At 43.9% G+C, this 84,256-nt stretch carries 73 protein-coding genes; 38 read left to right on the forward strand and 35 right to left on the reverse strand.

The window, feature by feature from the left end; all coding sequences use genetic code 11:
• The first annotated feature begins 182 nt into the window (after nucleotides 1-182).
• The 4 genes from AAC006_RS14990 (at nucleotide 183) to AAC006_RS15005 (ending at nucleotide 2,765) form a co-directional block, all read left to right on the forward strand.
• On the forward strand, nucleotides 183-1,097 hold the full coding sequence (locus AAC006_RS14990) for a M14 family metallocarboxypeptidase (protein WP_126873945.1): 915 nt from the start codon (nucleotides 183-185) through the stop codon (nucleotides 1,095-1,097).
• Between the two features lie 67 nt (nucleotides 1,098-1,164).
• Entirely contained in the window at nucleotides 1,165-1,395 is a 231-nt protein-coding gene (locus AAC006_RS14995) for a hypothetical protein (protein ID WP_126873944.1), read from the forward strand.
• A complete protein-coding gene (locus tag AAC006_RS15000) occupies nucleotides 1,395-1,568 on the forward strand; it encodes a DUF1289 domain-containing protein (RefSeq protein ID WP_126873943.1) in 174 nt (57 codons plus the stop codon). The genes AAC006_RS14995 and AAC006_RS15000 overlap by 1 nt, the downstream gene beginning before the upstream one ends.
• A gap of 258 nt (nucleotides 1,569-1,826) precedes the next feature.
• Nucleotides 1,827-2,765, forward strand: coding sequence for a tRNA-dihydrouridine synthase (locus AAC006_RS15005; protein WP_126873942.1), 939 nt, complete (start codon nucleotides 1,827-1,829; stop codon nucleotides 2,763-2,765).
• Between the two features lie 66 nt (nucleotides 2,766-2,831).
• Here AAC006_RS15005 and AAC006_RS15010 read toward each other — a convergent pair whose 3' ends face one another.
• The 3 genes from AAC006_RS15010 to AAC006_RS15020 form a co-directional block, all read right to left on the reverse strand.
• Nucleotides 2,832-3,812: a hypothetical protein gene (locus AAC006_RS15010; protein WP_041452557.1), complete on the reverse strand. Its 981-nt coding sequence runs from the start codon at nucleotides 3,810-3,812 to the stop codon at nucleotides 2,832-2,834.
• A gap of 79 nt (nucleotides 3,813-3,891) precedes the next feature.
• On the reverse strand, nucleotides 3,892-4,077 hold the full coding sequence (locus AAC006_RS15015) for a hypothetical protein (RefSeq protein WP_013784798.1): 186 nt from the start codon (nucleotides 4,075-4,077) through the stop codon (nucleotides 3,892-3,894).
• A gap of 68 nt (nucleotides 4,078-4,145) precedes the next feature.
• Nucleotides 4,146-4,802, reverse strand: coding sequence for an arylesterase (locus AAC006_RS15020; RefSeq protein ID WP_013784797.1), 657 nt, complete (start codon nucleotides 4,800-4,802; stop codon nucleotides 4,146-4,148).
• A gap of 17 nt (nucleotides 4,803-4,819) precedes the next feature.
• Between AAC006_RS15020 and AAC006_RS15025 the strand changes: the two genes are divergently transcribed.
• Together AAC006_RS15025 and AAC006_RS15030 are read left to right on the forward strand one after the other, a co-directional pair.
• A complete protein-coding gene (locus tag AAC006_RS15025) occupies nucleotides 4,820-5,518 on the forward strand; it encodes an ABC transporter ATP-binding protein (protein ID WP_013784796.1) in 699 nt (232 codons plus the stop codon).
• Between the two features lie 15 nt (nucleotides 5,519-5,533).
• Nucleotides 5,534-8,056: an FtsX-like permease family protein gene (locus AAC006_RS15030; protein WP_126873941.1), complete on the forward strand. Its 2,523-nt coding sequence runs from the start codon at nucleotides 5,534-5,536 to the stop codon at nucleotides 8,054-8,056.
• 297 nt (nucleotides 8,057-8,353) lie between these two features.
• Here the strand turns inward: AAC006_RS15030 and AAC006_RS15035 are convergent, their stop codons facing one another.
• Entirely contained in the window at nucleotides 8,354-9,250 is an 897-nt protein-coding gene (locus AAC006_RS15035; protein WP_013784794.1) for a TIGR01777 family oxidoreductase, read from the reverse strand.
• A 58-nt stretch (nucleotides 9,251-9,308) separates the two neighbouring features.
• Nucleotides 9,309-9,677 (reverse strand): dihydroneopterin triphosphate 2'-epimerase, encoded by a 369-nt coding sequence (gene folX, locus AAC006_RS15040; RefSeq protein WP_126873940.1) that lies wholly within the window; start codon nucleotides 9,675-9,677, stop codon nucleotides 9,309-9,311.
• Between the two features lie 75 nt (nucleotides 9,678-9,752).
• Between folX and AAC006_RS15045 the strand changes: the two genes are divergently transcribed.
• Complete coding sequence (locus tag AAC006_RS15045) at nucleotides 9,753-10,796, forward strand: AI-2E family transporter (RefSeq protein WP_126873939.1); 1,044 nt, start codon at nucleotides 9,753-9,755, stop codon at nucleotides 10,794-10,796.
• Here AAC006_RS15045 and AAC006_RS15050 read toward each other — a convergent pair.
• From AAC006_RS15050 to AAC006_RS15060, 3 genes are read right to left on the reverse strand one after another with little or no spacing between them, the layout of a single operon-like run.
• Nucleotides 10,793-12,118, reverse strand: a complete 1,326-nt coding sequence (locus tag AAC006_RS15050) for an ATP-binding protein (RefSeq protein ID WP_126873938.1) — start codon at nucleotides 12,116-12,118, stop codon at nucleotides 10,793-10,795. The genes AAC006_RS15045 and AAC006_RS15050 overlap by 4 nt on opposite strands.
• A complete protein-coding gene (locus tag AAC006_RS15055) occupies nucleotides 12,115-12,789 on the reverse strand; it encodes a response regulator transcription factor (RefSeq protein WP_013784790.1) in 675 nt (224 codons plus the stop codon). The genes AAC006_RS15050 and AAC006_RS15055 overlap by 4 nt, the downstream gene beginning before the upstream one ends.
• Before the next feature lies 1 nt (nucleotide 12,790).
• Entirely contained in the window at nucleotides 12,791-13,066 is a 276-nt protein-coding gene (locus AAC006_RS15060; RefSeq protein ID WP_013784789.1) for a PepSY domain-containing protein, read from the reverse strand.
• A 542-nt stretch (nucleotides 13,067-13,608) separates the two neighbouring features.
• Between AAC006_RS15060 and AAC006_RS15065 the strand changes: the two genes are divergently transcribed.
• Complete coding sequence (locus tag AAC006_RS15065) at nucleotides 13,609-14,073, forward strand: pyridoxamine 5'-phosphate oxidase family protein (RefSeq protein WP_013784788.1); 465 nt, start codon at nucleotides 13,609-13,611, stop codon at nucleotides 14,071-14,073.
• 517 nt (nucleotides 14,074-14,590) lie between these two features.
• Here AAC006_RS15065 and AAC006_RS15070 read toward each other — a convergent pair.
• Genes AAC006_RS15070 through AAC006_RS15100 form a run of 7 tightly spaced genes read right to left on the reverse strand, consistent with a single transcriptional unit; the run spans nucleotide 14,591 to nucleotide 21,582 of the window.
• Nucleotides 14,591-14,890 (reverse strand): YciI family protein, encoded by a 300-nt coding sequence (locus tag AAC006_RS15070; protein ID WP_013784787.1) that lies wholly within the window; start codon nucleotides 14,888-14,890, stop codon nucleotides 14,591-14,593.
• An 11-nt stretch (nucleotides 14,891-14,901) separates the two neighbouring features.
• The gene (gene trpA / locus AAC006_RS15075) at nucleotides 14,902-15,711 is read right to left on the reverse strand and encodes a tryptophan synthase subunit alpha (protein WP_013784786.1); all 810 of its coding nucleotides are present in this window, start codon (nucleotides 15,709-15,711) and stop codon (nucleotides 14,902-14,904) included.
• Nucleotides 15,711-16,892, reverse strand: a complete 1,182-nt coding sequence (gene trpB / locus AAC006_RS15080; RefSeq protein ID WP_013784785.1) for a tryptophan synthase subunit beta — start codon at nucleotides 16,890-16,892, stop codon at nucleotides 15,711-15,713. The genes trpA and trpB overlap by 1 nt, the downstream gene beginning before the upstream one ends.
• A 15-nt stretch (nucleotides 16,893-16,907) precedes the next feature.
• Nucleotides 16,908-18,305: a bifunctional indole-3-glycerol-phosphate synthase TrpC/phosphoribosylanthranilate isomerase TrpF gene (gene trpCF / locus AAC006_RS15085; RefSeq protein ID WP_013784784.1), complete on the reverse strand. Its 1,398-nt coding sequence runs from the start codon at nucleotides 18,303-18,305 to the stop codon at nucleotides 16,908-16,910.
• The gene (trpD, locus tag AAC006_RS15090) at nucleotides 18,298-19,329 is read right to left on the reverse strand and encodes an anthranilate phosphoribosyltransferase (protein WP_126873936.1); all 1,032 of its coding nucleotides are present in this window, start codon (nucleotides 19,327-19,329) and stop codon (nucleotides 18,298-18,300) included. The genes trpCF and trpD overlap by 8 nt, the downstream gene beginning before the upstream one ends.
• Nucleotides 19,330-19,333: 4 nt before the next feature.
• Nucleotides 19,334-19,951 carry an aminodeoxychorismate/anthranilate synthase component II gene (locus AAC006_RS15095; RefSeq protein WP_126873991.1) on the reverse strand — a complete coding sequence of 206 codons (618 nt, stop codon included), beginning with the start codon at nucleotides 19,949-19,951 and terminating at the stop codon, nucleotides 19,334-19,336.
• Between the two features lie 8 nt (nucleotides 19,952-19,959).
• The gene (locus tag AAC006_RS15100; protein ID WP_126873935.1) at nucleotides 19,960-21,582 is read right to left on the reverse strand and encodes an anthranilate synthase component 1; all 1,623 of its coding nucleotides are present in this window, start codon (nucleotides 21,580-21,582) and stop codon (nucleotides 19,960-19,962) included.
• Nucleotides 21,583-21,866: 284 nt separating this feature from the next.
• On the opposite strand from AAC006_RS15100, the gene AAC006_RS15105 reads away from it, so the two are divergent.
• The 5 genes from AAC006_RS15105 (at nucleotide 21,867) to rluB (ending at nucleotide 25,812) form a co-directional block, all read left to right on the forward strand.
• Nucleotides 21,867-22,751, forward strand: coding sequence for a PHP domain-containing protein (locus AAC006_RS15105; RefSeq protein ID WP_126873934.1), 885 nt, complete (start codon nucleotides 21,867-21,869; stop codon nucleotides 22,749-22,751).
• An 82-nt stretch (nucleotides 22,752-22,833) separates the two neighbouring features.
• On the forward strand, nucleotides 22,834-23,454 hold the full coding sequence (locus tag AAC006_RS15110; protein WP_013784779.1) for an L-threonylcarbamoyladenylate synthase: 621 nt from the start codon (nucleotides 22,834-22,836) through the stop codon (nucleotides 23,452-23,454).
• Nucleotides 23,455-23,463: 9 nt separating this feature from the next.
• Nucleotides 23,464-24,276: a ScpA family protein gene (locus AAC006_RS15115; protein ID WP_126873933.1), complete on the forward strand. Its 813-nt coding sequence runs from the start codon at nucleotides 23,464-23,466 to the stop codon at nucleotides 24,274-24,276.
• Between the two features lie 2 nt (nucleotides 24,277-24,278).
• Nucleotides 24,279-24,923 (forward strand): SMC-Scp complex subunit ScpB, encoded by a 645-nt coding sequence (gene scpB / locus AAC006_RS15120; RefSeq protein ID WP_126873932.1) that lies wholly within the window; start codon nucleotides 24,279-24,281, stop codon nucleotides 24,921-24,923.
• The gene (gene rluB / locus AAC006_RS15125) at nucleotides 24,916-25,812 is read left to right on the forward strand and encodes a 23S rRNA pseudouridine(2605) synthase RluB (RefSeq protein WP_013784776.1); all 897 of its coding nucleotides are present in this window, start codon (nucleotides 24,916-24,918) and stop codon (nucleotides 25,810-25,812) included. The genes scpB and rluB overlap by 8 nt, the downstream gene beginning before the upstream one ends.
• Before the next feature lie 113 nt (nucleotides 25,813-25,925).
• Here rluB and AAC006_RS15130 read toward each other — a convergent pair whose 3' ends face one another.
• On the reverse strand, nucleotides 25,926-26,594 hold the full coding sequence (locus AAC006_RS15130; RefSeq protein WP_126873931.1) for a hypothetical protein: 669 nt from the start codon (nucleotides 26,592-26,594) through the stop codon (nucleotides 25,926-25,928).
• 324 nt (nucleotides 26,595-26,918) lie between these two features.
• Here AAC006_RS15130 and dkgB point away from each other — a divergent pair, with 324 nt between their 5' ends.
• Together dkgB and AAC006_RS15140 are read left to right on the forward strand one after the other, a co-directional pair.
• On the forward strand, nucleotides 26,919-27,722 hold the full coding sequence (dkgB, locus tag AAC006_RS15135; protein WP_126873930.1) for a 2,5-didehydrogluconate reductase DkgB: 804 nt from the start codon (nucleotides 26,919-26,921) through the stop codon (nucleotides 27,720-27,722).
• 248 nt (nucleotides 27,723-27,970) lie between these two features.
• Nucleotides 27,971-28,732: a hypothetical protein gene (locus tag AAC006_RS15140; RefSeq protein ID WP_013784773.1), complete on the forward strand. Its 762-nt coding sequence runs from the start codon at nucleotides 27,971-27,973 to the stop codon at nucleotides 28,730-28,732.
• Between the two features lie 62 nt (nucleotides 28,733-28,794).
• Here the strand turns inward: AAC006_RS15140 and AAC006_RS15145 are convergent, their stop codons facing one another.
• Both AAC006_RS15145 and AAC006_RS15150 read right to left on the reverse strand, forming a co-directional pair.
• On the reverse strand, nucleotides 28,795-29,373 hold the full coding sequence (locus AAC006_RS15145; protein ID WP_126873929.1) for a sugar O-acetyltransferase: 579 nt from the start codon (nucleotides 29,371-29,373) through the stop codon (nucleotides 28,795-28,797).
• A 31-nt stretch (nucleotides 29,374-29,404) separates the two neighbouring features.
• A complete protein-coding gene (locus AAC006_RS15150) occupies nucleotides 29,405-30,076 on the reverse strand; it encodes a hypothetical protein (RefSeq protein ID WP_126873928.1) in 672 nt (223 codons plus the stop codon).
• A 436-nt stretch (nucleotides 30,077-30,512) separates the two neighbouring features.
• Here AAC006_RS15150 and arsC point away from each other — a divergent pair, with 436 nt between their 5' ends.
• The gene (gene arsC, locus AAC006_RS15155; protein WP_013784770.1) at nucleotides 30,513-30,929 is read left to right on the forward strand and encodes an arsenate reductase (glutaredoxin); all 417 of its coding nucleotides are present in this window, start codon (nucleotides 30,513-30,515) and stop codon (nucleotides 30,927-30,929) included.
• A gap of 3 nt (nucleotides 30,930-30,932) precedes the next feature.
• Nucleotides 30,933-32,228, forward strand: coding sequence for a DUF445 family protein (locus tag AAC006_RS15160; protein ID WP_013784769.1), 1,296 nt, complete (start codon nucleotides 30,933-30,935; stop codon nucleotides 32,226-32,228).
• An 83-nt stretch (nucleotides 32,229-32,311) separates the two neighbouring features.
• On the opposite strand, the gene tmpT is transcribed toward AAC006_RS15160, so the two are convergent.
• From tmpT to AAC006_RS15200, 8 genes are all read right to left on the reverse strand, one after another.
• On the reverse strand, nucleotides 32,312-32,950 hold the full coding sequence (gene tmpT / locus AAC006_RS15165) for a thiopurine S-methyltransferase (RefSeq protein ID WP_126873927.1): 639 nt from the start codon (nucleotides 32,948-32,950) through the stop codon (nucleotides 32,312-32,314).
• A gap of 151 nt (nucleotides 32,951-33,101) precedes the next feature.
• Nucleotides 33,102-33,458, reverse strand: a complete 357-nt coding sequence (gene bamE, locus AAC006_RS15170) for an outer membrane protein assembly factor BamE (RefSeq protein ID WP_013784767.1) — start codon at nucleotides 33,456-33,458, stop codon at nucleotides 33,102-33,104.
• 119 nt (nucleotides 33,459-33,577) lie between these two features.
• On the reverse strand, nucleotides 33,578-35,263 hold the full coding sequence (recN, locus tag AAC006_RS15175; RefSeq protein WP_013784766.1) for a DNA repair protein RecN: 1,686 nt from the start codon (nucleotides 35,261-35,263) through the stop codon (nucleotides 33,578-33,580).
• 96 nt (nucleotides 35,264-35,359) lie between these two features.
• The gene (gene nadK / locus AAC006_RS15180; RefSeq protein ID WP_013784764.1) at nucleotides 35,360-36,235 is read right to left on the reverse strand and encodes an NAD(+) kinase; all 876 of its coding nucleotides are present in this window, start codon (nucleotides 36,233-36,235) and stop codon (nucleotides 35,360-35,362) included.
• Between the two features lie 79 nt (nucleotides 36,236-36,314).
• Nucleotides 36,315-37,082 carry a 3-hydroxybutyrate dehydrogenase gene (locus AAC006_RS15185; RefSeq protein WP_126873926.1) on the reverse strand — a complete coding sequence of 256 codons (768 nt, stop codon included), beginning with the start codon at nucleotides 37,080-37,082 and terminating at the stop codon, nucleotides 36,315-36,317.
• Nucleotides 37,075-38,133 carry a PHB depolymerase family esterase gene (locus AAC006_RS15190; protein WP_126873925.1) on the reverse strand — a complete coding sequence of 353 codons (1,059 nt, stop codon included), beginning with the start codon at nucleotides 38,131-38,133 and terminating at the stop codon, nucleotides 37,075-37,077. Before AAC006_RS15190 ends, AAC006_RS15185 begins: the two co-directional genes overlap by 8 nt.
• A gap of 72 nt (nucleotides 38,134-38,205) precedes the next feature.
• The gene (locus AAC006_RS15195; RefSeq protein ID WP_339891817.1) at nucleotides 38,206-39,549 is read right to left on the reverse strand and encodes a homoserine O-acetyltransferase; all 1,344 of its coding nucleotides are present in this window, start codon (nucleotides 39,547-39,549) and stop codon (nucleotides 38,206-38,208) included.
• Nucleotides 39,550-39,561: 12 nt separating this feature from the next.
• On the reverse strand, nucleotides 39,562-40,857 hold the full coding sequence (locus AAC006_RS15200; RefSeq protein WP_126873990.1) for an SLC13 family permease: 1,296 nt from the start codon (nucleotides 40,855-40,857) through the stop codon (nucleotides 39,562-39,564).
• 273 nt (nucleotides 40,858-41,130) lie between these two features.
• Between AAC006_RS15200 and AAC006_RS15205 the strand changes: the two genes are divergently transcribed.
• Nucleotides 41,131-43,425 carry a TonB-dependent receptor gene (locus AAC006_RS15205; RefSeq protein WP_339891818.1) on the forward strand — a complete coding sequence of 765 codons (2,295 nt, stop codon included), beginning with the start codon at nucleotides 41,131-41,133 and terminating at the stop codon, nucleotides 43,423-43,425.
• Between the two features lie 227 nt (nucleotides 43,426-43,652).
• Nucleotides 43,653-44,297: a response regulator transcription factor gene (locus AAC006_RS15210; protein ID WP_126873922.1), complete on the forward strand. Its 645-nt coding sequence runs from the start codon at nucleotides 43,653-43,655 to the stop codon at nucleotides 44,295-44,297.
• A gap of 150 nt (nucleotides 44,298-44,447) precedes the next feature.
• On the opposite strand, the gene AAC006_RS15215 is transcribed toward AAC006_RS15210, so the two are convergent.
• Entirely contained in the window at nucleotides 44,448-47,927 is a 3,480-nt protein-coding gene (locus AAC006_RS15215) for a PAS-domain containing protein (RefSeq protein ID WP_126873921.1), read from the reverse strand.
• A gap of 239 nt (nucleotides 47,928-48,166) precedes the next feature.
• On the opposite strand from AAC006_RS15215, the gene grpE reads away from it, so the two are divergent.
• The 6 genes from grpE (at nucleotide 48,167) to AAC006_RS15245 (ending at nucleotide 57,778) form a co-directional block, all read left to right on the forward strand.
• Entirely contained in the window at nucleotides 48,167-48,787 is a 621-nt protein-coding gene (grpE, locus tag AAC006_RS15220; RefSeq protein ID WP_126873920.1) for a nucleotide exchange factor GrpE, read from the forward strand.
• Between the two features lie 117 nt (nucleotides 48,788-48,904).
• Nucleotides 48,905-50,839 (forward strand): molecular chaperone DnaK, encoded by a 1,935-nt coding sequence (gene dnaK / locus AAC006_RS15225; RefSeq protein WP_126873919.1) that lies wholly within the window; start codon nucleotides 48,905-48,907, stop codon nucleotides 50,837-50,839.
• A gap of 177 nt (nucleotides 50,840-51,016) precedes the next feature.
• Entirely contained in the window at nucleotides 51,017-52,153 is a 1,137-nt protein-coding gene (gene dnaJ, locus AAC006_RS15230) for a molecular chaperone DnaJ (protein ID WP_126873918.1), read from the forward strand.
• A gap of 155 nt (nucleotides 52,154-52,308) precedes the next feature.
• Nucleotides 52,309-52,809 carry a cytochrome c gene (locus AAC006_RS15235; RefSeq protein WP_288388718.1) on the forward strand — a complete coding sequence of 167 codons (501 nt, stop codon included), beginning with the start codon at nucleotides 52,309-52,311 and terminating at the stop codon, nucleotides 52,807-52,809.
• 320 nt (nucleotides 52,810-53,129) lie between these two features.
• The gene (locus tag AAC006_RS15240; protein ID WP_185864209.1) at nucleotides 53,130-55,685 is read left to right on the forward strand and encodes a GGDEF domain-containing phosphodiesterase; all 2,556 of its coding nucleotides are present in this window, start codon (nucleotides 53,130-53,132) and stop codon (nucleotides 55,683-55,685) included.
• Nucleotides 55,686-55,885: 200 nt separating this feature from the next.
• Nucleotides 55,886-57,778: a propionyl-CoA synthetase gene (locus AAC006_RS15245; protein ID WP_126873916.1), complete on the forward strand. Its 1,893-nt coding sequence runs from the start codon at nucleotides 55,886-55,888 to the stop codon at nucleotides 57,776-57,778.
• A gap of 27 nt (nucleotides 57,779-57,805) precedes the next feature.
• Here AAC006_RS15245 and AAC006_RS15250 read toward each other — a convergent pair whose 3' ends face one another.
• Nucleotides 57,806-58,486, reverse strand: coding sequence for a cytochrome b/b6 domain-containing protein (locus AAC006_RS15250; RefSeq protein WP_013784749.1), 681 nt, complete (start codon nucleotides 58,484-58,486; stop codon nucleotides 57,806-57,808).
• A 243-nt stretch (nucleotides 58,487-58,729) separates the two neighbouring features.
• On the opposite strand from AAC006_RS15250, the gene dapB reads away from it, so the two are divergent.
• The 8 genes from dapB to AAC006_RS15290 all read left to right on the forward strand — a co-directional run bounded on the left by dapB (nucleotide 58,730) and on the right by AAC006_RS15290 (nucleotide 70,694).
• The gene (gene dapB, locus AAC006_RS15255) at nucleotides 58,730-59,530 is read left to right on the forward strand and encodes a 4-hydroxy-tetrahydrodipicolinate reductase (protein ID WP_013784748.1); all 801 of its coding nucleotides are present in this window, start codon (nucleotides 58,730-58,732) and stop codon (nucleotides 59,528-59,530) included.
• A gap of 342 nt (nucleotides 59,531-59,872) precedes the next feature.
• Nucleotides 59,873-61,003 (forward strand): glutamine-hydrolyzing carbamoyl-phosphate synthase small subunit, encoded by a 1,131-nt coding sequence (gene carA / locus AAC006_RS15260; RefSeq protein WP_013784747.1) that lies wholly within the window; start codon nucleotides 59,873-59,875, stop codon nucleotides 61,001-61,003.
• Nucleotides 61,004-61,016: 13 nt separating this feature from the next.
• Nucleotides 61,017-64,232 (forward strand): carbamoyl-phosphate synthase large subunit, encoded by a 3,216-nt coding sequence (gene carB / locus AAC006_RS15265; RefSeq protein WP_013784746.1) that lies wholly within the window; start codon nucleotides 61,017-61,019, stop codon nucleotides 64,230-64,232.
• Between the two features lie 126 nt (nucleotides 64,233-64,358).
• On the forward strand, nucleotides 64,359-64,835 hold the full coding sequence (gene greA / locus AAC006_RS15270) for a transcription elongation factor GreA (protein WP_159531210.1): 477 nt from the start codon (nucleotides 64,359-64,361) through the stop codon (nucleotides 64,833-64,835).
• A gap of 300 nt (nucleotides 64,836-65,135) precedes the next feature.
• Nucleotides 65,136-67,124: a methyl-accepting chemotaxis protein gene (locus tag AAC006_RS15275; RefSeq protein WP_126873912.1), complete on the forward strand. Its 1,989-nt coding sequence runs from the start codon at nucleotides 65,136-65,138 to the stop codon at nucleotides 67,122-67,124.
• Nucleotides 67,125-67,372: 248 nt separating this feature from the next.
• A complete protein-coding gene (locus AAC006_RS15280) occupies nucleotides 67,373-69,238 on the forward strand; it encodes a hypothetical protein (RefSeq protein WP_126873911.1) in 1,866 nt (621 codons plus the stop codon).
• A 417-nt stretch (nucleotides 69,239-69,655) separates the two neighbouring features.
• Nucleotides 69,656-70,201: an NUDIX hydrolase gene (locus tag AAC006_RS15285; protein WP_013784741.1), complete on the forward strand. Its 546-nt coding sequence runs from the start codon at nucleotides 69,656-69,658 to the stop codon at nucleotides 70,199-70,201.
• Nucleotides 70,202-70,304: 103 nt separating this feature from the next.
• On the forward strand, nucleotides 70,305-70,694 hold the full coding sequence (locus AAC006_RS15290) for a DUF3224 domain-containing protein (RefSeq protein WP_013784740.1): 390 nt from the start codon (nucleotides 70,305-70,307) through the stop codon (nucleotides 70,692-70,694).
• A 99-nt stretch (nucleotides 70,695-70,793) separates the two neighbouring features.
• On the opposite strand, the gene AAC006_RS15295 is transcribed toward AAC006_RS15290, so the two are convergent.
• Entirely contained in the window at nucleotides 70,794-71,237 is a 444-nt protein-coding gene (locus AAC006_RS15295; protein WP_013784739.1) for an Hsp20 family protein, read from the reverse strand.
• A gap of 520 nt (nucleotides 71,238-71,757) precedes the next feature.
• Here AAC006_RS15295 and AAC006_RS15300 point away from each other — a divergent pair.
• Entirely contained in the window at nucleotides 71,758-72,939 is a 1,182-nt protein-coding gene (locus tag AAC006_RS15300) for an acetate kinase (protein ID WP_013784738.1), read from the forward strand.
• Nucleotides 72,940-73,003: 64 nt separating this feature from the next.
• The gene (gene pta / locus AAC006_RS15305; RefSeq protein WP_013784737.1) at nucleotides 73,004-75,139 is read left to right on the forward strand and encodes a phosphate acetyltransferase; all 2,136 of its coding nucleotides are present in this window, start codon (nucleotides 73,004-73,006) and stop codon (nucleotides 75,137-75,139) included.
• 231 nt (nucleotides 75,140-75,370) lie between these two features.
• Here the strand turns inward: pta and lnt are convergent, their stop codons facing one another.
• From lnt to miaB, 5 genes are all read right to left on the reverse strand, one after another.
• On the reverse strand, nucleotides 75,371-76,879 hold the full coding sequence (gene lnt, locus AAC006_RS15310; RefSeq protein ID WP_244360822.1) for an apolipoprotein N-acyltransferase: 1,509 nt from the start codon (nucleotides 76,877-76,879) through the stop codon (nucleotides 75,371-75,373).
• Between the two features lie 5 nt (nucleotides 76,880-76,884).
• Nucleotides 76,885-77,742 carry a transporter associated domain-containing protein gene (locus AAC006_RS15315; protein ID WP_013784735.1) on the reverse strand — a complete coding sequence of 286 codons (858 nt, stop codon included), beginning with the start codon at nucleotides 77,740-77,742 and terminating at the stop codon, nucleotides 76,885-76,887.
• A gap of 127 nt (nucleotides 77,743-77,869) precedes the next feature.
• The gene (gene ybeY / locus AAC006_RS15320) at nucleotides 77,870-78,337 is read right to left on the reverse strand and encodes an rRNA maturation RNase YbeY (RefSeq protein ID WP_129737558.1); all 468 of its coding nucleotides are present in this window, start codon (nucleotides 78,335-78,337) and stop codon (nucleotides 77,870-77,872) included.
• Nucleotides 78,334-79,446 carry a PhoH family protein gene (locus tag AAC006_RS15325; RefSeq protein ID WP_208805973.1) on the reverse strand — a complete coding sequence of 371 codons (1,113 nt, stop codon included), beginning with the start codon at nucleotides 79,444-79,446 and terminating at the stop codon, nucleotides 78,334-78,336. The genes ybeY and AAC006_RS15325 overlap by 4 nt, the downstream gene beginning before the upstream one ends.
• 26 nt (nucleotides 79,447-79,472) lie before the next feature.
• Nucleotides 79,473-80,906, reverse strand: a complete 1,434-nt coding sequence (miaB, locus tag AAC006_RS15330) for a tRNA (N6-isopentenyl adenosine(37)-C2)-methylthiotransferase MiaB (RefSeq protein ID WP_208806012.1) — start codon at nucleotides 80,904-80,906, stop codon at nucleotides 79,473-79,475.
• Nucleotides 80,907-81,258: 352 nt separating this feature from the next.
• On the opposite strand from miaB, the gene AAC006_RS15335 reads away from it, so the two are divergent.
• Together AAC006_RS15335 and AAC006_RS15340 are read left to right on the forward strand one after the other, a co-directional pair.
• A complete protein-coding gene (locus tag AAC006_RS15335; protein WP_126873905.1) occupies nucleotides 81,259-82,515 on the forward strand; it encodes an FAD-dependent monooxygenase in 1,257 nt (418 codons plus the stop codon).
• Entirely contained in the window at nucleotides 82,503-82,679 is a 177-nt protein-coding gene (locus AAC006_RS15340; protein ID WP_013784730.1) for a hypothetical protein, read from the forward strand. Before AAC006_RS15335 ends, AAC006_RS15340 begins: the two co-directional genes overlap by 13 nt.
• 465 nt (nucleotides 82,680-83,144) lie before the next feature.
• Here the strand turns inward: AAC006_RS15340 and AAC006_RS15345 are convergent, their stop codons facing one another.
• Nucleotides 83,145-83,726, reverse strand: a complete 582-nt coding sequence (locus AAC006_RS15345; RefSeq protein ID WP_126873904.1) for a TetR/AcrR family transcriptional regulator — start codon at nucleotides 83,724-83,726, stop codon at nucleotides 83,145-83,147.
• A 155-nt stretch (nucleotides 83,727-83,881) separates the two neighbouring features.
• Here AAC006_RS15345 and AAC006_RS15350 point away from each other — a divergent pair.
• Nucleotides 83,882-84,256: carboxymuconolactone decarboxylase family protein (locus AAC006_RS15350; RefSeq protein WP_339891823.1), on the forward strand; the 375-nt coding region annotated here is incomplete at its 3' end.

Genomic DNA, 84,256 nt, shown 5'->3' on the forward strand with positions numbered 1-84,256 from the left:
GGACACCGCCCTTTCACGGCGGTAACAGGGGTTCGAATCCCCTTGGGGACGCCATATCGTTAAGCCAACCTTCGGGTTGGCTTTTTCGTTTCTACAGCTTAATTCCTGCCGTTCTTATCGATATTCCACATACAAACTAATACCAACTTGATAATATAGCCGTGTTAACAAAGAGGTTATTTATGCAAAATTATCCTATCGGCACGCCAGGAAAACCTTGGGGTGAAGAAGAGAAAGAAGAATGGAAACAGCGCCAAACGATTAAGCGTTCGTATAATGATGAAGTGCTTAAGCAGTTAGGCAGTATTCCTGAAGGGTTTGAATTAAAGCAGTATGGCGCGTTGCCTTACGATGAGTCTCGATACCCTTTGTATGCCGTAACTCCTGAAGGTATGCCTAAAGATATTGATGCAACCAAGCCTGCGGTGCTAGTTACTGGAGGGGTACATGGGTATGAAACCAGTGGTGTACAGGGCGCGCTTCAGTTTATCAATACTAAATTAAGTGACTACGCAGAAGATTTCACCATCATTGTCGTACCGTGCGTTAGCCCTTGGGGTTATGAGACTATCAATCGTTGGGATCAGTATGCGTTAGATCCTAATCGTTCATTTTACCCTAATTCTCCGGCACCTGAGTCAGCCCAGCTAATGGCATTTGTTGAATCGTTGAACTTACCATTTTCATTGCATGTCGATTTACATGAAACCACTGATACGGACAACAGTGAGTTTAGGCCTGCATTAGCAGCAAGAGATGCAACGACTCATGATAATTGGAATATTCCTGATGGCTTTTATCTGGTGGCTAATACCCAGAATCCACAAAAACAATTTCAGGAAGCTATTATTGATGCAGTTAAGCAAATAACTCATATCGCGCCTGCTGATGAAAGTGGCAAAATTATAGGTGCTGACTTACTGTCTGAAGGTGTGATTTGTTACGACAAAAAAGCATTGTATCTTTGCGGTGGAATGACAGATGCAGCTTATGTAACCACAACAGAAGTTTATCCTGATAGCGCTAATGCAACGGCTGAAAATTGTAACGCTGCCCAAGTGGCTGTAATCACCGCAGCGTTGGAATTTATAAAATAGACGTTTAGATGTTTGAATGTTTAGACGTCTAGATGTATAGTTAAGCCTTCTCGATGAGGAGGCTTACGTGTTTACATTTTCTGCATTAATTTATGATGGTTATAAACAACAACTAGTGACGGGGGATTATGAAGATAAAACCCAGTTCGACGCATTTTTAAATGCGAAGTTCGGTGTGCATCTTTGTATGTGGAGCGCCAAAGAACCTACGCAAAAAGTAATTGATGCTATGTTACATGCCTCTCCCGTCGCTAAAGATAATGCCAGTAATAAGCCAAACCTTAAGGCCAAGTATTAGTGACTATAGTTTCACTCTGTATTGCCAACTGTAAACTTGACGAAGACGATGTATGCACCGGATGTAAGCGCACCATCAAGGAAATTACCAACTGGTCGAATTACAGCACACAGCAAAAACAAAACATCCTCACCCGCCTAGAACAACAAAAGTTGGACACACACTCAAGTTAAGGTTGGACAGTCACTCAAACAACAAAAGTTGGACACACACCTAAGTTAGGATTGGACAGTCACTCAAATTTGGACAGTCACTCAAATTTGGACAGTCACTCAAATTTCTCCCAGTAACGCATTAATATGTATAAAATCGGACAGTCAAAAAAACGTACACAAACTCTGCTCGACACTTAAATAGCATGGTCATATAACCCGCACTTTGCTACACTCTCGCGCCCATTTTAATCACTCATTTTTAGCGAAATTTTAGTTATGAAAATCATGCTGGCGCCTATGGAAGGTGTTGTCGACCATTTAATGCGAGATATGCTTACTCATGTGGGTGGGTTCGATCAGTGTGTAACTGAATTCGTTAGAGTAGTGGAGCAAAAACTTCCCAATAAAACCTTCTACAAACTATGTCCCGAACTACATAATGGCGGCAAAACCCCTAACGGCGTGCCTGTGCGCGTGCAATTATTAGGGCAGCATCCACAATGGCTGGCAGAAAATGCTCATACTGCGGTTGATTTGGGTTCACCGGGTGTAGATTTAAATTTTGGCTGCCCTGCAAAAACCGTCAATAAAAGTAAAGGCGGGGCGGTTCTGTTAAAAGAAACCCAAGCTTTGTATGACATCGTAAAAGCGGTTCGTGATGCCGTACCAGCCTCACAACCTGTATCAGCTAAAATTCGGTTGGGATTTGAAGATAAATCTCTTGCCGTAGAAAATGCTATCGCTATAACCGAAGCGGGCGCATCTGAGCTAGTTGTGCACGCCAGAACAAAGACGGAAGGCTATAAGCCGCCAGCTTACTGGGATTGGATCGCTAAAATAAAGCAAAATACCGATATTCCATTAGTGGCCAATGGCGAAATATGGAATGAAGAAGACGGCAAGCGTTGCCAGGAGCAATCCGCCTGCACCAACTTAATGGTAGGTAGGGGGGCACTTGCCATGCCAAACCTAGCAAGGTGTATTCGTGATGGCGAACCGCCTATGGCATGGGAAGATGTGGCCGCGTTGCTTATCCGCTATTCGGGCTACGAAATCTACGGCGATAAGGGCAAATACTACCCAAACCGAATAAAGCAGTGGTGTGGCTATTTAAAAAGGCAGTACCCTGAAGCTGAATTATTGTTTAACGACATCAGGCGATTATCAAAATCACAAGAAATTGTAGATGTATTAGCCAGGCAAGCCTCACACTAGACTATTTAAAACATATCAACCGTGGTGTTTTGTTGATGTCGCTTAAAAAAACTAAAACCTAAACGTCTATTGAAGATATCTTCTGGCATTAGCTATGTTGGGTTTTCTGCCATATTCGCAAGCTGATGCAAACACGCAAATTCGCTCAGCAGAGCCAATAGGGCCTGTAAATTTCCTTTCTAGTTTGGTTGAAAGGGTAATCCATGAATTATTAGAGAGTTTAAGTCTGTCCAAGATAGGCTTCATTTTCTGAGGGATAGCACCCTTCTTGTCTGGTCGCATAACGCGACCGGTTTCATCTACAAGCACTAAGTAGTCGCTCAATTTGAAAGGTAGGCTTATTTCATTAACCGGAACTTGGTCATTAAATGGCATAAGCCGAGCAGGTACTTTGTTTACTTTCAATGCGTTAATTCTGTATTGAATACTGGTAAAGTTTGATTGTTCTGATGTTTTGGCTATACCGGCTCGGATGGGGTTTAAATCGGTATAGGCCATGGTTACCGCTAGCGCATTCTCCGACAATATTGCTTGGCTCTTAAATCGGCGCTCCCAAAAATATCCAGTACATTCATCTTCTTTGTTAGCTTTTCGCGCAATAAATTCATTAAGCAGGCGCATAAACCAACTTACGCTATATAGCCGATGCCGATAAATTTCGCTTAATTCTTCAACTTTTTGAAGCTCTACTTCAGAAAGTGAACCTCGACTTTCTTCATCGAGATACCGTTGGACTAATGAGGGGCAGCGATAAAAAGACTTCCACCGAAGTAACACTTCATCCATGCTCCAGTGTTCAGCTCTCGCTTTCGCTATATGCACCACAACATGGGTATGATTGTGCATTACTGCATAGGCACACAAGTCAATCGCGAAGGTTTTCGTGAGCCTATGAAGTCTATCTACAATCCACTGTCTGCGATGGTTGTAGTTTTTGCCAGTAATAGCATCAACGCCACAAAGGAAAGATTGCCGCACACAACGTGATGTGCAGTGATAGTAGGGTGTAACTTCTAAATTGACTTGCTTGTAACGAGGTAGCGGCATTTCCATATCTCCGAGTGGTTCGGAAATAATTATGCTGGAAATGCGGTAATAAACTACTGTGCTTAGGGCGGGTTTTCAATTAAACGTAAGTGTCGATACGGGAACCCACTCTACTGTCAGAGGCAGGAGCCGCTTGTTGCGTCTGTTGGGGCGCACTTACTTCAGTTTGCTGACTAGCACGTTGTTGAACCTGTCGTTGAGGTTCTTGTTGTGGCGACTGAAGTACATTCGATACTGGCGTTGACGTTGATGATGAAACGTCCATAACAATCTCCAAATTAAGTTGTTACTTGTTTTCGCATTTACATTCTAAGTTTAAGAGCATAGCACACGTTATTGATTATTCATGATCAAAGGCGTCAGTTTTTCGAACATAAATTCGACAATCATAGGCTGAGCTTTTGCGTTAGGGTGAATACCATCACGTTGCATCAAGTCTTTTTGAAGTGCTATGTCCTCAAGAAAAAAAGGAATTTTTGTAACTTCATGTTGCTCTGACACGGTATCAAAAGTGTCGCTAAACATTTGTGTATAGCGTTTACCGTAATTAGTGGGTATCTGCATGTCTTGCACAAAAACGGTTGTATTGTCCGATTTTGCTATGCTAACAATTGCGCTCAAGTTGTTCCTAATCTTACTGATACTGTGCCCTTGCAGGCCATCATTACCACCAAGTTCTACTAAAATATGGCTTGGCGTATGTTGTTCAATTAACCTCGGAAGCCTAGCTAAACCGCCATCAGTGGTCTCACCGCTTACCGCAGCATTTACAATATCGATCGATATATTCTCGTCACGCCAGCGTTTTTGTAACAAACTCACCCAACCTTCTTGTTGATCTAACCCATAAGCAGCAGATAGGCTGTCACCTAGAATCAGTAATTTAGCTGAATTATTGGGGACGATGGTATCGGTCTGATCTGATAATGCAGATAACGGTATTAATAAAAGCAGTGTGAACAAAACGGCGCTGCGAAAACGATAAATCACGAATTAATGACCCCTATATGATAAAAACATCCAAAGTAACTAAGTCTGTAAATACGAGCGAAGGTAAGCTTGAGATCCTTCATCCTATCTCTTTTGAAGTCAAGTCCGGTGAGTCCGTTGCCATTATTGGTGCGTCAGGTTCAGGAAAATCTACTCTGTTGGGGCTGTTGGCCGGCTTAGATGAAGTTTCCAAAGGCGAAATTCACCTTGATGGTGAACCACTGCATACCATGGATGAAGAGGCTCGCGCTGTACTTCGGGGGCAAAAAGTAGGGTTTATTTTTCAAAGCTTTATGTTAGTGCAAAGCTTAACCGCTATTGAAAACGTAATGCTGCCAGCCGAAATTGCGGGTTTAGATAACCCTAAGCAGATGGCGAGTAAGATTCTTGAACAAGTAGGCATTGGGCATCGCGCGAGTCATTACCCAAATCAACTTTCAGGTGGTGAACAACAGCGAGTTGCTATTGCGCGGGCTTTTATTACTTCACCTAAAATTTTATTTGCCGATGAGCCTACTGGAAACTTGGATGCAACAAACAGCCACAAAGTCGAAGAGCTCCTTTTCGCGCTCAATCGAGAGAAAGGTACAACATTGGTACTTGTTACCCACGATAACGAGCTTGCCGCTAAGTGTGACAGGCAGTTAACCATGCAGGCGGGTGTTTTGACAGAGTCGACCCCAGTATCGCCTCGTCAGCGCTCAGAGGCTGTTTAGATGGAGGCCCTATAAATGAGCATGACATCGACCTTGGCATGGCGATTGTTTCGGCATGAGGCGAAGCGCGGAGAGCTTACCATTATCTTGTTGGCAATTGTATTGTCGGTAGGCGCGGTATTGTCGCTGTCGTTATTTAGTGAGCGATTGCAAGGTGCGCTAAAAGAGCGTTCAGCGGCTTTTATCGCAGCTGATGCACAGTTGCGCTCTGATACACCCATTGATGAAACTTGGTTTCAGCAGGCTCGAGATGGGGGGCTTAACACGGCAAAGCAGGTGACTACTCGGTCGATGGTCTTTCATCGTGACGAAATGTCATTGGTGGACCTTAGGGCTGTAAACGAGAATTATCCGCTGAAAGGCACGGTTAATATTGCTGATGTACCTTTTGGACAAAAAGAAGCGGCAACAGATTTGCCCAAGCCAGGCGAAGTGTGGTTGCAGTCTCTGTTGTTTCAAACTCTGAAGCTTAGTTTGGGAGACAGTATTGAAATAGGCGATGCTGAATTCACTGTAACCAAAGTGTTGGTTGATATACCTGATGCAGGGTTCAGTGTATTTAACACCGATCCAATCGCTTTGATTAGACTGTCCGATTTGGATGCAACGGCTATAACCGGGCCTGGCAGTCGGGCACGTTACGTGGGCTATTTTGAAGGCGAAACTAGTGTTATTAGTAATTTTTACGACTGGCTCAGCCCTAAATTGCAAGATGACTTACATAATTGGCGTACCGTTGAAGATGACGAATCGGCCATTGGACGTTCGGTAGCCAGTGCTGAGCGGTATTTTTTATTGGCGAGTTTACTTGCCATAGTGCTTGCAGCGGTTTCCATTGCGGTGGCAGCCCAGCGTTACAGTCAACGTCATTTCGACCCTGTCGCTATCATGAAAACACTCGGTGCGACAAAGCAAGTCATTCGCCGTATCTATCTTCTTCAAATTCTATTTATTACTGGGCTAGGCATTATTATTGGATTAATAATGGGCTTCATTGGCCAGCAAGTTGTGGTGTGGTTAGTTGCTGAACAAGTTGATGTGGCGTTATCTATTTGGCATTGGCGGCCAGTGCTAATCGCTGTTTTCACAGGGGCAACCTGCTCGTTATTGTTCTCGCTTTATCCATTGATGCAGTTGTTTTCAATTCCTCCACTGCGTGTGCTAAGGCGTGATTTAAGCACTAATTTACGTTCTCGGACCATTCAGTATGTGGCCTCAGGCGGTGCGATATTTCTCTTGATGTGGATTTATAGCCAAGATTTGATGATCAGCCTTATTTTGTTTGGCTCTGGCGTGGTTTTAGTCGCGGGGCTGCTAGGCGCAACCTTTTTGCTGATTGCAGCGGGACGTAAATTCGGCTCAGGAAAAATGGGGCCTTGGCAGCTTGCTTGGGCGCGAATTAAACGCCGTTCAATGGAAAATAGTGTTCAGCTGATTAGTTTTTCAGTCACTATCATGTTGTTGCTAGTTGTATTGGTTATGCGCAACGACATGGTATCGCAGTGGCGCTCTCAGTTGCCAGAAGGTACACCCAATTACTTTTTGATTAATATCACTGGCGATCAAAAAACAGAATTGGACACACACTTCAAATCAAACGGAATTACCATCGAAGAGTTCTATCCTGTAATACGAGGGCGCTTCGTTGCAGTGAATGATGACAGTGTAAATACCGAAGTATCTAAAGAGGAAGATTCAAATACTGAAGGTAGACAAGGACTTGGACGTGAAGCGAATTTAACTTGGAGTAATTCGTTACAAAAAGAGAACGAGATTACCAGTGGTACATGGCATGGTGACAACCCTGATGCATTAGACGAAGGCGTATTCGCTGTTTCAGTTGAAACCGATGTAGGCGAGCGACTTGGTATTGAATTAGGCGATATGCTCACATTCAATGTGGGCAGTGAAATCGTTAAAACTAAGGTAACAAGTTTTAGAAAAGTGAACTGGCAAACCATGCAGCCTAACTTTTTCTTTGTTATTCAACCTGAGGCCATGGCGTCATTCAATCCTACTTACATCACCAGCTTCTATTTACCCGAAGCGCAGAAATCACAACTAACCACGTTGTTAAAGCCATTTGCGTCTATCACCATGTTCGATGTTGATGCGCGAATTAATCAGCTAAGAGATATTGTTAATCAAGTGTCGGTGGCCATTGAGTTTATCTTAGTGCTGGTGCTTGTAGCAGGCAGTTTAGTGTTAATAGCCCAGGTTCAAGCTAGCATGGATGAAAGACGACAAGAGCTGGCTATTTTAAGAACGCTTGGGGCGAAAGGCAGTTTAATTCGCAAAAGCGTGGTGTTCGAGTTTGTCATCATAGGTGTTGTTGCAGGTTTCATGGCAGCGCTCGCCAATGAGCTCAGCTTGTTTATGCTGCAAACCAACGTGTTTCAAATGACTGCAAGTCTTCACTTAGAGTATTGGGTAATTGCACCGATTGTCGGGGCAATTGTGGTGGGTGCTTTAGGTGCAATTGGCTGCTGGCGGTTACTTACCTTAAATACTTCGGCACTGCTTAGGAAGATGGTCTAAAGGATGTATAGCTGTTGAAAGTTAGGAAAGACCGTTTTAAAGCGTAAGGGAGATGAAAGCGGGATGAAAGGGACAGTCACTCGAAAATAAGTACAAAAATAAATCGGACAGTCACTCAAGTGAGTATCTGAAGTCGGTACAAATAGTCGTACGAGTCACTCGATTAAATGTTGCGATTAAATGTTGGACACACACTTAACTTTGAGTGTGTGTCCAATTTCGTTCTGTGTCCCATAAAGCCGGTTGGTTCAAGTTCAAGTTCGAGTGTGTGTCCAATCCTGTATTTGCTTCCGAACGTCAGTGCTTATAAATTGCATCCAACGCCCCTTGCAAAGTAGGGTAAGCAAACGTGTAGCCTGAGGTTACGAGCTTTTCAGGGAGCACCTTTTGCCCTTTTAAAATCATATCAGACGATTCACCCATCGCTATTTTTAATACAAAGCCTGGAACGGTAAACAAGCAGGGCCTTGAAAGCGTTGCCGCTAATGTGTGGGAGAAGTCTTTATTAGTTGTAGGAGATGGAGCCGTAAGGTTGAACGGCCCATGGCAACTATCATGTTCAAGTAGGTAAGCAATAGCTGACACCATGTCCTCAATGTGGATCCACGATAAATACTGTTCGCCATTTCCTATTTTGCCGCCTAATCCTAGTTTGAAGGGCAGTGCCATTTTCTCTAGTGCTCCGCCATTTTCAGCTAACACTACACCGGTTCTTAGCGTACAAACCCGCGTTTCGTCGCGGGCGACAGAGGTAGCGATAGCCTCCCATTTGGCACAAAGGTCGTGTGTGAACTCTTCATGAGGGGGCGTTTGCTCGGTAACATCAACACTACCTTTACTGCCATAAAAACCGATGGCCGAACCAGAAATAAATACAGGTGGTGGGGTGCCGGCACTATTGATTTTCGCGACAAGTTTAGAAGTAATATCCCATCGACTATCGCAAATTCTTTGCTTTTGCGTGTCTGTCCAACGTTTGTCGGCAATGGGTTCGCCAGCCAAATTGATGATAGCATCGAAAATTCCAATATCATCAATGTCACTCACATCTGAAACAAACGCTACATTGCTACCCAGCAGGTGCTTAGCTTTTTTTGGGGCTCTTGTTATGACAGTAAACTGATGCTCGCCTTTAAACTTTTCAATAAACGCGCTACCAATGAGGCCAGTGCCGCCTGACATTAAAATTTTCATACAATGTGCCTATAAGAATGACTATAAAAGTGCTTATCAAATGTCGCGCAAAAAACAATCAGCCGGTTTTATTGCACGAAAGCGTTAGCGACACCGAATCAGAAAATCGCAATGCATGCGGCTTATCCACCTCAACTTCGGCGTAACGTACTGATGAGTGTTCAGCAGCCAAGCTTAATACGTCGGCGGTGAGCTTTTCGAGCAATGAAAATCGGTTGTCCTCAACCAGCTTGATAATGGCCTTGGTAATCACCTTATAGTTTAGCGCGTCTTCCATATTGTCGCTGTCCGTCGCTCTTTGGGCATCGTAATCAATCTTCACATTAACGATAACGTCTTGTTTGTTGGTGATTTCATTTTCGTTAATACCAATATAAGTTCTCAATCTCAGGTTTTTAATTTTAATTGTGGCTAAGTTGAAGGTCATTGTATTCTCGTATTTGTAGTTATGTATAAGTCACTGTAAAGTGTCTGAGTTTTTTATTAGGAATGAAGCATAAAAATGTCCATGGAATTGCGCTCACCCATAGCGAAAGTACTTATTGTCCTCGCATGTTTAGTCGTTGTGATGGCGGGGATAAAGTCCGCTAGTACGATTATGGTACCTTTTTTCTTATCAATATTTATCGCTATTGCGTGTAGCCCAATAATTCATTGGACCGGACGTTTTGGTGTACCTAAATGGCTTTCTATTACTTTAGTAATACTAATAATTTTAGTCTTTGGATTTCTTCTTGCTGGTCTAGTAGGACAGTCTATGACGGAATTTAGAGAAAATCTTCCACAATATAGGGAACAGCTCGATACCGAATTTTCGTGGATTATAGAAAAGCTCGCACAATACAATATTAACGTTAACCAAGAACTGATTGCTACCCACTTAGATCCTGCCACCGCGATGTCGGTAGCGACCAATTTTATTAGTGGTATGGGCGGCGTATTGTCGAACTTATTCCTTATATTGCTAACGGTTATTTTTATGTTGTTTGAGGCAGACAGCATTCCAAAACGACTGCACATTGCATTGTCAGACCCCGACATGAAATTAAAACACATCGACCGTTTCATTCGTTCTGTAAATAGCTATTTGGCTATTAAAACCTTGGTGAGTTTGGGTACTGGGTTAATTATCGGTACGTGGCTTTATGTGATGGGAATAGACCATTTCCTCTTGTGGGCGGTATTGGCATTCATGTTGAACTTCATCCCTAACATAGGCTCAATAATTGCTGCCTTACCAGCAGTACTTATTGCTTTTGTTCAATATGGGTTAGCTTCAGCAGGCATGGCGGCGTTAGGTTTTGTTTTAGTTAATACAATTATGGGAAATATGGTAGAACCAAGGCTGATGGGTAAAGGCATGGGGTTATCTACTTTGGTGGTTTTTCTGTCTTTAATCTTCTGGGGATGGTTATTGGGTACGGTGGGAATGCTACTCTCTGTACCTCTTACTATGGTGGTGAAAATAGCATTAGAGTCTCGAGAGGAGAGCCAATGGCTTGCGGTGTTATTGTCTAGCGCGGGCGATAAAAAAGGGAAAGCTTAAACCGGAAACTTCACAATAAAGCGAGCGCCGCCAATAGGCGCGCGTTCGATAAGTAGTTTACCTTGGTAGATGGCAATAAGGTCGCTGACTAGAGCCATGCCTATGCCTTGCCCGTCGGCGTAAGTATCTAATCGGGTTCCACGCTCTAACAGGGCTTGTTTCTTATCTGAAGGTACGCCGGGGCCATCATCATCAATGGTCAACACAGCCCAATTTCCTTCGTTTTTCAGTGCAACTAATACCTTTGAGTCAGCAGCCTTACAGGCGTTATCTAACAGATTACCTACCATTTCCATAATATCGGTTTCGTCGGCTTTTATGGCGACATTGTTGATGGCTTCAATTGTTATCGATAATTGCTTATGCTGATATACCTTATCCATAGCGTTAGCCACTTTTTGTGTGATAGGTAACAGAGGAATAGCCGCTTGCCACCCCGTCTTACCAGCACTAGCACGTTTTAATTGGCGTTGAATAATTTGGTCAATTTGATTTAAAGATTCAACGGCTTGTTTGGGAAGCTTTTCAACCCCTAAAGCTACAGCCAGTGGTGTTTTTAAACTATGAGCAAGGTCACCTAAGCTGTTTTTATAACGAGCACGCTGCTGAGATTCAGATTCAATCAGTTCGTTGATTGACTGTTTCAATGGGTTAAATTCAACAGGGTAGTGGGCGTCAAGCTGTTGTTTCTGTCCGCTAGAGGTAAGTGAAATTTCGCTAATAAGCTTTCTTACTGGCATTAGCACAAGGCTGATGCCCACAATTATTAACACAAGCAAACCGCCGGATAAGATAAGCAACCAACGCCAGACCACCGATATAAAAGTTTCGCGCTCTTCATTAAACAGGTGTTTATTATTAAAAATATAAAAACGAACTGGCTCGAAGTTGCTTTCTGAGGCAAATTCAGCCGTAAAAGCGTAGGCGAAATAATCGGTATCATTGTCGAAATTGGCTATATACGATTCAACAAAGAGCTCGTTACCCACGTTCACGTTTAAATTCGGGGCAGGCAATGTGTAATCTAATGCTGAAGCCGACTGCCACACTACGTGACCGCGAAAAACAATCACACCCAAATAGCCAGAGCCAGGCAAGTTAAGTTGCTCCTCGTATAAAATCTCTGGCATAAAGGGAATGTCGTCATCTAGCTCGAAAGCCGAGAGTAACCCTAGGTTCATGAGTCTAAGTTCACTCATTTTGGCTTGGGTTAAGCTTGTGGTATAGGCGTCATCTAAAATAACCACAGTAAGCGGTGCAAATAGGGCAAGTACGCCCATCGCTAATAAAATGCTCCTTATTCTCAGCGACAGTTGTTTCATAGATTGCGGTTGATCCTATACCCACGTCCGCGTAGAGTTTCAATGGGTTTAAAGCTATTTTCTGGATCTAGCTTCTTACGCAATCGGCCAACAAAAACTTCAATGACGTTACTATCAAGATCAAAATCTTGATCGTAAATATGCTCTGTTAACTCTGTTTTCGAGACTACTTTTTGCGGGTTCAGCATTAAGTATTCCATGACTTTGTATTCGTACGCAGTCAACTCGAGGGGGGCATCATTTACAGTGATTTCTTCAGCGACCGTGTCCAGCGAGATAGGGCCGAACTGTATAACAGGATTTGCTTGGCCAGAGGCGCGGCGAATCAGTGCCTTAACCCTTGCCAGCAATTCTTCATTGTGAAAAGGTTTGGTAAGGTAATCATCCGCTCCTGCATCCAAACCTTCAACTTTTTCCTGCCAGCGATCACGAGCGGTTAAAATAAGTACGGGGCAGCGTATGTCTTCTTGCCTTGCATTTCGAATAACTTCGAAGCCATCCATTTTAGGTAGGCCGATATCAATAATAGCTAGGTCGTAAGCATACTCATTGAGTAGATAAAGCGCGTGCTCGCCATTGTCGGCCAAATCTACACTGTAGCCGTGTTGCTGTAATAGGCTATCAAGCTGGGTTAGAAGGCGGCTGTCGTCTTCAGCAATGAGTATCCGCATGTTAATCCTTTGAATTCTTCTTAGAGGTCTTCACTTTTCCAGAGCGCTTGTCTACATCAACAGAAACAACTCGCCCCGACTCCTTTAAAACTTTAACGCGGTATTTTTGGTTAGTCTGGCTTACACGAAGCACACGTCCAGATTCTGCCTGACGGGCACGTTCTACAGCTTGGCTTTTACTTAATTCACCACTTTTTTCCTGCTGCGCGAAGGCACTACCACCACTGCACATAAACAGTGTTAGCACTAAAGCCACAGCGCGAAGTGTATTCACCATATATCCTCACCAAAAAAGCAGGCAAAGCCCGATAGGAACCTAGTATAGAGACCGGAGCTGAACCATTACTGAATATCTGTGTAAGTCTACCTTGCCAAATAGTGCGTGTACATAAAGCGATAACAAGAATGATGTTAAGGGCTAATGAGGTTATGAATGTGGGACAGTCACTTAAGTTTACAAGCAATTCAACAAGGTACTAGATTGGACACACACTCCAATTTCAACTTTTCGGGTGACAAAAGATACTCGTACTTGAGTGACTGTCCAATATGAAGGGCTAAGAATAAATGGGCTTAAATTAAAGAGAGTGTCTAACTTTTCTTTCGAATTTAAGTGTGTGTCCAATCTTAGTCGGTGTGAAAAACTTACCGCAAGAGTGAACAGGTTATAGGTAGTAGTAGCAAGAGTTTTACTCTTTCACAAAGAACTCTGCCTATTCAGCCCCTATGTGGCCTGGCCTGTAGCGTCTAGAGATTTTCTGGCACGTAGTGTGAATTGTAATTGGGTAAGTTTATTCAAATGTATGCAACGGAGGCAATATGTCGCACGATATTAAAACGGCAATGTGGGAAGCTATGTCTAGCAGTCCAAATGTAATGGTAAGCCTTACTAGTAAAAACACGCACGCTGAACCAATGCGTGCCCAGCTCGATAAGCATGCTAATAGCGAGTTTTGGTTTTACACCACAAAAGATAATCGCATCGCTGAAGGTGGCGAAGCCATGGTACAGTTTTCATCAAAAGGGCATGACGTGTTCGCATGTATTCGCGGAACATTAGTTCAGGAAACTCGTCAAGATATTATCGACAAGTATTGGTCTAACGGCGTAGAAGCTTGGTACGAGAAAGGTAAGGACGATCCGAATTTACTCATGCTGCGATTTAATTTGGCGGATGCCGAGATTTGGGAGGCTGACCCATCCCTTAAAGGAATGTTTAAATTGATGACCGGCAAAACCATTTCACCTGATGAAATGGGCGAACACGATAAAGTGACTTTGTAGCTAGAATGCTCAAATGAGTGTGTGTCCAATTTAGACTCTAGCATTCAGTTAGCCGAAGACATCATTGGAGTGCCTGTCCTAAATTGAAAATGTTTTCGAGTGTCTGAATTTGCCAGAATATGAGTGTGTGTCCAATTTAGACTCTACAATTTAGACTCTAGCATTCAGTTAGCCGAAGACATCATTGGAGTGTCTGTCCTAAATTAAAAATGTTTTCGAGTGTCGGAATTTGCCAGAACATGAGTGTGTGTCCAATTTAGGTTTAGTCAGTGGAAAACGTAATTGGAGTGTGTGTCCAATTCAGATTCTCCAATTTAGATTCGCACACAAAAAAGCCTGAAAGGAATGCGTTAGCATTTCTCTCAGGCTTTTTTATGAGCGGTAATCAAGTTGAGTGCTCAATTGACGCTGGCTATTCATGAGGCCGAGTCAGTTAACATCACGATTGCTACTGTACCTTTGCTAGTTACAACAAAACGTAGAGTAGGTACAGGTCGATAACCGCTGAGCGTGACCGCTAAGGAAGCACTTTCTTGTAAGGTTTAACAATTACACTTTCGTAAACACCCGCTTCAATATACGGGTCAGCATCTGCCCAAGCTTGTGCCGCTTCTAGCGATTCAAATTCTGCAACCACCAATGAACCTGTAAACCCTGCTGGGCCAGGATCCGGGCTGTCGATAGCAGGGAAGGGGCCAGCTATAACTAACCTACCTTCATCTTTTAACGCATTTAAACGTGCTAAATGCGCAGGGCGGGCCGCTAAACGATTTTCCAAACTGTTTGCCACATCGGTAGCACAAATCATATAAAGCATATAATGACTCCTTAACCCTTAGCAGTAGCGGCTTTCATAGACTGCACAAACTCACCCAATGCACTTAGCATAGCATCGTTGTTGTCTAAGTTTGCTGCAATCAGGTTCACTGTAGCAGAACCAGAAATAGCGCCCGCTGCACCAGCATCAATGGCCGACTTTACTTGTGCTGGCGTAGAAATACCAAATCCAAGTAGTGGCGGTGCACATTTATGTGCCGTTAGTCGTGCAATCAACTCAGCGGCAGGAATTTCTACAGCAGTTTCAGCGCCAGTTACCCCAGCTCTACCTAACAAGTACGTATAGCCTTTCGAATACTCACCAATTTTTTCCATGGTTTCATCGGTCGCATTCGGCGGAGCTATCAAAATTTGTGATATTCCATTAGCATCAGCCGCTTTTTGGAATGGTGCTGCTTCACGAATAGGCACATCAGCAACCAAAATAGAATCTACCCCTGCATCGCTGGCTTTTTTATAAAAGCCATCGATAGACTGTGCCATCACTAGGTTGCTGTATAGAAGTAAACCAATAGGGACTTGTGGGTACTTACTGCGTACGCGCGCCAATAATTCAAAACATTTAGCTACTGTAACGTTGCTTTTGTGCGCACGAATACTCGCCGCTTGAATAGTAGGGCCATCGGCGATGGGATCTGAATAAGGAATACCAAGCTCTAGCGCATCAGCACCACTTTCAACCAATTGGCAAATAATCGCTTCAGATTGTGCTAAATCAGGGTCGCCTATCATCACGAAAGGAACAAAAGCGCCTTCATTTTTTGCGTCTAGGCGCGCAAACATTTCTGCATATCTTTCCATTACAGTTTGTCCCCTAAAATTTTGGTTACGTGAGCCAAATCTTTATCACCACGGCCAGATAAATTCACCACAATAATGGTTTCTTCTTCTGCTTCGTCGGCCATATTTAATGCGTGTGCTAGGGCGTGTGAAGACTCAAGCGCGGGAATAATACCCTCTTTACGTGCAAGCAATTGGAACGCGTTAAGCGCTTCTTCATCGGTAGCGGCAACGTACTCAGCACGGCCAGTTTCAGCTAAATAGGCATGTTGAGGGCCAACTGCTGGGTAATCTAATCCGGCAGAAACTGAATAGCTCTCTTCAATTTGTCCTTCTTGGTCCTGCATGATGAAAGTGTACGCACCGTGCAATATACCTTTAGTACCCGTCACAATAGTAGCGCCGTGCTCTTTGGTATGAATCCCTTTACCTGCAGGTTCAACACCTACAAGGCGTACAGAGGGTTCGTCGATGAAATCAGCAAACATACCAATAGCATTAGAACCACCACCTACACAGGCCACAACAGCATCTGGTAAACGGCCTTCTTTTTCTAGAATTTGTGCACGTGTTTCTTCGCCAATCATACGGTGGTATTCACGTACAATAGTGGGGAATGGATGAGGGCCCGCTGCCGTACCTAGCAGGTAATGCGCGGTATCGTAATTAGCAGACCAGTCACGCATGGCTTCGTTTACCGCATCTTTAAGTGTGCCTGAGCCAGCGTTTACAGGAATAACTTCTGCACCCATTAGTTTCATACGGAAGACGTTAGGCGCTTGACGCTCAACATCTTTTGCACCCATATAAATACGGGCTTTTAAGCCTAATAATGCGCATGCTAACGCTGTAGCAACACCGTGTTGACCGGCGCCCGTTTCGGCAATAACTTCGGTTTTGCCCATACGTTTTGTTAATAACGCCTGACCCAGTACTTGGTTAGTTTTATGGGCACCACCGTGAAGTAAGTCTTCACGTTTAAGGTATAATTTTACCTTAGGGTTGCTTACCAAGTTGCGGGTTAGCGTCATTGCTGTTGGGCGGCCTGCGTAATCTTTTAATAACCCCAAAAACTCTTCGTTGAAGCTAGGATCATCTTTCGCATCTAGAAACGCTTTTTCTAGTTGGTCCAGTGCAGGAATAAGTAGCTCTGGCACATACATGCCACCGAACTCTCCAAATTTTGTATCTAATTGATTCATGCGTTGTCCTAAGTGTTAATAGCGGCGACAAATTGAAAATAGCTCGGCTAATTTTTCAGCCGACTTTTCGCCTGGGGCACTTTCTACCCCTGAATTTATGTCGATGGTTGCACAACCCACGTCAATGCCTTGAGCAATGTTGGTTGCGTTAATTCCACCGGCTAGAATGATTTTTTGCTTGTTGGCTATATTGTCTAACAATCCCCAATCGAAGCTTTCTCCTGTACCGCCCTTGGCATTACCTACTTGGCAATCAAGCAGTACATAATCGATATTTTCATCTTCTAATAACTTAGGTAGCTGTTCAGGCAAAGCGCCTTTCACGCCTTTGGCTTGCCATATTTCACAACGTGACGGCAGGGCGTCTTTCAGTTTTGCTCGATATGTTGCATCTTCGCTGCCATGTAATTGAACGGCGGATAGCGAAAGCGTTGTAGCTAACTTAGCAACATGGTCTATGTCATGATTCACAAACACGCCCACGTAATCGCCTTCAACGGTTTCTACAATATCTTTTGCGACTGATTCGGCCACAAATCGAGGTGATTTTTCAGCGAAAATTAGCCCGCCCATGCTCGCGCCACTTTCAAAAGCAAGTTGGGCCTGTTCAACACTGGTTAACCCGCATACTTTTACCGAACCGTAAATTAAGCTTTGAACGGCGCGTTTCAAATTAGCTTGCGACATAAGTGCACTGCCTACCAAGAAGCCTTGACAAAGCGGGCTTAAGCGCAATACGTCTTCATGGGTATAAATACCCGATTCTGAAATTACCACAAAGTCGTGTGTGGCACTTTCCAGCATAGGTACCAAGTGTTCTGTGGTGGCTAAATCGGTTGATAAGTCGCGCAGGTTACGGTTGTTAATACCAATAATGTTTGCTTCAAGAGCAATGGCGCGACGCATCTCTTCTTCGTTGCTTACCTCAGTAAGAATATCTAACGACAAGCTATTGGCTACGGTAGCAAGTTCACGATACTGCACATCGTCTAACACGCTTAGCATGAGCAATACGGCATCGGCATTGTAATGACGCGCTAAATAAACCTGATAAGTATCAATAAAGAAATCTTTGTTTAATACAGGCTGTGCTACACGTTCTGTAACGTAGGCCAAATATTCAAATTTACCTTGGAAATACTTCTCGTCAGTAAGTACTGAAATGCCCGCCGCATAGGGTGTGTATGCGGCTAGAATTTCGTCTAGGTCGAAATGTTCGCGAATAAGCCCTTTTGAGGGGGAAGCCTTTTTGCACTCAAAAATAAAGCCAGCATTCGGTTCATTCAGTGCATCAAACAAGCTTTTGTTCGAAGGCACTAAATCTGCTTTAAAGCTTTCAAGCGGCAAAGCCGATTTTCTGGCATCAACTTCAATGCGTTTATCGGCAACAATTTTTTCTAGCACATTAGGCATCAGTGCTGACCTCCTGACTGATTTTGGCAACCTGGTTTAATACTGCCAAAGGTTTTGCATCTTTCATTGCTTGCATGGCCATCTCGGTGCCATCTTTAAATGAATCGGCGGTACCGGTAACTTTAAGTAGTGCGCCGCAGTTCATTGCAATGGCAGCGCGATGGGCTTCTTGGCCTTCACCGGCTAATGCAGCTTCAATGTATTTCTTGTTTTCTTCTGGCTCGCCGCCCTCAATGGCCGATAATGGGTATGAGGAAAGGCCAAAGTCTTCCGCGGTGACGGTTAACTTACGAATGTCACCATGCTCAAGATCGTAAATAAGAGATTCACCATGCAGAGCAAGTTCATCTAAGCCATCGCCGTGAACAATCATGGCGCGATGTTGGCCAAGAAGCATAAGGGTTTTTGCGTAAGGTTCAAGCAGTTCAGGGGAGTAAACGCCGAACACACCATGTGTTGGGCCCGCTGGATTGGCAAGTGGCCCCAGTATGTTAAACAAGGTTCTGGTCTTCAGGGCAGCACGGACGGGGGCTGCGAAACGCATGCCTGCGTGATATACCGGCGCAAAAAGAAATGTGAAATTTGCTTCATCTAAGCATTTTCTCGACAATTCCGGTGTAATTTCTAAGTTTAAACCGAATTGTTTGAACAGATCAGCAGAGCCAGACTTACTAGATACACTTCTGTTGCCATGTTTGGCCACTTTCACACCACATGCTGCTGCCACCACCCCTGCGGCGCTCGAAATGTTAATGGTGTTATGACCATCTCCACCTGTGCCAACAATGTCGGCAAAAGGATAGGTTGGTGCTGGGAATGGCTTGGCGTTGGCAACCATGGCACTGGCTGCTCCAGCAATTTCACCCGGAGATTCATGTTTAATTTTTAGTGCTGTGAGCACCGCGGCAATAACGGCTTCGTTTTGCTCACCGTGCATAATACTGTTGAACAACGTGTAAGCTTCGGTTTGAGACAGCGCCGATTGTTTGATGAGTTTTTCAAGTAATGGAGTAGCGTCAAACATGGCTTTATCCTTGTTGCGTTAAATAGTCGATGCTTTGCTTCAGCAGCACACTACCTTGGGCCGTTAATATCGACTCAGGGTGAAATTGAAAGCCTAGCATTTTATCAGTTTTGTTAAACACGGCCATGACGGTTTCAGTTCCATCATCGTTAACACAAGACGCACAGGGTTCAAGGGCGTCAGGTAGTGTTTGTGCGGCTAACGAATGATAGCGAGCTACATGTAATGGCTGTGGTAAGTCGGTAAACATGTCTTTTTCTGAATGGGTGATGGCAGAGCTTTTACCATGCATAACTTGCGTGGCGCGGCCTACAGTACCGCCATAATATTCAACAATGGCTTGATGGCCTAAGCAAATACCCAGTACCGGAAAAGTACCTGCTACTTTTTCAAGTAAAGCCGGCATACAACCCGCTTCGCTTGGTGCGCCAGGGCCTGGCGACAGCATTAGCAAAACTGGGCTTTTGGTGGCTTGTTCTAGCATTTTTTCAAATAACATATCTGCGCACACAGTGTTGCGATATACGTTTATTTCTAAATCAAGCGCACGTAATTCATCTACCAAGTTATAGGTAAAAGAGTCGACATTATCGAGTAAGAATAGGGTGGTTTTGTTGCTCATAGTCATACTCATGCTTGAGTCTCCGCTTCCGCTTTGAGTGCTGCGGTAACCGCGCTAATAACCGCTTGCGCTTTTGCACGGGTTTCATCGGCTTCAGCTTGTGGGGCAGAGTCGTAAACCACTCCAGCGCCTGCTTGAATGAAAGCACGGCCGTTTTTCACAAATGCCGAGCGAATAACAATACAGGTATCCATGTCACCTTGTCCGTTTATATAGCCTACTGCGCCGCCATAGCTACCACGACGTTTTTGTTCTACTTCACGAATCAGCGTAGCGGCACTCACTTTCGGCGCACCCACTAAGGTGCCCATGTTCATGCACGCTTGATAAGCATGTAGCGCATCTAAATCGTCACGAAGTTGGCCAACAACACGGGAAACAAGGTGCATAACATGAGAGTAGCGGTCTACTTTCAATAAGTCTTTAACAAAGCGGCTTCCCGGGCGACTTACTTTTGCCACATCGTTTCGCGCTAAGTCGACCAGCATGATGTGCTCAGACTTCTCTTTGTTGTCTTCACGCAAGTTAAGTTCAATACGACTGTCTAAATCGTGATTAATTGTGCCGTCAGGGCGTTTGCCGCGAGGGCGAGTACCAGCAATGGGGTAAATTTCGACTTGGTTGCTTTCGCTTTCATATTTAAGTGCAGACTCTGGTGAAGCACCAAATATAGTAAAGGCTTCATCTTGCATATAGAACATATAAGGGCTGGGGTTTTGTTCTTTTAAATGCGCATAAGCTAGAAGCGGAGAAGGGCAAGGCAGTGAGAATGTACGTGAAGGCACTACTTGGAAAATATCCCCTGCAAGAATGTGCTGTTTTAACTCAAGCACATTGTCACAGAATTCTTCATCACTTTTATCTACGTTTACCGAAATGTCTCCACCGATAACAGCGTCATCAATACCTGCGCCAGAAGTTAAAGTAGGTGTCTCAGGCATAGATTGCAATTGCTGGTGCAATGATTCTAAGCGCTGGGAAATTCCAAAGTATTGCTGGGCTACGTCTTCGCCACTAAACACGCTTCCAATCAAGTGGGTTTCGCGAGTTTGGTGATCTACCGTAATAAGCGTTTCAGCCAAGTAAAAAACGAAATCTGGACAATCATTATCGCCATCTTCTACATGAGGAAGCGATTCAAATCCCGCGAGCATGTCATAGGCAAATACACCGCCCAAAAAAAGCGCGTGGGGATGTTGACGAATAGGCGTGATTTTTTTCACGATAATACGCAAGGTATCCATTACGCTGGCAGACTTTAAACGGCTATCTTCATCTAACTGCGCATCAGCAGGTTCACATAATAAGGTGACCGATGTGTCGGTACTGTCAACGCATGTTACCCCATCAGGGCACTGAGATTTAAATATTGGCAACACGGAAGCGCCGTTTTCCGTAAGGGCTTTTACGTCAACGCGGTTTCCAGTGCACTCTAGGCGTAAAGCCGCTTGTACCATTAATAAACTTTGTAAATCGTCTTTCGAATCGATTTCTGCCGACTCTAATAACAACGCATTAGGACGTTCGGCACAAATGTGTGCGAAGGCTGCAAGAGGGTCGTCGATGTAATGCCCAACCTGCTCAATTGTTTCGACTTTGCCTGGGGTTGTGCCCAGTTCCGCTAAACTCATTTTTGCCACTCTCCGACTGCAAAAAGATAAAAAAAAGGCCCGTAAATACGGGCCTTTTGTGTTTTATTCACGCATAAACGCGCACACCACCCGTTAATCGAGGGAGTGCCACCACCAAGAAGCAATAGTTGTTACTGTTGTGATTGTCATTAATTGCATGAATAAACTCGTGTTTGGTTCAATCTTGTACGAACATCGATAGTTATCGAAGGCGTAAATCTGTATACTTGTGCGTATAGAAGAAAACAAATTCACCTTTGTGTCAACCAATTATTGAAAAGCCTTTGAAAATAGATCTCCACAGCCATACAAAATTCTCCGATGGGCACCTCACTGCAGAGGAGCTTATACTGCGTGCGCACACCATGCAGGTTGACGTATTAGCCATTACCGACCACGACACAGTGGCGGGATTAGAAACGGCGCATAACACGCAGGCGAAACAAAAAAGGCCGTTGAAAATTATTGACGGTGTCGAAATTTCCACCAATTGGCATGGTTTCGATATTCACGTTGTGGGGTTAAATGTTGATAGAACCAACCCAACATTTCTAGCGCAACTTGAAGGTCAGGCTCAAACTCGAAAAGTAAGAGCAGAAAAAATAGCGGAAAAGTTGGGCAAGTGCGGGTTTGAAGGGGTACTTCCTCGGGCCATTGCATTAGCCGGTGAAGGGCAGGTAACCCGCGCACATTTTGCACGTGTGCTGGTGAATAACTATGGCGTTGGCACCATGAACGCAGCCTTTAAAAAGTATTTAGGCAAAGGCAAGCGTGCAGCGGTGAAAGCAGAGTGGCCAAGTGTTGAAACTGCCATTGAGTGGATCCACGGTGCAGGCGGCCAAGCCGTGCTAGCACACCCCGTTCATTACGACATGACCGCAAAATGGCTACGTAGATTAGTTGATTTATTTGCCCAAGCGGGCGGCGATGCAATTGAAACTGCGTTTCCTGGTATTAGCAAAGACAAGCAAGCGCTGGTGAATGAACTCGCCGCTAGCCATGATTTATTGGCTTCGGCAGGCTCTGATTTTCACTTTCCATCACGATGGACCGAGCTAGGTAAGAATTTGGGTATTAGCAGTAACTTAACGCCAATATGGCACGATTGGCCAGTGGTTGAGGGGTTTGCTGACGCGGTGAACCAATCAGCACCTAGTATTAACGATTAGCGGCTAGTGGTTCGCAGCGTGGTATTAGCTGCCTTCTTTCGCTAAACAATAGCCAAGCAATAGGCATGAACAGGACATTATCATGAGTCAGTTTTTCTATATTCATCCTGAAAACCCACAGCAACGTTTGTTGAACCAAGCTTGTGAGCTTATACGTGAAGGGGCGGTAGTGGTTTATCCTACCGACTCTGGTTATGCCATTGGTTGTCAGATGGAAGATAAAAAAGCCTTAGAGCAACTATGCCGCATTCGAGATATTGGCAAAGACCACAACTTCACGCTCATGTGCAGAGATATGTCTGAATTATCTATTTACGCAAAAGTGGATAATACGGCATTTAGACAAATTAAAAATAACACGCCAGGGTCATACACCTTTGTACTAAAAGCCACCCGTGAAGTGCCCAAGCGTTTGCAAAATCCGAAGCGTAAGACCATCGGTATCCGTGTGCCTGATAACGCCATTGCGTTAGCGCTGCTTGAAACCCTTGGCGAGCCGCTTATGTCTACCTCGCTTATTTTGCCTGGTAATACCATGGCAGAATCAGATCCTGACGTTATTCGCGATAATTTAGAAAAGCAGGTTGGGGTTATTATTCATGGCGGGTATTTAGGCGAGCAGCCTACTACCGTTATTGATTTATCTGAAGATACCCCTGTCATTATGCGCCGTGGCACGGGCGATCCTGCCCCATTTGAATAGTGTGTACCGATGAGCAGTGAGCAATCGCCCATTCAGCAGCCGCTTCCGCTCGCATTTATTCATGGTGAGGCGTTAATAGAAAAGCCTGAAGACTTATTTATTCCGCCTGATGCGCTAGAAGTTATTTTAGAAACGTTTGAAGGGCCGCTCGACCTTCTGCTGTACCTTATACGAAAACAAAAATTCGATATTATTACCTTGCCGGTGGCGACAATCACTAAGCAATACATGGAATATGTCGATGCCATGATGTCGTTAAAGCTAGAACTAGCCGCAGAATACCTGTTGATGGCCGCTATTTTAGCCGAGATAAAATCACGGTTATTGCTACCTAAACGTAGCAGCGATAGTGATGAGGAAGAAGACCCTCGCGCTGAACTTATTAGGCGGCTGAAAGAATATGAACTCGTTAAACAAGCCGCTGAAGATTTGGATATTCAGCCTCGTTTAGAACGAGACATATTTGATACCAATGTGTTAGCAGCCGACAGTGTTGCGCCGGTACGAATTGAACCAGAGATAAGCCTAGCGGAAATTGTACTTGCGTTTAGTGGGGCAATGAAACGGGCGGCGGCATTTGAACACCATACTATTGCCCGTGAAGCCCTAAGTACGCGTGAGCGTATGTCGATGATACTCAATTTGATAAATGCCAGTGAATTTACACCACTTGAGGGGTTATTTACGGTGGAAGAGGGGCGCGCTGGTGTGGTGGTATGCTTCCTAGCTATTCTAGAATTGGTAAAAGAACAACTGATTTTTTGTATTCAGGCGGGTCCTTACGCCCGAATTCATGTAAAATTAGGCAGTAGCGTTGAGTAAAAATGAAAAAAATAAAAACAGCTCAATTAAAACAACTGGTTGAAGCCGCCATATTCGTTGCCGATGCTCCAGTGTCTATTCAGCAGTTGAGAGACACGGTGCTAAGTGACTTCACGGTAGCAGAGAGAACCTTAAAAACAGTCATTAATGAGCTAACCTTAGATTATCAACCTAGGGGTATACAATTAGTGAAGGTAGCCAGTGGTTACCGATTTCAATCTGTGGATGCGTTGAGTCCATGGTTGAGCAAACTATGGCAGGAGACTGCCCCAAAGTATTCCCGCGCTATGTTGGAAACTTTGGCACTTATTGCCTATCGTCAACCTATTACTCGTGGAGAAATTGAGCAAGTAAGAGGTGTAGCGGTAAGCAGTAGTATAATGAAGACACTCACAGAACGAGAATGGGTAAAAGTAGTGGGGCATAAAGAAGTGCCAGGCAGGCCAGCTTTATATGCGACCACGAATACTTTTTTAGATTACTTTTCGCTTTCATCGTTATCGGAGCTTCCCAATTCCGATGCCTTTGATGAAATGGCTAAAAGTATTGATTCCACCTCGTCGCTTAAGGTGTTAAATGAGGCACCGTCTGAGGTAACAGACCGTGCGACCGAAAACAAGCAAATAAAGAGTGATACAAATGACTGAAAAGTTGCAAAAAGTACTAGCTAACCAAGGGCTAGGCTCGCGACGAGAAATGGAACGTTGGATAGAACAAGGCCGCGTTTCTGTTAATGGTACATTGGCAACATTGGGCGACCGTGTTGACGAAACAGGGCAGATTCGGGTTGATGGACATTTGTTGTCTCGTCAAACTGAACAGCCTGTATGCCGCGTTTTAATGTATAACAAGCCTGAGGGCGAATTATGTAGCCGCCACGATCCTGAAGGGCGTGATACGGTGTTTGACCGTTTACCTGCTATTCGCATGGGCCGCTGGATTGCGGTAGGGCGTTTAGATATGAACACAAGCGGCCTATTGTTGTTTACCAACGATGGTGAGCTTGCAAACCGTTTGATGCACCCTAAGTGTGAAGTAGAGCGCGAATATGCTGTTCGTGTATTTGGTGATGTAACGCATCAAACGTTAAATACCTTGAAAAAAGGTGTTCAACTTGAAGATGGCGAAGCTAAGTTTTTAAGTATCTCTGGTAAAGTCGCTCCTCCAGGCTCAGAAGAAGAGAGCATGAACCGTTGGTTCAACGTTACGCTTAAAGAAGGGCGCAACCGAGAAGTACGTCGTTTGTGGGAATCACAAGGTGTACAGGTAAGCCGATTAATCCGTGTTAAATACGGTCCAATGGACTTACAAAAGCGTTTACCTCAGGGAGCTTGGGTAGAGCTGGGTTTAGAAGACGTAAACTCACTACGGGACATTGTGCAACTACCTGAAGAAACGCAAACCATGGTGGATGTACGCCAAGGCAAGTTAGATCATGCACGTTTAAGCCGTATGCGTCGCTCTGTGAAAAAACACAAGGTACGTAAAGAGAATGGCGGTGTTAAAAAGCGGGTAGCAAGAACGCCTAAGCGTTAATAATAGTGTGAAATAGCAGATTCGAAAAAAACGGGCATTGCCCGTTTTTTTTTGCAGAATTATTTTGTATACACCTGTCTTAGCAATCGAACTTGCGCTCAACAGACATTACTTTAATGCAATGAGTCGCAATTAGTCCCGGCAGCAATACCATACTTTTGCGCTTTAGCATCTATTGATTCGCGGTTTTCAATAACATAGCGATTAAGTTTAGCGAGTACTTCTGGCTGTGACTGAGTAGAGATACGATACTTTACGCCGTCAGCAGGGACATTTTTTGCTACTGCTACTAATTCTTCAGACAGGCCCTGCGATACCAATTCACTTTTAATCGTCGCAATATTTAAATCAATAGCATCCACTAACCCTTTCAAAAGCATGCGAGTAAGAATACGAACCGAACGCTCATTGGCGATAGTCAGCGTGCCGTCTGAACGCTTTTCTTGCCATTTTTCGGCAGGGGTAAAGCCGTATAACAATCCAAGTTTAGTAACCTCATCCATTGGCATGTCACTGTTTTCAGTTAGCACAACCGAGGTATCACATACGGTTATTAGCGCTTCACCGTAAATCAGGCCTGGGGTACCACTTTGGGTCCATCTAGGGTTATCAGGTAAGCGAAAATCAATGGCATTGTCTTCAAACCAGTGATTGAAACGTTGTAAGGGAAGGGGAATGAATTCAAACGAGATATTATGGCTATTGCCAAAGTCCGTCATGATATCGCTTAATAATCCGCGATGTTGCGGTGTGGTAAAGTCCATTACGGGGTAATAATTCATAGCTTCAACACCAACTCGTAGGTGCTTAATTTCAGAGGATATAGCTAAGTTGCTGATAGGAAATAATAAAAGTATCAGCAAAATAAAACGGTTAAGCATGAGGACTACAAGGCATATATTTAATGCTGAGCAGGATACGATTAAGTGGCGTCATTTTCCACTTATTTTGTCATTTTCGATGCAGATGGGCGAATTTTTGTGAAGATACAAACGGTCCAAAAATATAGATTAACTTTTTGCAGTGAATTCGATCTCCTCAAGGTTTGAGTGCGTAGGAACAACACATCAATGATTTGATAAACGTGCACACAAAAGGAGACTGATATGAAAGATATGCCTCAGTTAGGAATGGGAACATTCCGCTTGGAAGGTGATACTGCACTCAATGCCGTAACCGATGCACTAGATGTAGGTTTCAGGCATGTAGATACCGCACAAATATACAAAAATGAGGAGCTCGTTGGCGATGCGATTAAAACCAGCGGCATTACACGCTCCGATTTATTCATTACCACCAAGGTGTGGTACGAGTCTTTAAGTGAAGATAAGTTTATTCCTAGTGTTCACGAGAGCTTGTCGAAGCTAAAAGTTGAGTATGTTGATTTACTGCTTATTCACTGGCCTTACCCAGGTAATGACATTTCTTTAGAAGATTACTTGATGCGCTTGAAACAAGCTAAAGAGCTTGGTCTTACGCGCCATATAGGGGTGTCTAACTTCACGATAGATCAGATTAAACAGGCTGAGAAAATTTTAGGTAAGGGAGAGATTTACACCAACCAAATAGAGCTGCACCCGTTTATGCAGAACCGTCAAGTTGTACAAGCCTGTAAAGAGCGCGGTATCGGCGTAACGGCTTATATGCCATTTGCCGTCGGTGATGTAATGAAGGATGACACATTAAACGCTATAGCCGATGCGCATGACTCCAGTCCTGCTCAGGTGGTATTGGCATGGTTAGATAAAAAAGGGATTAACACCATTCCTTCTTCAACCAGCAAAGAGCACTTGGCGCAAAACTTCTCTTACACCGATATCTCACTCACAGATGATGATATTACCCGCATCGATGAACTAGATAACGGAGAGCGTATTGTTAATCCAGACTTTGCGCCTAAGTGGGATTAATGGTTAGGTGGAATAAGCCAAACCTAAATTTTAAGAGTAATTAAAAAGCGCGATAAAACGATTTCCCTTACTTCAAAAGATAGAGGGAAGTCGTTGTTTTTAATTTTTTATGGGCGTTGACGTTAAAAAAGCGTAAAAAGCCGGCATCTGTAAGAAGCTATCTTCTTCAGAAAGTAAAGTGAAAATTTACTAAGACTCACTACCAATAGTTTGATACCTTGGCTTGTAATAAAGCACGAGGAAACACAATGACTTTATATAAATTATCATGGATGATTTTTCTACTACTCGCAAACCATTCTGTATTAGCTCAAGAAACCTATTTCAAACATCAGTCCCTAGTAAATACAGAGCAAACGCCATCAATTGTTTCTTCTTCTCACGTAGCCACCGACTCATTTGTCGGTTGTATTGATTACAAAATAACTTATAGCGGCGTGAATGCACTTGATGAAGAAGCTCAAAGCAAAATCGCATTTTTAATAGAAAACAATACCGAAAATTTGGGCGTTAATAAGTCCTACTGCTTCAATGAGTTCGGGGATAAGTTGGAAATAAATTACAATGCCAACGTCGCGGATAAAACATGGTACTTTGCTGACACTAACGAGGAATACACATTATTTAAAAGCGGTATCATGAAATTTGGCGTAAATAATGTGGCAGAACCTGAGGGCTTTGAAGGTCTAGCGATTAAAAAACTTGAGGTTTTAGGACCTCAAAAAGAAATCTTGGGTTATCAAACTAATCAGGTATTGCTGGTAAGAGAGTCAGGAATAAAAACGGAATTCTGGGTTAGCGATAAGCTACTCCGTCATCCACTATCATACCAAAACAATAAATTTGGTTACGCCGACGAAATCTATGACGCAATAAAGGGAGTCCATCTTTATCAACGCAAAGTGATAGGCGATTTATTCATAATAGAAGAAGAGGCTACTGCCATCCACGCTGGTTCGCCGGATAAAGAGCTATTCATATTACCCAATGTGGATCTGTATCATTGGTAGGGTAATAAATACCTTATATCAGGGGCGGCTATTGTGTTTACTAACTACAATAATGAAGGGCTTCAACTGAGCCCATCGTCATTTGTAACCACAGTATGCTTGATGATTTTCGCCGGATTACCGCCAATAACAACGTTGTCACCAAAGCTTTTGGTGACAACGGCCCCTGAAGCTACCACCACATTATTGCCTAAGGTAACACCTGGATTTATTACCGCCATACCGCCAATCCAACAATTGTGACCGAGAGTAATTGGCTTTGCGAACTCGATACCGGTTTGTCTAGATGTTGGATCGATAGGGTGTGTGGCAGTGTAAATACCTACTTGCGGTGCAATCATACAATTGTCACCAATAGTGACTTTAGCGGCATCCAATATGACGCAATTAAAATTAGCGTAAAAGTTTTCACCCACATGGATGTTTTCGCCATAGTCACACTTGAAAGACGACTCTATGTATAGGCGTTTGCCCGTAGTGCCAAAAAGCGCCTTTAATTGACGAGTGCGGGCTTTGTGTTCTGTTTGACAGGTAGCATTAAGCTCGTCCAATTTTATCCTGCAGGCCTTGCGTAATCCGGTTAACTCACGATCGCTAGGGTAGTAGAGTTCACCGGATAACATTTTCTGTTTTTCGTTCATGCCAATCTACATTTGGAATAATACCAAGACCTTACTTGCTAGATGAATAACTGACAATCACTTTTTCTTGTAGAGCGGCGTTAGCAATATCCATATTTACAGGGCGTTCAAGAATTATTGAGCCGCCGATAGAAACATCATCGTCGATGGTGAGCTTAGGTTTTGTGCTATTTCTTTCCAGCCAGCCTTCATCACGCATCTTATATATAATGTCGCCCTTAACTAAGGTATCGCCTTTAAGGGTGATGTCTCCATTCATACTTTCAATATTGTTCTCAACTACGCTGTCTACAATTTTAATATCACCATTAACCGTTTCTACGCTGCCTTGAATTGTACTTTGCTTTTCAATGTTTATATCACCGTTAACGGTTTCAATACTGTTAGTTACATGCAGATTCGATCCCGCATCAAGGTCGCCATTCACGATGTTGATGTCGTCAATGCGTACATGAGAACCTATCTCTACACCGCCGTTCACAACGCTAATATCTTCCGCTTGTGCATAATCTTCAATCGATACATTGCCATTGACCGAAGAAAGATCGCCTACCGAGCGATGTTCTGCTACATCTACACTACCAAACACGCTACTTATATCCTCTCCCTCTTGGGCACTGGCATTACCAACATGAATTACGCAGCCCGAAAGCATTGTTGTCGCTGCAAAGCATAAAGTGCTGGCAATAAGTGTTTTTTTCATCGTGAAGCCTTCTCAGTGTTGTTTAACGTTCTAAATTACTCATTAATGTACGCTTATCTATCACAGAGCATGCCAAGATAAAAATAGTATAATTATCAATGTTTTAATGGTTTCTGTGTCATTTCTCAATCATAGTTTTTTATGACTTCACTAGATAATAGCGAAATACACCAATTGTTCGGCATTCAAGTTATTTCTATATGAACAGCCAAGCGCCTTAAAAGGTTGTTAATAAAGGTAGATTTGGTAACTAATCAAAAACTATGAGAATTGGACACACACTCGGATATGTAGGACAGAATATGTAGGACACACACTTAAATGAGCAGCAATTGAGTTGGACACACACTCAAATGATAATAAATATGAAATATCATATGTGTTAAGCTGTTATTATCTTAATTCAGTAAGTCACTTTTCCTACAAGGTCTAAATTATGATTGTTATTCACCACAACCCCGCCTGCGGCACATCTCGTAACGTGCTTAAAATTATTGAAGATGCTGGGTACTCGCCAATTGTTGTAGATTATTTGAACGAAGGTTGGACCCGTTCTCAGTTACTTGGTTTATTTGCAGCTGCGAACTTAACCCCTAGGCAAGCACTCAGGACAACAAAGTCACCGGCAGAAGAGTTAGGGTTACTGGATGAGTCTGTATCAGACGATGCTTTGCTTGATGCTATGTTGGTACACCCAGTTTTGGTAAATAGGCCTATAGTTTGCACAGAAAAAGGCGTAGGGCTTTGTCGGCCTAGTGAAAAAGTACTCGACTTGCTACCTTCATGGCCATCAGGCCCTTATTTTAAAGAAGATGGTGAGCAAATATTAGATGAACTTGGTAAAAGGATGTAATTTATGCACGACAAACATTCGCAGTTAAAGCGAGCGAAGCAAAATGCATTAATTTGCTTATTGATAGCCGCGGGTGTTTTCGTGATTGCCATTGTCACACAGGTGTATGTTCCCAGCTTGGCTAGTGCTAAATGGTTGGGGCTGATAAAAATGGCTAGTGAAGCTGCATTAGTCGGAGGGCTCGCCGACTGGTTTGCGGTAACAGCGCTTTTTAAACCGATACCTGCTCGGTATCCCATTCCTCATACCAATATTGTCGCGAGCAATAAAAGAGTGATAGCGCAAAACTTGTCACTATTTGTTAAAGAAAAATTCTTTCATGCTAGTGCCATTGAAAGCTTAATTGCATCTAGTCAACCTGCCAAAGGGGCAGGGCGATGGTTAGAAGACCCTCAACATGCGAAAAAATTAAGCCGATTTTTATGTGATGCACTTGCCGGCATTCTTCGTTTAGTGGATGACAAGCCAGTTAAAGCCTTTATCGGTAAAACAGCTGAAAAAGGAATTAATCAACTCGACTTACAACAGCTTATAGCCACTGTGTTGAGCAGTATTACCCGAGAGCGGCATCATCAGCTTGTATTAGATAAGCTGCTCGGAAACGTTGCTAAATTGATGGGTGAGCCTGAAACGCAAGAATATATTGCTGCCACACTCATAGATTGGCTTAAAACAGAGCATAACCGATTAGAAAAACTACTTCCTTCAACTTGGTTGAGTGAGCGGGGAGCACTTATTGCGGTAAAAGCGGTTTCTCGCGTACTTGATGACGTGTACGCCGATGATAATCACCCTTTGAGGCATGCGTTTGACGAGCAGGTAAATGACTTTTTACATGAAGTGCAAACCAGTGACTCGATGGCTCAACGTATCAACAATTATAAAGAGCAACTGGTTCATGATCCCGCCCTTAAAGCTTTTTTAAATAAAAGCTGGGTAGCGTTACATGGCCGGATGCTTGAATCTTTGAGTACTGAAAGCGGTAAAGCAGAAACGAAAGTGACACATTGGCTAAATGAATTAGGCCGTTCTTTAACCACCGATGAGCGCTTATCGAGCGCATTCGACCGGCATATTGGTGAAGCTGGAAAGTACATGGCACCAGAGTTGGCAGACTTTTTAACCAAGCATATTGAAGATACCATAAATAGCTGGGATGAAAATGAGATGGCTGAGCAAATTGAGCTAAATATTGGGCGCGATCTTCAAAAGGTACGAATTAACGGCACCTTGGTGGGAGGCTTAATTGGCGCATTGTTATTTGGTTTAGAGCAAGTTATCGCACTTACGTCGCAATAGAGAATGTTGGGTTATGCGATGTTTTAGGCAATTACTGAAGAGGGAGCGCGTTCTAAAGCCTGTGCTACTGCGCTTTAAACTTACTATTTATGCTTCAGATTGAAGACTAGTGAGTCTGCCGCTACTTTACCCTTAAGGCCACCTTCCAGTGGTTCACGTTCAAGCAGAGTAATAGAATAACTAGCGTTGTATAGCCGAGCTACCTCTGTTTCGTCAACGCAAAATGGAGGGCCAGGAATAACGCTTTGGTCATAATTGAAGCTTATCAAAAGGATGGGGGCGCATTCGGTGATATCACAAATATGCGCTGCATATTTCTCGCGAAGCTCGGTAGGCAACGCAACTAATGCGGCTCTATCGTAAATACCGGTTATGCCACCCAGTGTTTCGTTGGTTAGCTCAAAAATATCACCAACAAAAATACTTAGTGGTCCATTTTTAAATAGTTTAAGACTACCTAAGGTCGTGATCTCTGGCTCAATGTCCAACTCGGCAAATAGCTGCGTGATCGCAATTTCACTTAATTCCGCACCTACTACTTCGCAGCCGTTAGCAAGCAACCAATGAATATCCTTAGTTTTACCGCACAAGGGTACGAATACTCGCGGTGAGGTAGAAGCTAATAAGGTATCAGCATACTTAACTAAAAGTGCATTGCCCTCAGGTTCATGGAAGCCAATTTCATTTTTATGCCACTTGCTGTGCCAAAAATCATGTTCCATCAATATATTCCTTAACGTGTGAGGGCTACAGATAAATCGAGGGGATAAACTTGTTTAAAGCAACTTGTGTAAACCTCTAACAAGCAAGGAGCAATCTGTTAATAAACAAACGCTCCTTCGCCATATATGTGTTAGTACTTACGGTTGCTATTTAACTGTCTAGCGGCGTATTGAATTCTTCAGACAGCTCAAAGTCACCTTCTACTGACGTTACTTTGCCGTCTTCAAATGTAATAACCATTTGCTTTTGGAAATCTTCACCGCGTTTTTTCATGCCGCGTTTCATATCGTAAACGTAGTACCAGGTATCATCATCGAAAGAATCTTGTACTACTGGGTTACCAAGTACGTAGATAACCTGTTCTTTAGTCATGCCGATGCGTAGTTTAGAAACGTCTCTTTGATCGAGAAAGTTACCTTGAGGCACATCAATACGATAAATCCAATTAGAACAAGCGCTTGATGTAAGGGTAAAACCTAAAATTATTAATAAATGTTGCAACTTCATGCGTAAATCAGTCCAGTATTGCTTTTTCTTCGTTACCCAACAGCATACAAGCGGGTGGGGTGCGTTAATGTAAGCACGAAGGCATGCTACATCGACAAGTATGACCAATCAACTGCATTTTAGTTCGATTGCGCGCTTTTCAATAACTCTTTTGCGTTAGCAAGGGCCGACTTGGTTACTTTGTCGCCAGCTAACAAGCGTGCTAATTCATCCACTCTATCTTGTTTCGTTAACGCCAACATTTGTGTTTCAGTACTTTCACCGTCGGTAAGCTTAGTAACAAAGAGTTGGTTATGCGCTTGCGCAGCAACCTGAGGTAAATGGGTAACGCACATGACTTGTACCTGTTTGCCTAAACGGCGAAGCAACCCACCCACAATCGACGCGGTAGGCCCGCTAATGCCCGTATCTACTTCATCAAAAATCATAGTAGGCGTGGCATGGTTATCGCTGGCAATAACTTGAATGGCTAAGCCAATTCTTGAAAGTTCACCACCAGATACAACTTTATCTAGTTTGTCAGCTGCTTGGCCGGGGTTAGTAGAAACTTTAATTTCTACCGAGTCTTGGCCTAAAGCTGATGGCTTTTTAAACTCATCGTAATTAACTTCAATGGCTACCTTAGCGTGAGGCATGTTCATTTGATGAATTTGGGTTTCAATTTCACTAGCCAAATAATTTGCCGCTTTTAATCTACATTCAGACAATACTTTCGTTTCACTTAGATATTGGGCTTTAAGTACATCGACTTCATCTTCTAGTGTGGTTAACAAAGACTCTTGATCGCCTAGCGAAGCAAACTCAGTCGCTAGGGTTTGGTGATGCGCAAATAAATCTTCGGGCATAACGCTGTGCTTGCGTGCTAATTCCATCGCTTTTGCGTACCGAGCTTCTACCTGCTGTAAACGAAGAGGGTCTATTTCTAGGTCATCGCAATAATGGCGCAATTCCCCGGCCGCTTCTTCAACCTGAATGGCCGCTTCATTTAACAACACAAGAATAGGGCTTAAACTGGCATCGTGAGATTCAAGTTCGCCCAAACGGTCTATGCTATTTTGTAATATAGACAGTGCATTGCCTTCGTCACTTTCGTACAAGTGATAAAAACTAGTTTGTGCTTGCTCTAGCAAACTTTGCCCATTGCTTAAACGCTTATGTTCAGTTTCGAGTTCTAAAAACTCACCGTCTTCTAAGGCAAATTCGTCTAGCTCTCTAACTTGATAAGTAAGCAATTGCAATCTGTCTTCACGCTGCTGAGCTTGCGCTTGTAGCTCGCTAAGCATTTTTTGCTTTTCACGCCATAGGGCAAAGTGTTGTTTTACATTTGAAAGGCTGTCTTTGTGGTTGCCCACAGTATCAACAAGCTGGCGTTGATAATCTTCTTTCAAAAGTTGAAGGTGAGTATTCTGACCATGTATAGCAAGCAAGTGTTGGCCTAAGCCTTTCAATTGCTGAAGTGAAGCGGGAATACCGTTAATAAAAGCTTTTGAGCGGCCTTCTTTCGATATAACTCTGCGGATAAAACAGCTGTTTTCATCCTCGTCTGAGGTGAGTTCATGCTCATCGAGATAACGCTTTGCATTCGCATTTGTGGCCAATGCAAAATGAGCAATAATTTCTGCTTTAGACGCGGTGCTTCTTACGGCGTTGGCATCAGCTCGCTCGCCTAAGCACAAGCTTAAAGCGTCAATGGCAATAGACTTACCGGCACCGGTTTCCCCAGTGATGGCAGTAAGCCCTTTTTCAAGATTAACTGACAGTTGCTTAACCACTGCAAAGTTACTAATAGAAAGATGCGCTAACATAACTATACTCGATGTTTATACAGTATGTGTAAATATATACAGTATTTTGCGCATGTAAAGAGGCGGGCTAAAATTAATTTATTTCTTCCGCTTTACTTAATAAAGCTTGCTACCCCAGCCTAACTTTTTACGAAGCACATTAAAGTAGCTGTAACCCTTTGGATGCACTAAATAAAGTTTATCTTCACTTTTGTTAATGCGTATTTCATCGCCTGGAAGTACAGGGAGTACAATGTGGCTGTCACAACTTATTTGCAGTGAGTCGCTGTTTACCTTCGATACTTTCATCGACACTTGGCTATCGGCGTCTACCACAATCGGTCTGCTGCTTAATGTATGCGGAAACATAGGCACTAAGGTTAACGCATCGAGCTTAGGCATGATGATAGGGCCACCTGCCGATAATGAGTAGGCGGTAGAACCGGTAGGCGTAGCAACAATTAGTCCATCGGAGCGTTGGCTGAATACAAATTGGTCATCTATATAAATTTCAAATTCCATCATGTGCGCCACTTTTCCGTGGTGAAGCACCACTTCGTTCACTGCGGAATTGCTACTTTTTAGTTTCTCATGACGATACACACCCACATCTAATAAAAAGCGTTTTTCAACTACGCATTCACCTTCAAAAATAAGATCAAGTTGCTGAACAATTTCATCAGGGTGGATATCGGTTAAAAAACCCAAGTTGCCTCGGTTTACGCCTACTACATGGATATCAAAGCGTGCCAATACCCTTGCTGCACCTAGCATACTGCCATCACCGCCTACTACTACGGCAAGGTCGGCTTCTTTACCAATAGTCACTAAGTTGCATGCGCGATGGTTATCACTTTCTAATTCTTTTGAGATGCTCTCTTCAACCAATAATTCACAGCCTTTTGCGGTGAGGTATTGAGCCAATAGATTTAAGCTGTCGTGCGTAGCAGCGTGTTGAGGTTTGCCAATTAAAGCAACGGTTTGATAGGGCATGTGGTGCTAATGTGTTTTCCTTACTGATGTCAGGACATTAGCACAGATATTTTACGAATGGAAAGGCTTAGCGTAACGTTTATCGGGCTGTCCAGCCGCCATCCAGTACCATGGTTTGGCCGGTAATATTGCGTGCACTATCCGACATTAAAAATGCCGCTGTGTCGGACAACTCATCTACGCGAATAAACTGCTTTTTAGGCATGGGCTCAAGCATTATTTTGTTGATCACTTCTTCTTCTGTAAGGTTGTTTTCTTTAGCCTGAGAGGCAATCTGCTTTTCGACCAACGGTGTTTTTACATAAGCAGGGCATAGGGTGTTGATGGTTACATCACAGTCGCCGGTTTCAAGAGCGATAGTTTTAGCAAACCCCAGCAGGCCATGTTTCGCTGCCACATAAGCTGATTTATAAGGGGATGCCACCAGTGAGTGAATTGAACCGACGTTGATAATTCGCCCAAAGTTTTGCTCGCGCATGTTAGGTAAAAACGCTTGGGTCAAAAGCGCGGGGCCAACCAGCATAATATTAATTAGTTGCTGCCATTTTTCAGGCGGGAAGTCTTCAATGCGCGAGACGTGCTGAATACCGGCATTGTTAATTAACACATCTACTTTTTGTCCTTTGAGCAAGTCAGGTAAAGCGGCTACTTGCTGTGCATTGCAAACATCAACTTCAATAGCGCTGGCACTGCCACCTTCTTTCAGAATATCGTTCGCAGCGCTTTGTGCTGCTTGTTCGTTAATATCGGCAATAATCACATGATGTCCCGCTTTCGACATTGCTTGTGCTATACCAAAGCCAATACCGCTTGCGCCACCAGTTATAAATACGGTTCGCTTAGTCATTATTTACAGCTCCTGTATTGGTCGTTGCTTTATTGATAGTGCCTGTGTTAATGCCTTTAATCATATTGGCCACAGCAGAAATTTGAGCGCCTTTTCGATTTGCATAATCATCTGAAGTGTATCCCCACCAATCCCAGCAACCTTGGGGGTTTAATGGCATAAATAACGATTTTTTAGTTTGCGGGTACAACACAACGATATTGTTATCATCGGCCCATCGGTTGATACCTGTTTTGGTTACATAGCTATTGCCAACTACTTCGGCATATTGATTACAGCCATGAAAACTAATATGTAAGCTGCACGATTCACCTGATGCACAGTTTTCGGGTACAAAAACAAACCCTTTTTCCGCCAAGGTTTCGCCATCGCTGCCCGCAAGTTTTTGCTGAGAAATAGTGTAAACCTTGCCTGAAACCGAATCATCGGGTGCGGTTAAGTAGGGCAACAGGTGGTTCAACATATTACCCGCAGTGTCGTAATTACAGTTACCAATAAAAGGGCTTTCTGAAACGCTGCAATTACTGCCTTCATTCAAGGTAGGGAAGTGGTGTGCTGCGCTTTGGTCATTCACGTATACAATATTTTGAGTGTCTGTCCAACTTTGGTATTGGCGGTACAGTAAATCGCTGGCTTGCGCCGTTACACGCACGTCGTTTGTGCCGTGAAATAACCATACTTTGGCATCTTTAAGGCCCGCTAAAGGCGCAATACTGCCTTCGTTTGCATAATCTATGGCAACGCTTGAAAGTGCATCTAGATTAATTGGTGTATCTACCTTATTCACGCACTGGTTTAATGCAGTGGTGATATCATTTTGCGCACAATAATAAGGCCCCGCAGCAATGATGCCTGCGCCTTTTACCCAATCACTGTGTGCAATATGAAATTGCGTCGCCATATATCCGCCAGAAGAAAGGCCAGATACCGTAACTTGCTCTACATCAAGACTTAGCGGGGGTAGTCCATTGCCTGAATTAGCAGCGTTAGATAACGCTACGCCACTGTATAACGCACAAAAGCTGGCCAATATTTTATAAGTTGTTTTCATATCAGGTTCCTACAGTTAAATGCTTAGTTTGCCGCTAAGCATTGCACTTATTTAAACGGTTCTTTTTAGTCTTTATAAAGCGCTGGAAAGAAACGCGGCAATCCGCTCGCCTTCGGCTTTTACATTCACTATGCCTTCAAGGTGTCCGAAGGGGCCATTCAGTGTTTCCAGTTCGCTGTTTTTTCCCAAGTGGTTGAGTTGATAGTCTGCCGATTCGGCTAAATAAGGCATGAGTAACAAGTCGGTGGATGCCGGCAAGAACAAGGTTTTGGCTTGAATGTGCTTAAGTCCTTCTTCTAAGTTATTCCCATGGCCTGCTACAAATAATTGGCAGGCGCGAACTAAATAAAGAAGATGATTTGCATCCATTTTTTTAGCGCGCTGACGAGCACGGCTTTCTAACCATTTCACAATAGAGTGCTGAGCATTAATGTTCTCTAATGGCGCTTGCTCCACCGCTTGATAGCCTAGCGTTTTACCTTGCTGGTTAAAGTACGTAGGGTACAAGGCATCTTGGGTGATCAACATCAAAGAAGCCACTAACCCTTCAGTGGGTTGGTTATGTCGAGCGTAACTACCTTGTTTCCAGTTAGCATCTAATCGAATAGGCGTTGCCCAGTGCGAAAGGGCAGCGGTTGTCCACGCATCGCTTTCACCCGTGCCAATAACCGATATCATTCTTGGCACCCAGTCGGGGTAAGCACTAGCCCAGTCGATAGCCTGCATCGACCCCATAGAAGGGCCAACCACAGCATGCAGTCTCTGTATGCCTAAGCTTTCAAGTAACGCCTTTTGCACATTCACGAAGTCACGGATTGTCACCACGGGGAAATCTAGCCCCCACGGTTTATTGGTTTCTGGGTTGATAGTAGCAGGGCCGGTAGTAATAACGTGCTCATCGTAGGCGTTTAAATTCACTAAACTGTCTACACTTATAACATAATAGATATCGGTATCGATGGCTTTGCCAGGGCCAATTAACGCATCCCAGTAGCCTATATTAGGGCTTGCAATACCCTGAGAGCTTTCATATACACCAGCGGCATGCGATGTGCCCGAAAAGTGGTGTGTAACAAGAATAACGTTGCTTTTGTCTGCATTTAATTGCCCGTAGGCTTCCCAACCCACTCTTACGTTATTAATGGTTTTGCCACCAAATGTGGTGAAGCTTTCTATTGAGAACGCTTCTTTCTTCGTAATAAGCGTTGGCTTATTGTTTTCTGGAGCATTTGCATCAGCAGTATTGGCGGTGTTGACAGACTTCGCGGTGAGATCTGAAGCTGAATTAGCCACATTAGCCACATTAGCCACATTAGCCACATTAGCCACATTAGCCACATTAGCACTGCGCGCTGTTGTAGTAACTAATGAAAAAGCCAGCAAAGCACAATATAAAAAAGCTATTTTTAGTTTCATGGAAATCCTTGTCTAAAACACGCTGAATAGGCCAATGGCAAGGGCGAGGCCTATAACCGGTACGACTACCGTCAATGCTGCAACGGCACCATAGGCTGCCTTATGGGTTTCATGACATATGGCGCGAATTGTGGTGACAACATACCCGTTATGAGGCAGTGAATCTAGCGCACCTGAAGAGATAGAAACAATACGATGTAATTGTTCTGGCTGTACGCCTTGGTCAAGATAATGCGGTGCAAGTAGTGGCAGTGCGATAGCTTGGCCTCCTGAAGCCGAGCCGGTTAAGCCTGCTATTACGCTAATCGCTATTGCTGCGCCAATTAACTCGTTACCAGGGATTTGCGTCATTAAAGCTACCGTTTGCTGAAATGCCTCGGTGTTTTTAGCTATAGCGCCAAACCCTACGACTGCCGCAGTATTGCCAATAGCGACCAGTGCCCCTGTGGTGCCGGTGTTTATCGCCGCTTGTAAATTGTGAAAGTGGGCGCGGTTTATAATAAGCAAAGTAAGTACGCCTCCCCCTAAGGCTACAATAAGCGCAAGTTGCGCTAGTGCTTCGTGTAAAAAGAAGGAAATACACAGCACTACTAGCAATGGAATAATACCGGTGAGCGGGTGAGGGTAATCTCGTTCGCGTATTTCAGGGTCGGTAATACGCGCTTCAAACTCCTCGCCATTAGCTATCGCTTTGCGGATCATTTTCGCTAGCCACCAGTAACCAAGCACTGCCATGAAAATAGCAACCACTAAGCTTACTTCCCATGCAGCAAAAGGTGAGGTGCCCAAATACTTAATAGGGATCCAGTTTTGGATTTCTGGTGAGCCGGCAGAGGTCATCGTAAAGGTGACTGAACCAAATGCCATGGCTGCGGGAATAAAACGGCGAGGCAAGTTCGCATCTTTAAATAAGCTTACCGCCATAGGGTAAACCGAGAAGGCGACAACAAAAACGCTCACGCCCCCGTAAGTTAAAATAGCGCAAGCAAGCACCACTGCTAACACGGCCTGTTTGTAACCAATGCGTTGTATTATCCAACGAGAGACTGAATCAGCAGCGCCACTGTCTTCCATGAATTTGCCAAATAAAGCACCAAGCAAAAACATAAAAAACCATGCGGCGATAAAACCTGAAAACCCACTCATGTAGGTTTCCACAAAATTTATTTCACCAATAAAAACAGACATACCGTTGGTTAACGCCACCACCAGTGCACACAAGGGGGCTGCAATGAAAAGATTCATTCCCCGAATGGTTAACACAATTAATAACACTAGTCCGCCTACCAGACCCATCATACTTAACATCATTGTTTTTCCTTAAAAATCTGTGACCGCAGATTCTCCAGAACAGTTAAGTTTATGTTTATATTGCGTTTATATAGATTTTAGTCATGGCTTTTCACTTCAATAAACAATTGGTGAAGTCATGTCCTAGGGCTAAAGTGTGGCGGTAGTGGCGCTAAATTCCCATAGTACGATGGTACTACATACGGCGAGGGCAAAATTACCTAGAGTAAAGTTCGACCGCAGGCATTACATCCGACAGTAACGATAATTTAGAACTAAAAAGGACACATTATGTCACTCACTTCACACATGCAGCGTTACCCTCGCTCTATCTGTGCAGCTGCTGTTGCGAGCGCACTGTTAATTTCACCCACTACGTTCGCTCAAGACGCAGATGCTGACGATAAAGGTAAACTGGAGCGTATTGAAGTTACCGCACGAAAAACCGTTGAGTCATTGCAGGAAACCCCCGTGGCCATCACCTCAATTGGTGCGGTTGAATTAGCCGAAAAGGGCATTAGCGTACTTACTGAAGTACAGCAGTTTTCGCCGAACACTACATTGCAAACCAGCCGTGGCACTAACTCTACGTTAACCGCTTTTATTCGTGGTTTAGGTCAACAAGACCCGCTTTGGGGATACGAGCCTGGCGTAGGTATTTACGTTGATGATGTGTACATTGCTCGCCCACAAGGTGCGGTGCTCGATTTGTTAGATGTACAGCGCATTGAAGTACTACGTGGGCCGCAGGGTACGCTTTATGGTAAGAACACTATTGGTGGGGCTGTAAAATATGTCACCAAAGAAATGTCAGGGGAAACCCAATTAAACGTGCAAGCTACCCTTGGTAGTTATAGCCAGCGGGATCTCAAGGTCACAGGGCAAATCCCATTAATAGAAGATACGGTGTATTTGGGTGTAGGTTACGCTAATTTAAACCGCGACGGCTTTGGCGAATACTTAGTCAGCGCATTAGACGGCCAAGATAAAGAAAACTATAACAAAGATTTATGGGCTGCCCGTCTTACCTTAGAAGTACACGCTAGTGATGATTTGTTTTTCCGTTTCGGCTGGGATAAAACCGAAGATACCTCAAACGCAAAAGGTGGCTATCGTCTTATCCCCAGTATTCTAACCGACGCACCCGTGCCTGATTCAAAGTTCGATTCGTACACCAGCCTACCTACTTGGAATAAAGTAGAACTTGAAGGGTATAACTGGCTAGCCCGATACAACGTAAGCGATAATTTAGAGCTTAAATACATAGGCTCTCATCGCGAGAGCTATTCTCCTACAAATATTGATTTTGATAATACGGCATTGCCAATTTTCGATGTGCCTGCCGAGTATGACGACAGCAATGACACCCATGAATTGCAGCTAAATTATACGGGAAATAGCTACTCGATCGTATCTGGCTTATATCTTTATGATGGTGAGTCATGCGGAAACTTCGACGCAGTATTAGGTGTGTTAGGTGTGGCGCTAGGCGCACCGGGTTTGACCCGAGAAGTGAGCGGCTGTAACAACTCAGAAAGCTGGGCTGCTTATGCGCAATTCAATTACGACATCAACGACAAACTTTCTCTCTCACTCGGCGCCCGCTTCACTGATGAAGAAAAATCGGCAACGGTAAATAACGGCTTAATCTTCGCCAACGTATACCCTTATACCGATTGGATTGATGGCTATGTGCGTCCTGATGGTGACTTAGTGCCTCAAGTGCTGGGTACTGACAGCAACGGTGATGGGGTTTTTGAAGGACCTGCGGTAGAAAGCTGGTCACGCTTTACGCCGCGAGTTGGCGTGGAATACCAAATGAGCCGAGATACCCTATTTTTTGCGAGTTATTCGCAAGGCTTTAAATCGGGCACCTTTAATCCACGCGCTACGGTAAACGAGCCAGGGGTTGAACCTGAAGTCGTTGATAGCTACGAAGTGGGCATGAAAAGTGACGTAAACGATGCATTGCGATTAAATGTAACCTTGTTTTCGTATGACCATTCAGACCGACAATACATAGGAATCGAAGGTGATTTAAGCGACCCAACTGCACTTGATCAAAGGTTACGCAACGCGGCAGAAACGGCTGCAAAAGGTGCAGAAGTAGAAATGACATGGGTAGCCTCTGATAACTTACAATTTGACGTGGCTTACGGGTATATCGACTTTGAAATTAAGAAAAACAATGCGATACCCCCTCTCATTGGTTTGGCTAGCACACCTGAAAATACACTGAATATTGGTGCAAATTATCTGCTAGAAACAGGTTTTGGTGATATTTCATTTAATGCTAACTATTACTATCGTGGTGATTATTTATTGTTTGAAACCAGCGATCTAATTGAACAAGATGCCTATGGTATGGTGAATTTAAGTGCGCGTTGGGAGAGTGTAGAAGGCGATTGGTATGCAGGCCTTCATGTGAAAAACCTAACCGACGAAGAATACTTGGTGGGTGGATATGACTTTGTTACTCGAGACGAAGACGGTAACTTTGGGCCAGGCTTAGGCGGGGATACTACGTTAATTGGCTATTATGGTGACCCACGTACAGTTCACGTTACGCTAGGGTATCGTTTTTAAACGCGGTGAGTCGCACAATTGTTAATGCAATAGTTAAATGTACAAATAATATAAAATAGCGATACAAAGAAAGCCGGAATGTGAGTTCCGGCTTTCTTATTTGTTTTTAACTTCTTCTTGCAACTGTATTTACACACATCAAAAGTGACTATTAATACTGGGCATTTGTAACTATCATGTTATTATTGATTTAACAATTTTGTTACAACGTTGCGGCAGATAATAAGATGAAAATACGCGTACTTATTGCAGATGATCACCCCTTATTTCGAGCGGCAATGTGCCAAGCCCTTGGTGACATTGTAGGGCCTCATATACTGCAAGCATCTACACTGGATGAAACCCTAAGTCAGCTTGAAGCAAACCCAGATATCGATTTGGTATTTTTGGATGTGAAAATGCCGGGTAACGAGGGTTTGATAGGGTTGTCTGAAGTGCGGGCACGGTTCCCTGACGTATTGGTGGTCATGGTGACAGCCTTAGAAGAGGCTAACCTTATTCGCAAGGCGCTTGCTTTAGGTGCGTGCGGTTTTATTCCTAAATCGGCATCTATAGAGTGTATAGCCGAGGCGGTTGAACGTGTGTTAGATGGCGAGCAGTGGCTTCCTGAATCGGTAGCGAATCTTACTGATGAAGCGTCTGAGACCGAAACTGACGATTTTAGCGTTAAACTAGCCATGTTAACGCCTCACCAATTGAAAGTACTTCGGATGGTGGCAGACGGGCTGTTAAATAAGCAAATAGCTTACGAACTGGATATTTCCGAATCTACAGTAAAGCAGCACGTTTCAGCAGTATTGAGAAAGTTGAAGGTTATTAATCGCACGAAAGCAGGTATTGCGTTTAAACATGCTATGGCTGTGCATGAGTAGGCCTAAGCGATTATCTAACCAAGTCGATTTGAACTAACGCATTAAGCAAAATAACCTATCGAGCAAATTGACGGGTTAATAAGCTATCCCTGATAACAACATTTAACCACTTATATTGTTCATCTGCCAACCACTAATTTGAACACTAAGCTAGTCAGCAAGTTTCAATTCATTTTTGAGCAAGCGCTTAAGGGCTAAAGGTTTAACAGGTTTGGGTAAGTAGTACAGCCCTAAGTCACTAGCAGCGTCCCTAATACCCTCCCTTCTGTTTGCCGTAATTAGCACCCCGGGTACCTTGCGTCCCCACTTTTCCTGTAATTGAGAGGCCGCTTGCGTTCCTGTTTCACTGGCATCTAAATGATAGTCAACAAGAAGCAAATCTGGCGGGTTAGGGCACGCTTGCATCGATTCAGCAATATTTGTGGCAACTAGCACTACCGCGCCCCAATCTGAGAGCAATACTTCCATGGCTTGGGCTATTTGTGCATCATTTTCTATCAGTAGTATTCGTCTGCCAGATAAAAATGGCTTACTTGGCATTGCGCGTGGTGTCTGTGCACTCGGCGCTATTGCGCCATTGGTTGTTTTAGTTCTAGTTTCTGCCGTTTCTGTATGTGCAAGGTCGGCGCTTTTTATGTTTGAGTTGCTGTTGCTATAGGAAGTTTCAACGCAAGGCACAGACACACTAAACTTGCTGCCCTTGTTTACTGTGGATACCAGCGAAATAGGGTGGTGTAGTAATCGGCCCATACGCTCTACAATGGTTAACCCTAACCCCAAACCTTGAGCGTTTTGTGTTTCATCTAATTGGTGAAATTCGTTAAAGATTTCACTTTGCTGGTGGTTGGGAATACCAGCCCCTGTATCGTACACACAAATATCAATTAGCGGTGTGGTTGATTTTAATGGGCGCTGGTGGCCTGATTTTGAGTACTTGCGCCTTATACCAACCAGTACCTTGCCTACTGTGGTATAGCGTATCGCATTCGATAATAAGTTTTGCACGATACGGCGTAACAAATTTTTATCGGAATGAATAACAAGTTGGGTGGGGACATAACGCAAGGTTAAGCCTTTAGATGCTGCTATTACACTGAACTCTTGAACGAGTGGCGCTAACATATCATCTAATGCAAAACTGCTTGTTTGAGGAGCCAACTTGCCCGACTCCAACTTGGTCATATCTAGTAGCATGGTTAGCAGGCTTTCTGCACTATTAAGTGAGCTAACCACCCCTTCTGAAAGCGTGGCCAGTTCACCGCCTTTGGTTTTTTGGGCCAGCATGGCGGCAAATAAGGTAGCGGCATTAAAGGGTTGCATGAGATCGTGTCCCGCTGCAGCTAAAAACTTCGTTTTACTTTCGTTTGCCTTGTCGGCTTCAAGTTTTGCATGCTGCAGCTCTTCAGTGCGAGCAACTACGCGGCCTTCTAATTCAGATTTGGCGCGCTCAAGGGCTTCTTGAATGGCAATGTATTCAGTTATGTCACTGTAGGTCGTTACATATCCACCCCCAGGTAATGGCGAGCCATTTAGCTCAATCACTTTTCCATCGGGCTGTTTTCGTACATATTTGTACCGGCTGCCTTCTTTCATATAAACAATACGTTTATTAATTTCATCGTTGGTTAGCGTGGCGTTGCCGAATAGCCCTCTTTCGGCGTTGTAAGCAAGAATACTTTCAATCGACATACCGGTTTTAAGGAATGACCGTGGGTAGTTAAACATTTCAATATAGCGCTCATTCCACGCTAATAACTGCAGCTTTTCATCTAATACGCTAATACCTTGCTCAATATTTTGTACCGAGGATTGCAGTACTTCATGATTAAACTGAAAAGATTGCGACGCTTCTTCTACCCAATCTACCAATTCAGGCAAGGTATCATTTTTAGTTTCAGTAATAGCGCCTAGCAAAATGCGCGCACTTGGGGTGCCTACTTGAGCGCTGAGCAATTTTTCTGTGCGCTGCAAAAGTGTGTGGTTTGCGTAACCCGAATTAGCATCGGAAATATTAACTGATAACTGATTTACTAGGGCTTCATGAACTGCTGGGTCGAGAACTCGCTGTGTTAGTGCAGTTAAATCTTTAATACGAATGGCAAAGGTTGGTGAAGCTAGCGTTTCGCTTTCAATGCCATGAAGCGGGCGCTTAAACGTAATATAAGAAACCACAATGAAGGTGACGCAGTTCGCAAACAATGAATAAGCGAACCCTATTCCTAGCTCGGCATCAGAAGGTGGGCTATTAAAGTAGTAGCTCGACATTATGCTGGGGTACAGCAAGTACACTACCCAAAAACTAAAGCCGGCGAACAGCGCACATACGGCAGCCGCTTTGGTACTTCGTTGCCAATAAATGCCGAACATAAGCACAGGAAAGCACTGGCCTAGTAAGGCAATGGCAATAATACCGCTTTTTACTAGGGGAGCCGATTGGCTAACATTTAAGTGATACCAAAGGGCTACCGACAACACTACTAATACGGTAAGGCGACGGATAGTCAAAATTTTACTGGGCTGCATAGTGTGATTAGGTTCAGCGCGCAAACGTAGTTTCAACCACAACGGAGTAACTAAGTTGTTGGCTATCATGATGCCAAGGGCAAGTGTTGCCACAATCACCATGCTGGTGGTAGCCGATAGGCCACCAACAAAAGCAACGATAGAAACAGACATATTTTCTGCGTACAGAGGAAGGGCTAAAACATACGCATCAGAATTGACGCTTTGCGGCAGCAACACTTTACCTGCCAATGCCAAGGGAATAAGAAACACCGTCATACCCAAAAGATAAAGAGGAAACAACCAGCGAGCGGTGCGCAGCTCACCTTCGCCGTTTAGCTCAACGAAGTTCATGTGAAATTGGCGCGGTAATACAAACATAGAGCACACACCTAAAAGCACGTGGGATAAATACACCCATGGTGCCCTATCGGCATAAATGACACTGCGCGCAGCGTCGCTACTGGCGGCTTGCGTAACTAAATCAAGCACGCCATCAAACAAGTAAAAACAAACAAATATGCCCACCACCCAAAGTGCAACAAGCTTCACCACGGACTCAAAGGCAATACTAAGCAATAAACCTGGATGCTTGTCAGTAAGGTTGAGCGTACGTGTACCAAATACAATGGCAAAAATAGCCATTAGCCCCGCTACATATAAACTTACGTTTTGGGTTGAATGCTGGGTATCGGGCGTAATGAGATTAATGCTTTTTGTGATGGCATCAAGCTGCAAGGCAATGTAAGGAATTACACCAATAAAGCACAATATAGTGATTAATGCGGCGATAAGGTGAGAGTGCTGATATTTTAGGCCAATTAAATCAGCTAGTGAGCTGATATTGTGCTGCTGACACAATCGGCTTATGTGTAATACCACAGGAAAGGCGAATGCCATGGTAAGAATAATACCCATATAGGTAGGTATCACCGCCCAGCCATATTCAGCGGCTTGCGATGTCGTGCCAAAGAACGCCCAGGAGGTGCAGTGAACCCCTAACCCCAAGCTATATAAAATTGGGTGTTGTTGATTATCACGTAGCCGTTTATCGCCCCAGAAGGCAATGGCAAATAATGCGAGCAAATAAAGGGCTACTACCGTTCCTACGGTCCAAATACTGAGCATCAAGATTCCCTTATACAATACCTGTCAAAGTTAACATGTTTTTTACAATGAGTGGGTGTGTAGCTCGCATTTATTGATCTATTAAAAAAAACTTAAAAACAAACCATAAAAATAGTGTGGTTACCCTTGAAGGCGGTTAAAGCAGCCCCATAATTAATCCCAACATAGACATTGCCTATGATTGAGTACGAGTCACTCATGGGTTTATGCAGTATAGACATTAACGTTTGGAGGAAAGCATGAGCGATAACCGCGACGTGCAGGCAGAGCAAGAAGTTTCTGGCGTAGACGAAACCGTACAAGATGCTGAAGTGATACAAGAAGAGCAATCTTCACCAGAAGCTGAATCAGATGCAACACAGCGCATCTATGAGCTAGAAACAGCACTTTCAGAAGCACAGGCAACCATTAAAGAACAGCAAGACAGCGTATTACGTGCCCGTGCTGATGTGGAAAACGCCCGTCGCCGCGCTGAAATGGAAGTAGAAAAAGCACGTAAGTTCGCATTAGAGCGTTTTGCGGGTGAGCTTCTTCCTGTTGTTGACAACCTAGAGCGCGCTATCGAATTAACTGATGGCGAAAACGAAACGGTTAAGCCGTTGCTTGAAGGTGTGGAAATGACACACAAAAGTTTCTTAAGCACTATTGAGAAATTTGGATTGAGCCTTATTGATCCGCAGGGTGAAACCTTTAACCCTGACTTGCACCAAGCTATGTCTATGCAAGAAAGTGCAGACCACGCACCGAATACGGTTATGGCGGTTATGCAAAAAGGGTATCAAATTAATGGCCGTTTGTTGCGCCCAGCCATGGTTATGGTTTCGAGAGCGCCTAGCGGTGGTGTAGATACGCAAGCGTAAATACGTATTGCGGCTTAAATTACACAAAAATGTCAGTTTTTTTACTGACAACTATTGAAAATAGTGCGGAATAACCCCACTAAAATTGTAGATTAAATAAATTTTTGGAGACACGTAATGGGTAGAATCATTGGTATCGATTTAGGTACAACGAATTCATGTGTCGCAGTGCTAGACGGCGACAAACCTCGCGTACTTGAAAACGCGGAAGGCGATCGTACAACGCCATCAATCATTGCTTACACAAACGACGGCGAAACTTTAGTGGGTCAATCTGCTAAGCGCCAAGCGGTAACAAATCCTGAAAACACGCTTTTCGCGATTAAACGCTTAATTGGTCGTCGTTTTCAAGATAAAGAAGTACAACGCGACATCGACATCATGCCTTACAAAATTGTAGGTGCAGACAACGGTGATGCATGGGTAGAAGCGAAAGGCGAGAAAATGGCGCCTCCTCAAGTTTCTGCTGAAGTACTTAAGAAAATGAAGAAAACCGCTGAAGATTATCTTGGCGAAGAAGTAACTGGCGCAGTAATTACTGTTCCTGCTTACTTTAACGACTCACAGCGTCAAGCAACGAAAGATGCGGGTCGTATTGCTGGTCTAGAAGTTAAACGTATTATCAACGAGCCAACTGCGGCTGCGTTAGCGTACGGTATGGACAAAAAGCAAGGCGATAACGTAGTTGCGGTATACGACCTTGGTGGTGGTACGTTCGATATCTCTATCATCGAAATTGATGAAGTAGACGGCGAGCACACGTTTGAAGTACTAGCAACTAATGGTGATACTCACCTTGGTGGTGAAGATTTCGATAACCGTGTAATTAACTACCTTGTTGACGAATTCAAGAAAGATCAAGGCATCGACTTACGTAAAGATCCGCTTGCTATGCAGCGTCTTAAAGAAGCCGGTGAGAAAGCGAAAATTGAGCTTTCTTCTTCACAGCAAACTGAAGTTAACTTGCCGTACATCACAGCAGACGGTTCAGGTCCTAAGCACTTAGCGATTAAGCTAACCCGTGCAAAACTTGAGTCATTGGTTGAAGAGCTTGTTAAAAACACGCTTAACCCGCTTAAGCAAGCATTGGCAGACTCTGACCTATCAGTAGGTGATATCCAAGATATTATCTTGGTAGGTGGTCAAACACGTATGCCATTGGTACAGAAGCTAGTTACTGAATTCTTCGGTAAAGAGCCACGTAAAGACGTTAACCCTGATGAAGCCGTAGCCGTTGGTGCAGCAATTCAAGGTGGTGTACTTTCTGGTGACGTTAAAGACGTACTACTTCTTGACGTAACGCCTCTGTCTCTTGGTATCGAAACCATGGGCGGCGTGATGACAGCACTAATTGAGAAGAACACGACTATTCCAACGAAGAAGTCGCAAACTTTCTCTACTGCTGAAGACAACCAGTCTGCGGTAACAGTACACGTACTACAGGGTGAGCGTAAGCAATCTAGTGGTAACAAATCACTAGGTCAGTTCAACCTTGAAGGTATTCGTCCAGCTTCACGTGGTACCCCTCAAATCGAAGTAACGTTCGACTTGGATGCGGATGGTATCTTACATGTGTCTGCGAAAGACAAAGACACAGGTAAAGAGCAGAAGATCACAATTAAAGCATCTTCTGGCTTAAGCGATGAAGAAGTCGAGAAAATGGTTGCTGATGCAGAAGCGAACAAAGAAGCGGACGCTAAGTTTGAAGAACTCATTCAAGCACGTAACCAAGCTGATGGCATGATTCACGCTACTCGCAAGCAACTTGAAGAAGTTGGTGATGCGCTAAGTGCAGAAGACAAAGCACCAATCGAAGAAGCTGTTAGCGCGCTAGAAACAGCGGTTAAAGGCGAAGATAAAGCAGACATCGAAGCGAAAACGCAAGAACTCATTCAAGCGTCTAGCAAGTTGATGGAAGCGGCTCAAGCACAGCAAGCAGGCGCGGCCGGTGAAGCTGGCGCTGAAGGCGCAGAGCAACAAGCATCTGGCCAAGCTGATGACGACGTTGTTGACGCTGAGTTTGAAGAAGTCAAAGACGAAGATAAAAAGTAAGCAAACTGTTGCGATATGCCCGGTAAGCCGGGCAAACTTTAGCAGTTAAGGCGCATCAGGTTCACTTGTTGCGCCTTTGTCGTGTAATAAAACACGATAATAAATGTAGTTTCACAAGGGCGACAATGTGCTCGAACAACGTGCTTGTGATAATAATAGGTAGGATAAGTAAACACTATGTCGAAACGTGACTACTACGAAGTGCTTGAGGTAGATAAAGGCGCTAGCGAACGCGAAATCAAAAAAGCGTATAAAAAGCTAGCGATGAAATATCACCCGGACCGCACGCAGGGCGATAAAGCCCTTGAAGTTAAATTCAAGGAAATCCAGGAAGCCTACGAAGTATTAAACGATGCGCAAAAGCGTGCCGCTTACGATCAATATGGTCACGCTGGTGTAGATCCTAATCGCGGTGGCGCTGGCTTTGGTGGTGGTGGCGACTTCGGTGATATCTTCGGCGATGTATTTGGTGATATTTTCGGTGGCGGCGGTGCTCGTGGCGGTCGTCAATCACGTGCTCGTCAGGGCTCAGACCTTCGTTACAATCTAGAATTATCGCTTGAAGAAGCGGTACGTGGCAAAAGCGTTGATATTCGCGTGCCTACATTGGTTGAATGTGAAGTGTGTGACGGTTCTGGTGCGAAGAAAGGCTCTACGCCAAAAACGTGTCCAACCTGTCATGGAAACGGTCAGGTGCAAATGCGCCAAGGCTTCTTTGCGGTTCAACAAACTTGCCCAACCTGTTCGGGTAAAGGCAAGATCATTGAAGATCCATGTAACAGCTGTCATGGCCATGGTCGTAAAGAAAAAACCAAGACCCTTAATGTTAAGATCCCATCTGGTGTCGACACTGGCGATCGCATTCGTTTATCTGGCGAAGGCGAAGCAGGAGAGAACGGCGCACCGGCAGGTGACTTGTATGTTCAAGTACATGTGCGCGACCATAAAATCTTCCAGCGTGACGGCAACAACTTGTACTGTGAAGTACCATTAAGTTTTACCACAGCAGCCCTTGGTGGCGAGCTAGAAGTACCTACGCTCGATGGTAAAGTAAAACTTAAGATTAGCCCTGAAACCCAAACAGGACGTATGTTCCGTTTACGTGGTAAAGGCGTTAAGTCGGTTCGAAGTGGCGCGGTTGGCGATTTGATGTGTAAAGTTGTGGTGGAAACACCGGTTAGCTTGTCATCACGTCAAAAAGAATTGCTGCAAGAATTAGAAGAATCGATGGGTAAAGCATCAAGTAAGCACAGTCCAAAAGCACAAGGCTTCTTTGACGGTGTGAAAAAGTTTTTCGACGATTTAACTAACTAAATCGTATCACATTAATAAAGCCCTCTTATGAGGGTTTTTTTTTGGCCTAACTATCGAAAAAATACAAAATTTATAAGTTAAAACCTTGCGCAAAAGGTGGGTATTCGTCAGGATAGAAAATAGACCAACACAATCGAACAGGCATGGCGATAACTATGAAAAATATTCTAGGAAAGACAATCAAGACCACATTAGCTACCGCAGCTTTAGCAACGTGTTTAGCGGGTGGAGCTATAGCGGCAACGGAAACTTCAGAAGCCTCGTCAGAAAAGCATGCAAAAGCGGCGACACAATACCGCCAAGCTATTTTCCAATTGGTACGCAGTAATATGGGGCCGTTGGGCGGCATGGCGAAAGGTGCACTACCTTTTGATGAGTCGGTAATGATGACCAATGGTGTACGATTAGAGCAACTTGCAGATATGATGAGTGATTACTTATCTGTTGATACCCGTAAGTTTGATGTAGACACAGGCGCGAAAGACGCAATGTGGGAAAACTTCTCAGATGTAGAATCTAAAATTGCTGCTTTGAAAGAAGCGTCAATGGGTTTACAAGCTGCGGTTAAAGCCGGTGATGAAAGTGCTTATCGCAACGCGATTGGCAAAGTGGGAGCAAGCTGTAAATCTTGCCACGACGACTACAAAAAAGACTAACCATTTTAATCATTCGCAGCGCATGTAGTTCGTGCGCTGTTATTTCCTTACCTCCTTACCTCCTTACCTCCTTACCTCCTTACCTCCATGCCTCTAGCTGCATACATACATATCATTCATGCTCGCTCATAAATCCTCTTTATATACTAAACGATTGCTCACTTCTTAGTGCAAATGTGCTGGAAAAAAGAGTAAAAATTCTCTATTGTTGACTAAATAATGATCATGATTTTTGCTTGAGCAGTGAAGTTGATAAGCAAATAATTAACGACAAATGATCGCACTATAACCATCTTAAGATGGATTGGAGTTCACCTAAAATGCAGCTTCACGACGGATTGTTGGGCTCTTTACAAGATAGTAGTTTGCCAGAGGTTACCTCGCGGTTGAGTGAAGCCAGGGTAAATACAGAAGCTACCGCTGTCTTGCTTGTTTCGTTATCTCCTACTGCCACTTACGTGGATATACTGTGCTGCGATGACAATAATTCCGATTCTGAGAAACAGTCACTGGTCATGCCCAAACATGCTCAGCTTCTGTTATCGATGACAGAAATGAGTGCCACATTACCAGGCTGTGATTTTGAATGGCCAGAGGCGCTAACCATTTGTAGCAGCCAAAACGTGATTGTAGGTGGAATAAAAGATTTTCAAGGTAATATTATCGGGGCCGTTCTGATTGTGTTGCGTTGTCATCAATTAACGAGTCATCAAAAGCACTACGCTAGTATAGCCCGTCAGCAAATAGAACTCAGTCTTCAATATAAACTTATTCAACATCCTTTTACCGACAAACTCGCCGAAAAAATTCAGTTGCTTAATGAAATTGGGCGCATCTCTCATGTTGGTGGCTGGGAATTAGATATACATGCAGGCCTTGTCTCGTGGACACGAGAAACCTACTTATTGTTTGGTGTTACGCCGGGAAGAGATATCACGGTAGAGCGAGCTTTAGCCAACTTCCCACAAGTGAGCCGCGAAAAAATTACCAAAGCAATGAAAGCAGCAATAAAGTCACTGTCCACTTTTGCATTAGAGGTAGAGTACATCAATGCAGAGGGTTATCGGCGCTGGTTGAAAATGACGGGCACACCTCAGTCAGAGGTTACTAGCTCGCACCAAGATAAGGTGTATAGGATTTATGGCTCTGTGCAGGATATAACGGAACATAAACGTTTATCCGATACACAACATAACTACACGGAATACCTTTCTACAATTTTAGACAGTATTTCTGATGCGCTTGTGACCATTGATGAAGAGGGCACTGTGATCACAGCCAACAATACGGTTGAGCACGTGTTAGGTTACGATGCTGATGAACTTATAGGGCAAGATATCTTTATTTTGGTGCCCAAAGTTGAATCACAAAATACCAAAGAATATCTGAAAACGTTTATGAAAGGAGGCAGGAAAACCGCTAAAGCTTCCCCAGAAAATCATTTGGTTAGCCATAAAAATGGCGGCCTGATACCCGTTGATATTTCATTATCTTCTTTTCATTTTGATATGCAAAAGCGGATAGTATTGGTATTTCGGGATATGAGTGTTCGAAAACAATTAGCAGACCAAGTTTATCAAGCCGCTTACTATGACAACATCACCCAATTGCCAAACGCTAAATTGTTCGAAAAAGGCTTGAAGTGTGTTATTCGAAAAGCGGGGGTAACCTACGCAGATATTTACTGCGCGCAAATAGTTATCGACAATATAAGTCAGTATAAGCAGGCGTTTGGCCAGCCTACCGCCGATTATGTTATGCGTATTCTTGCTTCTAGGCTAGCCCGAACGTTTTCTAAACCTTTTTCTATTTACAGAGGCGCAGAAAACAACTTTTATTTGTTATACGAAGACATCATTACCGAGGAAGACAAAGAAGCTCTCTACGCTATTGATGCAGTTAAGCAGCAGCTTATCGATGAAGTGTGTAGTGACATCACCTTGCACAATAGTCCTCATAAAATTTATGCCGTAGTGACCATTTGCCAGCTTAAGGGCATGGAGGCAAGCGTGATGAAGGTCAGGCACATGCTTTCCCAAGGGTATCACCAACTGAGCGCAGACCAAGTAAATACACCAGTGATTTTTCATCGTGCCTCTAGTGTGGGTTATGACCGATACAATTTTATTCGCCAATCCCTTGGTGCCGCAGTCAGTAATCACGAACTCTTCATTGAGTTGCAACCCCAATATGAGGGAGATGGCAATATGGTGTGCGCCGAGGCATTAGTTCGCTGGCAGCACCCCCAATTAGGCCTAATCCCCCCCGCTGAGTTTATTCCTATTGCCGAAGAGACTGATGCAATAGTAGAAATTGGCCAATGGGTGATGAATGAATGTGGAAAGCTATTATACGAATGTGATAAAAGTGGTTTGAAAACACGGCTCTCAATTAATATTAGTGCCAAACATATGGCTAGAGCCGACTTTAGCGAAAAAATGCTAGCAGTGATTGCTCATTGGAATATTCCAAAGGGGAGCCTTACCATTGAACTTAGAGAAGCCGTACTCATTGGAAGTTTTGCCTTGGTGCGTAATTCAATGAAAGAGCTAGCAGATAAAGGGGTATCATTCTCCATAGACCATTTTGGCAGTGGTAATTTGAATTTAAGTTACCTTCGCGACCTGTGTATAAAAGAAGTAAAGCTTGATAGGCACTTTATCGATGAAGAAGATAAAATGGGGACCCAGAGCCCGCTGCTGAATAGTATTTTCGATATCGCAAAAATCTTTGAATTAAGAACCGTGGCAGAAGGAATAGAAAATACCACACAATTTAACGACGCTATAAAGCGTGGTTGCCATGTGTTTCAAGGGTATTTTTTAGACAAGCCACTTAATGTGAGAGATTGGCGCGCAAAATTACCCGGGAAATAGCGTGATTATCAATTGAAGCCAACTATATGAAACCCCCGTCTCTATATGTACCAACACCAAATTGACTATGCTGATAGCATAATTGTTAAAGAAATAAGTGATGTAATTACAAAGGTTTAATCAACATAAGCCTGAAGTCTTATACGATAAAATCATGTTTATGCAGTAGGGTAAAGTAATACTCTATTGCGGAAACGGTCATGAATTATCATCAAGAATATCAGGCGTCAATTGATAACCCAGAAGCATTTTGGCAAGATAAAGCACTGCATCTCGACTGGTTTACACCCCCTAAAAAAGCACTAAGCGAAAACACAAACGGCTATCCTCAGTGGTTTAAAGGAGGAAAGCTCAATACCAGTTATTTGGCATTAGATCACCATGTTAATGCAGGGCGGGGCGAAAACGCGGCGCTAATTTACGATTCTCCGGTTACGAATACGCAAGAAACCTGGACCTATAATACCCTGCTTAATGAAGTGGCTACGCTAGCGGGCGCGCTCACAAGCCTTGGTGTCACAAAGGGCGATACGGTTATTATCTACATGCCCATGATCCCTCAAGCTGCGGTAGCAATGTTAGCGGTGGCAAGAATAGGGGCAATTCACTCTGTGGTATTCGGTGGTTTCGCAGCCAGTGAATTAGCGGTTAGGATAGATGATGCTGAACCTGCACTTATTATTACGGCATCGTGCGGTATAGAAGGTAAAAAACTATTGCCTTACAAACCCATGGTTGATGATGCTATCGCCCTTGCTCACCATAAACCTGCAGGTTGTGTTGTTTATCAACGCAAGCAGCTTAATGCGAACCTGGTAGATGACTTTGACCATGATTGGCAAGCATTATGTCAAGCTAGTGAACCAGTAGAATGCACACCCGTAGATGCTACCGATCCCCTTTACATTTTGTATACCTCCGGCACAACGGGCAAGCCCAAAGGGGTTGTTCGTGACAATGGTGGTCATGCGGTAGCACTTAATTATTCTATGCAAGCCATTTACGACATAGATCAAGGCGATGTTTTTTGGGCTGCATCAGATGTGGGCTGGGTAGTAGGGCACTCGTACATTGTTTATGGGCCACTAATAAAGGGCGCTACTACTGTTATGTTCGAAGGCAAGCCGGTAGGTACACCAGATGCTGGCGCATTCTGGCGCATGGTAGAGCAGCATAAAATAAATGTATTGTTCGCAGCGCCAACAGCATTTAGAGCAATTAGGAAAGAAGATCCTGAAGCTAATTGCATCGCGCGATATGACCTAAGTAGTTTACGAACCATATTTATGGCCGGTGAACGATTAGACCCGCCCACATATCATTGGACGGTAGAAAAAACCGGTAAGCCGGTGGTTGATCATTGGTGGCAAACTGAAACCGGTTGGCCCATTTGTTCAAACCCTATTGGCATTGAGCCGCTTAGCACTAAACCAGGTTCATCAAGCGTTCCTACCCCAGGTTTTAATGTGAGAGTATTGGGCGCTAATGGTGAGCCGGTTGCTACTGGTGAAAAGGGAGCCATTGCCATTTCTTTACCGTTACCTCCTGGGTGTTTAACCACTATTTGGCGAGACCATAAGCGTTTCACTCAAGGATATTTACAAGAATTCGACGGTTATTACAGCACCGGTGACAACGGATACATAGATGAAGAAGGTTTTGTGTTCATTATGGGTAGAACCGACGATGTCATCAATGTGGCGGGGCATCGGTTATCAACGGGAGAAATGGAAGAAGTGTTGGCTTCACACCATGCCGTGGCCGAGTGCAGTGTTATTGGAGTGGCTGACGCGCTAAAAGGGCAGATTCCAGTAGGCTTAGTGTTACTTAAAGATGGCGTTAAAGTAGAAGAGGCTGCTTTTGAGCGAGAGCTCATTGCTAAAGTACGAAACACCATAGGGCCGGTGGCTAGTTTTAAGCGTGCCGTGATTGTGAACCGCTTGCCAAAAACACGATCAGGGAAAATATTGCGTAAGCTGCTAAGACAAATCGCCGCAGATGAGCCCATTAATATACCCTCTACCATTGACGATCCAGGCAGTGTGACAGAGATTGCCGATTTAATGAAAAGCAAAGGCTTAGTTGAACGCTAAGCCTTATCGTTTCTTTTGCACAAGGAATTAAAAGTACTCTTCTACTTCAGGTGCGGGCGGGGCAATTTCTATCGCGTAGTAAAGCGCAGCCGCTGTTACTAGCGCAACTGCAAGTGCAAGCCAAAGACGAGACGAGGGAATAGGCTTGTCTTCAGTGTCCTTTTGACCATGAAACATAGGGGGTACAAGTTTTTGCTTTTTATACACGGCATAAAACCCAATAGCAGCAACATGTAAGCCTATTACCCATAGTAAAATATCGAAGGCGAGATGGTGCAAGGTATTCATAAGGTCTAACGTGCTGCCGCTGACAAGATGGCGATAGGGGCCATCAAGAAAAATATCGTCGGTCATGAACAGTCCGCTTACCGCTTGAACTAATAAAAGTAGAAGCATTACCACCACAAACCAGCCACCAAGAGGATTGTGGCCTGCCACGGCGGCACTGTTTTTATCAAACAATGTACGTAAATAACCTATTACCGCACTTGGTCCTTTCACAAATTGACTAAAGCGGGCGTAAGTTGGACCTATGACTCCCCAAATTAACCTAAAGACCAAAAGCCCTAAAGTAAAATAGCCAATATAGAAATGCCATTGGGTCGCATCGTCCATCCACTCAGCGGTAACATATTGTGCTGCAATACTGGCAACCAAAAGCCAGTGAAAAAGCCGGGTGGGAAGATCCCATATAAGCTGTTTACGCATATTATTCTACCTATGTGTTTTGAAGTAATTCAATAACCATTAATGTAAACCTTGTTTAGGTCTTGGGGTAAACCCACTTACTTTCATGCTAGCTATTTTTACCGTTAAAAACGATAGGTTGCCCGCCTTTTTTGTATTAATGCTGCAATTTTTCAATTATCAGTAATATTTAAGCTTATCTCGTTGCAATAGTAACTGCATTTGGCAAAATGCGTTTACTGTTAAAGGAAAAGAATAACGTAAATGAAAGTAGGTTTATTTGGCGCCAATGGGCGCATGGGTCGGGTGCTTATTGAAGCACTTGATCAAAACGAAAATGCAGAACTGAGTGTTGCTACGGTACGTGATGATTCTCCTTGGATTGGCATGAACGTGGGCGAGTTGGCTGGCATTGGTAAAAAGCCAATTGATTGTTTAGGCATGTCTTCGCTAACTCAACAACATGCTGATGTGATGATTGATTTTACCTTACCTGTGGTTTTTGAAAATAACATTGCATGGTGTGTGGCCAATAAAATGCCAGTGGTCATCGGTACTACTGGGTTAAGTGAAAGCCAATTGGCTGTGTTAGATGAAGCGGCTAAAACCATTCCCATCGTTTTTGCAGCAAACTATAGTGTGGGCGTTAACCTGATGTTGTCATTGGTTCGACAAGCTGCGAAGGCGTTAGGTAATACGGCTGATATAGAAATTACTGAAGCCCACCACAGGTTCAAACAAGATGCCCCTTCTGGCACCGCCATGGCCATTGGGGAAGCCATTGCCGATGAGCTAGGTCGCGACCTTAAAACTTGTGCGGTTTATGGTCGTGAAGGCAAAGAGCCTGAGCGAGACCAGGGCACTATTGGGTTTGCTACCGTTCGCGCAGGCGATATTGTCGGTGAGCACACCGCATTGTTTGCCGATATTGGTGAGCGTTTGGAAATAACCCATAAAGCATCAAGTCGCTTAACGTTTGCTAAAGGCGCGGTGCATGCGGCCCAATGGCTTCACGGCAAGCCAGCAGGATTATATTCAATGGTCGATGTGCTAGACCTGAAATAATAACTAAAGACCGTGAAGATAGTTTTCATTTTAACAGCGGCTTTAGTCGCATTACTTTGCACTAATAAGTAGTGGTTTTGGCGGTTATACAAGACAAATGAGTTTAAGTGGTTATTTTAATGATTTTTAATATTTAAATTAGACATTTTTAGTCAGTCATGTATACTCGCCGGAATTTGCCCGAATTTCGTATTCTAAAGCTATAAAACTGGCTGTAGAACACGGTTTTATTAGCTGCAAAGATCGTAAAATGAGCGCTGTTAAATCAGTACTCTCATTTTTTGTGGGGTTTGGACAGAAATTCTGTTCAAACACATAGTTATCCTTAATCTGGAGGTTGACTTGGCTAATTCTGCCCTTTTGGTGTTAGAGGATGGTTCTGTCTTTAAAGGAACGGCGATAGGTGCGCAAGGCACTGCCGTTGGTGAAGTTGTTTTTAATACTTCAATGACAGGCTATCAAGAAATCATCACTGACCCATCCTACGCTGAACAAATCATTACCCTTACTTATCCACATATTGGCAATACCGGTATTAACGAAGAAGACGTTGAAGCAGATAAAATCTGGTCTAAAGGTCTTATTATTCGTGACTTACCTCTTGTTGCTAGTAATTTCCGTCAACAACAAACGTTATCAGAGTACCTCAAAGCCAAAGGCGTTGTAGGTATAGCCGATATCGATACTCGTCGTTTAACACGTATTCTACGTGATAAAGGCGCGCAAAACGGCTGCATCGTTTGTACTGATGAGTTAGATGAAGCGAGCGCGTTAGCACAAGCAAAAGATTATCCTGGCTTGAAAGGCATGGATTTGGCAAAAGTAGTAAGCATTACTGAGCCAAAGACGTGGACTGAAGGCAGCTGGAAATTGGGCGAAGGGTATATCACTCCAGCCGATAGTAAATATCATGTAGTCGCTTACGATTACGGGGTTAAGAGCAACATTTTACGTTTGCTTGCAGACCGTGGTTGTCGCGTTACCTTGGTACCCGCGCAAACACCTGCTGAAGAAGTGTTAGCTATGCAACCTGATGGTGTGTTCTTGTCTAACGGCCCTGGTGACCCTGAGCCGTGTGATTATGCCATTACAGCGATTAAAACTATCGTTGAAACAGGTTTGCCAGTGTTTGGTATCTGTTTAGGTCATCAACTACTTGCGCTTGCCAGTGGTGCTACTACGGTGAAAATGAAGTTTGGTCACCATGGTGCTAACCATCCAGTGAAAGACTTAAAACGCAATGTGGTGATGATCACCAGTCAGAACCATGGCTTCGCTGTAGATGAATCAAGCCTACCTTCTAATTTAGAAGTAACGCATGTTTCGTTGTTCGATAAGTCGTTACAAGGTATTCATCGTACCGATAAGCCAGCGTTTAGTTTCCAAGGGCACCCAGAAGCAAGCCCTGGACCGCACGAAGCTGCGCCGCTATTCGACCACTTCATTGAATTAATCGAACAACACAAGCAGTAGGAACGAGCCCGCTATGCCAAAACGTACCGACATAAAAAGTATTCTCATCATAGGTGCTGGCCCTATTGTTATTGGCCAGGCCTGCGAGTTTGACTATTCAGGCGCTCAAGCATGTAAAGCGCTACGCGAAGAAGGTTATCGCGTTATTCTGGTTAACTCGAACCCCGCTACTATCATGACCGATCCTGAAATGGCCGATGCAACATACATCGAGCCAATTCACTGGGAAGTGGTACGCAAAATTATCGAAAAAGAGCGTCCAGATGCCATCTTGCCCACAATGGGCGGACAAACTGCGCTTAACTGCGCGCTAGATTTAGATCATCACGGTGTATTGAAAGAGTTCAATGTTGAACTTATCGGTGCAACGGCTGATGCTATCGATAAAGCTGAAAACCGTGAGCGCTTCGACAAGGCAATGAAAAACATTGGTCTTGAATGCCCACGCGCCGAAATTGCACAAAGCATGGATCAAGCCCACGACGTACTAACGCGTATTGGCTTTCCATGTATTATTCGTCCGTCATTCACCATGGGTGGAAGCGGCGGCGGTATTGCATACAATATTGACGAATTTAACGAAATTTGTGGCCGGGGTCTCGACCTTTCGCCTACCAAAGAACTCCTTATTGATGAGTCGTTAATTGGTTGGAAAGAATACGAAATGGAAGTAGTTCGCGACCGTGCAGATAACTGTATCATCGTGTGTACTATTGAAAACTTCGATGCCATGGGTGTACATACTGGTGACTCAATCACAGTCGCGCCAGCGCAAACCCTTACTGACAAAGAATTCCAGCTAATGCGTAATGCCGCCATGGCAGTATTACGTGAAATCGGTGTTGAAACCGGTGGCTCTAACGTACAGTTCGGTGTAGATCCAAACACAGGCCGTATGGTGATCATCGAGATGAACCCGCGGGTATCGCGTTCATCTGCATTAGCATCAAAAGCGACAGGTTTCCCAATTGCTAAAGTGGCTGCCAAGTTAGCCATTGGTTACACCCTTGATGAGCTTGCTAACGATATTACCGGTGGTTTAACACCAGCATCTTTTGAGCCTTCAATCGATTACGTAGTCACAAAAATTCCTCGCTTTAACTTTGAAAAATTTGCTGGCGCGAACGATCGCTTAACCACGCAAATGAAATCAGTGGGCGAAGTGATGGCGATTGGTCGTAACCAACAAGAGTCACTACAAAAAGCACTTCGCGGCCTTGAAGTTGGCGCGAACGGCTTGAACTCAATGGTCGATTTAGAAGACCCAGAAGCACGCAACAAAGTGATTTACGAACTACGTGAGCCTGGTGCTGAGCGTATTTGGTACATTGGCGATGCGTTCCGCATGGGCATGACCGTTGATGAAGTATTTACGCTCACTAACGTTGACCGTTGGTACCTCGTTCAGCTTGAAGAACTTATTCAGCTTGAAGCTCAAGTAGCTGAATGTGGATTACACGGCATTGATGAAGACCTTATGCGTAAACTTAAGCGCAAAGGTTTCTCTGACTCTCGCTTAGCCGAGCTTACGAAAGTAGGTGAAGGTGACATTCGTGAAACTCGTCGCGGCTTTGGTGTAACGCCAGTTTATAAGCGTGTTGATACCTGTGCGGCAGAATTTTCTACCAGCACGGCTTACATGTATTCAACCTACGATGAAGAGTGTGAAGCTGACCCCACTGACAACGATAAGATTATGGTGTTAGGTGGTGGTCCAAACCGTATTGGTCAAGGTATCGAGTTTGATTATTGTTGTGTTCACGCGGCGCTTTCAATGCGTGAAGACGGTTACGAAACCATTATGGTTAACTGTAACCCTGAAACGGTTTCTACCGACTATGACACATCTGATCGCTTGTACTTCGAACCGGTAACGCTAGAAGACGTACTTGAGATTGTGGCTAAAGAAAAGCCAAAAGGCGTAATAGTGCAATACGGTGGCCAAACGCCGCTTAAGTTAGCACGTGCCCTTGAAGCTGCTGGCGTACCTATTATTGGCACGTCGCCTGAAGCTATCGATAGAGCAGAAGATCGTGAACGCTTCCAGCAAATGGTGAATAAGCTAGGCCTTAAACAGCCAGCAAATGCTACGGTAACTAACATCGAGCAAGCCCTTGCAATGGCTGACGGTATTGGCTTTCCGCTTGTAGTACGTCCTTCGTACGTACTAGGTGGCCGCGCAATGGAAATTGTTTACGACCTTAAAGACTTAAAACGCTACCTAACGGAAGCGGTGAAGGTTTCTAATGATTCTCCTGTACTGCTAGACCGTTTCTTAGATGACGCTATTGAAGTCGATATCGATGCAATCTGCGACGGTAAAGAAGTCGTTATTGGCGGAATCATGGAGCATATTGAGCAAGCGGGTGTTCACTCTGGTGACTCAGCCTGTTCATTGCCACCTCACTCCTTAAGTAAAGAGATTCAAGATGTTATGCGCGAACAAGTGAAAGCCATGGCGCTTGAACTTGGTGTTGTTGGCCTAATGAATACACAATTTGCGGTAAAAGATGGCGAAGTGTATTTAATTGAGGTTAACCCGCGTGCAGCACGTACAGTACCATTTGTATCGAAAGCTACAGGTGTTCCACTTGCTAAAGTTGCCGCACGCGCAATGGCGGGTGTTAGCTTGGCAGAGCAGGGTGTTACGACAGAAATTATTCCTCCGTTTTACTCTGTGAAAGAAGTGGTATTACCGTTTGCTAAATTCCAAGGTGTTGATCCACTATTAGGCCCAGAAATGCGCTCTACCGGCGAAGTGATGGGTGTGGGTGATACTTTCGAAGAAGCATATGCTAAAGCTAACTTAGGTGCAGGGGCGCCATTACCTAAATCAGGTAAAGCGTTAATTTCTGTGCGTAATAACGATAAGAACAAAATTATCGAATTAGCCAAAGCATTGAACGGCGCTGGATTTAGCATTGAAGCGACGCGAGGCACAGCAACCACACTTTATGATGCAGGTATTGCCTGTTCTGTAGTGAATAAGCTGTCTGAAGGTCGCCCTAACATTGTGGACTCCATCAAAAATGGAGAGTACGCCTATATCATCAATACTACGGAAGGTCGCCAAGCGATTACCGACTCGGTTTATATTCGCCGAGAAGCGTTGCTGAATAAGGTGACTTACACCACCACAATGAATGCTGCTTTTGCTACTATTCGTGCGAAGTCCGCAGACGATCGTGACAAGGTGGCTTCAGTCCAAGAGCTTCACGCAAGACTCTAACACTGATGACATTACATGGGATACGCGGTATCCTGTGTATATGACACTTATGTGAACCAATCAAAAGTGCGCCGGAAGGCGCACTTTTTTCTGTTTAAAATCAACTAGCTAGTCGAGACTGTATTCATGAGTCAGTATCCAATGACCGCGCACGGCGCACAGCTTCTGCGCGACGAACTAAACGAACTTAAAACAAAAACTCGCCCGCGTATTATTCAGTCTATTGCTGAAGCTCGCGAGCACGGCGACTTAAAAGAAAATGCTGAATATCACGCCGCCCGTGAACAGCAAAGTTTCTGCGAAGGCCGTATTCAAGATATTGAAGGTAAATTGTCGAACGCACAAATTATCGATGTCACTAAAATGGAAAACAAAGGTAAGGTTATTTTCGGCACTACCGTTACCATTTTGAATGTTGATACCGACGAAGAAACCACATATCGAATCGTGGGCGACGATGAAGCGGATATTAAGAAAAACCGTATTTCGGTAAATTCACCTATTGCTCGCGGCCTTATTGGTAAAGAGCTTGATGATATGGTCACTATTCAAACACCAGCAGGCAGTGTCGAAGTAGAGATTATTGAAGTTCAATATATCTGATACACCGTAAACCAGTGGCTCTGGCCACTGGTTTCAATCAGCGCAAAGCCCCTCTATTTCACCCATTACCATCCCACCATTCTTTAATTCTCAACCTTTCTTTTTTAGGATTGAGCTAGCATACCCTGCAATTCCCAGCACTTTACACTAATTGATAGATACCAAAATCACAGATAATAGCCTACGTTTTAATAGCGCATACATTTTTTGGCAAAAGCTTACTTAAACTTTTTTGTTGCTGACACAACGCTTATTTAATCGTAAACCACCTTATCTATCTAATAGAGGCTGTCATTCGTTATGATGTTGAAAAAACTCTCGGTATTGCAGCTTACTATTTTAGGTACGGCATGCTTGTTTATATCAATCATGTTTCTGGCTTATAAAGATATAAGTACCTCTAGAGAGGTATTATCTTCCGCCGAAAGGGACATTAAGTTGGTGACATTGATAGCAGCCGTAGAGCGCGTGGCTCATCATCATGCGGTCGAAAGGGGGCTAACGGCAGGTTTTTTAGGTAATCCAAGTGATACCTCCAGAAGCAAAGTACTAAACCAAAGAAAGAAAGCCGATGCGGCCATGGACAAGATAACTAGCATAGTGGCTGAAGACTGGAAAGAGGCATCGTCAGTTGAAAAAATTCTGTCTCCTGTTTTTTCTTTAGTGAAAAACAAAAGTGAAATAAGAAAAGAGGTAGACGATTTAAATGGGAAAAATGCTTTTTCCTTCTACAGCAACCTTAATAAACGTGCGTTAAATACCACTAATGCGTTGACCATGCTGGTTAACGCTCCCGAGGCTAAACAGGTATTGTCACAAGCCTTGCTATTTGCACAAGCTAAAGAAAAAATGGGGCAGCGTAGAGGTAAAGTGAATGCTGTTTTAGCGGCAAGCGCAATTTTAGATCCCGTTAGGCAGCAAGTTTTAGCGTATACCAACGAAACCAAGTACATAGAAGAAAAGCTTAAGCTGAATTTAGACGGCGATGCATTAATTGGGTTTCAGGCGTTAATGAAAAGCGTCACTAGCAATCAAGTTAACCAAATTGTGCGTGAAATCACTTCTGATAACCCGGCATTCTCTTCACTACCCACCAATTCAGAATGGTTTTCATTAGCTTCAGAGCAAATAGGCGGAATTGCTGCGTTGTTAAGTGAGCGGTTTGATTACGTGGTTAGTATTGTTAATACAAAAGCGAGTAGCGCGAATACAAACTTAGTGGTTACATTCGTCGTTATTGCGTTGCTAACGTTATTTATTGTTGTCATATATCGCACATTGCTCGGTATCATTACGCAACAGTTAAATAAATTGGTGGCGAACCTAGATAAAATTGCGAAAGAGGGTGACCTCACTATTGATTTATCAATGAGCACTAAGAACGAACTAGGTGATATATCTCGTTCAGTTAATACCACCATTTTAGCATTGCGGGATCTCGTGCGTGGGTTAGGACAATCTATTCTCACAAGTTCCAGGCTTTCCCGTCAGTTAGAAGATTCCAGTGGTGAAATGTTGGATGATGCGGGGAAAACTCAGCAACTTACCGCCAATATCGCGTCAGCAATTGAACAAGTTGCTGCGACGAGCAGAGAAATTGCCAAGGCTGGTGTAGATACGTTACGTGCGAGTAAGCAGTTAGATGGCCTTGCTGAGGCGTCACTACTGGCGAACGACAACATTCGTCATAGTATGGAAGTACTCGCTGATGATATTAAAGGGGTGCAACAAAATGCTGCCGACATGGAACAGCAAGTAACAGAAATTGGCTCTATTTTGGACACCATTAACTCGCTTTCGGATCAAACCAATTTATTGGCGTTAAATGCCGCTATTGAAGCAGCTCGCGCAGGTGAGCATGGCAGAGGTTTTGCTGTTGTTGCTGATGAAGTAAGAAAGCTGGCGCAAAGTAGTCGCGCTTCTTCTGACAAAATATCTAGCTTACTGTCTAACTTAAAAGATGCCAGTGTGGTCGTGGTGACAGATATTAATAAAAATGTGGCCTCGATTACCAATTCAATGGAAGTGACAATCGAAGGAAGAACCACCGCAGAAAAAGTGAAAGAAGCAGCCACTAATGTAGAAGGCATGGCTCACACCATGTCTTCTTCGGCAGAACAACAGTCTGCCACCACCTTAGTCATAGCTCAAGATGTGGTGAATGTTGAAGAGGCTGCGCGGCATGAAGTAAATATAGCTAAACATTTATCCAAATTATCGGGCGACATGAAAGAAAACAACCTGCTTCTTCAGCGCACAATAGATGGATTTAAAGTGGATAAAGATTAACTTTTGAAGCTTATCTCGATGAAAAAGGATAAAAGACAGCTACCACCTGAAAATGGGCTTCAAATAGAGAAGCTCCGTTAGTAATTGGACACACACTTATTTTGCTTTTCTTATATTGAGTGTCTATTTTAAGTTGCTGGCTCACGCCTAACTGCCAACCCTTTACAATCTTACTGAGACTTTTCATTGCCTAACCCCTAGGCAAAGTTTATTCTGCATAAGCTTTTTATTTAACAGGGATTTTTTCAATGGCATATGATTTTGGTTCACAGACGTTAGGCATAGCCAACCCTTTCAAAAAAGAGGGGCTTTTCCGCGCAGTGGGCGGTGGTTTGGTACTCGCTTTAGCCATTTATGCAGTAGCGGGCGTGCCCGATTTGTTTGCCGAGAACAAAGTGCGAGGTTACACGCTACTAGGCGTAGCTTTTGTCCTGATCGTGTCTGGTATTAAACATTGCGCAGTGGGTATTTTGCAGCTCATGCGCTTTTTTGTAGGACGTACTGTGCCTACCTCTCTTGCGTATAACCACTCGGTTTCCGAACAGGATGCAGCGCAAGCAGAGAAAAAATCCCTGCTGTATTCGAAAGAAAGTTTACACGCTATGTTAATGGGGCGTCGTAACACCACGTTTGAAGAGCCTCGAGGTTGGCTAGCCCGACTAGTGCATAGCGTGTTGCCGAAACTTACTTTCCTACCTTTTCCTTTGCGCCATTTATCTCAAGAAATTATTGCCATGGCGGTAACCTTCCTTGTGGCGCTACTTGCATTCGCTATTGTCTACTTTTTAGTAAGTAACGGATTAGCGGGTGAAGTCGCTAAAGTATTAGTAATGCCTTTACTCTCAATATTGCTTCTTGTTTACTTAATCGCGAATTGGGGCTCTACGGCAAAAGGCATTCACAATGAAGGCAACTCTCAACTTGCGAAAGCGAGCAGTTTATCGCTAGGAGTGATTATTGGCTTGGCGATAGTCGTGCCGTTAGGCGCGGGTGTATTCCTAGATGAGTTAGTAGGTCGCGATATCGATAAAGTACAAGCATGGGCAAATACGTTCCCACTATTTAGCGCTTGGGCAAACTTAGCCTTGTTACTAGTTTGCGTAATTGCTGTGATGGCGTTAATCATGCCGTTACTTTACAAACGAATGGGGCAGGTTACCCCTAAAACTGAAGTCAGTGAGTTTCGCGCTAATATGCAAGAGTCGGTTCACCCGAATGAAATCTTCATTAATATTGAAAATATCGTGCTTGCCAACCGAAGATACCGCGAAGTACCGAATCGCATCTATGCCGATTTCGATCCTAGATTAAAAGAGCAAGCAGAAGGTAAAGGCAGTTTTGAGGGGGAGTTATTGATAGAAACTCAGCCTACATTAACTGACGGTGTTACCTTGCCAGAGAAAAAGAAAATGGCCCTAACTGCCGTAGCGCAAGTCGCCTTGGTGGCTGCCGCCATTTTATTTTATGTGGGTGGTTTACAGCTAGCTGAGGTTCTCGATTTAGTTATTCGCCAAGGTGTAAATACCGACGCGCAAGTTAATACCGCAATTACCATGGGTAACAACCTCATATGGTTAATCTTTGCCTGGTTAACGGTTCGTGGTGCTGCCAATGTGATGAATAAAGCGTCCCACATGTTTTGGGGCGAAATGACATTCTCATCGTTACTTATGTTTATGAAAACGGAAGGTACCTATACAGAGTCTCGTGTATCTACAGGCATGGCCATTCACGATTCTACTCGTTCCGAAAACGTTGTGGTGCGTAGCAGTATTACTCCTTGGATTATAACCAGTAGAATCAACACCTCTATTTTTGCTACAAGCGGTATGAACAATTTAGAGTCGCCACGGTTCATTATGGGAATGAATAAGAACGATGCCGAGCTTGGCGAGATTGTCACTGAAATAAAGGCATTCCTGCGCGGGCGTGAAACCATCGCATCTATTACCAACGAGGCCGACTTAGCGAACGCTGGAACCATTCATCAGGTAAATCAGCAAACCCGAAGCCACAATGACGCGCCTCAAAGCAAAATTACCCTTGAGCAGGAAGAAGATGCAGCCGGCTTCTTGCGTAATAATGCCGATAAAGAAGACGAGAATAAAAGCTAAAAGCTAGGCTTTGGTACCATTTACTTTATTTAGATATCGAATGTATTTATAGAAAACGTTTATTGGACACACACTTAAATTTTGATACATATGAGTGTGTGTCCAATTTTTTGCTACAATTTTTTGCATCTCGTCTTCCAGCCTCACTCACTACTTTATTTGCTTCGTTAAAGCGGCTTAGTCAGCTTAAAATCACGCATGTTTGTGTGACTGTCCTATCTGCTATTTGTGTGACTGTCCTATCTGCTACTATCCGCTAACTATCTGTTTGTACTCGTTCTGCCATCTGAACACCTCATCTCTTAAGTCTATTTTGAGTGACTGTCCAACATATAGTTGATTCGTGGGTGGACGGAGTTGCTCCTTGCTATATGCACTTGTACACTAACTTTTTAAGGCTTACTGAAAGGCGCTGTTATGTCGGATAAGGATATTGAAACGCTCTCGTCGAAAGTGGTTTATGAAAATAAGTGGCTTAAAGTACGTGAAGATAAAATTCGTCGTGCTAGTGGGAACGAAGGACTTTATGGTGTTGTTGAAAAACCAGACTTTGCGATTATTCTTCCCATCGACGGTGATATTGTCTATCTGGTCGAGCAATACCGATACACGGTACAGCAGCGATTGCTAGAGTTTCCGCAAGGTGCTTGGGAAGATAACCCAGATGCCGATCCGAAAGTGTTAGCTGCCGGCGAATTGAAAGAAGAAACGGGGTTTACAGCCACAGAAATGCATTATGTTGGTTTTCAATATCTTGCTTATGGCTTTTGTAATCAGGGTTATCATATATTCGTTGCGAAAGGGCTAACGCAGGGCGAGCAAAAGTTAGATGTAGAGGAAGAGGATTTAAAAATTGTACCTGTGCATATTAAAGAATTGGAATCTATGATAACTGAAGGCACGATTAAAGATGCTTCTACCTGCAATGCTTACGGACTTGCCCGTTTAAAAGGATTTATTTAGTTAACAGTCTGACTATTGACTGTAACAGAGTGTAACAATTTTATGTTGAACGGTATCGCACTCACTTGTATTGTGTGACCACACTTTTTCTTTGGAGCAAACAATGGACTGCAATGGGCAATTTTCCATTACGGGGTGGGATGAAAATATACTAAGTGAAAAACGAGAAGGTGTTAAGCAAACCCATGCTAGCATAACGCAAGCTTATGAAGGCAGCATGGCGGGGCAAAGCGACGTTGAATTTCTCATGTCATATCAGACATCAATGTTGGCGCTATTCGTTGGATTCGAGAGTTTTGTAGGAGTTATAGACGGACGTCGTGGCACAGTTTCATTTAAGCACGATGGAAAATTTGTAAATGGCATTGCCAGTAGCAACTTTTCATCGATTGATGGCAGCGCTACGGGTGAACTCTCTAATTGCACTATTTCAGGAACATTCGAGTCTGCTGAAGGCGGTAAAGCAAACTACACAATAAATCTTACCGAATAAATCTTACCGATTACCTGTTTAAACACATTATGTGTAAACGAAAAAACGGCGCTTCTCAGCGCCGTCCAAAACCAGGGAAACGATTTTTAAAAACTTTGTTTAACTCTCTATTAATCGAGAACCAATCTCAATTTGACGAGGTTTTTTAGCTTCGGGTATGACACGCTCCATATCGATGTGTAATAACCCATTTTCCATATCAGCAGCTAACACCTTCACATGGTCGCCAAGCTGAAATTTTCTTTCGAAATTCCGCTCAGATATCCCTTTGTGAAGAAACTTACGCTCAGCGGTTTCTTTTTCTTCCGGCTTGCGTGTACCCGTTATTACTAGGGTGTTTTCTTGAACTTCTATGGATACGTCATCTTTACTGAAACCCGCTATTGCCATAGTCACGCGATATTTATCATCGCCAAGCAATTCAATATTGTAAGGGGGGTAAGTACTTTGTTTTTCAGCACGAGATGCAGCATCAACAAGTGAAGCTAAGTGGTCAGAACCAATGAATGAACGGTAAAGTGGAGATAGATCGATAGTACGCATAGTCATATCCTATTAATTTAGCAATATGTTAAAAATAATTCGCCCCGACTATTCGGCGGCGGTGTTGTCAACCTGAGCTTTCAGCGTCGACATAATAGATATAGGGTGGCTCAAAATCTTTTCAAGGGCTTTTTTTCAAAAAATTTTAAATTTTATTTTGAAACGTAAAACACCTTAATTTTTTCCGGCTTCTAACATGTCACCGTTGTCGTTACCGGAAATATTAAGGTGCGACCGAATTTTTATTATTCAAGTCTATTATTTTAGGTTTCGATATTTACTTTTGTCACCTTAATTTGCCTCTTATATGCAGCGCTCTATCAAATCAAACTCAAGCATTTATATGCAAACAAAAAGGGGCGAGTAAAATAAGCACTGAACTAAATGATAATTAATTGTATTTGGGTTTTGTGGGATAGTACTATAACAATCTACTTGAAAGAGTATTAAGTAAGCATTTATGTACATAAATGCTACACTTAGCGTTCTTTTTGTTAATTAATCAAACTCAAGAAATCGAATGAAAAAAGAAGTTATTGTATTAAATTGCGGCAGTTCGTCAGTTAAATTCGCTATTATCGATGCTGACACTGGTGAGGCCGGTCTAAGTGGCATTGCAGAAAGCTTAGGTAATGATGACGCAAGCATATCGTTTAAATTAAACGGTCAAAAAGAACAGCAAACCCTACCTGCTAACGCCTCTCATGCAGAAGCTTTAGCAGCAATTCAAAACATAATTGCCAGTACAGGTGTTGAGCCAATAGCCTTGGGACATCGAGTTGTTCACGGTGGTGAACGCTTCAAAGAAGCAGCGTTAGTCGACGATAGCGTATTAGCCTCGGTAGAAGAATATGCGAGCATGGCACCGCTGCATAACTTAGCTAACCTGAAAGGAATTACCACTGCCCAAGCCGCCTATCCAGATTTACCGCATGTCATCGTGTTCGATACTTCTTTTTTCCAACAAATGCCAAAACGTGCCTATATGTATGCACTACCCAAGGCCTTGTACGAGCAGCACGGCGTGCGTAAATATGGTTTCCATGGCACTAGCCACAAGTTTATTTTAGATAGCACTGCACAATTGCTTAATAAGCCTGTTGAACAAACCAGTATTATTAGTGCTCACTTAGGCAATGGTTGTAGTGTTACCGCTATTGAAAAAGGTGTAGCGGTAGATACCAGCATGGGGTTTACGCCCCTTGAAGGGTTAATGATGGGAACGCGTTGCGGCGATATCGACCCCAGCTTGCCAGGCACTTTGCAAGAAAAACTAGGCAAGTCAGCGGCTGAAATTAATTCACTGATTAACAAAGAATCTGGCCTTGCGGGTATTTCCGGGTTAAGCAACGATTGTCGTACGCTAGAAGAAGCGGCAGAAGCGGGGCACGAAGGCGCACTGTTAGCCCTTGAAATGTTCTGTTATCGCTTAGCTAAATATATATCTAGCTACATGATAGCGGTGCCGTCATTAGATGCCGTGGTGTTTACCGGTGGTATTGGTGAAAATTCATCGTATATTCGTGCAACTACCATGGGGTATTTTTCCCATCTTGGGTTTACCATTGATGAGCAAAACAACCAAGCTATGCGCTTTGGTGCGAAAGGAAACATTGCGTCTTCCTCATCCACCAAACCTGTTTTAATCGTACCCACAAATGAAGAGTGGGTTATCGCCGCTGAAGCTGCGAAATTCGCTTAGCTTTTTTGGATAAATTTTCGCGAAAAATGTCTTCGCTCAGATTGTTTTTGCTTTAGGAGCATCTATGTCACGCCGTATTATGCTGATCCCTGTTGGCACTAGCGTAGGGTTAACTACTGTCAGCATTGGGCTAGTTCGAGCATTAGAAGAACAAGCCATTAAACTGAATTTTTTTAAACCTGTAGCACAGCCTCGTAGGGGCGATACCGGTGAAGAGCGCTCAACCGCTATTATTAGTCACCACTGTAGCGTTAAACCCATAGCGCCATTCGATTTGAACGTAGTAGAGCAAATGATCAGTAGCGATAATACTGATGAATTACTTGAAGAGATTATAGAGCGCTTTGAAGCGCATCAAGAACCTGATGCAGTGGCAGTTATCGAAGGTCTGGTGACAACCCGCCACCATCCCTATGCAGAGCGCTTAAATCTTGAAATTAGTCGGGCGTTAGATGCCGACATTGTGTTTGTTTGTGTGCCAGGAAATGATGATCCTGTTGATATTAATCATCGCCTTGAAATTGTGGTAGACGCTTACGGCGGCCACAAAAGTAAAAAGGTAATAGGGTGCATATTTAACAAAGTTAACGCGCCTTATGATGAACACGGTCAACTACGTACCGATTTAAGTGTGCTTGAAGCGCCAGAGCACGATGAAACACGCAGCAAAGCGTTGCGTGAACTGCCTATATTTGCAAAGGGCTTGAACCTGCTTGGGAATATTGATTGGAATGCGGAGCTAATGTCTCCTCGTGCTATCGATATTGCTAAGCACTTAAATGCCACATTAATAAATGAAGGCAATATTGCTTCACGTCGATTAAGCAGCGTTACGTTTGCGGCCCGTGAAATTCATAACATGACACACACCTTAAAGCCTGGCGCACTGCAAGTAATGTCTGGTGACAGAGGTGATGTGTTTGTTTCGTGTTGCTTAGCAGCGTTAAATGGCACCAAGTTAGGCGCATTATTATTAACTGGCGGCTACCAGCCAGATGAAAATATAAAGCAGCTTTGTAACCAAGCATTAGAAACCGGCTTGCCTGTTATGTTGGTCAATACGAATACGTGGCAAACCGCACAGAACCTTCATGCGTTTAATCAAGAAGTGCCGGTAGATGATAGTCAGCGTATAGAAAAAGTGATGGTACATGCGGCTGAAAGTTTAGATGCTAAATGGGTCTCTTCGCTTACTGAAAAAGTATCGCGTCAAAAGAAACTTTCTCCGTCTGCATTTCGCTATTATCTAACCAATCGTGCGCGCCAAGTTAACAAGCGCGTGGTATTACCTGAAGGTAATGAACCGCGCACTGTAGCCGCAGCTGCCATTTGTGCTAAACGAGGGTTAGCGCGGCCTGTGCTGATTGGTGATGAAAATGAAATTCAACGTGTGGCACAGCAACAAGGCGTGGTGCTGGGCGATGGGGTTGAAATTGTTTCACCTGCTGCCATACAAGAAGATTATGTGGCAGGGTTAGTGAAGCTTCGCGGTCACAAGGGGGTTACCGATGTGGTTGCTCGTGAGTTGCTACAAGACAACGTTACCCTAGGTACTATGATGTTGCAGCAAGGTGATGTTGATGGCTTGGTATCTGGCGCCGTTCACACTACAGCAAATACCATTCGCCCCGCATTGCAGTTAATTAAAACAGCAGAAAATGCATCGTTAGTTTCGTCGGTATTTTTCATGTTATTGCCAGACCAAGTCTTGGTTTATGGTGACTGTGCCATTAATCCAGACCCTAATGCCCAACAGCTGGCAGATATTGCGATTCAGTCTGCTACGTCGGCGCAGATGTTTGGTATCGAGCCAAGAGTCGCTATGATCAGTTACTCTACTGGTACATCGGGTGCTGGAAGCGATGTTGAAAAAGTGCGTGAGGCTACCGAAATTGCACAAAAACTTCGCCCGGACTTACTCATTGATGGGCCGCTTCAATACGATGCCGCTGCCATTGAAAGTGTAGGGCGCAGTAAAGCGCCAAACAGCCGTGTTGCGGGTAAAGCTAATGTATTTGTGTTCCCAGATTTAAACACCGGAAATACCACTTACAAAGCGGTTCAGCGTAGTTTTGATTTGGTGTGTATTGGGCCAATGCTGCAAGGCATGCGCAAGCCTGTCAATGACTTAAGCCGTGGAGCGTTAGTAGATGATATTGTGTTTACTATTGCGTTAACTGCTATTCAAGCCGCCAATTAGTTAAGTGCGTTTAAGCTAGCTTAAGGCTATTAAAATTAGCTCAAGGCTATTTACCTAGCTCAAGGCTGTTTACCTAGCTCAAGCTGTATTAGTTTTTGACTATGGAAATTCGATAGTGACACGAACAAAAACGGCGCATAATGCGCCGTTTTTTTATGTTTACATTTTAGTTAGTTCATTAAACCTAACTCGTCGACTAAATAAAAATTTTGCGACTAAGGCGCCACGTTTTTAATAAGCTTTAGCGCGCTTTCTCAACCAAATCGCAATGCCGAAAAACACCAGTACCAGCACCCATACGCCTATATCTTGAATCAGGTAATAGGGCGTGAAACCAGAGGTTGCCAACACAGGGGCAGTTAAACTTGCCGCTTCAAATTGAGGTAACCGTGCAGTTATATTGCCTTTGTGGTCAATAAAGGCAGTAACGCCATTATTGGTAGCTCGCACCACTGGGCGGCCAAATTCTACCGCACGCATTCGAGCAATGTCTAAATGCTGCGCTGGGCCGTGAGAATGGCCAAACCACGCATCGTTACTTACCGTAATAATCATGTCAGTAGTTTTGTAGATATTCGCGGCAACTTGCCTTGGAAAGGCAATTTCAAAGCAGATTGCTGGTGCTAAGTGAATACCGTTAGCAACAAGATTAGCTTGCTGAAAATCACCTCTGGCAAAAGAAGACATGGGTAAATCAAACAAAGGCGCTAAGGGGCGCAACCAATCTTCAAAAGGCACGAATTCACCAATGGGTAACAAATGGTGTTTAGCGAAACGATTGTTGTGGAAGTACTGATAATCTGGCGTTTTAGAATTGGGTGTTCTTTTGCCCAGCACTATCAAATTGTTCCAGGCCTCATCGGTTTCCCAATTATAATTCACAATGCCTGTGATAAGTGCGGTGTTCTCAGTAAAGGCGCGCGCATTGACTTGAGTCAAATAATCTAGCGCCAGTGGCTCTAGTTTTGGTACGGCTGCTTCGGGCCAAATTATCAAGTCGTTATCCCACAGCGGTTCCGTAAGGCTTAAATAACGGTTCATGGTAGGGGCGTCTTGTTCAGGTACCCATCGCAAAGACTGCGCAATATTACCCTGAGCCATCGCGACGTTATACTGCTGTTTAGGCGCAACCCATGTATGCTGACTGGCAATAAAACCGCTAATATACAAAGCTAAGCTAACCAAAACTGCGCCGGTGAAATGCCGTTTAGTACGGGACACGGCAAACAAGCTTGCACCGATAACTAGCAAGGCTGTTATGCCGGTTTCACCTATTATGGGTGCCCAACCCACTAGGGAACTATCGATTTGGCTATAGCCTAACGACAACCACGGAAAACCGCTTAACAACCAACTGCGTAACCATTCTGCGAATACCCAGAAAAAAGGTAAAGCCAGTGGCCAAAGACGATGTGGGAAATAGCGAGCGGTAAGCTTAAACGCAACTGCTGGAAACAACGCAAGGTAACTACATAATAAAACCATGAGGCCTATAGATGCAATTAGGGGTAAGCCACCGAAATCGGCAATGCTTACGTGTACCCAACTAATGCCCGAACCAAACCAGCCTAGCCCAAATACCCAGCCGGCTAAAAAAGGGCGATGTGGAAGTTTAATAACTTGCCTAATTCCTAACGCAAAAGCGGGGATAACAAGTGGCCAGATACCAAAGGGCGCAAACGCCAGCGTTAAGCTAGCGCCGCTTAGCAAAAGCAGTAAATAAGGAATGAACCGTTTCAACGGAGTTACTCCAGAGAGGCCACCGACACTTTAAGGTGTATAAGACGGCGTTTATCAGAGTTGGTTACCTTAAAGTGAATATCACCAATGGTAACTTCATCGTTCGTTTCAGGCATGTGCCCGAACGCTTTAAGCACTATACCGCCAATGGTATCGGCTTCTTCTTCGCTGAATTTGGTTTCAAAGAAGGCGTTAAATTCGTCAACAGGCGTTAACGCTTTAACTGAATAGGTCGATTTGTTCAGTGGGCGAATATCATCGGTACCGTCTTCTTCGGTATCGTATTCGTCTTCAATTTCACCAACAATAATCTCTAGTATATCTTCAATGGTAACAAGCCCAGACACACCGCCGTATTCATCCACAACAATGGCCATGTGATAGCGTTGTTGGCGAAACTCTTTCAGCAGTACATCTACACGCTTACTTTCCGGCACAATAACAGCAGGACGTAAAATATCACGTAAGTTTAGACTTTTTTCTGGATTAAACGCATAGCTTAGCAAGTCTTTTGCAAGCAGAATGCCTTCAATATGATCTTTATCTTCACTAATAACGGGGAAGCGGGAGTGGGCTGATTCCAACACGACAGGTAGGAATTCATCTACGTTTTTTTCAACGTCTATGGTGGTCATCTGCGCGCGTGGGATCATAATATCCCTAACTCGCATTTCGTTGACACCTATAACGCCTTCAATCATCTCCCGGGTTTGGGGATCGATGATTTCGTTCTGCTCGGCTTCAGTAATAACTTCAACCAGTTCTTGTTTGCTTCTCGGCTCGCCAGAGATAGAAAGTTTAAGTTTGTCTAACCAACTTTTTCCTTGGGAGCCGTTGGTAGAGTGAGGATTATCGTCGCTCATAATGTCCGCTAATTTATTGATACAACGTCAACGTTAAATGTCTTGGGGAGGGGCGTCAATGCTTTATTGTTTATTTGCACGTAAAATACGCAACTGCCCAAGTGTAACTTGTTGGCGCTATTGGGTTTTATTGATAAGGATTACCAATATTTAAAGATGCCAATATACGAATTTCTTTTGCTTCCATTATGTCAGCATCTGCATCGTCTATGTGATCGTACCCCAGAAGATGTAATATTCCGTGAACGACCATATGGGCATAGTGATTGGTGGGGGTTTTGTCTTGCTCTTCAGCTTCACGCATGATCACAGGTACACAAATAACTAAATCACCAAGTAAGTTCATTTCTATGCCTGGCGGCACTTCAAAAGGAAAAGACAGCACATTGGTAGGCTTATCTTTACCTCTGTATTCATGGTTTAGCGTTTGCGACTCTTCGTCATCGGTGAAGCGTACGGTAATTTCTTGCTCACCGGTATTTTCGGCAACCAGTACAGCATTCGCCCATGCTTCAATTTGCTCTAAAGAGGGAATGGCCTTAGCCATCACCTCGTCAGCTTCATAAGCTTGCTGGTAATCTACAATGGCTATCACTGGTTATCGCTATTTTGTTGTGCAGATGAGCTTTTTGATGAACTATTAGATGAAGCGTTAGCGTCAGCTTGTTCACGTTGAAGGCGAAGGGCTTCCTCTTTCTTCTCTTTGCGAACACGCTCTTGCTGGGCGTCATAATGTTCATATGCGCGAACGATTCTGGCCACAACAGGGTGTCTTACCACATCTTCAGCGTTGAAGAAGTTAAACGAAATATCGTCAACATTATCTAATACTTCAATAGCGTGACGTAAACCAGAGCGGGCGCCGCGAGGTAAATCAACTTGAGTAATATCACCGGTAATAACCGCTTTCGAATTAAAGCCAATACGGGTTAAGAACATTTTCATTTGTTCAACCGTGGTATTTTGACTCTCATCCAAAATAATAAAAGCATCGTTTAACGTACGGCCACGCATATAGGCTAATGGCGCTACTTCTATTACGTTACGTTCCATTAATTTTTCTACTTTTTCGAAACCTAGCATTTCAAATAAAGCATCGTAAAGCGGGCGTAAGTAAGGGTCTACTTTCTGTGAAAGGTCGCCTGGCAAAAAGCCTAACTTCTCACCCGCTTCGACAGCAGGGCGAGTAAGTAGAATTCTACGTATTTCTTGGCGTTCTAACGCATCAACTGCTGCAGCTACTGCTAAATACGTTTTACCTGTACCAGCAGGGCCTACACCAAAAGTGATATCGTAATTTAGAACGTTAGCCACGTATTGAGCTTGATTCGGGTTACGGGGCTTAATAACGCCGCGTTTCGTGCGAATGTGTACTTCTTTACCGAAATCGCCAGTGCCTGACTCTGTATCTTGCTCTAAAGCCGCGGCCTGTTGAATGGCTAAGTGTACTTGCTCAGGTTCAAGTTCAGGTAAGCGGCCTTTTACTGGCTGAGTTTCTACGTACAGTTGCTTGAGTAATTCAGTAGCACTTTGAATTTGGCGTGGTTCGCCTAACACCTTGAACGCATTGTTTCGGTAAGTAATTTCTACCCCTAACCTACGCTCTATTTGCTTAATGTTGTCGTTAAACGGCCCACACAAGTTAGACAAACGTTTTGTGTCTGCCGGCTCTAAATCAAATTCGTTACTTACCAATGTACTCAAACTACTGTATTCCTCACTTTTACTATTTATGCTGGGTTGAACTGGCCTACGCCTATCGCGTCAGGTAAATCAGCCTCGTGCTTGGCCATAATAGATTGGGGCGAAACAGCAACACGCAAGCCCATTTCATCTTCACGGCGAATAACATCACCACGTAATGAATTAGAGAATACATCTGTCACTTTCACATCTACGAATTCACCAATCATATCCGGCGTACCTTCGAAGTTAACCACGCGGTTATTTTCAGTACGGCCAGAAAGCTCCATAGGATTTTTCTTTGACGGGCCTTCTACCAAAATACGTTGTTCAGTACCTACCATATTACGCGCAATACGCAACGCTTGTTGATTAATGCGTTGCTGTAAAAGGTACAAACGCTGCTTCTTAGCGTCTTCGCTAACATCATCTACTGCGTCTGCTGCTGGTGTACCAGGGCGAGCACTGTAAATGAAGCTAAAGCTGAGGTCGTAATCAATGGCTTTTATAAGATCCATTGTGGCTTCAAAATCAGCATCGGTTTCACCTGGGAAACCAATAATGAAGTCGCTCGACATACTAATGTTCGGTCGAACTTTACGAAGCTTACGAATCTTAGATTTATACTCAATGGCGGTATGACCACGCTTCATTAAGTTAAGAATACGATCTGAACCACTTTGCACTGGCAAGTGAAGGTGATCTACAAGCTCAGGAATAGTGGCGTATACGTCGATAATATCGTCGGTAAATTCAACCGGATGCGACGTGGTATAACGAATTCTATCAATGCCATCAATGGCAGCAACAAGTTCTAATAACTCGGCAAAGCGACATACGGTTCCATCGTGGTTCTCACCGCGAAACGCGTTTACGTTCTGGCCTAACAAGTTAACTTCGCGTACACCTTGACCGGCTAGCTGGGCAATTTCAAGTAATACGTCGTCTACCGGACGGCTTACTTCTTCACCACGGGTATAAGGTACTACGCAGAATGTGCAGTACTTAGAGCAGCCTTCCATAATAGAAACAAACGCCGTTGGGCCTTCAGCACGGGGTTCAGGTAAACGGTCGAATTTTTCAATTTCAGGGAAGCTTACGTCGATAACCGACTTTTCACCGCCTTTAAGTTGGTTAATCATTTCGGGCAAACGATGCAAGGTTTGCGGGCCGAAAACTAAATCAACATAAGGGGCGCGCTGACGAATAACGCTACCTTCTTGAGAAGCTACGCAACCGCCCACGCCAATAATAAGCTCGGGTTTATCTTGCTTAAGGTTCTTCCAACGACCAAGCTGGTGGAACACTTTTTCCTGCGCCTTCTCACGAATAGAGCACGTATTAAGCAAGATAACATCGGCTTCTTCCGCAGTTTCTGCTGCAGAGTAGCCATGAGTAGAGTCGAGTAAGTCTGCCATTTTCTCCGAGTCGTACTCGTTCATTTGGCAGCCCCAGGTTTTGATATACAGCTTTTTAGTCATAACAACTAGTCGATAACCTGATAGAGTTCCCGTAAGCAATTGACTGGCGGTTGAAAATGCCACACGCTAACTAGGTTAGGTGTAATTTCTGGCAAAGCCTGCCACTGCAGTTTTGGGAAGATGTTCAAAATAGCCGCGTATTTTACCTGTTATAACGTCGAATGCCCAGTGTATTCACGCACATTCGCCGGAATTTAATGCACTGCCATCTTGCAAGGGCGGTGTGGCTGATATAAAGCATGAAGCAGAAAATATTAGTAAATTAAAATGGCGAACGTATTTGGGCTCACATTCGTATTATTTATTAGTGCAAAGCGAGTAAGCCATTGGGTAAGTAGAAGAGATTTGTAGTATGTATGATTTTTGTATAAATGGTGGTGGCATGGTTGGGGCTGCGCTTGCATTGGGCTTAGCGAAGCAGCAATACCGGGTAGCTATAATTGAGCCCCACTTGCCCAAAGCTTTTGACGAGGCCAGTAAGCCAGACTTAAGAGTATCTGCCATTAGTGATGCGTCTGTATCCTTGTTAACGTCGCTAGGCGCGTGGGAATACATTGAAACAATGCGCGTTAAACCCTATACGGGGCTAAGTGTGTGGGACGATCCCGCGCATCGAACAGACTTTACTGCAAAAAGCATTGATGTGCCTCAGCTAGGCTTTTTTGTTGAAAACCGTTTATTGCAATTAGGGTGTCATCAAGCACTAAAGGCGTTTGACAACGTAACATGGTTTACTGGCTGTAAGGTGACTGGTATCACACTTGGCAATAGCTCAGTTAGTAACTCAGTTGATAGCTCAGTCAATAGCTCGGCTGATTCTTCAGCGTCGTTGGCCCACGTCGCTACCCTCAGTCTTGATAGCGGCGAAACTATTCACGCTAAGTGGTTGATAGGTGCCGATGGTGCGGCCTCGCAAGTTAGGCAATCTGCAAATATTGGTGTATCGGGTTGGCAATACAGCCAACAAGCCATGGGTATAACCATTGAAATGGCAAACCCGGTTGACGCCATTACATGGCAAGAATTTACCCCTGAAGGCCCTAAAGCCTTTTTGCCAATGTTCGACAATTACGCCTCGTTAGTATGGTACGACTCGCCCGATGAACTTAAGCGGTTATCAACCCTCAATGCCGCACAATTAAAGCAAGCCATTATAGAAGCCTTTCCCAGTGAGCTAATTAAAGACGGCAACGACTTTACAGTACTAGATAAAGCTACATTCCCGTTAACCCGTGCACATGCTAGCCGCTATGTTACCGATAGGGTTATTTTGGTGGGCGATGCGGCCCATACCATTAATCCATTGGCAGGGCAGGGAGTTAACTTAGGGTTTAGAGATGTTGAAACCTTATTAGCGGTGACCGGCGATGGTATCGATTTAACGTCGCTAGCGTTTAAAAGCAGCTTAATAACAAGCTACGAAAAGCCACGCCAGCGTGATAATGCGTTGATGATGTCTGCCATGGATGGTTTCTATGGCTTGTTTAGTAACGATATCGGCCCCATTAAATGGTTCAGAAACCAATTACTTTCTGTGGCACAACACTTTGAGCCAGCTAAACGGGAAGTACTTAAATATGCGATAGGGATGCGAGAATGGAAGTTTTAATCATACTTGCCGTACTGTTCGGCGCACTTTTTATAGTAATACCACTTATCGAGCGCTCGAAAATGCGCATCAGTGACGAAGACACTGCCAAATGGGCGAAGTGGATTTGGCCGCTAATGGGCATCTTACTTGTTGCACAACTTCTGCGAATGCTGTTTAGTTAGTCTTTACTTGGCCCTTGGGAAAGCTTGCATTAGAAACGCGCGGTAAACCCATCCATGGGCGCTCTGCCACAGCATCCATGCTGTGGAAGGTTTCTAATGCAAGCTCTCACAATGCCCCAGATACATCGAGTGAAAAGCTAACATTCAGAAGTACGTGGTAAGCCCACCCAAAAGTACTCTGCTTTAGCATCCATGCTATGGAAGGTTTTTAATGCCCACTGTCCCAATGCCCTAGATGCACTGAGTGAACAGCTACCACTTAAAAACCCCGCATTAACTCATCCATGGGCGCTCTGCCACAGCATCCATGCTGTGGAAGGTTTCTAATGCAAGCTCTCACAATGCCCCAGATACATCGAGTGAAAAGCTAACATTCAGAAGTACGTGGTAAGCCCACCCAAAAGTACTCTGCTTTAGCATCCATGCTATGGAAGGTTTTTAATGCACACTGTCCATATACCTCTATCACTCAGGCCAAGAAGTTTTAAGGTCGATGAGTACTTTATCTATCATGGTTTCAATGGCGTGATCGTCGCTTTGCATTAACGCAAAAGTGCGAAGGCCTACAAATTGGTTTTGTAACCAATCTGCAGCTTTATCAACCGGTGTGCTGGTGGGAAGTGAATTGGTTTGCACGGCTTTTTCTACAATAGATTTGAAACATGCTTTCAAAGTGCTCATACCATCAAGCACAGACTGTTTTCCATTTTCACCCAACATCTCTAGTTCGGTAATAGACTTAATTAATAAGCATTGGCGCTGAAAGCGCATTTCTTCTGGGTTAATCAATTCGCTAACAAAAAATGCACGCAAAGCGTCAAGTGGGCAATCGGCATTAATAACAATGCTGAGTTTTTCTTGGCTGTTCGTAACATACTTTTCCACTACTAACTGGAATAAGCCCTCTTTACTTTTGAAGCGAGCGTAAATACTGCCGGGTCGCATATCTAGCGCTTGTTGAATGTCGCGCATACCAGCGGCCTGAAAGCCTTTTTGCCAAAAAAGCGTGGTGGCCTTCTCAATCACTTCAGACTCTACATATTTCATTCTGGTATACCTTATATTCGAATGTTTTGAACACTTGTTCAATTATGACTTGAACAAGTGTTCAAGTAAACCTATATTGTATTACATCAAAACGTAATCAGTATTTATTATCTTTTTAGTTACTGGTTTTCAGTTCACATCAATAGGAGAGTGACATGAGCGATTTTACATTACACACAGCAGATAGCGCACCTGAAGCAGCTAAACCACTTCTTGAGAATTCTCAAAAAGCTTTCGGTATGATCCCTAACTTGCATGCAGTAATGGCGGAAGCGCCAACGTTGCTTGAAGGTTATCAAGTACTTCACGGTTTGGCACAAGATACGTCATTTAATGCAGAAGAGCTTACTGTAGTATGGCAAGCGGTTAACGTAGAGCATGCGTGTCATTACTGTGTACCAGCGCATACTGGCATTGCTAAAAGCATGAAAGTAAGTGACGAGCTAATTGAAGAGTTACGTAACGACGAAACCCTTTCTGATGCCAAGCTAAATACCTTGAAAGATACCGTACTAGCAGTAACGCGTGGT

This window comes from uncultured Alteromonas sp. (assembly GCF_963976965.1).
In the GTDB taxonomy this organism is placed as follows: Bacteria; Pseudomonadota; Gammaproteobacteria; order Enterobacterales; family Alteromonadaceae; genus Alteromonas; species Alteromonas naphthalenivorans.

Coding starts and splice junctions, on each gene's coding strand:
- AAC006_RS14990 (WP_126873945.1), top strand. CDS start 183: ATGCAAAATTATCCTATCGGCACGCCAGGAAAACCTTGGGGTGAAGAA.
- AAC006_RS15005 (WP_126873942.1), top strand. CDS start 1,827: ATGAAAATCATGCTGGCGCCTATGGAAGGTGTTGTCGACCATTTAATG.
- AAC006_RS15010 (WP_041452557.1), bottom strand. CDS start 3,812: ATGCCGCTACCTCGTTACAAGCAAGTCAATTTAGAAGTTACACCCTAC.
- AAC006_RS15015 (WP_013784798.1), bottom strand. CDS start 4,077: ATGGACGTTTCATCATCAACGTCAACGCCAGTATCGAATGTACTTCAG.
- AAC006_RS15025 (WP_013784796.1), top strand. CDS start 4,820: ATGATAAAAACATCCAAAGTAACTAAGTCTGTAAATACGAGCGAAGGT.
- AAC006_RS15030 (WP_126873941.1), top strand. CDS start 5,534: ATGAGCATGACATCGACCTTGGCATGGCGATTGTTTCGGCATGAGGCG.
- AAC006_RS15035 (WP_013784794.1), bottom strand. CDS start 9,250: ATGAAAATTTTAATGTCAGGCGGCACTGGCCTCATTGGTAGCGCGTTT.
- folX (WP_126873940.1), bottom strand. CDS start 9,677: ATGACCTTCAACTTAGCCACAATTAAAATTAAAAACCTGAGATTGAGA.
- AAC006_RS15045 (WP_126873939.1), top strand. CDS start 9,753: ATGTCCATGGAATTGCGCTCACCCATAGCGAAAGTACTTATTGTCCTC.
- AAC006_RS15050 (WP_126873938.1), bottom strand. CDS start 12,118: ATGAAACAACTGTCGCTGAGAATAAGGAGCATTTTATTAGCGATGGGC.
- AAC006_RS15055 (WP_013784790.1), bottom strand. CDS start 12,789: ATGCGGATACTCATTGCTGAAGACGACAGCCGCCTTCTAACCCAGCTT.
- AAC006_RS15060 (WP_013784789.1), bottom strand. CDS start 13,066: ATGGTGAATACACTTCGCGCTGTGGCTTTAGTGCTAACACTGTTTATG.
- AAC006_RS15065 (WP_013784788.1), top strand. CDS start 13,609: ATGTCGCACGATATTAAAACGGCAATGTGGGAAGCTATGTCTAGCAGT.
- AAC006_RS15070 (WP_013784787.1), bottom strand. CDS start 14,890: ATGCTTTATATGATTTGTGCTACCGATGTGGCAAACAGTTTGGAAAAT.
- trpA (WP_013784786.1), bottom strand. CDS start 15,711: ATGGAAAGATATGCAGAAATGTTTGCGCGCCTAGACGCAAAAAATGAA.
- trpB (WP_013784785.1), bottom strand. CDS start 16,892: ATGAATCAATTAGATACAAAATTTGGAGAGTTCGGTGGCATGTATGTG.
- trpCF (WP_013784784.1), bottom strand. CDS start 18,305: ATGCCTAATGTGCTAGAAAAAATTGTTGCCGATAAACGCATTGAAGTT.
- trpD (WP_126873936.1), bottom strand. CDS start 19,329: ATGTTTGACGCTACTCCATTACTTGAAAAACTCATCAAACAATCGGCG.
- AAC006_RS15095 (WP_126873991.1), bottom strand. CDS start 19,951: ATGAGCAACAAAACCACCCTATTCTTACTCGATAATGTCGACTCTTTT.
- AAC006_RS15100 (WP_126873935.1), bottom strand. CDS start 21,582: ATGAGTTTAGCGGAACTGGGCACAACCCCAGGCAAAGTCGAAACAATT.
- AAC006_RS15110 (WP_013784779.1), top strand. CDS start 22,834: ATGAGTCAGTTTTTCTATATTCATCCTGAAAACCCACAGCAACGTTTG.
- AAC006_RS15115 (WP_126873933.1), top strand. CDS start 23,464: ATGAGCAGTGAGCAATCGCCCATTCAGCAGCCGCTTCCGCTCGCATTT.
- scpB (WP_126873932.1), top strand. CDS start 24,279: ATGAAAAAAATAAAAACAGCTCAATTAAAACAACTGGTTGAAGCCGCC.
- rluB (WP_013784776.1), top strand. CDS start 24,916: ATGACTGAAAAGTTGCAAAAAGTACTAGCTAACCAAGGGCTAGGCTCG.
- AAC006_RS15130 (WP_126873931.1), bottom strand. CDS start 26,594: ATGAATTATTACCCCGTAATGGACTTTACCACACCGCAACATCGCGGA.
- dkgB (WP_126873930.1), top strand. CDS start 26,919: ATGAAAGATATGCCTCAGTTAGGAATGGGAACATTCCGCTTGGAAGGT.
- AAC006_RS15140 (WP_013784773.1), top strand. CDS start 27,971: ATGACTTTATATAAATTATCATGGATGATTTTTCTACTACTCGCAAAC.
- AAC006_RS15145 (WP_126873929.1), bottom strand. CDS start 29,373: ATGAACGAAAAACAGAAAATGTTATCCGGTGAACTCTACTACCCTAGC.
- AAC006_RS15150 (WP_126873928.1), bottom strand. CDS start 30,076: ATGAAAAAAACACTTATTGCCAGCACTTTATGCTTTGCAGCGACAACA.
- arsC (WP_013784770.1), top strand. CDS start 30,513: ATGATTGTTATTCACCACAACCCCGCCTGCGGCACATCTCGTAACGTG.
- AAC006_RS15160 (WP_013784769.1), top strand. CDS start 30,933: ATGCACGACAAACATTCGCAGTTAAAGCGAGCGAAGCAAAATGCATTA.
- tmpT (WP_126873927.1), bottom strand. CDS start 32,950: ATGGAACATGATTTTTGGCACAGCAAGTGGCATAAAAATGAAATTGGC.
- bamE (WP_013784767.1), bottom strand. CDS start 33,458: ATGAAGTTGCAACATTTATTAATAATTTTAGGTTTTACCCTTACATCA.
- recN (WP_013784766.1), bottom strand. CDS start 35,263: ATGTTAGCGCATCTTTCTATTAGTAACTTTGCAGTGGTTAAGCAACTG.
- nadK (WP_013784764.1), bottom strand. CDS start 36,235: ATGCCCTATCAAACCGTTGCTTTAATTGGCAAACCTCAACACGCTGCT.
- AAC006_RS15185 (WP_126873926.1), bottom strand. CDS start 37,082: ATGACTAAGCGAACCGTATTTATAACTGGTGGCGCAAGCGGTATTGGC.
- AAC006_RS15190 (WP_126873925.1), bottom strand. CDS start 38,133: ATGAAAACAACTTATAAAATATTGGCCAGCTTTTGTGCGTTATACAGT.
- AAC006_RS15195 (WP_339891817.1), bottom strand. CDS start 39,549: ATGAAACTAAAAATAGCTTTTTTATATTGTGCTTTGCTGGCTTTTTCA.
- AAC006_RS15200 (WP_126873990.1), bottom strand. CDS start 40,857: ATGTTAAGTATGATGGGTCTGGTAGGCGGACTAGTGTTATTAATTGTG.
- AAC006_RS15205 (WP_339891818.1), top strand. CDS start 41,131: ATGTCACTCACTTCACACATGCAGCGTTACCCTCGCTCTATCTGTGCA.
- AAC006_RS15210 (WP_126873922.1), top strand. CDS start 43,653: ATGAAAATACGCGTACTTATTGCAGATGATCACCCCTTATTTCGAGCG.
- AAC006_RS15215 (WP_126873921.1), bottom strand. CDS start 47,927: ATGCTCAGTATTTGGACCGTAGGAACGGTAGTAGCCCTTTATTTGCTC.
- grpE (WP_126873920.1), top strand. CDS start 48,167: ATGAGCGATAACCGCGACGTGCAGGCAGAGCAAGAAGTTTCTGGCGTA.
- dnaK (WP_126873919.1), top strand. CDS start 48,905: ATGGGTAGAATCATTGGTATCGATTTAGGTACAACGAATTCATGTGTC.
- dnaJ (WP_126873918.1), top strand. CDS start 51,017: ATGTCGAAACGTGACTACTACGAAGTGCTTGAGGTAGATAAAGGCGCT.
- AAC006_RS15235 (WP_288388718.1), top strand. CDS start 52,309: ATGAAAAATATTCTAGGAAAGACAATCAAGACCACATTAGCTACCGCA.
- AAC006_RS15240 (WP_185864209.1), top strand. CDS start 53,130: ATGCAGCTTCACGACGGATTGTTGGGCTCTTTACAAGATAGTAGTTTG.
- AAC006_RS15245 (WP_126873916.1), top strand. CDS start 55,886: ATGAATTATCATCAAGAATATCAGGCGTCAATTGATAACCCAGAAGCA.
- AAC006_RS15250 (WP_013784749.1), bottom strand. CDS start 58,486: ATGCGTAAACAGCTTATATGGGATCTTCCCACCCGGCTTTTTCACTGG.
- dapB (WP_013784748.1), top strand. CDS start 58,730: ATGAAAGTAGGTTTATTTGGCGCCAATGGGCGCATGGGTCGGGTGCTT.
- carB (WP_013784746.1), top strand. CDS start 61,017: ATGCCAAAACGTACCGACATAAAAAGTATTCTCATCATAGGTGCTGGC.
- greA (WP_159531210.1), top strand. CDS start 64,359: ATGAGTCAGTATCCAATGACCGCGCACGGCGCACAGCTTCTGCGCGAC.
- AAC006_RS15275 (WP_126873912.1), top strand. CDS start 65,136: ATGATGTTGAAAAAACTCTCGGTATTGCAGCTTACTATTTTAGGTACG.
- AAC006_RS15280 (WP_126873911.1), top strand. CDS start 67,373: ATGGCATATGATTTTGGTTCACAGACGTTAGGCATAGCCAACCCTTTC.
- AAC006_RS15285 (WP_013784741.1), top strand. CDS start 69,656: ATGTCGGATAAGGATATTGAAACGCTCTCGTCGAAAGTGGTTTATGAA.
- AAC006_RS15290 (WP_013784740.1), top strand. CDS start 70,305: ATGGACTGCAATGGGCAATTTTCCATTACGGGGTGGGATGAAAATATA.
- AAC006_RS15295 (WP_013784739.1), bottom strand. CDS start 71,237: ATGCGTACTATCGATCTATCTCCACTTTACCGTTCATTCATTGGTTCT.
- AAC006_RS15300 (WP_013784738.1), top strand. CDS start 71,758: ATGAAAAAAGAAGTTATTGTATTAAATTGCGGCAGTTCGTCAGTTAAA.
- pta (WP_013784737.1), top strand. CDS start 73,004: ATGTCACGCCGTATTATGCTGATCCCTGTTGGCACTAGCGTAGGGTTA.
- AAC006_RS15315 (WP_013784735.1), bottom strand. CDS start 77,742: ATGAGCGACGATAATCCTCACTCTACCAACGGCTCCCAAGGAAAAAGT.
- miaB (WP_208806012.1), bottom strand. CDS start 80,906: ATGACTAAAAAGCTGTATATCAAAACCTGGGGCTGCCAAATGAACGAG.
- AAC006_RS15335 (WP_126873905.1), top strand. CDS start 81,259: ATGTATGATTTTTGTATAAATGGTGGTGGCATGGTTGGGGCTGCGCTT.
- AAC006_RS15340 (WP_013784730.1), top strand. CDS start 82,503: ATGGAAGTTTTAATCATACTTGCCGTACTGTTCGGCGCACTTTTTATA.
- AAC006_RS15345 (WP_126873904.1), bottom strand. CDS start 83,726: ATGAAATATGTAGAGTCTGAAGTGATTGAGAAGGCCACCACGCTTTTT.